An 83,346-nucleotide genomic window follows, 5' to 3' on the forward strand; every position below is an offset into this window, starting at 1 on the left:
GCCTTCATGGCCGCGCTGCTGAAGAAGGCGACCGATGTCGGCACGCTGGTCAACCCGTTCCGGCTGTGGTCGATGGCCAGCGAGTCCGCGGCCACCCTGCAGGTCGACGACGGCGACCACCTGTGGAACCTGGCCGGGTTGGCCTGGGCGATGCGGGGCGACCTCGTCACCACCACCGTCCCGGTCGGCGGATTCGAGGATGTCGACGGCTCCGGGAACGTCCTGCTCTGGGACCGCGAACGCGCATCGCAGTTCTTCGCCGCGTTGGCCGACGACAAACCAATTCCCTCCGATTTGGTGACCACGAATTAGTCGCCCCACACCGTCCGTGCGCCTTTCTCGGTTCCCGTCAGAAAGGCGCACGGGCGCGATTCGACCCACCCGGTAATCTGAACCGCATGAGCACTCGAGACCGCAGCGAATTTCACGACCTACTCAGCGTCCAGGTGCGTAACGAGTTCACCGCGTCGCAGCAGTACATCGCGGTCGCGGTGTACTTCGACGGAAACGACCTCCCGCAGCTGGCCAAGCGGTTCTACAGCCAGGCGACCGAGGAACGCGACCACGCGATGATGATGATCCAGTACCTGCTCGACAACGATCTCGAGGTCAAGATCCCGGGTATCGACGAGGTCGTCACCGAGTTCGGGTCGGTCCGGGAGCCGGTGGAACTGGCGCTGAACCAGGAGCGCGCCGTCACCGAACAGGTCACCAAGCTGGCGCGCACCGCCCGCGACACCGGCGACTACCTGGGCGAGCAGTTCATCCAGTGGTTCCTCAAGGAGCAGGTCGAAGAGGTCGCCTCGATGACCACCCTGCTGTCCATCGTCGACCGCGCAGGCGAGAACCTGTTCAACGTCGAGGACTTCGTCGCCAGGGAGATGAACTCGGCCGCGGCGAAGGACCGCACCGCGCCGAAGATCGCCGGCGGCGGGGCCGTCTGACGCGGCGTACCCGTCCGGAGTGAATGGGGGGAATCCGTGACCGCGGATTCCCCCCATTTCCCTTTCCAAGGTGAGGCTGAACTCAATTAGGCAACACTGCCCTCATTTAGGCTTCACTTGGATGACAATGGCCACTGACCAGCGATACCGTCTCGCCCATGGGCGATTCCGTAGATACCGACAGGTCCAAGTTTCACACCCTGCTGCATGACCAGATTCGAAACGAATTCAATGCGTCGCACCAGTACATCGCGACCGCGGTCTACTACGACAACGCGGACCTGCCCCAACTCGCCAAGCATTTCTATTCGCAGGCGGTCGAGGAACGCAACCACGCGATGATGATCGTCCAGTACTTCCTGGACCGGGAGATGACCGTGGACATGACGGGCGTCGACAACGCCAAGTCGCACTTCGCGGACACCCGGGAGCCGATCGCACTGGCCCTGCAGCAGGAGCGGACGGTGACCGAGCAGATCATCGCGCTCGCGAGCACCGCGCGCGAGGAGGGCGACTACCTCGGCGAGCAGTTCATGCAGTGGTTCCTCAAGGAGCAGGTCGAGGAGGTCGCCTCGATGACCACCCTGCTGGCCATCGCGGACCGTGCGGGCGCCAACCTGTTCGACCTCGAGGACTTCGTCGCGCGCGAGATGAACCAGCCCAAGGACTCGGTCGGCGCGCCGTCGGCGGCCGGCGGGACCATCTAGACCGAGGCACTGCCCCCGGGCTCGATCCCGGCCGTCGCCAGCACCCGGCAGAGCACCTCGAGTGCGCCGGCGAAGGCGTTCTCCGGCGAGGCACCGAAGCCGACCACCACCCCGTCCCGAGGCGGGGTGGTGGCGTCCGGGTGCCGCAGCGGCGACAGCGGCCCCAGCGAGAGACCCGCGGCGGCCGCGGCGGCCAGCACGCGCCGCTCGCTGCCCGGCGGCAGGTCGACGACGGCGTGCAGCCCGGCCGCGATGCCCGACAGTCGCACCGCAGGCGCCCGTTCGGCGAGCATCGACACCAGCCGGTCGCGGCGACCGCGATAGCGCGACCGCATCAGCCGGACCTGCCGGTCATAGGCGCCGCAGGCCAGGAAGTCGGCGAGCGCCAACTGGTCCGGCACGCTCACCCACCGCTCCCAGACGCCCTTGGCCTCGACCACCGGGTCCACGAGCCGGTCCGGCAGCACCATCCAGCCCAGACGCAACGCCGGCGACAGGCTCTTGCTGACCGAACCGAGGTACACCACCCTGTCCGGATCGAGATCCTGCATCGCACCCACCGGCTGCCGGTCGTAGCGGAACTCGCCGTCGTAGTCGTCCTCGAGCACCAGGCCGTCGGACGTGCGGGCCCAGTCCATCACCGCCGCACGGCGTTCCGGGTGCAGCGGCCCACCGATCGGGAACTGGTGGGCCGGCGTGAGCAGCACCGCGGCCGCCCCCGACGACGCCAGTTCCCCGACCCTGGCCCCGTGCTCGTCCACGGTCAGCGGCACCGTGCGCAGGCCCGCCTCGGCGAGCAGGCCGCGGTGCACGTGCAGCCCGTACGACTCGACGGCGACCGTGGCGGCCCCGGCCCGCGCCACCGACGCGGACCGCGCCAGCACGGACCCGAGCAACGTCAGCGCGTGTGCGGTGCCCGCGCACACCACGATCCGGTCCGGGTCCGCCCGCACACCACGCGTCCGGTACAGGTAGTCCGCCAAGGCAATTCGCAACTCCGGCCGACCCCGGGGATCACCCGGGCCGAAGGCCTCACTCGGCGCCGCGGTCAGCGCGCGGCGGGTGGAGGCGATCCAGGCGGCGCGGGGAAACGACGCGGGGTCCGGCGAGCCCGGACTCAGGTCGTACGCCGGCGCCACCGCCGCGGGAGGTCTGCGGGTTCCCCCGGCCGTCGCGGCGACCGCGCGCGGCGCCACCCGGGTGCCCGAGCCCTGCCGGGCGGTGAGCCAGCCCTCGGCCACCAGTTCCGCGTACGCGTCCGCCACCGTGTTGCGGGCGACCCCGAGGTCCGCGGCCAGGGCCCTCGACGGTGGCAGCGCGGCCCCCGGAGCCAGCCGACCGGACCTGATGCCCTCGCGGAGTGCGGCGGTCAGCGCGGACCGCACGCCGCCCCGGGCGCCGAGGTCCAGATGCAGGTCCAGCCCGGAATTGGCCCACGATTTCACGGACAGATTGAACCATCCGGACGGACCATTCGGGGCATACAGTCGAATCCATGACCACACCCGAGCACCCGCAGCGAGTCAACTTCTTCAAGCACGCGCCCGAGGTCTACCAGGCGATGATCGCCCTGGACGCCGCGGCCAGGACGGGCGTCGACCCGGTCCTCGCCGAACTGGTGGTCACCCGCGCCTCCCAGATCAACCACTGTGCGTGGTGCATCGACATGCACACCACGGACGCCCGGAAAGTCGGGATCAGCGAGCAGAAGCTCCACCTCCTCCCCGCGTGGGAGGAGGTGCCGGCCCTGTTCACGGAGCGCGAGCGCGCCGCGCTCGCCCTGACCGAGGCCGTGACGGTCCTGACGGACGGCTTCGTGCCCGACGACGTCTACAACCGGGCCGCGGCGCACTTCGACGACGCCGAGCTTGCCCAGCTGATCGGCCTGATCCTCTCCATCAACGCCTGGAACCGGATCGCGGTCACGACCAGGCGCACCCCGGCGATCCGGTAGACGACGACGGGCGCCGCAAGTCCGTGGGACGAGCGGCGCCCGTCGGGCGTCGTGAAGCGGTCAGCGAATGGTGATCTGGCGGCCGCGCAGGCCGTCGCGGCTGCGACGCTCCTGCGAGGTCAGCGGCGCGTCGACGGCCAGCGCCTGGTCGAGCCGGTCGCCGAGTTCCGCGGTGGCCGCCGCCCACTCCTGCGCGTGCCGCTCACGGTCGAGGTCGAACACCGGCACCAGCAGGCCGTGGGCCCGGAACGAACCCGCGTAGCGCGAGCCCTCGCCGAGGGTCAGGCCGCCGGCCGCGTGCACCCGGGCCAGGGCCAGCATCAGCTGGTCCTCGTCCTCGGGACGGACCCAGCGCAGGTGCGCCTTCTCGCCGGCGTCGACCCACCAGGCCGCGACCACACCGTCGGCGTCGAGGCGGGCGGACGGCATGATCACCTCGTTGGCGCGCTCGACGGTGGCGGCGACCTCGGGGGCAGGCGTGACGCCCTCCGGGATCCACCAGTTGAAGTCCTGGTGCACGGTGATGTCGAGCGGCGCGGACGCGTCGATGACGTCGGCGGGCCGCGGGCGGTCCGCGTCGACGCCTGCGGCGGTGAGGGACTCGCCGGGCGCGGCGGTGGCGGCCCAGGACGCGGCGGCGGCGAGGTCCGCTGCCAGGTCCGCGGAGTGCGCCTGCACCTGCATGCCGACGAAGCCGGTCGCGGAGTCCGTCTCGTCGCGCACCAGCGCGGCGACGGCGCCGGGCAGCACGGTCGCGATCACCACGGCGCGGTCGGCGCCGGTCATCGGCAGCGGCGCGGTGGCGGACGGGACGAACTCACGCATCGCGACCAGGTCGCACTCGGCGGCCAGGCCGGCGAACGGCCGGGACACCGCGGTCGCCGCGATGCTCTCCTGGGCGGCGCGGCGCTCGGCGAGCTTGGCCGCGCGGTTGCTGTCGGGCTTCGGACCACTGTTTCTTTTGCTCTTACCCACGACCGGAAACCTACACGGCCCGCTACCGTGCCAGCAGTTCCTTGGTGCGGCCCGGGTGGTTCGTGGCAATCCAGCCGACGCCGAGGTCCCGGCACAGCTGCACGTCGGCGGGCTCGTCGACGGTCCAGCAGTAGGTGGCCCGCCCCGCGGCGGCCGCCCGGTCCACCAGTTCCGGGTGCTCACGCAGCGACTTGATCGACGGCCCGACGGCGGTGGCCCCGACCGTGGTCGCCGCGCCGCCGCCGAGATAGCGCGAGGCGTCGCCCAGCAGCACCGTCGGGAGCAGCGGTGCCGCCCGCCGGATCCGCCACACCGCGGTCGCGGAGAAGGACATCACCACCGCCCGCGAGTGGCTCGCCGACACCGGCGCGGACAGCCCGAACCGGGCCAGCTCCGCCAGCACCTTGCTCTCGACCAGCCCGCCGTACCGCACCGGGTGCTTGGTCTCGATGAACAGCTTGGTCGGCCGGGACCGGTGGTCGAGGACCAGGGTGATCAGCTCCGCGAGCGTCAGCAGCCCTGCCGGGTCGTCGTCGGTGCCGAAGTCGAGCGAGCTCAGGTGCTGCAGCGTCATCTCGCTGACCAGACCGGTACCGGAGGAGGTGCGGTCCACCCGGCGGTCGTGCACGCACACCAGGTGGCCGTCGCGGGTGAGCCGCACGTCGCACTCGAGGCCGTCGGCGCCCTGCTCGAGCGCCAGCTCGTACGCCGCGAGGGTGTGCTCGGGCCGGGCCGCCGACGCCCCGCGGTGGGCGACGACGAGTGGTCCGCGACGGTCCCCGCTCACGGCACCAGTACCCATCGCGTCCGGTCCCGCGGCCTGCCGGTGAGCGCGAGCCCGTCGACCCGCCGGATCACCAGCAGCGTCAGCACCGCCACCGCCACCGCCACCAGGTTGCCGGCCGCGGCCAGCAGCACCCCGTCGGCCCGGGCCTGCACGGAGTCCTGCGAACGCCACAGCAGGTTCACCGCCGCCAGCAGGCCGCCGCCCACCCAGAGCGCCCACCACAGCCGAATAAGATTGCGGGTCTTGGTATTCCGTTCGTCGAGCTCGTGCAGGTACACGCCGGGGAACACCAGGTTCAGGACCGGGACCAGGCATCCGGCGACCACCGCGGCCTGCCGACGCGGATCGCTGCGACCGGCGGCCGCGTAGTGGGCGGCGCGGGCCCGCAGCAGCCAGGCCACCGATGCCGCGGCGGCGGCGAGCGCCACCATCGGCGCCATCGTCCCGGCCGCACCGACCAGTCCGTCGGACACCGCGAGCACGGTCGGGGAGATCAGCGTGCTGCGGTTGCGCAGCAGCAGCGCGTACCGGAACAGTTCCGCCAGCGCCCCGACCGCGAACAGCACCGCGGCGGCGGTGAGCAACGTGGGCGCGAGGTCCGCGAGCCGCTCCGGCGGGCCGTACTCGTCGTCGTCGTCGGCCTCGGCGGGCGGCGGGTCCAGCAGGCCCCAGCGCGGCATCTCCCGGTACGACGGCGGCCCCGCGGCGGCCGTCGGCGTGCCGGCGTCCGGCCCGGACCGGCGGGGCGAGGCGCCGGGGCGCCGGGCGACCCAGCGGAAGTTGCGTCGCGACGGCGGTTCCGGACGGGCCGGGTCGGTCGGCGAGAGCAACACGCCGTGGCAACGGGGGCACCACTGCGCGGGGCCGCCGACCACCGGCCAACGGGCGGCGCAGCGGGCACAGACCTGGACGGCGCTCATCTAGTAGATCTTCGCGGGCCGGCCGTCGTCCGCGGTCAGTGGCCGTCCGGAGTGTTGCCAGGCGACCATCCCGCCGGCCACGTTGTAGGCGTCGAAGCCGACGCGGTTGAGGTACTCGACCACCTGGATCGACCGGCCGCCCTGTCGGCACACCACGAACACCTGGGCGTCGATGTCGATCTCGTCCATCCGCGCGGGCACGTCGACCATCGGGATGTGCTGGGCGCCGGGCGCATGCCCGTCCGCCCACTCGTATTCCTCACGCACATCCAGCAGTACGGCGTCCGCGGACAGTTCGGCGGGCACCTCCCCCACCGACACCGAGGGCACATCACCAAAGCTCACATCCTCGATCTTGTCACGTTCTCCGTGTCCACGGCGGCGGAGTCGACGAAGGTTGTCCACACCCTGGGGAAAGGGGGGCAACCGGGGTTATCCACAGACCTGGGCCCGCTCACGACCGGATATGTGACGTGCGACACAAGCTATCCACGAGTTATCCACAGTTTCCACAGCCTTGTCCACACAGGTAGTGCACAGCACTAACGACCTGCGGTGCGCGGGGTCCCCGGCGAGCTGGCACCCTGATGAGCTATGGAGTTGAGAATCTTCACCGAACCCCAGCAGGGCGCCACCTACGAGCAGTTGCTGCGGGTCGCCCAGTCCGCCGAGCAACTCGGGTACGGAGCGTTCTTCCGCTCCGACCACTACCTCGCGATGAACTCCGACGGGCTGCCCGGGCCGTCCGACGCATGGATCACCCTGGCCGGTCTGGCCCGCGAGACCTCCACGATCCGACTCGGCACCCTCGTCACGTCCGCGACCTTCCGGCACCCGGGCCCGCTGGCGATCACCGTCGCGCAGGTCGACGCGATGAGCGGCGGCCGCGTCGAGTTCGGTCTGGGCGCCGGCTGGTACGAGGAGGAGCACCTCGCGTACGGCATCCCGTTCCCCAGCCTCAAGGAGCGCTTCGACAAGCTGGAGGAGACCCTCGCCGTGGTCACCGGCATGTGGCGCACGCCCGTCGGCGAGACCTTCTCCTACGACGGCGCCCACCACCGCATCCTCGACTCGCCGGCCCTGCCCAAGCCGCACCACCCGGAGGGGCCGCCGATCGTCATCGGCGGCATGGGCCGTCGGCGCACCCCCGCGCTCGCCGCGCGCTACGCCGACGAGTTCAACCTGCCCTTCGCCTCGCTCGAGGACTCCGCGACGCAGTTCGAACGGGTGCGGCAGGCATGCCGGACCATCGACCGCGATCCCGCCGAGCTGGTGTACTCGAACGCCCTGGTCCTGTGCTGCGGCCGCACCGAGGCGGAGCTCGCGGCCCGGGCCGCACGGATCGGCCGCGAGGTCTCCGAACTGCGCGAGAACGGCGCCGCCGGATCGCCAGCAGAACTGGTGGACAAGATCGGCCGGTACGGCGAGCTCGGTGCGACCCGGGTGTACCTGCAGACCCTCGACCTCGACGACCTGGACCACCTCGAACTGGTCGCCACGGAAGTGCTGCCGCAGCTGCGCTGAATCCGCTACCGGGCTGGGGCGTCGCCCAGCAGGCCCGCGAGCGCCCGGGTCCACTGCTCGTCGCGGCGCCGGTTGAGCACGCCCGTCCCGATCGCGACGCCGGTACCCGCCAGCATCATCGCCGACACCCAGGTGAACACCGCGACGGACGGCCCGGCCGTCGCGGCGTCGGCGACCGGTATCGGCGGAGCGGACCGGTTGCCCTCGGAGTCGACCCAGATGTCGACGTGGGTGCCGGCCGGGGCGCCGGCGTCCGCCACGACGCGACCGCGGTGCACCTCGCCGGCCCAGGTCCAGGTCGCGGTCACCACGTCGACGGCGCGGATCCCGGGATCGACGGCCGCCTCGTGGTCGGCCGCGTCGACGGTGGTGGCGGTGGTCGTCCGCAGCTCGCGCGCCTGTTGCTGCGCGAGCGCGACCTGCTGCTCGCCGGTGCGCGCGCCCAGCCAGCAGGCGAGCGGAACGAGGACGACGGCCAGGACCGCCAGTCCCACCATCAGTGCCGCCTCGAGGCGGTCCGAGCCCCGGGCGACCGATCCGGGCGGCGGGCGCAGCAGCCGCAACGTCAGCGACAACCGACCGTGCACACTTCCCGACATCCGCACTCGGCCCTCACCACTCGGCGCCGCCCCCGGCGGGGGCACTCGCCCCACATTTGTACGCCGTACGGACATGGGTCAAGACCTTGCGGGCTCCGTCACAGTCGGTCGCCCGGTCGCGTGGGTAGAACTCAGGTCGGCGGCAGGACGTCCGTCTGCGCCGGCACCTCGTCCTGGCGCAGCACCCCGACCGGGCAGCTGACGCCGGTCGCGTGCACGGGGCAGTAGCCGTTGGGGTTCTTCGCCAGGTACTGCTGGTGGTACGCCTCGGCGTAGTAGAAGGTGTGCAGCGCCGCGATCTCGGTGGTGATCGCCCCGTAGCCGGCCGCGGACAGCCGCGCCCCGAAGGTCTCCGCCGTCGCCCGCGCGGTCGCGGCCTGCGCCGCGTCGACGGTGTAGATCGCGGACCGGTACTGGCTGCCCTGGTCGTTGCCCTGCCGCAGGCCCTGCGTCGGATCGTGGTTCTCCCAGAAGTGGGCGAGCACGCCCGCGTAGGGGAGCACCGCCGGGTCGAACACCACCAGGACGGCCTCGGTGTGGCCGGTTCGGCCCGAGCAGGTCTCCTCGTAGGTGGGATTGGGGGTGAACCCGCCCGCGTATCCGACGGCGGTGCTGTACACGCCGTCGAGCTGCCAGAACTCCTTCTCGGCGCCCCAGAAGCACCCCATGCCGACCACCGCGGTCTCCAGCCCGTCCGGGAAGGGCGGGACCAGCCGGTGTCCGTTGACGTGGTGTGCCTCCGGCACCGGCATCGGCTCTTCTCGCCCGGGCAGCGCCTCGTCGGCGCTGATCAGGTGAGATTTTGCGGATGCGCGGCCGAGGATGTCGTCATACCAGGACATTCCTCAATGCTACGCGGGGACCGGTCCACCACGACGGCGGACTCGACGCCCGTCCACCCCTCCGGTCCCGCTGCGGCGGCCGGGTCCGGCACCGCCGGAGCGGGCGGATCCGTCGGCTCCCGACTCCAGATCCTGGCGGCGAGGTCACCGACCAGGCGGCCGCCGGGCACCTCGACGAACCGGTACATCAGCTCCGACGCGGCCGCGGTCACCACCAGGAACGCCAGCACGGCGCCGGTGGTGCCGACGGAGTCGACGGTCAGCTGGAAGACCCGGTAGAGGATCAGGGTGTGCAGCAGGTAGATGGCGTAGCTGCGGGTCGCGACCCAGCGCACCGCCGACCACCGGCCGACCGGCCCGGAGTACCGGGCCAGGGCCAGCACCGCGGCCGTGACCACCACGATGGTCCACAGGTAGCGGTCACCCGACCAGTACACCCGGATGTCGGTGGCCAGGCGCACCACCTCGAACTGCGCGATCATCGCCACCACGACCCAGCGCCAGCTCGCCAGCCGGGACCAACCGAGGTAGATGATCTGGCCGATGAACAGCGTCGGCAGCGTCGCCGCGACCTTGCTGAGCATCGGCACCGAGTACGGCTGCGGCACGAACTGGTTGTAGAGCAGCACCGCCGCGCACAGCGCCGCGCCGAGCATCGGCACCGCGATCGGGGCGGCGCGCAGCAGCGGACGGACCGCGGCCAGGTAGAGGTAGAAGATCACCTGCACCACCAGCGTCCAGACCACCCCCAGCACCGCGACCTCGGGGGTGAGGAAGAAGCCGCCGAGCACGAAGCTCAGCGCCGCCTGAGAGTTGGTGATCGTCTCCTGGGGGCTGAACATGCCGTTGACGCCCAGCTTGACCAGCAGCACGGCCAGCGCGATCGCCACCCACAGGCCGGGCAGCAGGCGGCCGACCCGGTTGAACAGGAACCGCCCCGGGGTCTGCCGTGCCGCCGACGAGGTCAGCATCAGCCCGGTCAGCATCATGAAGACCGCGACGCCCAGGAACGACAGGTGCTGGTTGAGGCCGCCGTCGTCGACCAGTGAGTCGTAGACCAGGTCGATCAGCCACCAGCCGGAACCCAGGTCGTCGATCAGGTACAGCGAGACGTGCGAGTAGAGGACGGCGAGCACGGCCAGCGCCCGCAGCAGGTTTGCGCCCCCGAAGTTGATCCGCGGGACCGGCGCGGGCGCCGTCACGGAATCGCGTTGCTGTCGGGGCACCGGACGAGTTTAAGGTTCCGTTCATCGCCCGGACGAATTCCCGTCGCTCGCGTCACATCGCACTGACCGGCCCTTTCGTGCCGCCGCCGATGCGCCCGCCTGCCGACAGCGCTTGCGGACGGTGTACGAATGGGATTGGGTTTACACCCAGAAAGCTCAAGCAAGGTACACCCCGGGTGCATCCGCGCCCGTCTAGGAAGGGACCCTCGTGTCTGTCTACTCGCTGCCTGAACTGCCCTACGACTACGCGGCCCTCGAGCCGCACATCTCCGCGAAGATCATGGAGCTGCACCACAGCAAGCACCACGCGGCCTACGTCGCCGGCGCCAACGCGGCCCTCGAGAAGCTGGCGGAGCTGCGCGCGTCCGACACGCTCGCGCCCGTCGTGAACCTGCACGAGAAGAACCTGGCGTTCCACCTCGGTGGCCACACCAACCACTCGGTGTTCTGGAACAACCTCTCCCCCGAGGGTGGCGACAAGCCCGAGGGCGAGCTGGCCGCGGCGATCGACGACCAGTTCGGCAGCTTCGACGCCTTCCGCAGCCACTTCTCGGCCAACGCCAACGCCATCCAGGGCTCCGGCTGGTCCATCCTGGCCTGGGACTCCATCGCCCAGCGGCTGATCATCGTCCAGCTGTACGACCAGCAGGGCAACATCTCCATCGGCCTGGTCCCGCTGCTGATGCTCGACATGTGGGAGCACGCCTTCTATCTCGACTACCAGAACGTCAAGGGCGACTACGTCAACGCCTTCTGGAACATCGTGAACTGGGCCGACGTTGCCGCGCGCTTCGACCGCGCCCGCACCCAGACCGCCGGTCTGATCGTCTAACTGCAGTTTTCACTGCTCGACTTTCGCCGCGCCCCGTCCCCGGGTCGCGGCGAAAGTCGTCTTCGGCGGGGTCCGTCGGCGCCGCCGAGTCGTATGGTTGAGGCGTGACTGTGATCACAGACACGCTGATCGAAGGGCTCACGTTCCCCACGGGCGCGCGGTGGCACGACGGCCACCTGTGGTTCTCCGACACCCACGCCTGCGAGGTGCTCGCGTACGACCCGGGCACCGGCGCGCTGAACACCGTGGCGGAGGTTCCCGGACGCCCGTCCGGCCTGGGCTTCCTGCCCGACGGCCGGCTGCTGGTCGCGTCCACCGTGGACCGGACGGTGCTGCGCCGCGAGGTGGACGGCACGCTGGTGGTGCACGCCGACGTCTCCGGGATCGCGACGTGGCACGTCAACGACATGTGCGTGGACCGGACCGGCCGCGCCTATCTGGGCAACCACGGCGACGACAGCACTCCCCCGTCCCCGCCGCGCGCCGCCGACCTCGCGATGATCGAGCCCGACGGCACCGTGCACGCCGTCGCCACCGACATGATGTTCGCGGGCGGCATGGTCGTGACCGCCGCCGGCGACACCCTGGTGGTCGCCGAGGCCCGGGCGACGCCCGGACGGCTGACCGCCTTCACCGTCGAGCCCGACGGCAGCCTCGCGCAACGTCGCGTGCTGGCCGAGTTCGACCCGGGCGTGTCCCCGTACGGGCTGGCCGTCGACGGCGAGGACGGCATCTGGGTGGCGTCGCCGGTCAGCGGCGAGGCGATCCGCGTCGACGCCACGGGCACCGTCACCGACCGACTGGCCGTGCCGGACCCGTACACCCTGGCCCTCGGCGGTGCCGACGGCCGCGACCTGTTCGTCGGCACCGCCACCACCTGGGTCCCCGAGGAGGCCGCGGACCGGCGGACCGGCGCGGTCCGACTGCTGCGGGTGACGGTTCCGGCCGCCCGGCCCTGAGCCCGGCCCGACGAGTTGTCTGCCCGTCGAGGTGGGCGCATCCTGGAGGTGACCGGGCAGGTCGCCCGGTCCGCAGTCCGAGGGATCGGGGGCGGGAGATGGACAGGCACGGGCAGATCGGGGTCGCACCGTTCCACGCCGCGGGTTCGCTGCGCGGGTTCGTCATCTACGGCCGCTGGCCGAACACCACCAGGGAGTGGGCTCAGCTGCTGGTGTTCACCGTCCGAGTCGCGTCTGTTCCCGGATTGCTTTCCACCTCAACGGTTTTCGGTGCACGCGAGGAGCTTCCCGAGAACCCGGACCCGGACATGGTCGGCCTGGTCGTCGCCGCGGGTCCGGTGATCGGCAGCTCCGCAGTCACCCCGGGATGTTTCGCGGACCACCAGCCGCCGGCCCTGCTGATGCTGCACCCGCCGTCGGAGACGGTGCCGTCGCTGCCGGAGTGCGCGGGGGCTGCGTCGGGCTGCGTGCTGCTGCCGGGGCTGCCGTACCTGGGGCTCGACCACCGGGCGGCCTGGGTGGAGGCCGAGCCCGACGGCACCGTGAACTCGATGGTCAGCCGGGTGAGCCTGGACCCGAGCTGCGACCCCGACACCGCCGTTTTGGCGATGCTGCTCGCCGCCTGACGCACCCCGGAATTCGAAAGTTCGGCTCCCCAAACTTGTTGTGCGCTTTGCGATTTCACAAAACCGGCGGTACTGTCGGTTTCAACGAAGGGGAGTAGCCCCCAATCGAGCAGTCGACATACTGGCGCGCGCCTCATCGGCACCCCGCCCGGCTGCCCGAACCGGCACCGCCGGTGGGCGAGACCTTCGGCCGTCGACGCACCCGCGTCGGGGGCCGGAGGAAGGTCCCCACATCCTCCGAATCGACGAGACGGAGGATCCACGTGCTTGCCGCCCTGCTGCTGAGTTTCGGCGTCATCTTCGTCGCCGAACTCGGCGACAAGTCCCAGCTGATGGCCATGGCGTTCGCCCTGCGCTACAAGTGGTGGGTCGTCATCGGCGCCATCACCGCGGCGACGACGGTGGTGCACCTGGTCTCCGTCGGCGTCGGCCACTACCTGGGTGCGGCCCTGCCGACGAACCTGATCAGCATCGTCGGCGGCATCGCGTTCGTGATCTTCGCGGCCTGGACGCTGCGCGGCGACAGCCTCACCGACGACGAGCAGAACAAGGCCGCGCGGGTCGGCACCTCAGCGTTCCTTGCGGTCGCGTCAGCGTTCTTCCTGGCCGAACTCGGCGACAAGACGATGCTCGCGACCATCACCCTCGCCGCGGACAACGACTGGGTGGGCGTGTGGATCGGCTCGACGATCGGCATGGTCGCCGCGGACGCGCTGGCGATCATCGTCGGCGCGGTCCTCGGCAGGCACCTGCCGGACCGGTTCATCCAGCTCGCCGCCGCGACACTGTTCCTGGTGTTCGGCGTCATGCTGCTGCTCGAAGGGCTGTTCCCGGGCAACCCGGCCGGCCCGATCGCCGCCGTGTCGATCCTCGCCGTCGCGGCCGCGGCCGGTGTGGTGCACCGGGTGCGGTCCCGGCGGCTGGGCGCGCTACCGGTCGAGGGGCCTCGCGAGTCCCTCGACCGGTAGGCGGCCGCTAGGAACCGGTGCTGCCGTAACCCTGGTGAAACCCGTCATCGAGATTCGGCTCGTCTGGATACTCGCACCAGCCGCTGATCGTGGTGCCGTTCTCCTCGAGCACCGGCCAGTCCCGAGCCTCGAGACCGGCGACGGTGATCCCGAAACCACCCTCCAGCACGGATCCGACCCTTGCCGTCAAGGGGACGCTGTACTGGACGGTGACAAAAGAATTCATCGGCCAGCTACCCGTGAAGGTCACCGCCCCCGTCTTCTCGTCGACGGACGTCTCGGGCGCCGGCGCTGATACAAACCCCACGACACCCGGCTCGTACCACTTGACGTCGACCGACAGGAACTGCGACCCCTTGGGCAGGTACGCGGTCACTCGCTCGATGGACTTTGAACTGTCGACCGATTTGATCTGGATCAACGATTCGACGAGTTCACCGGGATATGCCGTGGCCCGGCCACTTCGCTCCACCGTGATGCCGTCGAAAGTCCGAGACGCACTGCCACGGCGATCGTCACAGGCAGGCAGTTCCGCTCCCACCGATCCCGCCGCAAAGATCGGCATGACCCCGGCGAGGGCCGGAAGAGAGTCGGCCGATCCCGGTTCCGCCAGGGCGGAACCGGCACCTGTGGTCAGCCCGCCGGCGAGAAGCGCGGCGGCGGCGAGCGTGGTCGCTGCGCGCCGGATCAGACCTGTCGACCGCATGGAAATTGTTCGCACAGAAAAACCCTTCTTCGAGTAGTTCTAACACGTGATGAAGTGGCCGATTCCGAGAAGCCGGACCCCCGATCTCGCCCCGACATGGCAGGTGCGTGCGGCCACGTCCGCCACACTCACACCGCCGTCCCGCGCAAAGATAGCGCATCAAATCGACTTGGCAGCAACGAATTTCATGACCATTATCTGATCAGGCCGGGTCCTCGCGAGCCTCTCGGCAGGTAGGCGCCGAGCAACGGTTCAGGTACCCGAGCTAGCTAGCGGGCAAAGAATCACTGCGTCCTCGGGCAGCACCATGCTCGCCGTACTCGGCAACGCCGCGAGCATCGCCCCACCCGCACCACACATTCCTTCCCATTGCCACACACCCCATCCGTGCCGGGAAACCGACCCCCCAATGCCCGCCCAACCCAGACAACCCCGCCAGACTAAGCACAAAACGGACCAACCGTCCCGGAATCAGGGACCCTGTTTCCCCAGGCAGCAGTGTTAAACACAAATCCAGACGGGCCAGTATCGTGGCTTCGACACCGATCGCGTCCGGGATACTGCACGCCCACCGGCTCGTCGAACCGACCGGCTTCCGTACACCCTGCCGACCTCCGGGTACCGGAACCGTACGGTTTCACGTTGAACCAGGCATGACGCTTCCCGAATCAGGCACCGCCTCGCCGCAAGAGCGGATCGCCGCCGAACGGAGCGCGGCCACCCACCGCATCGACCTCCTCGCCGCCCGGCTCGCTGAGATCATCGAGGGCTCGCACCTGACCACCGACGACGACGAACACGACCCGGAGGGCTCGACCATCGCCTTCGAACGCGCCCAGACGGCAGCGTTGCTCGCCGAGGCCCGGCGTGACCTCGACGAACTCGACGCGGCCGAGCGACTGATCGACGCGGGTACCTACGGCGTGTGCGAGAAATGCGGACGGGCGATCAGTCCGGAACGGCTGGAGGCGCTGCCCGCCGCGCGGCGGTGCATCGACTGCGCCTGATGCGGTGTCCGTCCCCGACGGGTCGCCGGTCACTCAATGGGCGTGGCTACCACTGCAGAGACGGCCTCCTCAGCGTTCCGAGACCGCCGAGATCCGCCTCAGCAACTTTGAAAGTGTTTCTCGCTCAACGTCATCTAATCCGACGAGCAACTGTCGATCCAGTTCGAGGCGGCGGGGGAAGTGCTCGGCAACGAACTCACGGCCAGCGTCGGTCAACTCCAGCAGCACCACCCGGCCGTCACGCTCGAACGGCCGGCGTCGCATCAGACCCATCGTCACCAACCGGTCGGCATGCTTGGTGGTCGCGGCACCGCTGACCATCGTCACCGCGGTGACCTCGCTGGCCCGCAGGGGCCGTCCGCTACGGGCCAGCGCACCCAACACGTCGAACTCGGCTCGCGTGACGCCGGTCGACGCCAACATCTGATCGAGCCTGGCCAGGGACTGCGCTCCGATCCGGCCGATCCGGCCGATCACCTCGACCGGAGTCAGGTCCTCGTCGGGGTAGACCCCGGCCCACTGATCGCGAACACGGTCCACGAAGTCGTCATCGGTCGTACCCATGGGCACATCGTAGCGACCAGGCACACAATGCTTCACTGTTAATTTACTCGTGAAATATATGTATCCTGGGGCGATGCCTGACTCCCTCACCCTCACCCTCACCACCCGACCCGGCCACCTGCGCCGGACCGGCGAGGCGCTGGCGCATGCGACGTCAGCCGACGCCTGGCGCGGCGCCCTCGAGGTCCGCGCCGCCGACGCCACCGTGGCGCCCGCCGTGCGAGTCGGGATCGCCGCGGCGGTGACCCTGGTCGCGGGGGGCCTGCTCGGCCAACCGGCACTTGCCGGGATCGCGGCCCTCGGCGCGCTGACCGCGGCGTTCGCCCGGCACGAGCCCTACCCGAGGCTGGCCGCCAAACTGGCCGTGGTTGCCGGCAGCCTGGTCTCGTTCGTCGTTCTCGGCGCTGTTGCAGGCGTCGCCGGACTCACGACGGGCTGGCAGATCGTGCTGCTGTCCTCGGCCGCGGGCCTGGCCTCGTTGGTCCTCGGCGCGTTCCGGATCACCGGCCCGGGCGCCGTCATCTTCGTCTTCGCCGCGATGGCCGCGGTCGGCTATTCCCATACGGCCGCGGACCTCACGGCGGTCACGCTCGCCGTGATGGCCGGCGCCCTGGTCGGCTGGGTGGCCGCCCTGACACCCGCTGCATTCGTGCCGATGGGCGCCGCCCGCCTCGCGACGGCTCGCGCACTCGCCGCTGTCGCCCGCCTCGGCGAACCCGGACCGGGGGACCCTGCCGCGGCACGCGGCGCCCTCGCCCATGCCCGCGAGGTGGTCGCGGTCAGCGCCCGCGGCGAGCACGGAGTTGCGCACGCGCACGACCTCACCGCCCTGCTCGCCGACGCCGACCTCGCGGTGGAGCGCTGGCTGATCGACGGCGACACCGACCCGCTGCACCAAGTCGCCGTACACGAGCAGGAACTCCGTAAGGTCAAGCGACACATCAGTACTTCCCGTCGATTCGACGCACCGGAGCTACCCCTGGTCGAAGGAGTCCTGGCCACCGGGGCACGCCGGCTGCGCGCGCGCGGACTCCTCGTGAACGGCGCACGCATCGCCGCGGCGTCGGCACTCGCCGGCTGGGTCGCCGCGGCCGCCGGGCTCGGGCACCCCCTGTGGGCCTCACTCGGCGCCATTGCCGCAATGCAGGGGCTCACCTTCAGCCACACCGCGCAGCGCGCCATCGCCCGACTGCTCGGCAACGTCGGTGGCGCGGTGATCGCGGCGCTCCTCATCGCGGCCGCCCCGAACTACTGGCAGGCGGTGGTCGTCATCGTCGCACTGCAGGTGGTCGCCGAACTCCTGGTGGTCAGGAACTACGCGCTTACCTCACTGGCCGTCACCCCGATGGCCCTGCTGATGGTCGGACTGGGCACACCCGTCACCCCCGACATCGCGGTCGACCGGGTGCTGGACACCCTGGTCGGTGCGGTGGTCGGCGTCGTGGTCGCAGCGGTCACGCTGCGCCGGCCCGTCGATTCGCCCACCGCCGACTGACGCCGGGACGCATTCGCGGAGTACCGATCTCAGACCACCGCGATCACCAAACCGAACTGCCGGACGGGTGCGACACACCCGCCCGGCTCATCGACGCCGACAACATGCTGCGCGGTGGGGGCGGCCCCGCGAGTTCGGTCAGCGGGAAGTCGCGGGTGCCCACGGCAAGGCGGGCCAGGGACCCATTCCATTACCCGCCAGGATGGCGAGCAACCGCTGTGTGTCGGTGGGGCTAGGGCAGTCACCGGATTCGCCGACACACGCCGCGTAGATTTCGGAGGGGTCGAAGGAGCCAGACGCTATTCCCTGCCGGATCACCATTGCCGAGACCAGGTCCGGAACAAAGCCGACAACGCTGATCACGACCGAATTGGACATATCGACACTCGCGGTGTCGACGCTCCCGGCACCAGCAGTCTCCGCCGCCGATGCCGTACCGGCACCGAGAGCCAAACCACTGCCGAGCAGAGCCGCGCTGACAAGGACGGCCGCGCCGCGGCGCGCCAAGTTCCGAGACATACAAGATTTCCCTTCGTTCCACATGACATGACATGACGGAGCGACCAACACCTGCGAATGCCCCCGACCGCGCCAGCATAGAGATCGACAACCAATTCGGGCACGGAAACCAGAACAGGCATATTCGCAGGTCAAGCGTTGTACACAACAGATTCCACCCAGTGATCGACACCCGCCTCCCAGACTTTCGGTGAACTGTTGTTAACCAGACTCACGGCCAGGCGCTATCGTTCAGGTCACTACCGGCTGGCCAACGGTGGCCGCCAGAAAAGAGGATCGAACAGTGGAACTCCAGGGAACCGCGGCACTGGTCACCGGTGCAGCCTCCGGCCTCGGCGCAGCCACCGCGAAGCGCTTCGCCGACGCCGGCGCCACCGTCTTCGGGCTGGACCTGGCCCAGTCCATCGAGCGGGCCGGCGACAGCGTCCCGGCCGGCGTCACCCTCATCCCCACCGACGTCACCAGCGGCGACGAGGTGCAGGCCGCGATCGAGCAGGTCGTGGCCTCCGGCGTGCCGCTGCGCACGGTCGTCAACTGCGCCGGCGTCGGCTGGGCCGGCCGCATCCTGTCCAAGAACGGCCCGCACGACCTGGAGCTGTTCCGCACGGTCATCACCGTCAACCTGCTGGGCACCTTCAACGTGATGCGCCTGGGAGCCGACGCGATCGCCAAGACCGACGCCGTCGACGCCACCGGCCAGCGCGGCGTGGTCATCAACACCGCCTCCGTCGCGGCGTTCGAGGGCCAGATCGGCCAGATCGCGTACTCCGCGTCCAAGGGCGGCGTGCACGGCATGACCGTCCCGGCCGCCCGCGACCTCGCGCAGTTCGGCATCCGAGTCAACACCATCGCCCCCGGCATCATCGACACCCCGATGCTCGCCGGCGTCACCGACGAGTACCGCAAGGGCCTCGAGTCCGGCGTGCCGTTCCCGTCCCGCCTGGGCCGTCCGGACGAGTACGCGCAGCTCGCGCAGATGATCGTCGAGCACGACTACCTCAACGGCGAGACCATCCGCATGGACGGCGCGCTGCGCATGGCGCCGCGGTAATCCTTCTCACACAATAGTTTTCGACGAGGGCTCCGGGGGTCAACCCCCGGAGCCCTCGCCCTCCTACAGGTCCGCCGCGGCGGCACCTCGGCCGCGGCGCGGTCGGTCATCCACTCCCGCAACACTTTCGTCGCGCGCACGTCGTCCTCGTTGTAGACCAGCAGCCGCTCACCCTGGATGAGATCCCGCCGCACCGCGATGCATCGACTGCACGCGACCCGCCCGCCCAGGACTCCCAAACGTGGGTACCCGACCAGCACTTCCGGACGGGTGCGGTGCGCACCCGCCCGGCTCACCCGACGACATCCGAACCATCGCCGACAAAGTCACCGTCAAAACGACCGGGATCAGTCCTACCAGTCAGTCGCGGGTGCCCACGGCAAGGCGGGCCAGGGACCCTCTGTGCCATTACCCGCCAAGATGCCGAGCAGGACCTGCATGGAGGTAGGTATCGAAGCGACGCATTCCTCCATGCCCTCCATTGCATTACACCCGAACGTAGGGGCGTCGATGACACCGATCAGGTCACCAGCCCACAGCGCCGAGCCCGAGGCCATCTCCGGAACAAAACCAACCACACTACCCACCACCTCGTCTCCGACAGAGGAGGCCGACGCCGTACCGGCACCGAGAACCAGACCACCACCGAGCAGAGCCGCACTGGCAAGAACCGCCGCCCCGCGGCGAGCCACGTTTCGAGACATACAGAAAACTCCTTCGTTCGACATGGAATGCCGGGAAAGCCAACACCCACGAACGCCCCCGACCGCGCCAGCATAGAGAGCCAGCCACCCAGCCCGTCACCGAAACCAAAAACCAACATCACCGCAGGTCAAACGTTGTACACAACACATTCAACCAACCAGATCAGCCTCCCGAACACGACCATCCGGTGAACTGTTCCCAACTCGACTCGCGGATCCCGCGTTATCGTTCAATCGAGCAGGCGCAGTACGGCATCCGCGTGAACGCCATCGCCCCCGGCGTCACCGACGAGTACCGCAAGGGCCTCGAGTCCGGCGTGCCGTTCCCGTCCCGCCTGGGCCGTCCGGACGAGTACGCGCAGCTCGCGCAGATGATCGTCGAGCACGACTACCTCAACGGCGAGACCATCCGCATGGACGGCGCACTGCGCATGAACCCGCGGTAACCCTTCCCACACAATGGTTTTCGACGAGGAACCCGGGGGCGACCCCCGGAGCCCTCGCCCTCCTACAGGTCCGCCGCGAGCGGCACCTCGGCCGCGGCCCGGTCGGTCATCCACTCCCGCAACACCTTCGTCGCGCAGATCAGTTCTACCCAAATTCAGTCGCGGGTGCCCACGGCAAGGCGGGCCAAGGACCCTCTGTGCCATTACCCGCCAAGATGCCGAGCAGGACCTGCATGGAGGTAGGTTTCGAAGCAATGCATTCCTCCATGCCATCGACTGCATTACACCAGAACCTTGGGGAGTCGATGACACCGATCAGGTCACCAGCCCACAGCACCGAACTCGCGGCCATCTCCGGAACAAAACCAACCACACTACCCACCGCCTCGTCTCCGACAGAGGAGGCCGACGCCGTACCGGCACCGAGAACCAGACCACCACCGAGCAGAGCCGCACTGGCAAGAACCGCCGCCCCGCGGCGAGCCACGTTTCGAGACATACAGAAAACTCCTTCGTTCGACATGGAATGCCGGGAAAGCCAACACCCACGAACGCCCCCCGACCGCGCCAGCATAGAGACCAGCCACCCAGCCCGTCACCGAAACCAAAAACCAACATCACCGCAGGTCAAACGTTGTACACAACACATTCAACCAACCAGATCAGCCTCCCGAACACGACCATCCGGTGAACTGTTCCCAACTCGACTCACCGATCCCGCACTATCGTTCAATCCAGCAGGCGCCGTACAGCATCCGCGTACACCATCACCCCCGGGGCACCATCGACACCCCCGATGCCCGCCGGCTCAGGTGATCGTCGAGCACGACTACCTAAACGGCGAGACCATCCGCATGGACGGCGCATTGCGCATGACCCCGCGGTAACCTTTCCCACACAAAGGTTTTCGACGAGGAACCCGGGGGGCGACCCCGGAGCCCACGCCCTCCTACAGCTCCGACGCCAGCGGGACCTCGGCGACCGCACGCTCGGTCATCCACTCCCGCAACACCTTCGTCGCCCGGACGTCGTCCTCGTTGTAGACGAACAACCGCTCCCGCTGGTCCAGGCTCGGCTCCCCGTCGTAGCCGACCGCCTCCCGGTACCAGCTCATCGACGCCTCGCCGCTGGCCTCCGCGTCCCGCCATGCGAACCCGGCCACCGGTGCAATCTTCTTGAGTCCCTTGCCGTTCGGGCAGACGAACTGCTCCCCCACCGCCTGGTAGATGTCCACCCAGTGCGGGCCGTCGATGAACGCCCGGACCTGCTTGACGGTGGGGATCCCCGGCATCCCGGCGAAACGGGTGGCCGAGTCCAGCAGCCACTTGTCCTCAGCGGCACGCGAATAGCAGTACGCGGCAAAGGTTTTCCCCTGCTCCAGGGTCGCGTCGAGGGTCTGCATCAGCCAGGTCCAGAATTCCGCGAAGGAGCGGCCCTCGTCCCGCGTCGGCAGCGGATCCCAGGTGACGAACGGACGGTACGGCGCGGTGACCCCGCCCGCGGTGAGCAGCGTGCCCCACAGGTAGGCGCCGTGCTCCTGGTAGCTCTCCATGTCGACGTCCACCTCGACGTCGGCGCGCTGCACGGTCACCGTCTCGTGCCTGCGCACCAACGGCGCACCCGCCAACCACGCGCGCGCGATCACCACGGAGTCGGCGAAGCCGTTGCCCTGCCAGTCCTCCGGCGCCGGCCCGTCCCACGCGGCCAGCGCGTCGATGGTGTCCACGCCCGCCGCGCGCAGCACGTCCGCCCGCGACCCCGACGCCACCAGGGACACGTCGCGCGCCTGCGTCAGCTCCGCCCGGCACGCGTCCCACCATGGGCAGGACCGGCACTCGCCGATCTGCGACGGCACTGTCGCCAGCTCGCCGCGGGCGACGGCGATCCGGTCCGCGAACCGCTCGTCGTACTGGTCCATCACCGCGGCCAGGTCGTGCACCAGGATGCACTCGCCGCCGTACCCGATGGCACCGCCGAGCATCGCGGGGCTGGCGTGGCCGCGGCGCTCGAGCATCCGGTACAGCTGGGCGAGCCGGAACGCATCGCGCAGCTGCGCGCGTACCTTGCGGGTCCCGTCGACCGCGGGCGCCCAGGCATCCAGGCCGGAGGTCACCGCGCCGCTGCCCGGGTCGGTGACCTTGTGGTTGACCACGATCACCGGGAAGTAGCCGCCCCGCTCGGCGTCGCGGACCAGCAGCTCGGCCCGGCCGCGGCGGCCGGTGTCGAACTCCAGCGGCAGCACCGCACCCCAGATCCGGTCGGCACCGTCCGCGCAGGCCGCCAGCGTGGCCGCGGCCCGCTCCCGGGCCGGGGCGGCCGGGTCGACGACCACCCAGCGCAGACCCTCCGCCTCCATCAGCCGCTGCCGCATCGCCTCGCGGTGCGCGCGGGCCGCCTCGCGGCGCTGCTGGACGCCGACGTCCTCCGGAACCGACGCGACCACGGCCGGGTGCGCCGCGTCGAGATGGACGCGGTGCCGACAACTCGTCAGCGCGCGGGGGTCGATGAGCACCGGTCGAGACTGCCCCGGCGTGGGCGGGGACAGTTCGGCGACGACCGCCTGCGGCTGGTCCTGCGGGTCTTGCGAAGAAATCACAATGAAAGAGATTATGGTCCGCTGCACCGACAAGCCGCATCGCAAGGTCGCGGCCGCGATGCCCCCGCCACGCCGGGTGGTGTCGCGGATACGCTGTAGTGGACGCGCGCGCCGGTGTTCGCGCACCCGAGACGAGGGGCTCTACGCATGGGTTTGTTCCGGAAACGCAAGACGCGCGCGACCCGACGTGCGGAGGCGAAGGCACTCAAGACGAAGGCCAAGATGGAGGCCAAGCTCGGTGCCCGCAACGACCGCAAGAAGATCAAGTCCGACTCGAAGTCCACGAAGAAGATCGAGAAGGCCCAGATCTCGACGCTGAAGGCACAGGAGAAGGCGGCCCGGCGCGGGGGCAAGCTCAGCGTCAGCCAGGTCCGCAAGTACATCGGCATCGCGCGGCTGCTCACCCCCGTGCTCGCCCCGCTGATCTACCGCGGCGCGGTGGTGGTGCGCGGCCAGCTCGACCAGCAGCGGGCCGCGAAGATGGGCATCGCCGCGGAGGAACTCGGCAGCTACACCGGCCACGGCGCGCAGCTCAGCGCCCGGATCGCGGGGGCCGAGCGCTCCGCGAACGACATCGCGGCGCAGTTCAACGACCCCGAGACGATCACCTTCACCACCGCGATCCGCGGCCGGTTGGCCGAGCTGAGCACCGCCGTCCGGGCGGCCGAGCAGATGCCCACCCCGCGCCGCCGGGCCGCGCACCACGCGATCGCAGCCGAGCTCGACGGCGTCGAGGCCGACCTGCTCGCGCGCCTCGGCGTGCGCTGACCCGGCCGACCGAACCGAAGGATCCGTAGCCGCCGATGTCCGCCGCCCGCACCGCACCCACCGACCGCATGCGCGGCGCGGCGGTCGGTGCGCTCACCGCGGCGATGGCCGTGGCGGGGCACGGTTTCGCGGGGGGCGGTTTCCCGTCCAGCGCGGCGCTGACCCTGCTGGTGCTGGGCTGCGCTGGGGTCGGCGCGCTCGCCGGCAGCATCCGCGGCGGTGGCGTCCTAGCGCTGCTCGGCGCGCTGGCCTGCGGCCAGCTGGTCGGTCACCTCGCGTTGTCGACCGCGCTCACGCATCAACATGCCGGCGCCGACCTGTCGGCGCGCGGGCTGTCGATGCTCCTCTGGCACGCCGCCGCCACGGCGGTGTGCGCGACCCTCATCCGGGCCGCGGAACGGCTGTACGGGCCGGTCACCCGGGTGCTGCGGGCGCTGCTGCGGCCGGTCCCGGCCCCGCCGCGGCCCACCGGCAGCGCCCTCCGCGCCGTCGCGGTGGGCGGCGCCGAGCCGGTGCTGCTCGACTTCGCCATCTCGAGACGGGGACCGCCCGCGGCGGCATGCGCCTGAGCGCACTCCCCCCGGTCTTCCACTCGAGTAGAAACGACAACCACAGATGAACACTGCACTTTCGCGTGCCCTCGTCACGGCCGGCGCGGCCGGCGGCGTGCTGCTGCTCGGCGCCGGCGTCGCCTCGGCCCACGTCGGGGTGAGCGCACCCGGCGCCGCCCAGGGCGGCTACACGGTGCTCACCTTCAAGGTGCCCACCGAGTCCGACACCGCGGGCACCACCAAGCTGACCGTCACCCTCCCGGGCCTGAAGTCGGCCCGCACCGAGCCGATGCCGGGCTGGACCTCACAGGTAGTCAAGGACCCCGCCACCCAGGCCGCCACCGAGGTCACCTGGACGGCGGACCCGGGCGTGGCCGTCGGCCCCGGCCAGTTCCAGCAGTTCCTACTGTCCGCGGGCCCGCTGCCCAGCGAGGACACCGTGTCCTTCCCGACGGTGCAGACCTACAGCGACGGCAAGGTCGTCTCCTGGAACCAGCAGCCCGGGCCCGACGGCGCGGAGCCGGACAAGCCGGTCCCCAGCCTGACCCTGGCCGCGGACACCGAGGGTGACGGCTCGCACGGCGCGAGCACCTCGTCGGACGAGCCGTCCGACGCCGCCGTGGACACCACCGCCCGCTGGCTCGGCGGTGCCGGGCTGGTGCTCGGCGCGCTCGGCGCGGCCCTCGGCATCGGTGCCACCGTCCGAAGCCGTCGGGCATGAGCGCCCGGATCCGCGTCCTCGCGGTCGCGCTGCTCGCCGTCCTCGCCGCACTCGTCGGCGGGGGCGTCGCCGCCGCCCACTCGGCGGTGACCGCGTCCAGCCCGGAGAACGGCGCCTCCGTGGCCACCGGGCCCGACCGCGTCACCCTGACGTTCAACGAGCCCCCACAGGCCAGCTTCGCCACCCTCACCGTGGTGGGCCCGGACGGCAACCTGTGGTCGAAGGGCGAGCCGACGGTCCAGGGCGAGACGGCAAGCGTGGCGGTGGGACCGCTCGGCCCCGTCGGGGAGTACACGATCGCGTACCGGATCACCTCCGCGGACGGGCACCCGATCAGCGGCACCAGCAAGTTCACCCTCACCGAACCCGGCACCGGCACCCCCGGCCCCAAGCCGGGCGGCGCCGCGGCGGAGGGCTCCGAGGACAGTTCCGACGGGCTGCCGCTGTGGCCGTTCATCGCGGCGGCCGTGGTGGTGTTCGCGGGCGGGCTGGCGTTCACGCTGCGCCGGCCCGGCAAGGACTGACCTCGATGGGCCGGGTGGGCAGCACCCCGCGGTGGCTGCTGCTCGCCTGGCCCACCGGGCTGGCCGGGGTCAGCCTTGCCTGGCTGTTGGCGACGCCGTCGGGTCCGGACCCGTCGAGTGCGATCCGGGTGCTGTCGGTGCTGCTCGGTTCCACGGTGCTCGGCCTGGCGGCGCTGGACTGGCTCCAGCGCGGGGACCGACGGCCGGCGGTCCCCCGGGCCGACCTGTGGCGTCCCGTCGCGGCACTGGCCGGTGCCTGGTCGGTCGCCGAGACCGCGCTGCTGGTGTCCGCGGCCGCCGAGACCGCGGAACGGGCGGCGGGCGGGCTGCCCGCCGCCGCGTTCGGCCGGTTCGTCGGCGAGATCAGCGCCGGCCAGATCGGCGCGGCGGTGCTGGCCTGCACCGCCGCGACCACCGCCTTCGCAGCGGTCGCCTTCCGCCGCGCGGCGCCGTGGTCGCCGCTGCCGGTGGCGGTGCTGGCCGGGTTCGCGCTGGCCGCCCGACCGGTGACCGGGCACATGTCGGCGCAGGCCCTGGGGTCGGCGTTCGTCGCAGCGCACGTGCTGGCCGCCGCGCTGTGGCTCGGTCCACTGGTCGCGATGGCGATGCTGGTGCGAGGACGCGGCGGCTGGGCGCTGCTGCTGCCGCGCTACTCCACCCTGGCGTGGCGGTGCGTGGCGGCGCTGGCCGTGACCGGGACGGTGGACGCGGCGGTCCGACTCGGCGGCCCCGGCGCGCTGATCGACACCGGCTACGGGCGGATCGTGCTGGCCAAGGCCGTGGCCCTGGCCGCGCTGGCCGGGCTCGGCTGGTGGTGGCGTCGCACCTGGGTACCGGCGGCGGGCGCGCACCGCACCCCTGCCGAGGAGTCACTGCGCCACGCCACGGTGGAGGTGCTGGCGATGTCGGTGGCCTTCGGCCTGGCCGCGGCGCTGGCCACCACCGCCTGACCGGTGTCGGTGGGCGGGGCTAGAAAGGACCCATGCCCACCGAGCGCGACGCACGCACGATGATGCTGGCCCTCCCCGAGGTCGAGGAGGTGGTGGTGGCCAACTGGGGCGACCAGCCGACCTTCCGGGTGCGCAAGAAGATGTTCGGGCTCGTCGGGTACGGCGCCCCGACGGTGTGCCTGAAGGCCACCCGAGACGACCAGGCCGCGCTGATCGCCGAGAACCCGGACGTGTTCCTGGTGGCGCCGTTCTTCGGCCGGTGGGGCTGGATCGACGTGGTGCTGGCCCGGGTGGACCCGCAGGAGCTGGCCGAACTGGTCGAGGAGGCCTGGCGGCTGACCGCGCCGAAGCGGGTGATCGCGGCGTACGACCGCGACTCCGAGTCCACCTAGCTCACAGGTTTCGGCGCGAGCTCGTCCCGACGCGAGCGCGCGTTGAGCGCGGTCGCGCTGGCCAGTCCGAGCGCCAGGAATCCGGACGCCACGAACAGCGCGGTGCGGGTGGAGTCGCCGAAGCCCTCCGCCAGCGCGGTGGTGACCTCCGGCCCGGTCGGCCCGAGCTTGCCCTCGTCGCCCTGCTCGCGCAGGCCGGAGATGGTCCCGCCGGCCGAGTCCCGGGTCGCGGTGACCAGCTGCTCCTGCACCGGCGGCGGCACCGCGGCGACCGGCTCGAGGCGGTCGGTGAGGTTCTGCGCCAACGAGATCGAGAGCACCGCACCCAGGATCGCGGAGCCCAGCGCGGCGCCGAGCTGGCGCACGGTGCTCTGGGTGGCCGAGCCCTGCCCGGACTTCTCGGTGGGGATGTCCGCGAGCACGGTCCCGGTCAGCTGCGCCGACGCCAGCCCCAGCCCGGCGCCGTACACCGCCAGCAGCACCGCCAGCAGCCACGGGGACACCGTGGAGGAGATGAACAGCGCGACCACGGCCACGCCCACGGCCTCCAGCGCCAATCCCAGGATCACGGTCTTCGGCGCACCGAACGCGGCGGCGACGTGCCGGGCCGCGGCGCCGGACGCGAACGCACCCAACGCCATCGCCGCCAGCACCAGGCCGGCGCCCATCGTGGTCAGGCCGAGCGCGTTCACCAGGAACAGCGGCAGCACCAGCAGCAGGCCGAACTCGCCGATCGCCACGGTCAGCGCGGTCAGGTTGCCCCAGGTGAACGTCGGCACCGAGAACAGGCTCAGGTCGAGGATCGCGGAGCGGTGACTGCCGCGGGCCCGGTGCCGCTCCCAGACCACGAACAGGACGAGTGAGAGCACGCCGATCGCGCCGACGACCGGGACCACCGACACCGGCGCATCCTGCGGCCACTCGATCCCGAACACGCTGAACGGCGCGATCGGCTTCCACCAGCCGAGGCTCTGTCCCTCGATCAGCGCGAAGATGACGCCGCCGAAGCCGATCGCGCTGAGCAGCAGGCCGTCCACGTCGAGGCCCGGTTCGGTGATCTTGGCCTGAGTCTCCCGCACCGCGAACAGGGCGCCGACGATCACGGCGATGCCGATCGGGATGTTCACGATGAAGATCCACGGCCAGGTGAAGTACGTGGTCAGCCAGCCGCCGAGCAGCGGACCCACCGCCGCCATGCCGGAGATGACGGCGCCCCACACCGCGAACGCGACGATCCGATCCTTGCCCTTGAAGGTGGCGTTCACGCTCGACAGCGTGGTCGGGAGTACGAACGCCCCGCCGACGCCCTGGACCACCCGGGCGACGATCAGCGCGGAGGCGGTGCCCGCCGCGGCTGCCATCAGGCTGCCGACCATGAACAGCACCACGCCGAGGATGAACATGCGGCGGCGGCCGAGTCGGTCGCCGAGCCGGCCTGCGGTGAGCAGCAACGCGGCGAACACCACCGAGTAGACGCTGTTGACCCACTGGGCGTCCGTCAGGTCCATGTTCAGGTCGGTGATGATCACCGGCAATGCGACACCGACGATGGTGCCGTCGACCACGATCATCGACAGGCCGGCGGCGAGGACGCCGAGCCCGATCCACGCGCGTCGGTCCGCCCGTGGTTCGGTGTCGATCTCGGTGGGATCGGTCGACATCGTGAAACCTCCCGGCTCGAAGCAATTGTCACCGAACGACTTCGGGGACCGTCTCGATTCCACCAGTTGTGGTCCGGTTCGGCCGTTCCGAACCGCCGGTCGCCACCAAATTTCCACCTTTCGATGGAGAAACCGGCGCGTACGTCTGTACGCCACACCCTGTATCTCCCCGGGGTCATCCCCGATGGGCCATACGAGTCCGTCAGGTCCCCGGGATACGTAGCCGGACACCGGCCGCGGGGTTCAGGAAGCCTGGATCTCGCCTCCCGGGCATCCACTGCCCGCGGCGTTCTGACCTAGTCGCGACGCATCCCCGACGGTGCGGACACACAGTCCTGTCAACGTCCCGGGGAAGGAATTTCTGCTCTGCATACATCCTTCACCTGGCAAAACATCATTGTGATCGAACGTGCGTGCGAGTATCGTTTGGTGTATGGAACTCGACGCCATGCTCACCGACCCCACCGGGGTCGAGGCATGGCGACTCGACGAAACCGAACTCGCGAGCACCGTCCCGGAACTGTCATCGAAGATCCTCGAGTTGGAGGCGCTACGGGTGCGACTGGTGCACGAGGCCGACCAGCGATGCGTCCCCAACCATCTCGGTGCCGCGGACACCACCTCCTGGCTCTCCGACGCCACCCACATGACCGCCGGGCACGCCGGCAGGATCGTCCGACTCGGCCGGGAACTGCCGTTGCACCCGCGGATGGCCGCCGCGTTGGACGCCGGGCGGATCGAACTCGGCCATGTCCAGGTGATCGTCGACTTCCTCGCCCGACTCGAACGACTCACCGTCGGCCAGCCTGGCCCGTTGGTGGAGACGGACTGGGACCACCCCGACCCGGAAACCGGCCGACCCGACGACTGCCAGGCCTACCTGCTCATCGCAGCCCAGCTCGAGAACGCCACCGTCCTCCGCAGACGAGCCCGCGCGTTGGAACTGCTGCTGCAGCTCGACGGGACCGTGCCACCGGACGGAGAGAACCCCGAACTCAACGAGTTCCACGCCTCCGCCACCCTCGGCGGACGAGTGCACGTGAAGGGCTCCTTCGACGCCGAGGTCGGCGAAGCCCTCAACACCGCGCTGTCGGGCCTGTCGAAGCCGCATCCGAGCACCGACGACGACGGAAACCCGATCCGCGACCCCCGTTCCGCCGCGAAACGCCGCGCGGACGCGTTGGAGCAGATCATCCGCGGCCACCTCGACAACGCCCGAGGGCCGGTCGAGGGCGGTGAACGGCCGCACGTCACCGTCACCATCGACCTCGACGCCCTCAAGGAAGCACTCGCCAAGACTGCGCCGACGCCGGCGACCGGGGCATGGACGAAGAACGGCTGGGACTACCACTCCGGCAACGCAACCGGACCCGCCGGCGGCACGCCCGGCGATAGCTGCTCAGATGTCCGACCCCCGCGGCACTACCGCAGAGTCCGGCACGCCAGCATGCCGTGGGCCGGACCCGTCTCCGCCGCCATCGCGGCACGCCTGTCCTGCGACGCGAAGGTCACCGCGGTCTTCGTCGACAAGGAGGGCAACCCTCTCGATGTCGGCCGCAGCACCCGCTTCGTCACACCAAGCCTGCGGAAGGCGTTGGTGGCCAGGGACTGCGGCTGCGCGTTCCCCGGCTGCGGACGACCCGCCGCCTGGACCGACGCCCACCACATCTGGCACTGGTCCAGGGGTGGTCCCACCGCACTGTCGAACCTGGTGCTGCTGTGCAAGAAGCACCACACGATCATCCACAAGAACCACTGGGCCGTGCAGATCGAATCGGACGGACATCCGTGGTTCACACCCCCGGCCTGGGTCGACCCGGCGCGAAGACCCCGGCCGGCCCACAACCGGCGCGAGATCCACGGAACCTGACCAGGCGAAGACCTGCACCACCCACAACCGGACCGGTTGCGGCCGAAACACACTCGGCTGCAACCGGTCCGCGCTAGGTGACTAGAGGCGGTCACTCCCCGCGGACCCTGAAACTGGCGCCACGGTCCGGGGCATCGCAATGTTCGTCGGACTACAGAACGAAACCAGCCCCACCGCGCTGTGCGGTGGGGCTGGTGGCGAGAGGAGCTTCTGCGGAATCCAACGGATCCTCGCCCCGCGTCAGCGCTCGAGATAACCCTTCATCCGCGCAAGGGTGGTCTGCATCCCAGACTTCATCAGTTCATCCCGATTGCGGCCCAGCAGCTTCGACCGCTGCACCATCCTCACGTAGAACTGGGGCGTGCCGACTACCTCGCGGGTCTCGGTCAGCTTGACGCCGGTATCGGACGGCTCGAGCAGATAGGTCCAACGGGTCTTCGAATCGCCCACCTCGAACGAGAACTTCTGCCCGGCAACCACATCGACAACCGTGCAGTGAGTGCTCCAGCGGATCAGCCCGTGCCGGTTGCTTCCGGTGAACGTCGCCCCGACGGTCGCCGGCTTCCCACCGGTCCAGCGCCCGCCCATGTTCTCGGGGCTGAACCGGTGGTACCCGGAGATGTCGGTGACGGCGTCCCACACTGCGGACGGCGCGGCCTCGATGTGAACGCTCGCGATGTCCACGGTCAGCGGCCCGGAAGGTACTGCAGCACCTTGATGAACGGCGCCATCACCTTGGCCCACACCTTCGGCGGAAGTCCGCGCGGCCCACCGAGATTGAGCACCCGGGTGGTCGCCACGGTCTGCGACTCGGTGTACTTGAGCATGCCGTCGAGTCCATGCCTACGACCGACGCCGGAAACGCCCATGCCGCCCATCGGCGCGGCGGTGCTACCCCAGGCCGGTGCGTAGCCCTCGTCGACGTTGACCGTACCGGCACGCACCTGCGCGGCGATGGCCTCGCCCTCGGCCTTGCTGCCCGCCCACACGCTGGCGTTGAGGCCGTACTCGGTGTCGTTGGCCAGCCGGATCGCCTCGTCGACGTGCGCCACCGGGTAGATCGACACCAACGGGCCGAACGTCTCGTTGCGCGCGCACTCCATCTCGTCGGTCACACCGGTGAGCACCGTCGGCTCGTAGAACAGCGGGCCGAGGTCCGGACGGGCCTTGCCGCCGGCGACCACCGTCGCACCCTTGACGACGGCGTCGTCGACGTGACCGGAGACCGTCTTGACCTGCGCCTCGGAGACCAGGCTGCCCATCTCGATGCCGAACTCGTAGCCCGGGGCCAGGGTCATCTTCTTGACCCGGTCGCCGAAGAGCCGGATGAACTCGTCGGCCACCGGCTGCTCGACGTAGATGCGCTCGATGGAGATGCACAGCTGGCCGGAGTTCGAGAAGCAGGCGCGGACGGCGGCGTCGGCCACCTCCCGCAGGTTCGCACCCTTGGTGACGATCATCGGGTTCTTGCCGCCGAGCTCGGCGGAGAATCCGATCAGCCGGCGGCCGGCCTGCTCGGCGAGCAGCTTGCCGGTGTCGGAGGAACCGGTGAACATCAAGTACTCGGTGTTCTCGACGATCGCGGTGCCCACAACGGATCCCGGGCCGGGAACCACGGCGAACAGGTCGCGGGGCAGGCCGGCCTGGTACAGCAGGTCGACGCAGGCCAGCGCGCAGTACGGGGTCTGGCTGTCCGGCTTGAGGACGACGGCGTTGCCGGCCAGCACGGCGGCGATCGCGTCCGAAACCGCGAGCGTCATCGGGTAGTTCCACGGCGAGATGACGCCGACGACGCCCTTCGGGTGGTGCCGCACGACGGTCTTCGTCAGACCCGGCAGCATGCCCTGCACCCGCTTCGGCTTGAGCGCCTTCGGGGCCAGCCGGGCGTAGAAACGCGAGGTCAACGCGATGTCGAGGACCTCTTCCTGGGCCGCGGCGCGCGACTTTCCGGTCTCGGCCTGTGCCATGTCCATCAGGGCGTTGCGGTTGGCCAGCACCAGGTCGCGGTACCGGTGGAAGACCTTCGCACGGTCCTCGGCGGAACGGGCCGCCCAGTCCGCCTGGGCAACCCGGGCGCGGGCGATTGCGGCCTTCGCATCCGCGGCGGTGCCGACGGGGATGGTCGCCAGTTCGCGGCCGGTGAAGGCCTCGACGACGGGCCGGGTGGGCCGACTCGCGGCGTCGTCGATCGCGACGAGGTCGAGGAGCCGCGCGAACGTTGCGGCGGACGGAGCAGGCATTTCGCACCCCTACTGGTGAGTATTACTACGAATCACGTCAACCTACCTGGTCGGTGGCCCGCATCACAGGGCAGCCGGGAAACAGCCGCTGCCGTCACCGGCGACGGCCGGGTCCACGAAACGGCGGCCGCGAGGTAGTCCGCGACCTGACCGACATCCCAGCCGTGGGCCTCCCGCAGGCCCGCACCGAGGACCCGCAGATAGTCGGGCGACGGCGCGGAGTGCACCGCCGTCGAACCGCGGGCCCGGCAGGTGAACGTGAGCATGGCGAGCCCGTCGCGGCGGCCCAGGTCGAGCACCCGGTCGTAGCACCGGGGTTCCTGCCCGCGGATGTCCTCGAACTGTTCGGCGGTCAGCAGGTACGCCCGGGCCGCGACCCGGCCCGCCTCGTCCGGGTCGTAGAACGCCCGGCCGCCGCCCCACACCCGCGACCGACCCGCGAAGAAGACCCGGCCGGGCGCCAGGACCGGCGCCGACCCCCGCGGCGCGCGACCGTCGCGCGCGCCGACCTGGGTGCACCGACCACCGTCCGGGCGACCGCCCCGCAGGTAGCAACCCAGGCGGTCGATCGACATGTTCGACCCGTAACTGACGTACCAGACCAGCACACCACCGACGGTACTCGGCGGCCACACCGCCGGGCCGCGGCTCAGCCCTGCGCGACCGTCTCCTTGGCCCAGCGGTAGTCCGCCTTGCCGCTCGGCGAGCGCACGACCGCGGGCACCACCACGATCGACCGCGGAATCTTATAGCCGGCGACGTGCAGGCGGCAGTGCTCGGTCAGCTCGGAGGTGTCCACCTCACAGCCCTCGCGCAGCGCCACCACCGCGGCGACCCGCTCGCCGAACCGGGCGTCCGCGACGCCGGCGACCAGCGCGTCGAGCACCGCGGGATGCGTCTTGAGGGCCAGTTCCACCTCTTCCGGGTACACCTTCTCGCCGCCGGAGTTGATGCACGTCGAGCCGCGGCCGAGCAGCACGATGGTGCCGTCCGCCTCCCGTCGGCCCATGTCGCCGAGCACCGCCAGGCGCACTCCGTCGACGGTCGGGAACGTCGCCGCGGTCTTCTCCGGGTCGCCGAAGTACTCGATCGGGACGTGGCCGCGGCGGGCGATGAAGCCCGGCTCCGCCGACTCCGCGGCGAGCACCCGGTTCTGCCCGTCGACCAGCAGCATGTTCGGGTTGGACCGGATGCGCTTGGTGCCGTCGGCGTCGAACTCCACCACGCCGTCGTTGCCGGACTCCGACGCCCCGAAGGCGTCCTTGACCACCAGGCCGGGCAGCATCTCGCGCAGCCGGTCCTTGAGCGCGGGCGAGAACAGCGCGCCACCGGAACCGATCAGCTTCAGCGAGCTCAGGTCGTAGCGGGACCCGCTGGCGTCGATGGCATCGGCGATCGGACCGGCGATGGCGTCACCGACGACGGTGATGCCGACGATCCTCTCCGACTCGACCATCCGCAGCACCTGCTCGGGGTCGAAGGTGCGGGCGATGACCCGCGGTGCGCCCATCAGGAACGCCGTGAGCAGCGAGTAGACCGCGGCCCCGTGCATCAACGGCGGAATCAGCATCAGCACAGTCGGACTCGTGTTCGCGACGGCCGCGTCCACCACCTCCGCCGCCGAGCGCCGCGGCGGTCCGGACAGGTTGGCGCCGGACAGGGCCGCGTAGAAGAAGTCCTCGTGTCGCCACACCACACCCTTGGGCATCCCGGTCGTGCCGCCGGTGTAGACGACGAAGTGGTCGTCCTCGCTGCGCGGCGCGAAGTCGCGGCCGTCCGACTGCGCCGCCAGCGCCGGCTCGTAGTCCTGCGCCTCGATGCCGTCGAAACGCACCCCCGCGTCCCCGACCAGCAGCAGGTGCCGCAGGCCCGGGCACTGCGGCAGCGTCGCGGCCACCGTTGCGGCGTAGTCGGTCTCGACTACCAGCGCCACGATCTCCGAGTTGTTGTAGAGGTAGGCCAGCTCGGCGTCGGTGTACCGGTAGTTGACGTTGACCGCCACGGCGCGAATCTTCATGCAGGCCAACAGCGTTTCGACGTACTCGAGGCAGTTGCGCATGTGCAGGCCGACGTGCTGGCCGGGCTGCACCCCGATCGAGAGGAGGTGGTGTGCGAGCCGGTTGGCGCGCCGGTCGAGCTCGACATAGGAGCGTCGCTGGACTTCCAGCTCGTCCGTACCCGGTACCGACGAGCCGAAGATCAACGCCACCCGGTCCGGGATCGCGTCGGTGACGGCTTCGTAGAGATCGGCAATATTCAACGACACGCCCGGTTCCTCACTTCACAACTGCATCAAGCCCACAAGAGATCGTTCGCGAAGCTAACACGCGGGCGGGTGTGCCGGGTCCAAAACCATTGCGGTCGAAACTCTTAGGCCAGGTCATCGACACCGAGGGAACAATGCCGCGCAGCCCGAACTTCCCGCCGGGGCCGAACGGCGACTAGCCTTGAATGATGGATCCGCCGGGAACCCGGTACGTCCAACGCGAGGGTCACGCGCTGGCCTACCAGGTGGTGGGCGGCGGGGATCTCGACGTGGTGTGGTTCTTCGAGATCAACATGCATCTCGACCTCATGTGGACCGATCCCCAGATCCACTACCTGCTCGAACGGGGCACGACCTTCGCCCGCACGGCCTACTTCCAGCGCCGCGGGATCGGCCTGTCCGACCCGGTGGACCACATCCCCTCCCTCGAACAGCAGGCCGACGACATCGCCGCGGTGATGGACGCGGTCGGGATGCGATCGGCCACCGTCGTCGGGGTTGCCAGCGCCTGCGGGCCGGCGGCACTGCTGGCCGCGCGATCACCGGATCGTGTCACCGGTCTCGTCCTGATCCAGCCCTTCGCCGAGCGCCTGCTCGGATCGGATCGAGCGCCCCCCGGCTGGGAGCAGGCCGACATCGACAGGTTCATCGGCGGATGGCGATCCGCTTACGCGCACTGGGGATCCGGCGAAAGTGTGCCGATGTGGGACCCGGCCGTGGACACGCCGTTCAACAGGCGCCTGATGGCGATGCTGGAGCGCTGCTCGTCGACGCCCGCCACCGCCCAGGCACACCTGGAGAACCTGCTGCACCTGGACTACTCCCAGGCCCTGCCCGCGATCCAGTGCCCGGCCCGCGCCATGCTCGTACCCACGAGTCCGGTGTCGCGGGGAGCATCGCGTCACGTCGCCGAACTGATCCCCAACGGCAGCTTCCATGTGCTGCCGTCGGCTCCCCCGGGTGCCTCCCTGGGCGAGGCCTGGGTGCCGATCCTCGACCACGTCGAGGAGGTCGCGACCGGCCTGCACCGGCGTGCCGATGCCGATCGATTCCTGGCGTCGGTGCTGTTCACCGACGTCGCCGCATCGACGGAGGCACTCGCCAGCATCGGCGACCTGGCCTACCGCGATCTGCGCGCGGCCCACGAGCGCCAGGTCCGCACCGTGGTGGACGAGGCCGGCGGGCGCCTGGTCAACGTCGCGGGCGACGGCACCTTCAGCGTCTTCGACGGCCCGGCCACGGCGGTCCGCTGCGCCGAACGGATCTGCCGGGCGGCGGAGGCGCTCGGCATCGACGTGCGGGCAGGCGTGCACACCGGCGAGGTCGAACGCACCGGTCTCGAACTGACCGGGATGTCCGTGCACGTCGGCGCCCGGATCTGCGCCACCGCGGCTCCGGGCGAGGTGCTGGTCTCCCGTGTGGTGCACGACCTCGTGGCGGGCTCGGGTTTGTCGTTCACCGACCACGGGGAACGACAACTGAAGGGCGTCCCCGGACGATGGCAGCTGTTTGCGCTCGCAGACACCGGTCACGGTCCGTCCGCGACGCCCCCAATCCCGCTCCGGCTCGCCCTGTTCGACCGGGCCGTCCTGCGCACCGCCCGGCGGACACCGAAGCTGGTCCGGGCCGCGATCGGCCTGGTCAACGCCCGAGAACGTCGGCAGTCCAGGCGGCCCGGATGACACGACAAGGCTGACGAAATGGACCCACCGGGTACCCGATACGTCCAGTGTGAGGGTCGCTCGCTGGCCTACCAGGTGGTGGGCGAGGGCGGCGCCGACGTGGTCGTGTTCCTCGAGATCGGTCTCCACCCGGACCTGATGTGGACCGATCCGCACATTCACTACCTGTTCGAGCGGGCCGCGGCCTTCGGCCGGATCGCCTACTTCCAGCGCCTCGGATTGGGTCTGTCCGACCCCATCGACCAGATCCCGACCCTGGCTCAGCAGGCCGACGAGGTCCTCGCGGTGATGGACACGACCGGCATGCAGCGCGCCACCCTGGTCGGGGTCGGCGGCACCTGCGGCGCCGTCGCAGTGCTGGCCGCACGTGCCCCCGAGCGGGTGACCGGCCTGGTGCTGCTGCAACCGTTCATCGAGGGCGTGCTCCGTGAGGGCGGAGGGATGCCGCGCGGCTGGGACGCGGCGTCCCGGGACCGCTACGTCCGGGAATGGCGCGCGGCCTACGCGAACTGGGGCTCCGGCCAGGTCCTGTCCGCGTGGGATTCGAGCGAGAATTCACCGTTCAACCGGCGGATCATGGCGCTGCTCGAGCGCTGCTCAGCGACCCCGGCGACCGCGCGCGCGTACCTGGAGTGGTTGTTCCGACTCGACGGATCCGATGCCCTGCCGTCCATCCAGTGCACGACCCGCGTTCTCCACCCGACGGCGAGTTCGATGCCCCCGGCGGTCAGTCGTCACGTCGCAGAGGCGATTCCGCACGCGACCCTGCACCTGCTCCCCCCGATGTCGCCGGGTTCCTCCCTCGGCGAGGCCTGGGTGCCGATCCTGGACCACATCGAACAGGTCGCCACCGGTGCGACGCGGCCGGTCAACGCCAACAGGTACCTCGCCTCGGTGCTGTTCACCGACGTGGTGGGTTCGACCGAGATGCTGGCCAGAATCGGCGACGGCCCGTACCGCGACCTCCGCGCCGCGCACGAGCGGCAGGTCCGTGACGCGGTCGAGCGGGCGGGTGGACGGCTGGTCAGCGTGGCGGGCGACGGCACCCTGAGCGTGTTCGAGGGTCCGGCCGCCGCGGTCCGGTGTGCGCGCACGGTGTGCCGCCAGGCCGCGGAACTGGGCCTCGGCGTGCGCGCGGGTGTGCACGCAGGCGAGGTCGAGGGGATCGGGCCGGACCTGACCGGCCTGACCGTGCACATCGGCGCCCGGATCGGCGGCGTCGCGGGCCCCGGCGAGGTGCTGGTCTCGCGGGCCGTGCGCGACCTGGCGGTCGGCTCCGGGCTCTCCTTCGTCGAGCGCGGCGAACCCGCACTGAAGGGCGTCCCGGGCCGCTGGCCGCTGTACGCGCTGTCCGACTCGGAGCCCGCGCCGACCGTGCTGCCGCGAAAACTGCCGCGCCTGAGCATGATCGACCGCGCCGTGCTCCGCACCGCGAAACGTGCACCCGGCCTGCTGCGGGCCGCCCTGAGTCTCGGCAACGCCCGTCAACGCCGGCGGACACGTCAGCGGCGGAGGCCGGATTCGCGACGCACCTGAACCTCACGCAACGGGCACCGACGAGGACCTCCTCCGGCCACGGCCGTCGTCCCGGACCGGTGGACATCGCGTCCGGGTCGGCGGACCCGGACCGGAGGCCGGGTTCTACCCTGGGAAGATGCCCGACCAGCGCAAACCCAACCTCGGCCAGTACCTCCGGTACCTGGTCGGCGGCGTCCTGCCCGAGTCCATGCAGGACTGGGTGCGAAACGACCTCGTCGGTCGCGGGGCGATGACGCGGTACGTGCTGCGCTTCACCATCCCGCTGATCCCGCTGTTCGCGGCGTTCTACCTCCTCATCCCGGGTGAGCGCTGGATCCCGCTGGCGATGATGGCGCTGCTGCTGTTCCCGGTGCTGTACTTCGCGATCGCGCTGATGAACATCTACCGGCGGCACCGCCTGCTCGCCCACGGGCTCGACCCCGAGCTGCTCGACGCCAAGGCGCAGCGCCGCGTCGAGGCCACCCGGGACGACTACGAGCGTCGTCACGGCCGTGGCGAGGGCTGACCGCGCGAACTAGGGTGTACGGGCACACCGACGAAGGGGACAACACACATGAGCGAGCCCGTGGCGACCGCCGACCTGGCCGACGAGATCGGCCCCGAGATCCGCAGCTGTGACACCCAGTTCATCCAGTTCGGTGGGCACGCAACATTTTCCGGACGCATCACCACCATCAAGTGCTTCCAGGACAACCTGTTGGTCAAGCAGACCCTGAGCGAGCCCGGCAACGGCGGCGTCCTGGTGGTCGACGGCGACGCGAGCGTCCACACCGCCCTGGTCGGCGACATCATCGGCGGCCGCGGCGTGACCAACGGCTGGGCGGGCGTCATCGTGAACGGCGCGGTGCGCGACTCGGCAATCCTGCGCACCCTCGAGATCGGCATCAAGGCCCTCGGCACCAACCCGCGCAAGAGCACCCAGACCGGTTCCGGCGAGATGAACGTCCCGGTCAGCTTCGGCGGCGTCACCTTCAACCCGGGAGAGACGGTCTACAGCGACCACGACGGCGTCGTCGTCCGCGCCGAGGACTGAGCGTCACCGCCGAACGGGCGGTTGCCGGGACATCGGCCGAGAGCCGACCGAAGGCGGCCGCCCGTTCGGCGTCCGAAGTCTCAGAAGTGCGCGACCCGCGCGCTGGTCTCGCCGATCGCCACCACGTCACCCTGCTGCAGCTGACGGCCGCGTCGGACCTCCACCTCGCCGTTGACCGAGACCATTCCGTCGGCGATGACCTCCTTGGCCTCGGCCCCGGACTCGATGAGGCTGGCCAGCTTGAGGAACTGACCGAGCCGGATGGACTCGTCGCGGATGGGGACGTCGAAGGTTTCGGCCATGACCCCATCCTCCCGCGGATCCCGGCCCACCGCCCCGGCGACCCCCGGACGCGTCAGCCCACGACGGCGACGGGGTCACCGATCTCGACGTTGTCGAAGAACCACGCGGCGTCCTCGGTGCTCAGGTTGATGCAGCCGTGGCTGACGTTCTCGTAGCCCTGTGAGTCGACGGACCAGGGCGCGGCGTGGACGAAGATGCCGCCGGAGGTGAGTCGGACCGCGTACTCGACGTCGAGCCGGTAGCCCTCCGGCGCGTCGATGGGCACCCCGTAGGTCGACGAGTCCATCACCATCTCGCGGGCCTTCTCCATGACGTGGAAGGTGCCGAGCGGCGTCTCGTATCCGGGCTTGCCCATCGACGCGGGCATCACCCTGACCACCTGCCCGCCGATGCTGACCGTGAACTGGTGCGTCGAGACGTTGGCGACGGCCGACACCGACCCGCCGGCCTGGGTTCCGGGCCCCGCGGTCGCCACGCCCGTCGCCCCGCCTACCTCGAACAACACCAGCGCTGCGACGGCCAGAAGCACCCGTACACCGTGTCGCCTACTCCACATGGCCGTACCGCCCTTCGAGATGACGCGACGAACCCCTCCAGTCAAGCACTTCGACGGTCAGCGGGACAGAGCCGGAACGGCTTTGCGGCAGATCGGCCGGGCGCTTCACTCCGCACCTCGCGGTCCCAGGCTTCACACTGGATGTCATGACGCCGAGCACCGCGATCGAACCGTCTGTCGCCGCCAGTCTGCCGCCCGTCCGGCCACTGTCACTGGCCCGGACCGGGAGGCTGTCCGCGGTCCCACACATCGCCGGCGTGGTGTTCGGGATCTACGCGACGCTGGTGTTCGCGTGGAGCCTGTCGCCGGTGCTCCGTTACCTGCTCCACACGCCCCGCGAGTACGTCGACAACTACTACTTCGACGCGCCCGACACCAGCTTCTCCTGGGCCCTGGTGCTGGGACTGCTCGCGGCGGCGCTCGCCAGCCGCAAGCGGATCGCCTGGTGGCTGCTGACGGTCTACCTGGCCCTGTTCGCGCTGGTGAACCTGGCGATGCTGATCGGCGAGCGCAACGTGCACGCCGGGGTGGCACTGGTGGTGCACCTCGCTGTGATCGGCGTGCTCGTCGCCGCGCGGCCGCAGTTCTACACCCGGGTGCGACGCGGCGCGGTGTGGAAGGCCCTCGGCGTGCTGGTCGGCGGGCTCGCCGTCGGCACCCTGCTCGGCTGGGCCCTGGTCGAACTCTTCCCCGGGACGCTGCCGCCGAACCAGCGGTTGCTGTGGGCTCTCAACCGCGTCGCCGGTGTCGTGGTGGTCGACAACGAGCAGTTCGACGGTCGCACACACGGATTCGTCAACACCATCCTCGGCCTGCTGGGCGCACTGGCCCTGCTGGCCGCGGTCATCACGCTGTTCCGCTCGCAGCGCTCGACGAACGCACTCACCGGCGAGGACGAGTCGGCGCTGCGCGGTCTGCTCGCCCGCTCCGGCGGCGACGACTCGCTCGGCTACTTCGCCACCCGGCGCGACAAGGCGGTGGTGTTCGCGCCCAGCGGCAAGGCCGCCGTCACCTACCGAGTCGAACTCGGGGTGTGCCTGGCCAGCGGCGACCCGATCGGGGACGAGGAGGCCTGGCCGCACGCCGTCGACGCCTGGCTGGACCTGGCCTCCACCTACGGCTGGACGCCGGCGGTGATGGGCGCCGGCGAGGCAGGCGCGACCGCCTACAACCGGGCCGGGCTCATCGTCCTGCAACTCGGCGACGAGGCGATCCTGCAGACCCGTGAGTTCGACCTGCACGGTCGCGAGATGCGGCAGGTGCGGCAGGCCGTCAACCGAATCCGCAAGCACGACATCACCTCCCGGATCCGTCGGCACCGTGACATCCCGCCCGAGGAGATGGCGGAGGTGATCGCCCGCGCCGATGCCTGGCGCGACACCGAGACCGAGCGCGGGTTCTCGATGGCCCTCGGCCGGCTCGGCGATCCCGCCGACGGCGACTGCCTACTGGTGGAGGCCGTCGCCCCGGCCGATCCCACGGTCGACGGCGCCGAGGAGACCGTGGTGGGCATGCTGTCGCTGGTCCCGTGGGGCGCCACCGGGGTGTCCCTGGACCTGATGCGCCGAAACCCGAAGGCCCCCAATGGCGTAATGGAGTTCATGGTCACCGAGCTGGCTACCGGTTCCGACCGGTTCGGGATCACCCGGATCTCGCTGAACTTTGCGGTGTTCCGGTCGGTGTTCGAGGAGGGCGCCCGGATCGGTGCCGGACCGGTGCTGCGGGTGTGGCGTTCGGTGCTGCTGTTCTTCTCCAAGTGGTGGCAGCTCGAGGCGTTGTACCGCTCCAACGTGAAGTACCAGCCGGAGTGGGCGCCGCGGTATCTCTGCTTCTCCGACAACCGGGTACTGCCGAAGGTCGGCATGGCCTCCGCGGTGGCGGAGGGCTTCGTCACCCTCCCCCGATTCGGCCGCCGAGACATCAGCAAGCACACCGGAACCCACCAGTCGGTGCCCGCGGCCCTGACTGCGACCGGGCTGCTGCACGCCGACGGCAGCGCCCCCGACGAGCCCACCGCGGCCGGGGTCGACGGCGGCCGCACCGTCGAGAACGGGCACCGGCGTCCGGAGCAGGTCCGGGTGCGGATGGACAAGCTGGACCGACTGACCGCGGCGGGGGTCGACGCCTACCCGGTCGCGTACCCACCCACCCACACCGTCGCGGGGGCGCTCGGCGCGCCCGAGGGCACCGAGGTTCGGGTGGCAGGTCGGATCATCCGGATCCGTTCGTACGGCGGCGTCGCCTTCGCGGTGGTCCGGGACTGGTCCGGCGACATCCAGGTGCTCTTCGACCGCACCACCGTGGGCGACCGACTGGACGCGTTCACCGCCGAGTTCGACCTCGGCGACCTGATCGAGGTGAGCGGGACCGTCGGCCGCAGCCGCAAGGGCGAGCTGTCGCTGCTGGCCACGGACTGGCGGATGAACGGCAAGTGCCTGCACCCGTTGCCGGACAAGTGGAAGGGCCTGTCCGACCCGGAGTCTCGGGTGCGGCAGCGCTACGTCGACATCGCCGTCAACCGGGAGGCACGCGACCTCCTCGTCGCCCGCAGCGCGGTGGTGAAGTCGCTGCGGGACTCGCTGTCCCAACGGCAGTACCTGGAGGTGGAGACGCCGATCCTGCAGCAGGTGCACGGCGGGGCCAACGCGGCGCCGTTCCACACCCACATCAACGCCTACCACCTGGACCTGTACCTGCGGATCGCCCCGGAGCTGTACCTCAAGCGGCTCTGCGTGGCAGGCATGGAACGGGTCTTCGAGATCGGTCGGGTGTTCCGCAACGAGGGCGTCGACTTCAAGCACAACCCGGAGTTCACGATCCTCGAGGCGTACGAGGCGCACAGCGACTACGAGAAGATGATGGTGCTCTGCCGCGAGCTGATCCAGGCCGCCGCGGTCGCCGCGCACGGCCGCGAGGTCATCCTGCGCCCCGGGGCGGACGGCGAACTCGTCGAGATCGACATCTCCGGCGAGTGGCCCGTCAAGACCATGCACGACGCCGTCACCGAGAAGCTCGGCGTCGCGGTCACCCCGGCGACGCCGGTCGCCGAACTGCTGCGGCTGTGCGAGGAGCACGAGATCCCGATCCAGCCGAGCACCGACGCCGGCGCGGTCGCGCAGGAGATGTACGAGCACCTCGTCGAGGACCACACCGAGTTCCCCACCTTCTACACCAACTTCCCCACCTCGATGTCGCCGCTGACCCGGCCGCACCCGACGATCCCCGGCGTCGCCGCGAAGTGGGACCTGGTGGCCTGGGGCATCGAACTCGGCACCGCCTACAGCGAGCTCACCGACCCGGTGGACCAGCGCCGACGGCTCACCGAGCAGTCGATGCTGGCGGCGGGCGGCGACGAGGAGGCCATGGAACTGGACGAGGACTTCCTGCAGGCACTCGAACACGCGATGCCCCCGACTGGCGGCCTCGGCATGGGCGTGGACCGCGTCGTCATGCTGATCACCGGCGGCAGCATCCGCGAGACCCTGGCGTTCCCGCTCGCCAAGCCCCGTCAATGATCGAGCAGACGTCCCCCGCCCCGGCGGCGGCCGACGCAGGCCCGCGGCGGCGGGTCCGGACGGTCCTGGTCGCGCTGCTGGTGCTCGGCCCGATCCTCTACTCGACGTGGCTGCTCGGCTGGGTCCTGAGCTCGCACCTCGACCAGTCCCGCGCGTACGCCAGCGAACTGGCCGCCCTGGACCAGCCGTGGGGCCTGTTCTACCGCACCGGCGACCTGCTGACCGGAATCGTGCTCACCGCCGCGGCGGTGCTCGCGCTGTGGCTGCGTCCGCGCCGGCTGCTGACCACCGTCGGCTGGCTCGGTCTCGGGGTGTTCGCCGTCGCCACGATCCTGGACTCGCGGATGCCGCTGGACTGCGCGGCCCACGCCAGCGCGGCGTGCGCGGCGCGGGAGCAGGCGGGCCTGCTCGACGAGTCCCGCTTCCTGCACGCCTCGACCAGCACCATCGCCGCCACCGCCGCCGCGGTCTCGGTGTTCGCGTTCATCGTCGCGGCGTTCCGCTACGGCTGGCCGAACTGGACCCGCTGGACGGGAATCGCGGTGGTGCTGACCTACGTGGTCGGCAACGCGTGGACCCTGTTCGCCATCGACATGGACGGCCGCGGCGACGAGGTATGGCTGCTCGGCTACGCCCAACGCCTGCAGCTGGTCGCCGTCACCGGCTGGCTCGGGTACCTGGCGCTGATCGCGGCGTGGGAGCGGCGCCGCGGTTCCACGTGAAACCAGCGGGCCGGTTCCTGACGGTCCAGGGTTCGGCGCTGCACGTGGTGGTGGACGGCAGCGGCCCGGCGGTGGTGCTGTGCGGCGGTCTCGCCGGCAACTGGTTCGACTGGGACGCGGTGACCCGCGCCCTCGCGGTCGACCACACGGTGGTGCGCTTCGACCGCCCCGGGTGCGGGCTCAGCGCGCCGACCGGGCGGCCGCCGACCGTGCACGGGGAGTCGGACCGCATCGCCGGTGTGCTGGACGCGGTGGGGGTCGACGAGTCGGCGGTGGTGGTGGTCGGGCACTCGATGGGCGGCTGGTACGCCGAGGCGTTCGCGCGGCGACACCGGCGCCGGGCGGCGGGACTGGTGCTGCTGGACGCGAGCATTGCGAGGCCACAGCGGCCGCTGCTGGCGCCCACGCCGCGGTACCGGCTCGCCGCCGCGGCAGCCGCGGTGACCTCGGCCAGCGGGCTGCAGCGACTGCTCGGCCCGAGCGTGCGCCGCCTGGCCTACGGCGGCGGTCCGGCGGCCGGCACCGAGTCGCTGGTGCGGCGGGTGTTCACCGACCCGGCCTACCTGCGGGCGGCGCTGGTCGAGAACGCCGCCTACGCGGACCTGCCCGCCGAACTGGCCTCGATCCGTGGGCTCGGGCCGCTGCCGCCGACCCTGGTGGTGGCGGCCGACCCCGGCCGGCCGTGGTCCGCGCGCTGGGTGCGCAGTCAACGCCGGCTCGCGGACGACCTGGGCGCGACGTTCACGGCCCTGCGTCCCGCCCGGCACACGGCCATGGTCGACCGACCCGCCGCGGTGGCCGCCCTCGTCGCGGCCATGCCCGGGGCCGCGTACCGCGGTCGCGGGCGGCAACCGTGAAATGGTGAGGCGGTGCAACTGCTGCTGATCCGCCACGCACTGCCCGAGCGGATACTCACCGCGGACTCCCCCGCCGGCGCCGATCCCGGCCTCACCCCGCAGGGCCACACCCAGGCCGCCCGGCTGCCCGCCGCGCTGACCGCGTACCCGGTCTCCGCGATCGTCAGCAGCCCGCAACGCCGGGCCCTGGAGACCGCCGAACCGCTGGCGCGGGCCCTCGGCCTGGCCGTCACGCCCGACACCGGCCTGGCCGAGTACGACCACGGAAGGTCCGACTACATCCCGATCCACGAGGCGAAGGAGGTCGCGCCGGAGGCCTACGCCCGGATTCTCGCCGGGCACCTGCCGGACTTCGTCGACGAGACGACGTTCCGCACCCGGGTGTTGGACGGGATCGCCCGGGTGATCGCGGCCGCCGACCACGAGGACACCGTGGCGGTGTTCGCACACGGCGGCGTGATCAACGTCTACCTCCAGCACCTGCTCGGCCTGGACCGCCCGCTGGCCTTCCCGATCGACTACGCCTCGGTGACCCGCATCCTGGTCTCGCGCACCGGTCGGGCCCGTCCGGCGTCGGTGAACGAGACCGGGCACGTGCGAGATCTGCTGGTCAGGCACCGTCCCTAGGTCCGCGCGCCTAACTTACTGGGCGTCCAGTACATACCTCGGCTCATTTCTCGTACCGCCGGACCGGTGGCATGCCGCGACGGTGGACATAGTGTCAGCGGAAGGAAAGTGACCGCCATCACAGCATGGGTGCTGGGGGCGGTTCCCACCCTGTACCGCGCGAACAGCAACGGGCACGCGCGCCCCCTGCGAAGTTTCGAGGACACCAACGTGAGCATCAGCGAAGTCGTGGAGTTCAACATCACCGGCGATATGACGGTCGAGTCGATTCGGACGCACAGTGCGCCCCTGACCGTCGACCGCCAGGAGATGCGCGGCACCAGCCCGCAGTCTCGGCTGCTTGCGCAGTCGCTGCGGATGACGGTCCGACCGGTTCTCGCCACCTGGGCCCGCGCCTCCGCCCTGCCCTGGCCGTTCGGACTTCTCGACGCCGTCAGCGCCCGACTCCACCCGCCGATCGAGGGCACCCGCAGCCACACGGTCCTGCTCGACAACTGCCGAGCCCAGTGGGTGCGGGCCGAAGGCATCAGCGACGACCGCGTGGTCCTCTACCTGCACGGCGGCGGATTCCTGGCCTGCGGAATCGGCACCCACCAGCGGCTTGCCTCGCGAATCTCCGCCGCCGCGGAGGCGCCCGTGCTGATGGCCGACTACCGGATGCTCCCCGACCACTCGATCGACGACGCCGTCGCCGACGGCGTCGACGCGTACCGGTGGCTGCTGGGCCGGGGCTACCGCGCCGATCAGATCGTGATTGCGGGCGACTCCGCCGGCGGCTACCTGTCGTTCATGGTGCCGCTCGCCCTCCGCGAGCAGGGACTGCCCGGACCCGCCGGGATCGTCGCGCTCTCGCCGCTCACCGACATGGATCCCACCCGAAAGGTCGCGCACCGCAATGCCGGCCGCGATCCGATGCTCCCACGCCAGGCACTCGACGAGCTCGCCCGGATCTCCAACCGCACCGATGCCAGGTCCGGTTCGACTCGGACCCAGCCGCGGGTGTGTCCGATCGATGCCGACCTGCACGGCCTGCCCCCGGTGCTGATCCAGGTCGGCTCGCACGAGTTGCTGTTGCCCGACTCCGAACTGATCGCCGACCGGCTCGCCGAGGCCGGCGTGCCGTGCGAACTGCAGGTCTGGCGCCATCAGGTGCACGTGTTCCAGGTGGCGAGCGACCTGGTCCCCGAGGCGCAGCGCGCGATCGACGAGATCGGCTACTTCATCAAGACCAGGACACCGGCCCTGACCGTGGTCCGTGGGTCCGCATGACGTCGCGGCGGCGTGCCCCGGGCCAGGGGCCTGACTCGGGGCACGCCGCCGCCCGTCGCTGGGGTCAGCCCGTCGGTGCCGGCGCCTCGGCGGCCGGCGCCAGCACCGCCGCGCCCAACCAATGACACAACGCCAACGCGATCTCGAGGTCGAGACGACCCTCACGCAGCCTCCGGCCGCGTTGCTCCTCGGCCTTGCGGATCCGGTACACCACCGAGTTCTTGTGCATGTTCAGCTGCTCCGCGGTGGCGGTGAAGCTGCTGCCTGCGGCGAGGAACACCCGGACGGTCTCACGCAGTCGGGCGGACGCCGGGTCGTCCACACCGAGGGGCCCGAGCACGTCACGCACCCACGCGCGGGTGGCGTTCAGGTCCGCGCACATCAGGGCGATCGGACCCACCTCGGCGATCGAGGTGACCGAGGGCCCGGGCCGCTCCGAGATCTGCGCGACCAGTTGTGCCTGCAGGGCCTGTCGATGAGTGCGGCCGAATCCCTCGACACCGTCGGACACCGCACCGACCGCCACCTTCACCGGCAGGTCCCAGCCCGCCACGATCGGCGCCAGGGCGGCGATGTCGACGGCCGCGCGCAGCGGCATCCAGACCCACGCGGCGCTGCCCCCACGCGGCACGAACAACGGCCGACCCACACACCCGATCCGCTCGGCCAACCCCAGCACCGAGCGCTCCAGGTAACCCAGTTCGTCGTCGGTGACATCGGGCCGGTCACTCCACACGACCAGTCCGAGATGTCGTTGCCCCAGCCGGTACCCGAGGGTGCGTTCGGCGTCCTCGGTGTCCGTCACGCGGCCGGCCAGCAGGTCGGCGAGGCAGGCCTCCTGCGCGGCACTGGTCCGGCGCAGCGACAGCCGTCGCTCGTCCTCGTAGACCGCGGCCAGCTGCTGCGCCACCCGGTCGCCGTACGCGGCGGCATCGGCCATGATCAGCACCGCGGCCTGCGAGACCACCGCCGCGTCGTCGGTCAGCAGTTCCAGCTGTTCGAGGCACCACCGCAGGAAGATCTCGCCGGTCAGCCGGTTGGCCCGCTCCATCGCCGAGGGCGCGACGCCACGCTGAGCGAGACGCCGGGAGTACTGGATGGCGGTGGACGGCGCGTCGGTCCGCGTGGCCTCCAGCCCGTGCTGCAACATCTGCCGGATCGAATCCAGACTGTCGGCGGTGACTGCCGCCTGCATCGATGTCAGCATCGGATCCCGGGCCTCCGAGATCTCGGAGGTCAACCGGTCTACCAGCCGCGCCGCAAGCTCATCGCTCTGAGCCTCCATTGCTGCAGCCAATGCGACAACGAGTTCTCTTGCAGCCGAAGAAGATTCACCATTCGATCGCATACCTGCCGCACCTCACCTTCGCACCAACCCGAGAGTGCTACGCCTGTCTGTGTTGCCCGAGGCGCCCGGCCCCGAGGGGCACGATCAGTCCGTCACCGTCGCTACTGCCAAACTACCCAACCGGCGTCAGCGTGTGGATCTGCGGTGCTCCGGCGAGGTGCGCGCCGAACTCGCCGGCTGCGGCGGTGAAGTGCGGCGCGCTCATGTGCGCCTGCAGCGCCTCCTGACCGGTCCACACCTCGACGGTGACGAAGGTGCCTGCGGCCTGGGCCGACTCGAAGAGCTCGTACGAGATGCAGCCGTCCTCGTCGCGGCTGGCGGCGGCCAGGGCCGACAGCGCCGATCGCACCGTCTCCTCCGAACCGGGCTTCGCGGCGATGGTGGCGACAACGTGGAGATCAGGCATGTGGATTCCCTTCGTGGTGGCCGCTGCGCGGCGGAGCCACCGTACCCAGCGCGAGCGCGCCGCGTCTAGACACAATCGGCGGCGAGGGTGTGTCCCTCGCCGCCGACTGCCGTTCAGACGATCACGCCTTCTCGCGCAACCAGTTCGCCAGCCAGGTTGCCGGGGTATTGCCCGCATTGTCGACGGCGTACCCCTGGTAGTTCTGGTGTGCGCCGGACCCGTAGAACCGGGCCAACTGGCCGACGCGCTCCGCGTTGGCCTCCTCGGTCAACTGGCCCTGCAGGGCCGGGATGCCGCCAGCACCCTGCAGGTCGTTCCAGAGCGCACCGGCATCTGCCCCGGAGTTCGGCGAGTCCGAGGACTCCCCGTCGGAGTTCTGGGCGGCGAATCCCGCCACCCGCATCACGAAGTCGTCGTCTTCGGTGGAGCAGTAGAGGTCACCCACCGCGCAGAAGGTCACCGTGCGGTCACTGATCCAGCCGAAGCCACCGACCCGCGCGCCACCGGCACCGTCACCCGGCACCCAGGGTCCGATCAGGGCGTCCGTCGCGGAGCGACGCGGATCCGAGAGCAGCCCGACGGCGGCGACCTTCTCCGGCCGGATGGTGCTGATGCCGGTACCGATCTCCGAGGCGAGGTCCCCGGCGGCGTCGGCACCCTGGCTGTACCCGATGATCCCGAACTGGGTGGCGGCGCAGCGCTGCTGCATCGCCTCGAGCATGCCGCGCGCGTTGTCGTGGGCCTGCTGCTTCGAATCGGCGTACACGTCGCCCTCCCAGGGGAAGGCGGTGGCCGCATAGGTGACGTAGTCGGTCCGGATGTCCGCATCCCCGAGACCGTCGGTGACGCCGCCCAGCATGCCGTGCGGGTGAACCTGGTCCGGGGCGGCCGAGGTCTCCCAGGTACCGGGAATCGCCACCACGTAGAGCTTGGGGCAGTCTCCGCCCGGCGCTGCCTGAGCCACCGGTCCGGCGGTCAACATCCCGGCGGTGGCGGCCGCGGACACCGCGGTGGCGGCAACGATCTTCTTCAGGCGCATTGGTGCTGACCCCTCACATTTCCGACTCGGCTTGTCGCTACGAGCCATTCTGCCTCGAAGTGTTCCGATTCGACGCGCGATACGGTAACGGGAAAGTTACCGTGGGACTAAGAGCTGACGCGGGCGGTCCGCGCCCTCCCGATCGGGCGGCCGGGCGGCACCACCGAACCCGCACCGGGCAGAATCCACCCCATGCTGGACATGTCCGTAATTCTCACCATCGGTTCCGTCTGCGTCGGGTTCGTCGTGATGGTCACCGCCGCGAGCGGGGCCCGCGGAGGCTGGAACCGCACCGGCGTCATCGCGCTGTTCGTCACCGCCCTGTGCTTCCTGACGGTCGTGCCGCTCACCGTCGCACTGACTGCCGGCGTGTAGCCCCGACCGCCCGCCGACGGCACGACCCCGACCAGACGCCCGAGAGGGCGCCGCCGACTCGGTGTCGACGACGCCCTCGGTTCTGGTACCGCTACTGCTCGGGCGTGGTCACCCGCGGATCACGATCCGAAGATACTGGCCAGGCTGCCTGCGCTGCCCGTCCCGGGACCCGGATCGGTGTCGCCGGGAACGGTCACCGACTGCGGCGCTGCGGCCGAGTTGGTGAAGCCCTCCACGCCGACGAACTCTGCCGTGATCGCGAAGGTGCCCGCCTCGTCGAAGGTGTGCGACGCGGTCGCGACACCGTCGACCACGGCCACCGGGGAACCGACCGCCACACCGGCGACCTTGAACTGCACGGCGCCGTTGGCGGTGGCCGGGTTGACCGTCGCCTTGAACTCGACGGTGTCACCCTTCTCGACGCTGCCGATCGCATCGAGCGTGGTGGAGGTCTCCACGTCGTTCGCCGCCGGGGCGGTCACGTCGACGACCGAGGCCGTGGACGTCGAGTCGTTGAAGCCCGCGCCGCCGCTGAAGACCGCGGTGATGCTGTGCTGGGCAACGGTGTCGAACGTGTGAGCCAGGGTCGCCACGCCACCCGAAACCGTGACCGGCGAACCGATGTTGACGTCGCCGTCCTTGAACTGCACCGAACCGACAGCATCCGCCGGGGTGACGGTCGCGGTCAGGTCGACCGACGTGCCGGTCTTGGCGTCAGCCGGAGCCGACAGGACGGTGCTGGTGTCCGCGGCCGGGGCCGTCACGTCGACGACCGATGCCCCCGAGGTGGAACCGCTGAAGCCGGTACCCGCAACGAACTCAGCGGTGATCGAGTGCTGGGCAACGGTGTCGAACGTGTGAGCCAGGGTCGCCACACCACCCGAAACCGCCACCGGCGAACCGATGTTGACGTCGCCGTCCTTGAACTGCACCGAACCGACAGCATCCGCCGGGGTGACGGTCGCGGTCAGGTCGACCGACGTGCCGGTCTTGGCGTCAGCCGGAGCCGACAGGACGGTGCTGGTCTCCACGATCGGTGCGGACACCTCGACCGCATGTGCAGCCGACGTCGAACCGACGAACCCGGCACCCGCAACGAACTCAGCAGTGATCGAATGCGACGCAACAGTGTCGAACGTGTGCGACAGGGTCGCCACACCACCCGAAACCGCCACCGGCGAACCGATGTTCACGCCACCGTCCTTGAACTGCACCGAACCGACAGCATCCGCCGGGCCGACCGTCGCGGTCAGGTCAACCGCAGTACCGGTCAGAGCAGTAGCCGGAACCGCCAGATCCGTCGTCGTGGTCACCAACGGAGCCGAAACCTCGACCGCATGCGCAGCCGACGTCGAACCGACAAAACCGGCCCCCGCAACAAACTCAGCAGTGATCGAATGCGACGCAACAGTGTCGAACGTGTGCGACAGGGTCGCCACACCACCCGAAACCGCCACCGGCGAACCGATGTTCACGCCACCGTCCTTGAACTGCACCGAACCGACAGCATCCGCCGGGCCGACCGTCGCGGTCAGGTCAACCGCTGTACCGGTCAGAGCAGTAGCCGGAACCGTCAGGTCTGTCGTGGTGGCAACGGCCGGAGCCGCGACATTGACGGTCGACGCCGTCGAGGTGGAACTGACGAAGCCGGCGCCCGCGGTGAACGCCGCGGTGATGGAGTGCGCGCCGACGGTGTCGAAGGTGTGCGGCAATGTCGCGACGCCACCGGAAACCGTCACCGGGCCGCCGATGTTGTTAGCACCGTCCTTGAACTGCACCGTGCCCACCGAGTTGGCCGGACCGACCGTCGCGGTCAGGTCAACCGGTGTGCCGGTCACCGCGGTCGCCGGTGCGGTCAGGGTGGTGGTCGTCGCCACGTTCGGCGCGACGACACGCAACCACGCGCCGGCCGGGTTGGCGCCCTGCTGCGAGCCGAACGCATAGACGTCGAACACGAAGCCGGCGTTGAAGTCGCCGATCGCCTGGGTCGCGGGGACCTGGTAGGTGACGGCGAAGGTCACGTTGTCGAGGTAGCCCTTGTTACCGAGGACCGGCACCGAGTTGCAACCGCCCCCCGTGCACGACGCCGTGACGCCCGCGGCGCCCCCGTTGCTGATGTTCGACTGCTTGCTGATCGTGTGCGAGAGATAGGTGAGGCCGGCGGGCTGGATCTGCCGCATCCCGGTGATGTACCGGCCGATGCCGCTGGCCTTCCAGATCTGGGAGGTATAGGTGACGGTGTCGCCCGGGTGGACGACGTTGACACCCGACTGGGCGCGGTCGACCGCGGCACCGTTCACGGCGGTCAGGCTCAGGCTCCACCTGAGATTGTCGGCCGTCCGGTCGCCCGTCCACGCGGGCGGCGGCGGCGTCTCCTGGGCGGCGGCGATGCCTGCACCGCCGAACATCAGTGTCATCGCGGCACCGGCCGCGACGAAGGGTGTCGCCAGGCGACGAGTCAAGGAAAGACGCACAGTGTTCCTCCTCTTCAGGCACCCGGCAAGCCGGCGAGCCCACGTATGTGATTACGGTCACATTCCAGCTTGGGAGCGTAATGAACACAGAACGGTCACGGGAGGGTTTGCTGAACCTTCGTCCAGCTGAACTCGATATTCGGTCAACTGAATGACAGATGGAAGCGTTTCCAGGTGAAACGCAGTACCCGCCGCCCCGGTCGAGTGGGGACGGTGGGTTGCTGGTGCAGCGCTGGGTGAGGCCTGGACATCGGCGCGGACAGGCCGTGCAGTCCCGAGATGAGCAACGACCCGGCGTCGGGTGCAACTCGGAAAGAGAACCGAGCTGACACCCGACGCCGGGTCGGTGGGTCTGCGGCGCGACTACCGCTGCGGCGCCGCCGTCGGGACGATCGGCGCGGGCAGCGCGGTCGAGCCCTCGAGGAAGGTGTCGACTGCGGCCGCGCAGGCGCGGCCCTCGGCGATCGCCCACACGATGAGCGACTGTCCGCGGCCCATGTCGCCGGCCACGAACACGCCGTCGACGTTGGTGACCCACTCGTTGGACCGGGTCACGTTGCCGCGCTCGTTGATATCGACGCCGAGGTCGGTGAGCAGCCCCGGACGTTCCGGTCCGACGAAGCCCATCGCCAGCAGCACCAGGTCGGCCTCGAGCTCGAAGTCGCTGCCGTCCTGCCGCTCGAAGCGGCCGTCCACCATCTTGACCTCGTGGGCCTTCAGACCGGTGACCTTGCCGTCGGCACCGACGAACTCCTCGGTGTTGACCGAGAACACCCGCTCGCCACCCTCCTCGTGAGCCGAGGACACCCGGAACATCAGCGGGTACGTCGGCCACGGGGTGGAGTCCGCGCGGGCCTCCGGCGGTCGCGGCATGATCTCGAACTGGTGCACGATCTCGGCGCCCTGACGCAGCGAAGTGCCGAGGCAGTCCGCGCCGGTGTCGCCGCCACCGATGATGACGACCTTCTTGCCCTCCGCCGTGATCGTCGGCGCGTCGAGGTCGCCCTGCTGCACGTGGTTGGCGATCGGCAGGAACTCCATCGCCTGGTGGATGCCGTCGAGTTCGCGGCCGGGGATGGGCAGGTCGCGCGCCTCGGTGGCGCCACCCGCGAGCACCACGGCATCGAACTGCGCGCGCAACTGCTCGGCGGTGATGTCGACGCCGACGTTCACACCGGTCTTGAAGACGGTGCCCTCGGCCTCCATCTGGGCCAGCCGGCGGTCGATGTGCCGCTTCTCCATCTTGAACTCGGGAATGCCGTAACGCAGCAACCCGCCGATCCGGTCTTCTCGCTCGAACACCGTAACCGTGTGCCCGGCGCGGGTCAGCTGCTGCGCGGCCGCCAGCCCGGCCGGCCCGGAGCCGACGATCGCAATCTTCTTGCCCGTCAACCGGGTTGCGTGAACCGGTTCGACCCAGCCCTCGTCGAAGGCGCGGTCGATGAGCTCGACCTCGACCTGCTTGATGGTGACCGGGTCCTGGTTGATGCCCAGGACGCAGGACGCCTCGCACGGCGCGGGGCACAGCCGACCGGTGAACTCCGGGAAGTTGTTGGTCGCGTGCAGGCGCTCGACACCGTCACGCCACCGGCCGTTGTGCACCAGGTCGTTCCACTCGGGAATCAGGTTACCCAGCGGGCACCCGTTGTGGCAGAAGGGAATACCACAGTCCATGCACCGACTGGCCTGGGTCTCGAGGGTCTCCGTGGAGAAGTCCTCGTAGACCTCCTTCCAGTCCATCAGCCGCAGGGCGACGGGACGACGAACGGGCAGCTCACGCGAGCCGTGCTTCAGGAAACCGCTTGGATCACCCACGAGCTGCCTCCATGATCGCCTCGTCCACGTTTGCGCCGCGAATTTCGGCGTCCTTGATTGCCATGAGTACCTTCTTGTAATCGCGCGGCATCACCTTGGCGAAGTGATTGACCTGCTGAGACCAGCTTCCCAGGATTCGTTCGGCCACAGCCGAACCCGTCTCCGAGTGATGACGCTCGACGATCGACTTGAGCCAGGCGGCATCCTCGGGGAGCAGGTCCTCGAGGTCCACGAGCTCGGTGTTGAGGTTCGCGCCGAGCACCTTGTCCGGGTTGTAGACATACGCCACGCCGCCGGACATACCGGCACCGAAGTTCCGTCCGGTCTCGCCGAGGACGACGACCTTGCCGCCGGTCATGTACTCGCAACCGTGGTCGCCGACGCCCTCGACCACCGCGGTGGCGCCGGAGTTGCGGACCGCAAAGCGCTCGCCGACCACGCCGCTGATCAATGCCTCACCACTGGTGGCACCGAACAGGATCACGTTGCCGCCGATGATGTTCTCTTCCGCGACAAAGCCTTCCGCCGCGCGCAGCGGCGGACGCAGCACCAGCCGGCCACCGGAGAGACCCTTGCCGACGAAGTCGTTGGCGTCGCCGTGCAGCCGCAGCGTCATGCCCTTGGGCACGAATGCCCCGAAGCTGTTGCCTGCGGATCCGGAGAAGGTGATGTCGATGGTGTCGTCGGGCAGGCCCGCACCGCCGTACACCTTGGTCACCTCGTGGCCGAGCATGGTGCCGACCGTCCGGTTGACGTTGGTGATCTTCGACTCGAGCTTCACCGGCAGGCCGCTGTCGAGGGCGTCCCGGCTCTGCTGGATCAGCTGCTGGTCCAACGCCTTCTCCAGCGCGTGGTCCTGGGTGCCCGTGCAGTACAGGTCCTGGTTCATGAACGCCGACTCGGCCTTCGCCAGGATCGGCGACAGGTCCAGCTTGGACGCCTTCCAGTGCTCGATCGCCTTGGCGGTATCGAGGGAGTCGACCTGGCCGACGGCCTCGAGCAGGGTGCGGAATCCGAGCTCGGCGAGCAGCTCACGCACCTCCTCGGCGATGAACATGAAGAAGTTCTCCACGAACTCGGGCTTGCCGTTGAAGCGCTTGCGCAACAACGGGTTCTGGGTTGCCACGCCCACCGGGCAGGTGTCCAGGTGGCAGACCCGCATCATGACGCAGCCGGAGACCACCAGCGGCGCGGTGGCGAAACCGAACTCCTCGCCGCCGAGCAGCGCGGCGATGACCACGTCGCGACCGGTCTTGAGCTGGCCGTCGACCTGCACGACGATGCGGTCACGCAGACCGTTGAGCAGCAGCGTCTGCTGCGTCTCGGCCAGACCGAGCTCCCACGGAGCGCCTGCGTGCTTCATCGACGTCATCGGCGTCGCGCCGGTGCCGCCGTCGTGGCCGGAGATCAGCACCACGTCCGCGTGCGCCTTGGACACGCCCGCGGCGACGGTGCCGACGCCCACCTCGGAGACCAGCTTCACGTGGATGCGGGCCTGCGGGTTGGCGTTCTTCAGGTCGTGGATCAGCTGCGCGAGATCCTCGATCGAGTAGATGTCGTGGTGCGGCGGCGGCGAGATCAGCCCGACGCCCGGCGTGGAGTGCCGGACCTCGGCCACCCACGGGTACACCTTGTGCGCCGGCAGCTGGCCGCCCTCACCGGGCTTGGCTCCCTGCGCCATCTTGATCTGGATGTCGGTGCAGTTGGTCAGGTAGTGCGAGGTGACGCCGAAGCGGCCCGACGCGACCTGCTTGATCGCGGACCGTCGCCAGTCGCCGTTCTCGTCCGGGACGAAGCGGGCCGGATCCTCGCCGCCCTCACCCGAGTTAGACCGTGCGCCAAGGCGGTTCATCGCAATGGCGAGGGTCTCGTGGGCCTCGGCCGAGATCGAGCCGTAGCTCATCGCGCCGGTGGAGAAGCGCTTGACGATCTCCGACGCCGGCTCGACCTCGTCGATCGAGATCGGCTGACGCAGACCCTTCTTGAACTCGAAGAGACCACGCAACGCTGCGAGCTGCTTCGACTGGTCGTCGACCAGCTTGGTGTACTCCTTGAAAACCTTGTACTGGCCGGTGCGGGTGGAGTGCTGGAGCTTGAACACCGTGTCCGGGTTGAACAGGTGGTACTCCCCCTCTCGACGCCACTGGTACTCGCCGCCGACCTCGAGCTCGCGGTGCGCGCGCTCCCCGGGACGGTCCAGGTACGCGTTGGCGTGCCGGCCGGCGACGTCCGCGGCGATCTCGTCGAGACCGATGCCGCCGAGGTGCGAGCGCAGCCCGGTGAAGTACTCGTCCACCAGTTCCTGCGAAAGCCCGATCGGCTGGAACAGCTGCGCGCCGGTGTACGAGGCGAGCGTGGAGATGCCCATCTTCGACATCACCTTGAGCACGCCCTTGCCGGCCGCCTTGATGTAGTTCTTGATGGCGACGTCACGACTGATGTCGGTCAGCGCGCCCTCGTTGATCAGCTCGTCGATGGTCTCGAAGGCCATGTACGGGTTGACCGCGGCGGCGCCGCAGCCGACCAGCATCGCCATGTGGTGCACCTCGCGGGCGTCACCGGTCTCGATGACCAGGCCGACCTGGGTGCGGGTGCGCTCGCGGACGAGGTGGTGATGGACCGCGGCGGTCAGCAGCAGCGACGGGATCGGCGCGTAGGTCTCGTTGCTCTCCCGATCGGAGAGCACGATGACCCGGGCACCGCCCGCGACCGCGTCGGAGACCCGCGACCGCACATCCTCGAGCGCCTTGGCCAGGCCCGGACCGCCGTCGGCCACCGGGTAGGTGCCGCGGACGATCACGGAGCGCAGGAGCGGGAAGCGGCCGTCGTCGTTGACGTGGACCAGCTTGGCGAGGTCCTCGTTGTGCAGGATCGGCTGGCTCAGCACGATCTGCCGGCAGGACTCGGCGGTCGGGGTGAGCAGGTCGCCCTCCGGGCCGAGCATGCCGCCGAGGCTGGTGACGACCTCTTCGCGGATCGCGTCCAGCGGCGGGTTCGTGACCTGCGCGAACAGCTGCTGGAAGTAGTCGAAGAGCACCTTCGGCCGGTTCGAGAGCACCGCGATCGGGGTGTCGGTACCCATCGAGCCCAGTGCCTCCCCACCGGTCTTCGCCATCGGCGCGATGAGCAGGTTCACCTCCTCGTTGGTGTACCCGAACACCTGCTGACGCAGCAGCGCACGGTGGTGGCTCATGTAGACGTACCGGCTGGCCGGCAGGTCGTCGATGTGGGTCAGGCCCTTGTCGATCCACTCCTGGTAGGGGTGCTCGGCGGCCAGCTCGTCCTTGAACTCGTCGTCGCCGACGATCCGGCCCTGGGCGGTGTCGACCAGGAACATCTTGCCGGGCTGCAGGCGGATCTTGCGGACCACCTTGGCCGGGTCGATGTCGAGCACGCCGACCTCGGACGCCATCACGACCAGGCCGTCGTCGGTCACCCACAGGCGCGACGGACGCAGGCCGTTGCGGTCGAGGACCGCGCCGATGACGGTGCCGTCGGTGAAGCACACCGAGGCCGGTCCGTCCCACGGCTCCATCAGGGCCGAGTGGTACTGGTAGAACGCCCGGCGAGCCGGGTCCATGCTCTCGTGCCGCTCCCAGGCCTCCGGGATCATCATCAGCACGGCGTGCGGCAGGCTGCGGCCACCGAGGTGCAGCAGTTCGAGCACCTCGTCGAAGCGCGCGGTGTCGCTGGCCCCGGGGGTGCAGATCGGGAAGATCTTGTCGAGCGCGCCCTCGCCGAACACGTCGGTCTTGATGAGCGCCTCGCGGGCGCGCATCCAGTTCTCGTTGCCGCTGACGGTGTTGATCTCGCCGTTGTGCGCGACGCGCCGGTACGGGTGGGCCAACGGCCAGGACGGGAAGGTGTTGGTGGAGAAGCGCGAGTGCACCAGGCCGAGCGCGCTCTCCATCCGGTCGTCCTGCAGGTCCACGTAGAACCCGCGCAGCTGCGGCGTGGTGAGCATGCCCTTGTAGACGAAGGTCTGCCCGGACAGGCTGGGGAAGTACACGGTCTCGCGACCGGTGGCGTCCTTGCCTGCACCGGCGTCGCCGAGCTCGTGCTCGATCCGCTTCCGGATCACGAAGGAGCGGCGCTCGAGGTCCATGCCGGTCACCGACGCGTCGGGCGCGGCGATGAAGATCTGGCGGAACGTCGGCATCGCGTCGCGGGCCAGGGCACCGAGCGAGGAGTCGTCGGTGGGGACCGCACGCCAGCCGAGGACCTCCAGGCCCTCCTCCGCGACGATCTTCTCGACCGCGGCGACGGCACCGTCGATGTCCGCGGCGGCCTGCGGCAGGAACGCCATGCCGGTCGCGTAGGCGCCCTCGGCGGGCAGCTCGAAGTCGACGACCGCACGGAAGAAGGTGTGCGGAACCTGCAGCAGGATGCCCGCACCGTCACCCGTGTTGGGTTCGGAGCCTGCGGCACCCCGGTGCTCGAGGTTCACCAGCGCAGTGATCGCCTTCTCGACGATGTCCCTGCTGCGGCGACCGTGCATGTCCACGACAAATGCGACACCACAGGCGTCGTGCTCATTCGCGGGATCGTAGAGGCCCTGGGGTCCAGGAGACCCGTGGCCTGGAAGTTGCTTCATACCCAGCCTTCGTATGCCATCTAGTAGATGTACGAACGACCAGCAACGCTGATGGCCATCACAGAACAGGCGCCGAGCTTCCATGATCGGCGCGCCCACGCCGGCCGTAGTCGTCTTGATGTGAGACCGGAACCTTGGCCCCGTCGTCGGGACCGCTCCATGCCTGACTTGACTCGGCCGGGTGGCTCGCTGGACTTCTAGAGTCCAGCGCTTACGGAAACGATAATTCAGAACCCCCAGGATAACGCAACCAAGGTTTCCCTTCTCACACTGTGACCTGGAGCAATACCGGGGAGTCACAGCAAGAATGCGGTTCACGTCACAGCGTAATCGACCACGCAAGGTGCGCAGGTGTGAATCAGTGAGCCGCCCGGACCGCAGGCCGGACTGGCCCGGTTGCGTGGCAGCCCACCCTGCCCCCCTTCGCTGTCACTGCCACTGCCGACGGCCACACCACACCGAGTGGAACTGGCCGACGCGGATCCACAGTTCATCGCACAGCTCCCGAATTCGCAGGCCCCGACGGCCGTGTCACCGACAGTGCGCACGCATTGCATCGGTTCATCCTTCTCGGGTGAACCGGTAGCCGGAGAAGTCGGGGAAAGTGCAGGATGCCGCCGGTTCGGTCGGCTGTGTTCGCGTACGAGATTCCGAGTCCCAGGAGACCGACGATGACCAGTTCTGCATCCGAGGACGTTGCCGAGCGGGCGGTGTACCGCCGGGCCGTGGAGTCGGCCGTGTGGGGTATGGCCGCGGTGAACTTCGAGGTGATGCGATCGGTGATGTCACCGGGCGGGGACATCGAGTTCGTGTACTGGTCTACGTTGCCGGACTGGCGCAATCAGACGCTGACACCGAACCCGGACCTCATCTACTACATGGCGTTCATGGATCCCGGCCGTGACGGTCCGATCGTGGTCGACATCCCGCCGGGCACCGACGACCACGTTCTCAACGGCAGCGTGTGCAACATCTGGCAGGTGCCGCTCGAGGACGTCGGCAGGTTCGGCGCAGACAAGGGCCGGGGCGGGCAATATCTGATCCTGCCGCCCGGTTTCGACGGTGAGGTCCCCGAGGGCTACATCGTGCTGCAGTCCGACACCAACCGCGTGTACGCGCTGCTGCGGTCGGTGCTGCCCGAGGCGACCCAGCAGTCCCTCAACGGGGGCCTGGACTACTGCCGCGGCATCCGCATCTATCCCCTTTCCGCAGCGGACAACCCACCCGAGACGCCGCGGCGGGATCTGCACGGCGAACTGGTCGACACTCGCATCCCGTACACCCTGGCGTTCTGGCAGGCACTCGACCGTGTCGTGCAGGCGGAGCCGTGGCTGGCCCGCGATCGCGCGTTCGCGGAGATGCTCAGCAGCATCGGCATCGAACGCGGCACGCCGTTCACCCCCGATGCGCGGCGCGTGGAGTTGCTGGAGAGTGCCGTCCGCGAAGCACATGCATGGCTGCGCGAGGTCTACCGGAACGAGCCGCCGTTCTACGCAGGCCGCCAGTGGTTCTTTCCCGCAGGCCGCGACTTCACCGACGGTCAGAGTCACAACTTCACCGACGGCCAGGTGTATCCCTACACCGACCGGGCGGTGATCTACCACATGGCGTTCATCGGCATCAAACGCCTCGGAATCGGTCAGTTCTACCTGGTGACCCTGCGTGACGGTGACGGCGAGATCTTTCGGTCCGACCGCACCTACCGGATGCGGGTGCCGGCGAACGTGCCCGTCTCGCAGTACTGGTCGGTCACGATGTACGACGGTGAGGACCACACCTTCATCCGTGGCAACTCCAAGTACTCCGTGTCCTCGCAGCAGCCCGGCCTCGTGGTCAACGACGACGGCACGGTCGATGTGTACTTCGGCCCTCGCGCCGTACCCGGGCTTGAGGCGAACTTCGTCGAAACCGGTGACAGTGAGAGCTTCGAGTTGATGTTCCGGTTCTACGGCGTCGGCCCCGCTGTCACGAACAAGCAGTGGCACCTCGACGACGCCGTCGTCGTCGATCCCACCCGGCTGGAACCCTTGCCCACTGCCCACCCGGACAGGTGACGGGTCGAGTACCGACCTGTCGAACACGATCCGACCCGCCCGACGTGCGAGCCGGGAAAGGATCGTCGTAGCTGCCCCTCGTCGCGATCCAGGCGTGGTCACGAACGCGACGCACTGACTCGCCGGGGCGGTTCACATCCCGAAATCTTCGATGCCGCGGAACGGGGCCGGCGGCGGCGAGCTTCCTCGGATCCGCGGGGATGGACAGCAGTGGCGAGCTGATCGCCGGCTTCGCCCCAGAGATCACGCACGTACTCGAGGCACCGGCGACGAAGCTGTCGGTCCGCGGTGGATGGGAACTCACATGGTGAGACCAACCAAAAAAACGAGGTCACGACCTCTTTCGAGTTCGTGACCTCGTTCGTCGCAGTTCGTGGAACTGCTCCTGGTGGGCGAAGGGGGACTTGAACCCCCACGTCCCGAAGGACACTGGCACCTGAAGCCAGCGCGTCTGCCATTCCGCCACTCGCCCGAGCGACGGGAGAAACATTAACACGACCGAACGGAAAACTACTATTCGCCCCCTTCACCTGCGACTAAGCCCATACGAGCCACCGCAGCAGGACGAAGGTAGATATCATGCAAGGGCGACCACCGTGGTCGCGACACGCGGCATGGCAGGGGAGGCACCATGGGCATCGTCCAACGATTCGAACGCCGACTCCAGGGCGCCGTCGGCGATGCCTTCGCCCGGGTGTTCGGCGGCGGAGTGGTTCCCCAGGAGGTGGAGGCCGCACTGCAACGTGAGGCGTCCGACCGAGTGCAGCAGTTGGACGGCGGCCACCTGCTGGCACCGAACGACTACGTCATCACCGTCGCGGAATCGGACCACGACGAACTGTCCGCGGACAGGGACTTGACAGTTAAGGCGTTTGCCCGACACCTTGAGGGCTTCATCCGTGAGCAGGGGTGGCAGACCTACGGGTCGATCACGGTTCGGTTAGAGTCGTCGCCCTCACTGCACACCGGCCAGTTCCGGACCAGCGGTGCGGTGGATCCAGACGCGGGATCGCCGCTGCCGGGCCGGGATTCAGCACGAAAGTCCGCCCCACCCGCGCAACCCCGACCCTCCGCACCATTGAACCCAGGAGCTGGCTACATGTCCCAGAACTCAGGCTACGGCCCTAATGACCACGCCGACGGCCGTTCCGGGTACCAGGACCAACCGGTGAACGGGTACGCACGCAACGGCAGCAGCTACCCGAGCGCACCGGCCCAGGGTGGCCACGACCAGCCCTACGGAGCCGGGCAGCAGAACGGGTACGCCCCGAACGGCTACGGACAGAACGGCGCCGCCGACTACCCGGCCGCCCAGGCCCAGGGCGCCGCGTCCCCGAGCGCCCAGGCGCAGGGATACGACTACCCCGCGAACCCGTATCCGCCGGCGTCGGACTACCAGAACCCGTACGCGGGCAGCGACTACCAGGCGGCCCCCGACTACCCCGCCAACCCGTACCCGCCGGCGTCGGACTACCAGAACCCGTACGCGGGCAGCGACTACCAGGCGGCCCCCGACTACCCCGCCAACCCGTACCCGCCGGCGGACTACCCGCCGAACCCGTACGCGGGCAGCGACTACCCGGCCTACGGCCAGCAGTACGACGCGCAGCCCCCGGCCTTCGACGCAGGCCGCACGTTCACCGCGACCCTGCAGCTCGAGGACGGCAGCGGCCGCAACTTCCAGCTCCGCGAGGGACGCAACGTGATCGGTCGCGGCCAGGAGGCCCAGTTCCGGCTGCCCGACACCGGCGTCTCGCGTCGTCACATCGAAATCCGCTGGGACGGCCAGATGGCGATGCTGTCCGACCTCGGGTCCACCAACGGCACCACCGTCAACGGTGCGCCGGTACAGGACTGGCAGCTCGCCGACGGCGACGTCATCCGGGCCGGCCACTCGGAGATCCTGGTCCGCATCGCCTGAGCCGCCGCAGCGCGCCACCACCGACTCCGAACCACAGAATGTGGTCCGGAGTCCGTAAGGTGGTGCCGAACTCGCGTTTACGATCAGCATCCGCCGGATCGCCACAGGATGCTGTCGAAACGCAGCAACGCCGAGAACACGAACGACGGATCCATGCCGGACTCGTCTCGCCACAGGAAGAGGTGGACCGCTGTGCAGGGACTCATCCTGCAGTTGACCAGGGCCGGCTTCCTGCTGCTGCTGTGGTTGTTCGTGTGGGCCGTGCTGCGCACCCTCCGCGCTGACGTGTACGCCGGGTCCGGGGTCCGAGTTCCGCAGCGCTACAGCCGCGGCACGTCCGGGGTGCTGCCGTCGTTCGGCAAGCCGAAGGTGGCCAAGAACCTGATCGTGACCCAGGGTGCGCTGGCAGGCACCCGGATCACCCTCGGCACCCAACCGGTGCTGATCGGTCGCGCCGACGACTCCACCCTGGTCCTGACCGACGACTACGCGTCGACCCGGCACGCCCGGATCTCGCCACGCGGAACCGACTGGTATGTCGAGGATCTCGGCTCCACCAACGGCACCTACCTGGACCGGGCGAAGGTGACCACCGCGGTGCGGGTGCCCCTGGGCACGCCGGTGCGAGTGGGCAAGACCGTGATCGAGCTCCGCCCGTGACCCTTGTGCTCCGCTATGCGGCCCGCAGCGACCGCGGACTCGTGCGCTCGAACAACGAGGATTCCGTCTACGCAGGCGCCCGCCTGCTGGCCCTGGCCGACGGCATGGGTGGACACGCCGCGGGCGAGGTCGCCTCGCAACTGATGATCGCGGCGCTGGCCCACCTCGACGACGACGAGCCCGGCGACGACCTGCTCGGCAAGCTCGAGGCGGCCACTCGCGAGGGCAACGCCGCGATCGCGGACCAGGTCGAGGAGGAGCCCGAGTTCGACGGCATGGGCACCACGCTCACTGCGATCCTGTTCGCGCGCAGCAGGCTCGGCCTGGTGCACATCGGCGACTCCCGCGCGTACCTGCTGCGCGACGGCGTGCTGACCCAGATCACCCGCGACGACACGTTCGTCCAGTCGCTCGTCGACGAGGGCCGGATCACCGCCGAACAGGCACACACTCATCCGCAGCGATCCCTGATCATGCGGGCGCTGACCGGCAACGAGATCGAGCCGACGCTCACCGTCCGCGAGGCGCGCACCGACGACCGTTACCTGCTCTGCTCGGACGGGCTGTCCGACGTGGTCAGCGACGAGACCATCGCCGAGGTGCTCCGCAACGACACGCCCGGCGACTCGGCGGACCGGCTGATCGAGCTGGCACTGCGCAGCGGCGGTCCCGACAACGTCACCGTCGTGGTGGCCGACGTGATCGACGTCGACTACGGGCAGAGCCGACCGATCGTGGCCGGCGCGGCGTCGGCCGACGACGAGGACTCCCCGCCGCCGGACACCGCCGCCGGCCGCGCCGCGGCGATGCGGCCGCCGCGCGCGAACCCCCGCCGGGTTCCCATCCAGCCGGAGACCCCGCCGCCGGCGAAGCACCACCGGCTCCGCTGGACCTTGTTGGCGCTGAGCCTGATTGCCGCGGTCGTGGTCGGCCTGGTGGTCGGGCGCGGGCTGATCCGCGGAAACTACTACGTGGGCGCGAACGACGGCCAGGTGACGATCCTGCGGGGTGTGCCCGGCTCGGTGCTCGGCTATTCCCTGCAAGAGGTCAACCTCGTCGGCTGCGTCACCGACACCGGAGAACTCAGCCTCCTCGCCGCCGACGCGGTGCCGACGGACTGCGCCGTCATGACCGTCGACGACCTGCAGCCCTCCGCGCGCGAACAGGTGCGCGCCGGGCTCCCGTCCGGCTCCCTCGACGACGCGAAGAGTCAGATGACCCGGCTCACCACCAGCGACCTGCTGCCGGTCTGCCGGGAGGCCGCGCCCGTGACCACCCCGACGCCGACGCCTGCCCCGGCACCGCCGCCGCCGGTCGCCCCGCCGAACCCGGTGCCCGGGCCGCCCCCCGCACCCGCGCCCGCACCCGCGCCGCCCGTCGCCGAGCCGGTGCTGCCCCCGCCGGCCGAGAACGGCCCGCCGCAGGTCCCCGGCCAGAACTGCAGGACCGGTCACTGATGTCTGTCTCCACGGCTCAGTCGGGGGGCTCCTTCCCGAGTCCGCCAGGGGGTTTCGCGCCCGCACCCGAGCAGTCCACCCGCCGGGGTGTCGAACTGCTGCTGATCGGCGCCGCCATCGCGATCACGTTCATCTCGCTCGTGCTGGTGGAGGCCAGCCAGGAGCAGACGATCACCTGGGACCTGGCCAAGTACGGCGGCGCGTTCGCCGCGCTGTTCCTGATCGCGCACGTCGCGGTCCGGCGCTTCGCCCCGTTCGCGGACCCGCTGCTGCTGCCGATCGTCGCGCTGCTCAACGGTCTCGGCCTGGTCCTGATCCATCGACTCGACCTGGCGGACGCGGCGACCGCCGCCTACCTCAACCAGCCGATCCCCTCCTCCGACGCCAACCAGCAGGTGCTGTGGACGACGCTGGCGATCGCGGGATTCGTGGCCGTCCTGGTGCTGCTGCCGGACTACCGCCTGCTGGCCAAGTACAGCTACACCCTCGGCCTGGCGGGGCTGGTGCTGTTGGCGTTGCCTGCGGTGCTGCCCGCGTCGATGTCCGAGGTCAACGGCGCCAAGATCTGGATCAAGCTGCCGTTCTTCAGCATCCAGCCCGGCGAGTTCGCGAAGATCCTGCTGATCATCTTCTTCGCCTCGGTGCTGGTGTCCAAGCGCGAGCTGTTCACGACCGCGGGCAGGCACTTCCTCGGCATGGACCTGCCGCGGGCCCGTGACCTCGGGCCGATCCTGGTCGCCTGGGTGGTCTCGATCGGCGTGCTGGTGCTCGAGAAGGACCTGGGCACCTCGCTGCTGCTGTTCGGCACCGTGCTCGTGATGCTCTACATCGCGACCGAACGGGTCGGGTGGCTGCTGATCGGCGGCGGGCTGCTCGCCGTCGGATTCGTGTTCGCCTACCAGCTCTTCGGTCACGTCCGGGTGCGCGTCGACACCTGGATCGACCCCCTCGGCGACTACAACAACACCGGCTACCAGATCTCGCAGTCGCTGTTCGGCCTCGCCACCGGTGGGCTGGCGGGCACCGGGCTCGGCAGCGGCAGGCCCTCGCAGGTGCCGTTCGCCAAGACCGACTTCATCGTCGCCACCATCGGCGAGGAGCTCGGGCTGATCGGCCTGGCCGCGGTGCTGATGCTGTTCCTGATCTTCGTGATCCGCGGCCTGCGGACGGCGCTGGCGGTGCGTGACAGCTTCGGCAAGTTGCTCGCCGCCGGGCTGTCCTTCACCGTCGCGATCCAGGTGTTCGTGGTGGTCGGCGGCGTCACCAAGCTGATCCCGCTGACCGGCCTGACCACCCCGTTCATGTCGTACGGCGGTTCGTCACTGCTGGCGAACTACCTCCTGCTGGCACTGCTGATCAAGATCTCCCACGCGGCCCGCACCCCCGAGGAGCCCAAGAAGAAGGGGCCGTCCCCCATCGCGGACGCCCCGACCGAGATGTTGAGGCGCCAATGAACGTCCCCCTCCGCCGCGTCGCGATGGCCGTGATGGTGATGGTGGTGGCCTTGCTCGCCAACGCCACCTACGTCCAGGTGATCAAGGCCGACAGCCTGCGCACCGACCCCCGCAACTCCCGCGTCCTGCTCGACGAGTACTCCCGCCAGCGCGGGCAGATCTCGGCCGGCGGCGAGGTGCTCGCGGCGTCGGTCCCCATCGACGACCGGTACAAGTACCTGCGGACCTATCCGCCGAACCCGGCGGCCCCGTCCAGCCCGTTCGCGAACGCGCCGGTCACCGGCTTCTACTCGATGCTGTTCGGCAACACCGGCCTCGAGCGGACCGAGGACGCGGTGCTCAACGGATCGGACAACCGACTGTTCGGGCGCCGCTTCTTCGACCTGGTCTCCGGCCGAGACCCGCGCGGCGGCAACGTCATCACCACGATCGACCCGGTGGTCCAGCAGGTCGCCTACGACCAGCTCACGGCCAAGGGCTTCACCGGCTCGGTGGTCGCGATCCGGCCGAGCACCGGTGAGATTCTGGCGATGGCGAGCACGCCGAGCTACGACCCGAACCTGCTGGCCAGCCACGACGGTGCGGTGAGCACCGAGGCCTGGGAGACGCTCAACAACGACCCGGACAAGCCGCTGCTGAACCGGGCCATCTCCCAGACCTACCCGCCGGGCTCGACGTTCAAGGTGGTGGTCACGGCCGCCGCCCTGGAGAACGGCGCCACTCCGGAGGAGCAGCTGACCGCGGCCCCGAACATCACGCTGCCGGGCACCAGCACCACGCTGGAGAACTACAACGGTTCCACCTGCGGGCCCAACCCGACCGCGTCGCTGCGCGAGGCCTTCGCCAGGTCCTGCAACACCGCGTTCGTCGAACTCGGCATCAAGAACGGTGCCGGCGCGCTCAAGGACCGGTCGGCCGCGTTCGGCATCACGCCGAACTCCCCGGGCATTCCGATCCCCGTCGCGGACGGCACCGTCGGCTCGATCCCCGACGACGCCGCCCTCGGGCAGAGCAGTATCGGTCAGCGCGACGTGGCGCTGACCCCGCTCGAGAACGCGGTGATCGCGGCGACCGTCGCCAACGGCGGCGTCCGGATGCAGCCGTACCTGGTCTCGCAGCTGGAGAGCCCCGACCTGTCGAACCTGTCGACCACCGACCCTCAGGTCATGGGGCAGGCCGTCTCCCCACAGGTCGCGGCGACGCTGACCGACCTGATGATCGGCTCGGAGAACAGCACCGGCGGTGGCAACAAGATCCCCGGCGTGCAGATCGCGTCGAAGACCGGCACCGCCGAGCACGGCACCGATCCGCGGAACACGCCACCGCACGCCTGGTACATCGGGTTCGCGCCGGCGCAGAACCCGGAGATCGCGATCGCGGTCATCGTGGAGGACGGCGGCGACCGGGCACTCGCCGCGACCGGTGGCTCGGTGGCAGCACCAATCGGTCGGGCGGTCATCGCCGCCGGACTGCGGCAGGGGGGCTGACGGAGCATGAGTTTGAACAACGGCTCGCTGATCGCGGACCGGTACCGGCTGCTGCGGCTGATCGCCACCGGCGGCATGGGCCAGGTGTGGGAGGCCACCGACAACCGACTGCACCGCCGGGTGGCGGTGAAGGTGCTCAAGACGGAGTTCAGTGCCGACCCGGAGTTCCTCGCGCGGTTCCGCGTCGAGGCGCAGACCACCGCGCGCCTGAACCACCCGGGCATCGCGGGCATCTACGACTACGGCGAGACCCACGACACGCTCGGTCAGGCCACCGCCTACCTGGTGATGGAGCTGGTCAACGGCGAGCCGCTCAACGCGGTGCTCTCCCGCGTCGGCCGGCTCTCGCTGCCGCACGCCCTGGACATGCTCGAGCAGACCGGTCGCGCACTGCAGGTCGCGCACGAGGCCGGCGTGGTCCACCGTGACGTCAAGCCCGGCAACATCCTGATCACCCCGGTCGGTCAGGTGAAGATCACCGACTTCGGCATCGCGAAGGCCGTCGAGGCCTCACCGGTCACCCGGACCGGGATGGTGATGGGCACCGCGCAGTACATCGCTCCCGAGCAGGCACTCGGGCAGGACGCGACGCCTGCCAGCGACGTGTACTCGCTCGGCGTGGTCGGCTTCGAGGCCCTCGCCGGGCGGCGACCGTTCACCGGCGACGGCGCGCTGACCGTGGCCATGAAGCACGTCCAGGAGCCGACCCCGCCGCTGCCGGCGGACCTGCCGGCGAACGTCCGCGAGCTGATCGAGATCACCCTCTCCAAGGACCCGGCCGCCCGGTACGCCACCGGCGGCGAGTTCGCCAACGCGGTCGCGGTGGTCCGCTCCGGTGCCCGCCCGCCTGCTCCCAGCGGCGGCGGGCGTCCGACTGCCGCAACCGTCGTGGTGCCGGGACTGGCCGCGGCCAGCACCGAGCTGATGCCCACCTCCGCGTCGCAGTACGCCGACCCGGACACCCCGGTGACGCCGCCGCCGAGCGGGCTGACACACGGACAGAAGGTGCTGGCCTGGGGCGCAGGCGGACTGCTGCTGCTGGCCCTGCTGATCACCGCGGGGATGCTGATGTTCGGCGGGGACGACGACACGCCGCCCACCACGCCCCCGCGGCCGAGCCTGGTGCCGACCACCACGACGCACAGGCCGACCACCACCACGACCGCACCGCCGACGACGACCACCACCGAGCCGCCGACGACGACGGAAACGACGACCGAGCCGACCACGACGGAACCGACGACGACCACCACCGAGCCGCCGACGACGACCACCGAGCCGCCGACGACCACGAAGACGACGAAGCCGAAGACGACCACCACGGAACCGACGACAACGGAACCGACAACGACCGTAGAAGCCACCACCACCCCGCCGGAAACGCCGGACACGCAAGGACAGCCATGACCACACCGCACAAACTCTCCTCTCGCTACGAGCTGGGCGAGATTCTCGGCTTCGGTGGCATGTCCGAGGTGCATCTCGCGCGGGACATGCGGCTGAGCCGCGACGTGGCGATCAAGGTGCTGCGCGCCGATCTCGCCCGGGACCCCACGTTCTACCTGCGGTTCCGTCGCGAGGCGCAGAATGCGGCGGCGCTGAACCATCCGGCGATCGTGGCCGTCTACGACACCGGCGAGGCCGAGACCGACGCCGGGCCGCTGCCGTACATCGTGATGGAGTACGTCGAGGGCGACACCCTTCGCGACATCGTCCGCCGCGAGGGCCCGATGGCGCCCCGTCGGGCCATGGAGGTCGTCGCCGACGTGTGTGCGGCGCTGGACTTCAGCCACCGCAACGGCATCGTGCACCGCGACATCAAGCCCGCGAACATCATGATCAACCGGGCCGGCGCGGTGAAGGTGATGGACTTCGGCATCGCCCGGGCCATCTCCGACAGCTCCAGCCCGATGACGCAGACGGCGGCCGTGATCGGCACCGCTCAGTACCTCTCGCCGGAGCAGGCGCGCGGCGAGCAGGTCGACGCCCGTTCCGACGTGTACTCGCTGGGCTGTGTGCTGTTCGAGATCCTGACCGGGGAACCCCCTTTCAAGGGCGACTCCCCGGTCGCGGTGGCCTACCAGCACGTCCGTGAGGACCCGGCGCTGCCGTCGTCGGTCAATCCCGACATCCCGCGCGAGCTGGACTCGGTGATCCTCAAGGCGATGAGCAAGAACCCGGCCAACCGGTACCAGAGCGCCGCGGAGATGCGCAGCGACCTGGTCCGGGTGCTGGGCGGGCAACGCCCGGGCGCGCCGATGGTGATGAACGACGAGGACCGCACCACCATTCTCGGTGCGGTCGACCAGGACAGCCGCTACCAGGCGGCGGACCCGCCTGCCGCGTCCCCGCCGCCGCTCGCCGGTGGTTCGGCGGCCACACCGGCGCCGGCCAAGAGCAAGTCCATGCGCATCGCGCTGCTGTCGGTCGCCGCGCTGGTGGTGGTCGGCATCGTCGGCGCGTTCCTGTGGGCGCTCGGCCCCGGCTCGAAGGCAGAGCAGGTGATCGTGCCGGACGTGGCGAACCAGTCGTCGCAGGCCGCGCAGACCGAGCTGCAGAACAAGGGCTTCCGGGTGCAGACCCAGCCGAAGCCCAGCGACACCGTCGCCAGCGGCAACGTCATCACCACCATCCCCGTCGCCGGCTCCCGGGCCGACGAGGGCACCACCGTGACCCTCGACGTGTCCACCGGGCCGCAGCAGGTGCAGGTGCCGGACCTGTCGGGGATGAGTCAGGCGCAGGCCGCGCAGGCGCTCGACGCGGCGGGGCTGGCGCTGGACCCGAACCCGGACCGGAAGCCGTCGACCACCGCCGAGCTGGACCAGGTGGTCGCGCAGACCCCCAGCTCGGGCTCGATGGTGGAGCTCGGCGGCAGCGTGAAGCTCACCCTCGGCAGCGGGCCGGAGCAGGTCCGGATCCCGAACGTCGTGGGTCAGACGCTCGAGGTCGCGCAGCCGAACATCGAGGGCGCCGGGTTCAAGGTCGCGGTCGAGAACATCGACTCCGGCAGCCCGAAGGGCCAGGTGGTCTCCACCGAGCCGGGCGGCGGCGACTCCGCCGCCCGCGGCACCACCGTCAAGGTGCAGGTCTCGAACGGCAACATGATCGAGATGCCGAACCTCAGCGGCCAGACGGTCTCGCAGGCACTCGACGCGCTGCGTAGGGCCGGCTGGGGCGGCTCGACGAGCCAGTTCTCGCAGCGCCCCGAGCCGACGCTCGAGCCCGACCTGGTGGGCCGGATCGTCACCCAGCAACAGCCTCCGGGGTCCGAGGTCGCCAAGACCTCGACGATCTCGGTCGGTGTCGGCCAGGTGGGCATCCCGACCATCCCCCGCTAGCCCGCCCGCCCCATCGAACGAACGGCCCGTTCACTCGGCACGACACCGAGCGAACGGGCCGTTCTTCCATTCCCGGCGGATCGCGGTCCCGGACGGCGCGCTCGACCCCATTGACGGCGAATGCGCCGTAGCGTGAGCCGTGCAGTCGATTGCTCGATCGAGTGCAGCAACTCCTCCCGAACCCCGGCTGCCCGTGCACGCCGACATCTCGCCGACCGGGCCGGCAGCACCCAAGCAGGCAGAGGATCCCCGCATGGCCGACCCCCAGACGATCTCCCGGCTCTTCGCCCTCGACTCGCTCCTCGACGCCGAGGAGGTCGCCGTTCGCGAGACCGTCCGCCGGTTCGCGGCGGAGCGGATCCGGCCGCACATCGCCGGGTGGTTCGAGGCGGGCACGCTGCCCGCCCGTGAGCTCGCCTGCGAACTCGGCGAACTCGGCCTCCTCGGCATGCACCTCGAGGGGTACGGCTGCGCGGGCATGAGCGCGACGAGCTACGGCCTGGCCTGCCTGGAACTCGAAGCCGTCGACTCCGGCGTCCGGAGCCTGGTCTCGGTGCAGGGGTCACTCGCGATGTTCGCCATCCACCGGTTCGGCTCCGAGGAGCAGAAGCAGCAGTGGCTGCCGCCGATGGCGGCCGGTGCCGCGCTCGGCTGCTTCGGGCTGACCGAACCCGACTTCGGCTCGAACCCGGCCGGCATGCGCACCGCGGCCCGACGCGACGGCGACGACTGGGTGCTGAACGGCACCAAGATGTGGATAACCAACGGCTCGATCGCCGACGTCGCGGTGGTGTGGGCACGCACCGACGAGGGCGTCCGCGGGTTCGTCGTCCCCACCGACAGCCCCGGATTCTCGGCGTCGGAGATCAGGAACAAGCTCTCGCTGCGCGCCTCGGTCACCGCGGAACTGGTGCTCGACGACGTCCGGCTGCCGGGGTCGGCGATGCTGCCGCAGGCCCGCGGCCTGTCCGGACCGCTGAGCTGCCTCGACGAGGCCCGGTTCGGCATCGTGTTCGGCGCGCTCGGCGCCGCCCGCGACTGCCTCGAGACGACGATCGACTACGCCCGGACCCGGGAGGTGTTCGACCGGCCGCTCGCGGCCTTCCAGCTGACCCAGGCGAAGCTGGCCGACATGGCGCTCGAACTGGGCAAGGGGCAACTGCTGGCCCTGCACCTCGGGCGACAGAAGGACACCGGCGCGCTGCGCCCCGAGCAGGTCAGCCTCGGCAAGCTGAACAGCGTCCGCGAGGCGATCGCCATTGCCCGGGAGTGCCGAACCCTCCTCGGCGCGAACGGGATCACCCTCGAGTACCCGGTCCTGCGCCACGCCAACAACCTGGAGTCGGTGCTCACCTACGAGGGCACGTCCGAGATGCACCAACTGGTGATCGGCCAGGCGCTGACCGGCGAAACGGCCTTCCGGTAGGCCCGACGGGCCCGGCAACCGGCGCCGTCAGCGGTGGGTCAGCGCGTCCCCGAGGGCCCGCGCGACCTCCTGTTCGAGGGTCTCGACGAGGGACTCGGCGGGCCGCTGACCGCAGACCTCGAGCCAGTTCGCCAGCATCCGGTGGCCGCCCTGGGTGAGCACGGACTCGGGGTGGAACTGGACGCCGTGGATCGGCAGCTCGCGGTGCCGCATCGCCATCACCACTCCGCTCTCGGTGTGGCCGGTGACCTCGAGCTCGGCCGGGATCGTCTCCTCGACCACGGTCAGCGAGTGGTAGCGGGTGGCGGTGAACGGGTCGGGCAGGCCGGCCAGCACCCCGGTGTCGTTGTGCCGGACCAGGCTGGTCTTGCCGTGCAGCAGTTCCGGGGCACGGTCGACGGTGGCCCCGAATGCCGCGCCGATGGCCTGGTGGCCCAGGCAGACACCGAGCAGCGGCGTGGCGGCCTCGGCGCAGGCGGAGACCAGTTCCATGCTCGCGCCGGCCCGCTGCGGGGTGCCCGGGCCCGGGCTGAGCAGGACGCCGTCGAACTCGGCGGCGACGGCCGCGCGGTCGGCGAGCCGCGGATCGTCGTTGCGCCACACCGTCGCCTTCGTCCCCAGCTGGCCCAGGTACTGAACCAGGTTGAACACGAAGCTGTCGTAGTTGTCGACGACGAGGATGCGCATTCGCCCAGGATATGTGGCTGCCCGACGCGGGGGCGTGACCGGGACCCCGGTTGGCGTGCCTACCCGCCCGGGGCGCGGGTCAGTGCGCGAACCGGGTGCGCAGCTGGCCGTTGTAGGCGGGCACTGTCAACGACTCCCCCGCCGTCTCGGTGTACCCGAGTCCGTACCGGACCGCGTACTGCTTGAACGTGCGAACCCCGGGCTCCGCGGCGAGCGCCGCCTCGAGCCGGGCCGGATCACCGAGCGCGGTCATCACGTACGGCGGGCTGTAGGTGCGTCCGTGCAGCAGCAGCGTGTTGCCGATGCAGCGCGGCGCGGTGGTTCCCACCACCCGCTGGTCCTGCATGCCGACCGCGGTGGCGCCGCCCGCCCAGAACGCATTGAGCACGGACTGCACGTCCTGCTGGTGCACCACCAGGTCGTCGGGCTGGGCATCGACCGGATACTTCCCGTCCGAGTCCCGCGGTGCGTCGGTCAGCGTCACCCGGACGCCGGAACCCGTCACCTCGACGAACCCCGCGGCCTCCTCGAAGTCCCGCACCCGGTCCAACGCGGACGCCACCCCGGAGTCCGACTGTGCGGCGTCGGCCTGCAGCGACTCGACCTGCGCAGCCAGCGCGTCCCGTTGCGCCGACACCTGGTCGACGCCGACCTGCGCGCTGCGCACCAGGTCGGACGTGCGGGTGGTGTCCCCACGACGGAGTTCGTCGCCCGCCGAGACCGCCCGGGTGGTGGCGAACATCAGGCCCGCCACCAGGCACACCAGCGGGACGCACACCTTCCAGAAGGTCGAGATGTGGCGTCGACCGTCGGTCTGGGCTGGCTCGGCCACTGCGGTTCCTCCGGTCGAAGCCTGGCGGTCGGGTGACGACCGCGGTCGGGCGCGTTGTCGGGTCTGACCCGACCAGCTCGGTACTGGGTTAGCGTGTACCCGCTACGGGTAGGTTCGAACCTACCTGGCAGGTGTCGGCGACGACGCCCGCTGCTCTCCGCTCCGACCAATTCATCCGAGGACGTCATGCCCAAGTCGAAGGTCCGCAAGAAGACCGACTACACGATCAACCCCGCCAACCGCACCCCCGTCAAGGTGAAGGTCGGACCGTCGAGCACCCTCTACGTCTCGGTGATGCTGGGATTCATGCTCGTCGGGCTGCTCTGGCTGATTGTGTACTACCTCGCCGCGGATCAGCTCTCGTGGATCAACAGCCTCGGCGCGTACAACTTCCTGATCGGCTTCGGGTTCATGGTCGTCGGCCTCGTCATGACCATGAAATGGCGCTGACCGGCTCGACCGTCGGCCGACACGGCCACAATTACACAGGTGTCATTCATCCCCAATGTGGATAGCGCCTGTGGATAACCTCGGGAGTACGTGTGCAGAACCCGGCTCTGGCGTGGGCAACTCCCACCCCGGCACTCGTCGCGACCGGCCTGGGCGCGCTCGCGTTGGCCGTCGCGGCCGCCGCGGCGGCGTCCGACCCGGTCGGTCGGCTGCTGATCGGCCTCGCCGCGCTCGGCCTCGCCGTGATCACCGCGATGGGCCTGCGGCAGCGGCCGCGGCTCGCGGTGCTCGACGGCGCCCACGGCATCGCGGTCACCGGAATACTCGGCCGCCGCGAGTACCACCGCGCTGACCTCGCCCGGATCCGGATCGTGCGCTACCCGCGGCTCGGCCGCCGGGTGCCGATGCTCGAGATCGACGTGCGGCCGGCGGGCGCCGACGACGACAGGCTGATGATCTTCGGCCGGTGGGACCTCGGCACCGACCCCAACGACGTGTTCGACGCACTGGTCGTCCAGCAACTGGTGCCGCCGGATCCGCCGCGCCACGACTGACCCGGTCGGTGGCGGTGGTGGCGGGCGAGAACGCGTCCGCCACCACCGCGGACGAATGTCCGCGACGACGCAGCTACAGGCCGAACTCGGTGCGCAACTGCACGACCCGCATGCCGACGAGACCGAGCGTCACAGCCGTCACCAGGGCGAGCCCGATCCAGCCGATCCGGACCGCCTTCTCCCGGTCCTGACCCGCGCCGAGCCACTGCGGCGCGTACAGCAGCGCCGCAGTCGCGGCGGCGCCTGCGACCAGCCCGCCCAGGTGTCCCCAGAACGAGATGCCCGGCAGCGAGACACTGATGATCACGTTGATCGCGATCACCCCGATGATCGGTGCCGGACTGCGCCTGAGCTTGAGCAGGATCACCGCCTGGGCGCCCATGATGCCGAAGATGGCTCCGGAGGCACCCGCGGTGAAGCCGCCGCCCTCGAAGGCCATCACCGAGGCGGAGCCACCGAGCAGCGAGATCGCGTACACCGCGAGGTAACGCGACCGGCCGAGGATCAGTTCGGTGTCCCGGCCCAGGATGTACAGCGCGAACATGTTGACCGCGAGGTGCACCAGGCCGAAGTGCAGGAAACCGCTGCCGACCAACCGGACCCAGTCGCCCTGCGCGACCGCGTCGGGCGAGAGCACCCACCGGCCGAACAGCGGCGAGTCGAACGTCGCGACGCCGGTGAGCCGGTTGACGAACCCGCCGCCGTTGTCCATCAGGGACTTCGCCTGCAGGGCCGTCACCAGGAAGACAAGGATGTTGATCCCCATCAGGGCGTACGTCGCGATCGGCGTGGGACGGGCCTGCGTCACCGTGTTCCCGGCGACGCCGCGAACAGGCCGTACATCGCGTTGACCGGCTCTGACACAGTCCACGCACTGGTAGCCGACGGAGGCCTCCCGCAGGCAGTCCGGACAGGCGGGGCGTCCGCAGCGATTGCAGGACAGGGCCGTGGGGCGGTCCGGGTGCCGGACACACCCAGGTTGGGGCGGCACGCCCTCACCGGGTGTGCCGCCCCAACCGGGGTTCGTCATCCCTCGATACCGCTCAGGAGATGGTGATGCTGTTGATCACGACGGGCTCGACCGGGCGGTCGCTGCGGTCGACCGCGGTGCCGGAGATGGCGTCGACGACCTTGCGCGACTCCTCGTCGACAACCTCACCGAAGATGGTGTGCTTGCGGTTGAGGTGCGGGGTCTTGCCGGTGGTGATGAAGAACTGCGAGCCGTTGGTGCCCGGGCCTGCGTTCGCCATCGCGAGCAGGTAGGAACGGTCGAACTGCAGTTCCGGGTGGAACTCGTCGGCGAACTGGTAGCCCGGGCCGCCACGGCCGGTGCCGGTCGGGTCGCCGCCCTGGATCATGAAGCCGTCGATGACGCGGTGGAAGACCGCGCCGTCGTAGAACGGGCCGGTCGCGTTGCCGGCGGCGTTCTTGGTCGAGTAGTCCTTGGAACCGTCGGCCAGGCCGACGAAGTTCTCGACGGTCTTCGGCGCGTGGTTGCCGAACAGGGCGATCTTGATGTCGCCACGGTTGGTGTGCAGCGTTGCGGTTGCGGTCTGATTCGGTGAGGTCACCCCCCTATCGTGCCATTGTCGACGATCCGGCATGTGCGACAGTGGACAGATGACCCGCGCGACATCGCACATACCGGTTTCAGTCCCCGCCCCAGCAGACCGGGCCACCGCCGTCGAGGGCGTCACCCCCGAACCACAGTCCGCCGCGCTGACCAGTGCTTTGCGGATCGCCCAGCTCGCGGCCCTCGGGCTGGCGAGGGGCACGGGCGGCGCCGCCAAGGGCGCCGGCGCCACGAGCCTCTACCTCGGCAGGCAGGGCTACCTCCTGGCAAAGAAGGCGCTCGCGCGCCCCGCGGCGGCGGCACCCACGCTGACGCTGGTGACCGAGCCGGCCCTCGCCTCGGCCCCCGCCGCCGGCCGACGCGGCCGGACTCGTCGACGCGTCGTGCTGCTCGCGTTGACCGGCGCGGCCGCGGCCGCCGTCGCGGTCTACGTCAAGAAGCAGCGCACCGAGCTGCCCCCGCCGGCCGCCCGGCCGCCGAGCCTGAGCGACTTCGACAACGCCTGACCCGCCGGGAGCACCGGGCGGATCGGCTGGAGATCGCTACTGCGTCCCGCCGGCCGCCAGGAAGGGGCGCGGGGTGCACGGCCGGTGCCTCACGGCCCTGGCGCGCAGCGAGGCCGTGGGCCCCGCCGCCCACACACGGCGGCACAGTTCGACGGGCCGCGTCCCGTCGCCGCACCGGGTGCCCGGTGCGGCGACGGCCCCGTGATCGGCAGCGCCTGCCCGGCCCGCGGCGGCACCGGATACCGCCCGAAGTCGGAGGAATCCGCGCATACTGTTCAACACGATGAACTCCCGCGCTTCGTCCCCGCGCGCCCCATTCCCGGGTCGGTGACGACGCCGATATGAGGTCGTCCGCCGACCGGCCGGATGTGGACCACCAAATCAATTGCTGCACAGGTTTGTTCACAATTCCACAGGCCTATCAACAGGACGCCGGTCTCCCGTCCGGCCGTTAGGCCACCCGCGCGACCGCGAGCACCGCCGCGGCCGCCTGACCGGGCCAGGTGCCCACCAGTGCGGGCGCGTCCCCGGCGCGGCGATCCGGATCGACCCGCCGGATCACCTCGAGGTACACCCCGTCCGACGAGACCGTGGTCGCCGAACTCCCGTCCGTCACCGACACCACACCCAGGTCCGGGACCGACCGGTGCGGGCCACCGGTGCCCCGCACCCGCGTGGTCACCTCGGGTACCGCAGCCCCGGACGGGTACTCCAGCTCCGCCTGCGTGCCGCCGGTCAGGATCGCCGTCAGCACGGCGCGGCGGTACACCGGGTCCGCAACGGCGTCATACACCCACCGACGTCCGAGAACCGAGTGCTCCATGGTCGAGACCAGGGAAGACTCCGCGCCGGGCAGTGGGGAGCCCCGGTAGGTGAGCGGGACCTGCAGCACCTGCCCGTCGCCCGTGCCCACCAGGTGCGTCTCGATCCCCACCTCGCCGTCGGGGTCGTCGAACCGGTACGCGGCGACGGCCCGCAGGCCGGTGGTGTCGGCATCGCCGGCCCAGCGACGGCCCGGAATCCAGACCCTGAGCAGTTCGAGCTTCGACGGAACCAGCTGGGCCTGATGGATGAGTGCCATCGCGCCGACGGTACTCGTGGGCGACGTCGACAAATAACAAGAGCCACTTCCTCGTGATGAGAAAGTGGCTCTGGCTTGTGACTGAATTGTGGAGCCTAGGAGATTCGAACTCCTGACATCTGCCTTGCAAAGGCAGCGCTCTACCAACTGAGCTAAGGCCCCGTCCGCGTCAGCGGCTGGTGACCTCGTGCCACACATCCTCACCGCGGCGCTGCGACCGCAGCTTGGTGAGTCCGAAGAGAACGGTCACAACGGCTGCTACAAGGAGCAAAACCTTCATGCTCGAACCCTTCGTCGGCACGGGGGGTGGGCCTAGGAGGACTTGAACCTCCGACCTCTTCCTTATCAGGGAAGCGCTCTAACCGCCTGAGCTATAGGCCCGTGTAAACCAGTCTGGGATTGTCTCCCTCAACCGGTGCATGAGATTACCTCACCGATCCCGTGCAACCAAAACGGGATCGGTGAGGAACCAAAACACCAGGTCAGTCCCGGTCCGCCAACGTCACCTCGACGCCGCCGACGAGGTCGGTGCAGAGGTTGTAAATGAACGAACCGATGGTCGCCAACGCTGTGAAAAGCACCACATTTGCGGCTCCGACCAGAGCCGAATAACCGAACACCTGGCCCGCGGTGACCAGACCGCTGCTGCTCGTCTCCGAGATGAAGTCCGTGAACGCGTTGTTGAGCCGGTCCCAGACACCCATGCCGTCGAGCACGAGGTAGAGGAACCCGACCGCGAACATCCACACGAAGAACAGCGCCACCGAGATCACCAGGGACACCTTGAGGGTGGACCAGGGGTCGATCCGGCGGATCTGTACCGCGGCGCGCATCGGCTGGCCGGGCAACACCGCGACGGGGGTGGCGAACACCGCCGGCTGCTGGCCCGTTCCGGTGGACGCGACCGGCAACGGGTGCTTCACCTCGGACAGGTCCGGAAGATCCTTGGCGAGATCCCCCCGGGCGATGTGCCGGGTCGGCCCGTCGACGACCGCGGACTTGGCCTTGGCCTGCTCCTTGCGGGCCGCCCGCGCCGCGGGATCGGCGGACGGTGCAGCCGCCGGAACCCGCCCGGTCGCGGCCGACTTCGGCCCGGTCTGCGACTGCGTGGCGGCGGTCTTCGATCCGACCGGCGGCTGGACGGCCGTCTTCGGACCGGTCGACGGCTGTGCGGTCGTCTTCGGTCCGGTCGACGACTGTGCGGTCGTCTTTGGACCGGTCGACGGCTGCGGGGCCGTCCCCGGACCGGTCGGCGACTGCGCGGAGACCGGACGCTGAGCACCGGTCTGCGGACCGCGAGCCTGCGGGCTTGCCGACTGCGGCGGAACGGGTCGCTGCGACTTCGCGTCGACGGGTTGCCCCGTCGCCTTGCCTGCCGCAGCCGCGGCCTGTCCCTGCTGCCCCCGCTGCCACGGCGGGGGCTGGCCGGGGCCCGCCGTCTGCGCGGTGCGAGCCGCTCCGGCCGCCGGGGCGGTCGGAACAGTGCCGGCCTGCTGGGTCGACGCCGGCTTGGCGCCGGTCGCCGGGGACGCGGGCGGGGTCGTGGGTCGACCGGCGCCCTGCGGAGCGGTCGGCTGCTGCCCCTGGACGGGCCGCGCCGTGCCGGCAGCCCCCTGTTTCGGGACGCCGGAGTTCCCGGCCTGCGTCGGAATCGCCTGGGTCGGCGGAGCCTGTCCGTCAGCTGCCGACTGCGGTGCCGGTGCCTGTGCGGATCGCGGGGTGCCGGTCTCCGGACGCCCCTGCGCCGGACCCTGGGCAGACGCAGGCGGCTGACCCGGTGTCCGGGCCTGTCCCGACGCCGATCCCGGAGTGCCCGAGACCGGCTTGCCGACCGGACGGCCCGGGTTCTGCTGCGTCGGGCCGGACGTCGCCGGCTTGCCGGCAACCTGACCGGACCCGGTCGCCGGGTTCTCTGACGTCGCCGGGCCGGTGTTCGGCTCGACGTTCGGCCCCTGCCGGTCGCCGCCCGGCTGTTGGGGAGTGCTCACTTACGACTCCTTCGGTGCTTCGGTCGCGTCGGTGTCGGTGTCATCGGGTTCGTCGGCGTTGCGCGCGATCGCGAGCAGGGTGTCGCCTTCCCCGAGGTTCATCAACCGCACGCCCTTGGTCTGTCGGCCGGCCTTCCGGACCTGCTTGGCAGCGGTACGGATCACGCCGCCACCCGAGGTGATGGCGTAGAGCTCGTCGTCGTCGTTGACGATGAGGGCTCCGACCAGGGTGCCACGGCGCTTGTCGTACTGGATGGTGAGCACGCCCTTGCCGCCGCGACCCTGGACCGGGTAGTCCTCCATCGGGGTGCGCTTGGAGTACCCGCCGGACGTCGCGACCAGGAGGTAGGTGCCCTCCCGGACGACGTTGAGCGAGAGCAGCTCGTCCTCGCCGTTGAACCGCATGCCCTGCACGCCGGAGGTGGCGCGGCCCATCGGGCGCAGCGCCTCGTCGGTCGCGGAGAAGCGGATCGACTGGCCCTGCGCGGAGACCAGCAACAGGTCGTCCTCGGCGGAGCAGAGCACCGCGCCGACCAACTCGTCCTCGCCACGCAGGTTCACCGCGACGATGCCGCCGGTGCGGTTGGAGTCGAAGTCGGTGAGCTTGGACTTCTTGACCAGGCCGTTCCGGGTCGCCAGCACCAGGTACGGGGCGTCCTCGTAGGTCTTGATCTGGATGATCTGGGCGATCCGCTCGTCCGGCTGGAAGGCCAGCAGATTCGCCACGTGCTGGCCGCGCGCGGTGCGGCTGGCCTCCGGCAGCTCGTACGCCTTGGCCCGGTAGACCCGGCCCTTGGTCGTGAAGAACAGGATCCAGTCGTGGGTCGAGCTGACGAAGAAGTGCTTGACGATGTCGTCCTGCTTGAGGCCGGCACCCTGCACCCCCTTGCCGCCGCGCTTCTGCGAGCGGTACAGGTCCGTCTTGGTGCGCTTGGCGTAACCGGTCTCGGTGATCGTGACGACCACGTCCTCGCGGGCGATCAGGTCCTCGTCCGCGACGTCGCCGTCCGCCGCGATGATCCTGGTGCGGCGGTCGTCGCCGTACTTGTCGACGATCTCCTTGAGCTCGTCGCGGACGATGGCGCGCTGCCGCTCCGGCTTCGCGAGGATGTCCTCGTAGTCGGCGATCTCGAGTTCGATCTCGGCCAGCTCGTCGATGATCTTCTGTCGTTCGAGCGCGGCCAGGCGGCGCAGCTGCATCGCCAGGATCGCGTCGGACTGGATCTCGTCGACGGTGAGCAGGTTCATCAGGCCGGCGCGGGCGATGTCGACGGTCTGCGACGCCCGGATGAGGGCGATGACCTCGTCGAGCGCGTCGAGCGCCTTGACCAGGCCGCGCAGGATGTGGGCGCGCTCCTCGGCCTTGCGCAGCAGGTACCGGGTGCGCCGCACGATGACCTCGAGCTGGTGCGTCGTGTACAGCCGGATCATCTGGTCCAGCCGCAGGGTGCGCGGCACCCCGTCGACGATGGAGAGCATGTTGCAGCCGAAGCTGGTCTGCAGCTGGGTGTGCTTGTAGAGGTTGTTGAGCACCACCTTCGCGACGGCGTCGCGCTTGACGGTGACAACGATGCGCATTCCGACGCGGTCCGAGGACTCGTCGTGGATGTCGGAGATGCCCGCGATCTTCGCGTCCCGGACCTGATCGGCGATCGAGGTGATCAGGTTGTCGGGGTTGACCTGGTACGGCAGCTCCGTGATCACGATCGTGGTGCGCCCCTTGGCGTCCTCCTCGATCTCGACCACGCCGCGCATCCGGACCGAGCCGCGGCCGGTGGTGTAGGCGTCGTGGATGCCCTGACCGCCGACGATCAGCCCGTGGGTCGGGAAGTCCGGTCCCTTGATCCGCTCCATGACCGCGGCGAGGGTGGCTTCCTCGTCGGCCTCGTAGTTCTCCAGCGCCCAGTAGATGGCGTCGGCGACCTCGCCGAGGTTGTGCGGCGGGATGTTCGTGGCCATGCCGACCGCGATGCCGCCAGACCCGTTGATCAACAGGTTCGGCACGCGGCTCGGCAGGACCGTCGGTTCCTGCGTCTTGCCGTCGTAGTTCGGCGTGAAGTCGACCGTGTCGTGGTCGATCTCGCGCAGCATCTCCATCGCGAGCGGCGTCAGCCGGCACTCGGTGTACCGCATCGCGGCGGCACCGTCGTTGCCGCGGGAACCGAAGTTGCCCTGGCCGTCCACCAGTGGGTAACGCAACGACCACGGCTGGGCCATCCGGACCAGGGTGTCGTAGATCGAGGTGTCGCCGTGCGGGTGGTAGTTACCCATCGTCTCGGCCACGGGTCGCGCCGACTTCACGTAACTGCGGTCCGGGCGGTAGCCGTTGTCGTACATCGCGTACAGGACTCGGCGGTGTACGGGCTTGAGGCCGTCGCGCACGTCCGGCAGAGCACGGCCCACGATCACGCTCATCGCGTAGTCGATGTAGCTGTTCTGCATTTCCTGCTGGATGTCGACGGGCTCGATCCGGTCGTGCTGCGGACCGTCCGGCGGCAACGTGGTGTCGGTCATGAGCTCCTTCTTCTACTCGGCTTCACGTCTCCTCGCGGACTACCGGTCCAGAAGGATGGCGCGCAACCACCCGAGTCTATAGGTGCAGGTCAGCAAGACCACGCAGCACTCGCTGAATAACCGTTTTCGCCAGCACTTCCGGGCCGGCGTGCCGCTACCAGACGCTCGAACTCAACCGACTCAACGCGTACTCGGTGACCGCGACCAGGCCGGACTTCGCCGACTCCCGATCCCGGGCGTCGAGCGTCATGATCGGCACGTCCGGAGACAACGCCAGCGCCTGACGAATGTCCTCCGTCGCATACCGCGGCGCGTC

At 69.9% G+C, this 83,346-nt stretch carries 72 protein-coding genes, 3 tRNA genes and 5 pseudogenes (1 of these 80 only partly in view); 43 read left to right on the top strand and 37 right to left on the bottom strand.

Translation table 11 applies throughout. From position 1 onward, the window contains the following. The 3 genes from ACFO6S_RS20820 to ACFO6S_RS20830 form a co-directional block, all read left to right on the top strand. Nucleotides 1-312, top strand: the 3' end of a protein-coding gene (locus tag ACFO6S_RS20820) for an LCP family protein (RefSeq protein WP_378419875.1). 885 nt of this gene lie to the left of the window's left edge; the window shows 312 of its 1,197 coding nt (coding positions 886-1,197); the start codon falls outside the window, past its left edge; it ends in the stop codon at nucleotides 310-312. An 86-nt stretch (nucleotides 313-398) separates the two neighbouring features. Further along, nucleotides 399-944: a ferritin gene (locus tag ACFO6S_RS20825; RefSeq protein WP_378419876.1), complete on the top strand. Its 546-nt coding sequence runs from the start codon at nucleotides 399-401 to the stop codon at nucleotides 942-944. Nucleotides 945-1,102: 158 nt separating this feature from the next. Beyond that, nucleotides 1,103-1,651, top strand: coding sequence for a ferritin (locus tag ACFO6S_RS20830; protein WP_378419877.1), 549 nt, complete (start codon nucleotides 1,103-1,105; stop codon nucleotides 1,649-1,651). On the opposite strand, the gene pdxR is transcribed toward ACFO6S_RS20830, so the two are convergent. Continuing rightward, the gene (pdxR, locus tag ACFO6S_RS20835) at nucleotides 1,648-3,096 is read right to left on the bottom strand and encodes a MocR-like pyridoxine biosynthesis transcription factor PdxR (protein WP_378419878.1); all 1,449 of its coding nucleotides are present in this window, start codon (nucleotides 3,094-3,096) and stop codon (nucleotides 1,648-1,650) included. The genes ACFO6S_RS20830 and pdxR overlap by 4 nt on opposite strands. A 50-nt stretch (nucleotides 3,097-3,146) precedes the next feature. On the opposite strand from pdxR, the gene ACFO6S_RS20840 reads away from it, so the two are divergent. Then, entirely contained in the window at nucleotides 3,147-3,605 is a 459-nt protein-coding gene (locus ACFO6S_RS20840; RefSeq protein WP_378419879.1) for a carboxymuconolactone decarboxylase family protein, read from the top strand. Between the two features lie 60 nt (nucleotides 3,606-3,665). Here ACFO6S_RS20840 and ACFO6S_RS20845 read toward each other — a convergent pair whose 3' ends face one another. From ACFO6S_RS20845 to ACFO6S_RS20860, 4 genes are read right to left on the bottom strand one after another with little or no spacing between them, the layout of a single operon-like run. Then, nucleotides 3,666-4,580: a DUF5926 family protein gene (locus ACFO6S_RS20845; protein ID WP_378419880.1), complete on the bottom strand. Its 915-nt coding sequence runs from the start codon at nucleotides 4,578-4,580 to the stop codon at nucleotides 3,666-3,668. Between the two features lie 22 nt (nucleotides 4,581-4,602). Then, entirely contained in the window at nucleotides 4,603-5,367 is a 765-nt protein-coding gene (locus ACFO6S_RS20850) for a glycerophosphodiester phosphodiesterase (RefSeq protein WP_378419881.1), read from the bottom strand. Continuing rightward, nucleotides 5,364-6,287, bottom strand: a complete 924-nt coding sequence (locus ACFO6S_RS20855; protein WP_378419882.1) for a DUF4328 domain-containing protein — start codon at nucleotides 6,285-6,287, stop codon at nucleotides 5,364-5,366. Before ACFO6S_RS20855 ends, ACFO6S_RS20850 begins: the two co-directional genes overlap by 4 nt. Beyond that, nucleotides 6,288-6,632 (bottom strand): rhodanese-like domain-containing protein, encoded by a 345-nt coding sequence (locus tag ACFO6S_RS20860; RefSeq protein WP_378419883.1) that lies wholly within the window; start codon nucleotides 6,630-6,632, stop codon nucleotides 6,288-6,290. Nucleotides 6,633-6,881: 249 nt separating this feature from the next. Between ACFO6S_RS20860 and ACFO6S_RS20865 the strand changes: the two genes are divergently transcribed. Further along, complete coding sequence (locus tag ACFO6S_RS20865; protein ID WP_378419884.1) at nucleotides 6,882-7,811, top strand: LLM class F420-dependent oxidoreductase; 930 nt, start codon at nucleotides 6,882-6,884, stop codon at nucleotides 7,809-7,811. Nucleotides 7,812-7,816: 5 nt separating this feature from the next. Here the strand turns inward: ACFO6S_RS20865 and ACFO6S_RS20870 are convergent, their stop codons facing one another. The 3 genes from ACFO6S_RS20870 to ACFO6S_RS20880 all read right to left on the bottom strand — a co-directional run bounded on the left by ACFO6S_RS20870 (nucleotide 7,817) and on the right by ACFO6S_RS20880 (nucleotide 10,427). Then, nucleotides 7,817-8,398 (bottom strand): Rv1733c family protein, encoded by a 582-nt coding sequence (locus ACFO6S_RS20870; protein ID WP_378419885.1) that lies wholly within the window; start codon nucleotides 8,396-8,398, stop codon nucleotides 7,817-7,819. A 143-nt stretch (nucleotides 8,399-8,541) separates the two neighbouring features. After that, entirely contained in the window at nucleotides 8,542-9,252 is a 711-nt protein-coding gene (gene msrA, locus ACFO6S_RS20875; RefSeq protein ID WP_378419886.1) for a peptide-methionine (S)-S-oxide reductase MsrA, read from the bottom strand. Next, on the bottom strand, nucleotides 9,201-10,427 hold the full coding sequence (locus tag ACFO6S_RS20880; protein ID WP_378419963.1) for an acyltransferase family protein: 1,227 nt from the start codon (nucleotides 10,425-10,427) through the stop codon (nucleotides 9,201-9,203). The genes msrA and ACFO6S_RS20880 overlap by 52 nt, the downstream gene beginning before the upstream one ends. Before the next feature lie 259 nt (nucleotides 10,428-10,686). Here ACFO6S_RS20880 and ACFO6S_RS20885 point away from each other — a divergent pair, with 259 nt between their 5' ends. From ACFO6S_RS20885 to ACFO6S_RS20900, 4 genes are all read left to right on the top strand, one after another. Continuing rightward, a complete protein-coding gene (locus ACFO6S_RS20885; RefSeq protein ID WP_378419887.1) occupies nucleotides 10,687-11,310 on the top strand; it encodes a superoxide dismutase in 624 nt (207 codons plus the stop codon). A gap of 104 nt (nucleotides 11,311-11,414) precedes the next feature. Continuing rightward, complete coding sequence (locus ACFO6S_RS20890) at nucleotides 11,415-12,269, top strand: SMP-30/gluconolactonase/LRE family protein (RefSeq protein ID WP_378419888.1); 855 nt, start codon at nucleotides 11,415-11,417, stop codon at nucleotides 12,267-12,269. Between the two features lie 98 nt (nucleotides 12,270-12,367). Then, nucleotides 12,368-12,895: a peptidase gene (locus ACFO6S_RS20895; protein WP_378419889.1), complete on the top strand. Its 528-nt coding sequence runs from the start codon at nucleotides 12,368-12,370 to the stop codon at nucleotides 12,893-12,895. Between the two features lie 263 nt (nucleotides 12,896-13,158). Beyond that, the gene (locus tag ACFO6S_RS20900; protein ID WP_378419890.1) at nucleotides 13,159-13,863 is read left to right on the top strand and encodes a TMEM165/GDT1 family protein; all 705 of its coding nucleotides are present in this window, start codon (nucleotides 13,159-13,161) and stop codon (nucleotides 13,861-13,863) included. A 7-nt stretch (nucleotides 13,864-13,870) separates the two neighbouring features. On the opposite strand, the gene ACFO6S_RS20905 is transcribed toward ACFO6S_RS20900, so the two are convergent. Then, nucleotides 13,871-14,239: a hypothetical protein gene (locus tag ACFO6S_RS20905; RefSeq protein WP_378419891.1), complete on the bottom strand. Its 369-nt coding sequence runs from the start codon at nucleotides 14,237-14,239 to the stop codon at nucleotides 13,871-13,873. 983 nt (nucleotides 14,240-15,222) lie between these two features. On the opposite strand from ACFO6S_RS20905, the gene ACFO6S_RS20910 reads away from it, so the two are divergent. Further along, the gene (locus ACFO6S_RS20910) at nucleotides 15,223-15,576 is read left to right on the top strand and encodes a TraR/DksA family transcriptional regulator (protein ID WP_378419892.1); all 354 of its coding nucleotides are present in this window, start codon (nucleotides 15,223-15,225) and stop codon (nucleotides 15,574-15,576) included. Between the two features lie 69 nt (nucleotides 15,577-15,645). Here ACFO6S_RS20910 and ACFO6S_RS20915 read toward each other — a convergent pair whose 3' ends face one another. Next, nucleotides 15,646-16,140 carry a MarR family winged helix-turn-helix transcriptional regulator gene (locus ACFO6S_RS20915; protein WP_378419893.1) on the bottom strand — a complete coding sequence of 165 codons (495 nt, stop codon included), beginning with the start codon at nucleotides 16,138-16,140 and terminating at the stop codon, nucleotides 15,646-15,648. 73 nt (nucleotides 16,141-16,213) lie between these two features. On the opposite strand from ACFO6S_RS20915, the gene ACFO6S_RS20920 reads away from it, so the two are divergent. Together ACFO6S_RS20920 and ACFO6S_RS20925 are read left to right on the top strand one after the other, a co-directional pair. Further along, complete coding sequence (locus ACFO6S_RS20920; protein ID WP_378419894.1) at nucleotides 16,214-17,635, top strand: FUSC family protein; 1,422 nt, start codon at nucleotides 16,214-16,216, stop codon at nucleotides 17,633-17,635. Between the two features lie 802 nt (nucleotides 17,636-18,437). Next, a complete protein-coding gene (locus ACFO6S_RS20925) occupies nucleotides 18,438-19,205 on the top strand; it encodes an SDR family NAD(P)-dependent oxidoreductase (protein ID WP_378419895.1) in 768 nt (255 codons plus the stop codon). On the opposite strand, the pseudogene ACFO6S_RS20930 reads toward ACFO6S_RS20925, so the two are convergent. Further along, nucleotides 19,148-19,390, bottom strand: a pseudogene (locus tag ACFO6S_RS20930) (hypothetical protein); the annotation flags it as partial. The gene ACFO6S_RS20925 and the pseudogene ACFO6S_RS20930 sit on opposite strands and share 58 nt — an antisense overlap. A 761-nt stretch (nucleotides 19,391-20,151) precedes the next feature. On the opposite strand from ACFO6S_RS20930, the pseudogene ACFO6S_RS20935 reads away from it, so the two are divergent. Both ACFO6S_RS20935 and ACFO6S_RS20940 read left to right on the top strand, forming a co-directional pair. Beyond that, nucleotides 20,152-20,355: pseudogene (locus ACFO6S_RS20935) on the top strand (3-hydroxyacyl-CoA dehydrogenase); the annotation flags it as partial. A gap of 806 nt (nucleotides 20,356-21,161) precedes the next feature. After that, a pseudogene (locus ACFO6S_RS20940) lies at nucleotides 21,162-21,242 on the top strand (3-hydroxyacyl-CoA dehydrogenase); the annotation flags it as partial. Between the two features lie 62 nt (nucleotides 21,243-21,304). Here the strand turns inward: ACFO6S_RS20940 and ACFO6S_RS20945 are convergent. Further along, the gene (locus ACFO6S_RS20945; RefSeq protein ID WP_378419964.1) at nucleotides 21,305-22,900 is read right to left on the bottom strand and encodes a TM0106 family RecB-like putative nuclease; all 1,596 of its coding nucleotides are present in this window, start codon (nucleotides 22,898-22,900) and stop codon (nucleotides 21,305-21,307) included. Nucleotides 22,901-23,098: 198 nt separating this feature from the next. Here ACFO6S_RS20945 and ACFO6S_RS20950 point away from each other — a divergent pair, with 198 nt between their 5' ends. The 6 genes from ACFO6S_RS20950 to ACFO6S_RS20975 are packed head-to-tail and all read left to right on the top strand — an operon-like array spanning nucleotide 23,099 to nucleotide 26,857. Beyond that, entirely contained in the window at nucleotides 23,099-23,719 is a 621-nt protein-coding gene (locus tag ACFO6S_RS20950) for a DUF6474 family protein (protein ID WP_378419896.1), read from the top strand. A gap of 35 nt (nucleotides 23,720-23,754) precedes the next feature. Beyond that, nucleotides 23,755-24,288 carry a hypothetical protein gene (locus ACFO6S_RS20955; RefSeq protein WP_378419897.1) on the top strand — a complete coding sequence of 178 codons (534 nt, stop codon included), beginning with the start codon at nucleotides 23,755-23,757 and terminating at the stop codon, nucleotides 24,286-24,288. Nucleotides 24,289-24,334: 46 nt separating this feature from the next. Next, on the top strand, nucleotides 24,335-24,991 hold the full coding sequence (locus ACFO6S_RS20960; protein WP_378419898.1) for a YcnI family copper-binding membrane protein: 657 nt from the start codon (nucleotides 24,335-24,337) through the stop codon (nucleotides 24,989-24,991). Next, nucleotides 24,988-25,515, top strand: a complete 528-nt coding sequence (locus ACFO6S_RS20965) for a copper resistance CopC family protein (RefSeq protein ID WP_378419899.1) — start codon at nucleotides 24,988-24,990, stop codon at nucleotides 25,513-25,515. The genes ACFO6S_RS20960 and ACFO6S_RS20965 overlap by 4 nt, the downstream gene beginning before the upstream one ends. 5 nt (nucleotides 25,516-25,520) lie before the next feature. Continuing rightward, on the top strand, nucleotides 25,521-26,465 hold the full coding sequence (locus tag ACFO6S_RS20970) for a CopD family protein (RefSeq protein ID WP_378419900.1): 945 nt from the start codon (nucleotides 25,521-25,523) through the stop codon (nucleotides 26,463-26,465). A gap of 32 nt (nucleotides 26,466-26,497) precedes the next feature. Beyond that, a complete protein-coding gene (locus ACFO6S_RS20975; RefSeq protein ID WP_378419901.1) occupies nucleotides 26,498-26,857 on the top strand; it encodes an MmcQ/YjbR family DNA-binding protein in 360 nt (119 codons plus the stop codon). Here ACFO6S_RS20975 and ACFO6S_RS20980 read toward each other — a convergent pair. Next, nucleotides 26,854-28,518, bottom strand: coding sequence for a DHA2 family efflux MFS transporter permease subunit (locus ACFO6S_RS20980; RefSeq protein ID WP_378419902.1), 1,665 nt, complete (start codon nucleotides 28,516-28,518; stop codon nucleotides 26,854-26,856). The genes ACFO6S_RS20975 and ACFO6S_RS20980 overlap by 4 nt on opposite strands. Nucleotides 28,519-28,951: 433 nt before the next feature. Here ACFO6S_RS20980 and ACFO6S_RS20985 point away from each other — a divergent pair, with 433 nt between their 5' ends. Next, a complete protein-coding gene (locus tag ACFO6S_RS20985; protein ID WP_378419903.1) occupies nucleotides 28,952-30,388 on the top strand; it encodes an HNH endonuclease signature motif containing protein in 1,437 nt (478 codons plus the stop codon). Nucleotides 30,389-30,628: 240 nt separating this feature from the next. On the opposite strand, the gene ACFO6S_RS20990 is transcribed toward ACFO6S_RS20985, so the two are convergent. The 4 genes from ACFO6S_RS20990 to ACFO6S_RS21005 are packed head-to-tail and all read right to left on the bottom strand — an operon-like array spanning nucleotide 30,629 to nucleotide 34,894. After that, a complete protein-coding gene (locus ACFO6S_RS20990) occupies nucleotides 30,629-31,072 on the bottom strand; it encodes an SRPBCC family protein (protein WP_378419904.1) in 444 nt (147 codons plus the stop codon). Nucleotides 31,073-31,074: 2 nt separating this feature from the next. Beyond that, a complete protein-coding gene (locus ACFO6S_RS20995) occupies nucleotides 31,075-32,628 on the bottom strand; it encodes a succinic semialdehyde dehydrogenase (protein WP_378419905.1) in 1,554 nt (517 codons plus the stop codon). 32 nt (nucleotides 32,629-32,660) lie between these two features. Beyond that, nucleotides 32,661-33,236, bottom strand: a complete 576-nt coding sequence (locus tag ACFO6S_RS21000; protein WP_378419906.1) for a hypothetical protein — start codon at nucleotides 33,234-33,236, stop codon at nucleotides 32,661-32,663. A 41-nt stretch (nucleotides 33,237-33,277) separates the two neighbouring features. Next, nucleotides 33,278-34,894, bottom strand: coding sequence for an acyl-CoA synthetase (locus ACFO6S_RS21005; protein ID WP_378419907.1), 1,617 nt, complete (start codon nucleotides 34,892-34,894; stop codon nucleotides 33,278-33,280). 188 nt (nucleotides 34,895-35,082) lie between these two features. On the opposite strand from ACFO6S_RS21005, the gene ACFO6S_RS21010 reads away from it, so the two are divergent. The 4 genes from ACFO6S_RS21010 to rraA all read left to right on the top strand — a co-directional run bounded on the left by ACFO6S_RS21010 (nucleotide 35,083) and on the right by rraA (nucleotide 39,148). After that, the gene (locus ACFO6S_RS21010) at nucleotides 35,083-36,576 is read left to right on the top strand and encodes an adenylate/guanylate cyclase domain-containing protein (protein WP_378419908.1); all 1,494 of its coding nucleotides are present in this window, start codon (nucleotides 35,083-35,085) and stop codon (nucleotides 36,574-36,576) included. Nucleotides 36,577-36,594: 18 nt separating this feature from the next. Then, on the top strand, nucleotides 36,595-38,112 hold the full coding sequence (locus ACFO6S_RS21015) for an adenylate/guanylate cyclase domain-containing protein (protein ID WP_378419909.1): 1,518 nt from the start codon (nucleotides 36,595-36,597) through the stop codon (nucleotides 38,110-38,112). Nucleotides 38,113-38,230: 118 nt separating this feature from the next. Beyond that, complete coding sequence (locus tag ACFO6S_RS21020; protein ID WP_378419910.1) at nucleotides 38,231-38,620, top strand: DUF5313 family protein; 390 nt, start codon at nucleotides 38,231-38,233, stop codon at nucleotides 38,618-38,620. Between the two features lie 48 nt (nucleotides 38,621-38,668). Continuing rightward, entirely contained in the window at nucleotides 38,669-39,148 is a 480-nt protein-coding gene (rraA, locus tag ACFO6S_RS21025) for a ribonuclease E activity regulator RraA (protein ID WP_378419911.1), read from the top strand. 80 nt (nucleotides 39,149-39,228) lie between these two features. Here rraA and ACFO6S_RS21030 read toward each other — a convergent pair whose 3' ends face one another. Next, entirely contained in the window at nucleotides 39,229-39,450 is a 222-nt protein-coding gene (locus ACFO6S_RS21030; RefSeq protein ID WP_378419912.1) for an RNA-binding S4 domain-containing protein, read from the bottom strand. A 53-nt stretch (nucleotides 39,451-39,503) separates the two neighbouring features. After that, a pseudogene (locus ACFO6S_RS21035) lies at nucleotides 39,504-39,887 on the bottom strand (L,D-transpeptidase); the annotation flags it as partial. A 266-nt stretch (nucleotides 39,888-40,153) separates the two neighbouring features. Here ACFO6S_RS21035 and lysX point away from each other — a divergent pair. From lysX to ACFO6S_RS21060, 5 genes are all read left to right on the top strand, one after another. Next, a complete protein-coding gene (lysX, locus tag ACFO6S_RS21040) occupies nucleotides 40,154-43,522 on the top strand; it encodes a bifunctional lysylphosphatidylglycerol synthetase/lysine--tRNA ligase LysX (RefSeq protein ID WP_378419913.1) in 3,369 nt (1,122 codons plus the stop codon). Further along, nucleotides 43,519-44,244 carry a DUF998 domain-containing protein gene (locus tag ACFO6S_RS21045; protein ID WP_378419914.1) on the top strand — a complete coding sequence of 242 codons (726 nt, stop codon included), beginning with the start codon at nucleotides 43,519-43,521 and terminating at the stop codon, nucleotides 44,242-44,244. The genes lysX and ACFO6S_RS21045 overlap by 4 nt, the downstream gene beginning before the upstream one ends. Then, nucleotides 44,241-45,101 (top strand): alpha/beta fold hydrolase, encoded by an 861-nt coding sequence (locus ACFO6S_RS21050; RefSeq protein ID WP_378419915.1) that lies wholly within the window; start codon nucleotides 44,241-44,243, stop codon nucleotides 45,099-45,101. The genes ACFO6S_RS21045 and ACFO6S_RS21050 overlap by 4 nt, the downstream gene beginning before the upstream one ends. 12 nt (nucleotides 45,102-45,113) lie before the next feature. Beyond that, nucleotides 45,114-45,728 (top strand): histidine phosphatase family protein, encoded by a 615-nt coding sequence (locus ACFO6S_RS21055; RefSeq protein ID WP_378419916.1) that lies wholly within the window; start codon nucleotides 45,114-45,116, stop codon nucleotides 45,726-45,728. Nucleotides 45,729-45,938: 210 nt separating this feature from the next. Next, nucleotides 45,939-46,997 carry an alpha/beta hydrolase gene (locus tag ACFO6S_RS21060; RefSeq protein WP_378419917.1) on the top strand — a complete coding sequence of 353 codons (1,059 nt, stop codon included), beginning with the start codon at nucleotides 45,939-45,941 and terminating at the stop codon, nucleotides 46,995-46,997. A 64-nt stretch (nucleotides 46,998-47,061) separates the two neighbouring features. Here the strand turns inward: ACFO6S_RS21060 and ACFO6S_RS21065 are convergent, their stop codons facing one another. From ACFO6S_RS21065 to ACFO6S_RS21075, 3 genes are all read right to left on the bottom strand, one after another. Beyond that, a complete protein-coding gene (locus ACFO6S_RS21065) occupies nucleotides 47,062-48,282 on the bottom strand; it encodes a PucR family transcriptional regulator (protein WP_378419918.1) in 1,221 nt (406 codons plus the stop codon). Between the two features lie 175 nt (nucleotides 48,283-48,457). Further along, the gene (locus tag ACFO6S_RS21070; RefSeq protein WP_378419919.1) at nucleotides 48,458-48,751 is read right to left on the bottom strand and encodes a putative quinol monooxygenase; all 294 of its coding nucleotides are present in this window, start codon (nucleotides 48,749-48,751) and stop codon (nucleotides 48,458-48,460) included. A gap of 121 nt (nucleotides 48,752-48,872) precedes the next feature. Then, nucleotides 48,873-49,790: a cutinase family protein gene (locus ACFO6S_RS21075; RefSeq protein WP_378419920.1), complete on the bottom strand. Its 918-nt coding sequence runs from the start codon at nucleotides 49,788-49,790 to the stop codon at nucleotides 48,873-48,875. Nucleotides 49,791-49,982: 192 nt separating this feature from the next. Between ACFO6S_RS21075 and ACFO6S_RS21080 the strand changes: the two genes are divergently transcribed. Beyond that, nucleotides 49,983-50,165: a hypothetical protein gene (locus ACFO6S_RS21080; RefSeq protein WP_378419921.1), complete on the top strand. Its 183-nt coding sequence runs from the start codon at nucleotides 49,983-49,985 to the stop codon at nucleotides 50,163-50,165. 119 nt (nucleotides 50,166-50,284) lie between these two features. On the opposite strand, the gene ACFO6S_RS21085 is transcribed toward ACFO6S_RS21080, so the two are convergent. The 3 genes from ACFO6S_RS21085 to gltB all read right to left on the bottom strand — a co-directional run bounded on the left by ACFO6S_RS21085 (nucleotide 50,285) and on the right by gltB (nucleotide 59,048). Continuing rightward, nucleotides 50,285-52,639 carry a beta strand repeat-containing protein gene (locus ACFO6S_RS21085; protein WP_378419922.1) on the bottom strand — a complete coding sequence of 785 codons (2,355 nt, stop codon included), beginning with the start codon at nucleotides 52,637-52,639 and terminating at the stop codon, nucleotides 50,285-50,287. Nucleotides 52,640-53,002: 363 nt separating this feature from the next. Next, complete coding sequence (locus ACFO6S_RS21090; RefSeq protein WP_378419923.1) at nucleotides 53,003-54,454, bottom strand: glutamate synthase subunit beta; 1,452 nt, start codon at nucleotides 54,452-54,454, stop codon at nucleotides 53,003-53,005. Beyond that, nucleotides 54,447-59,048, bottom strand: a complete 4,602-nt coding sequence (gene gltB, locus ACFO6S_RS21095; RefSeq protein WP_378419924.1) for a glutamate synthase large subunit — start codon at nucleotides 59,046-59,048, stop codon at nucleotides 54,447-54,449. The genes ACFO6S_RS21090 and gltB overlap by 8 nt, the downstream gene beginning before the upstream one ends. A gap of 671 nt (nucleotides 59,049-59,719) precedes the next feature. Between gltB and ACFO6S_RS21100 the strand changes: the two genes are divergently transcribed. Then, nucleotides 59,720-61,102: a DUF1214 domain-containing protein gene (locus ACFO6S_RS21100; protein ID WP_378419925.1), complete on the top strand. Its 1,383-nt coding sequence runs from the start codon at nucleotides 59,720-59,722 to the stop codon at nucleotides 61,100-61,102. A gap of 386 nt (nucleotides 61,103-61,488) precedes the next feature. On the opposite strand, the gene ACFO6S_RS21105 is transcribed toward ACFO6S_RS21100, so the two are convergent. Next, nucleotides 61,489-61,574: transfer RNA gene (locus ACFO6S_RS21105), tRNA-Leu, on the bottom strand. Between the two features lie 159 nt (nucleotides 61,575-61,733). On the opposite strand from ACFO6S_RS21105, the gene ACFO6S_RS21110 reads away from it, so the two are divergent. The 8 genes from ACFO6S_RS21110 to ACFO6S_RS21145 all read left to right on the top strand — a co-directional run bounded on the left by ACFO6S_RS21110 (nucleotide 61,734) and on the right by ACFO6S_RS21145 (nucleotide 72,845). Then, complete coding sequence (locus tag ACFO6S_RS21110; protein WP_378419926.1) at nucleotides 61,734-63,023, top strand: FhaA domain-containing protein; 1,290 nt, start codon at nucleotides 61,734-61,736, stop codon at nucleotides 63,021-63,023. 192 nt (nucleotides 63,024-63,215) lie between these two features. Continuing rightward, a complete protein-coding gene (locus ACFO6S_RS21115; protein ID WP_378419927.1) occupies nucleotides 63,216-63,683 on the top strand; it encodes an FHA domain-containing protein FhaB/FipA in 468 nt (155 codons plus the stop codon). Next, a complete protein-coding gene (locus ACFO6S_RS21120; protein WP_378419928.1) occupies nucleotides 63,680-65,140 on the top strand; it encodes a PP2C family protein-serine/threonine phosphatase in 1,461 nt (486 codons plus the stop codon). The genes ACFO6S_RS21115 and ACFO6S_RS21120 overlap by 4 nt, the downstream gene beginning before the upstream one ends. Next, nucleotides 65,140-66,594 carry an FtsW/RodA/SpoVE family cell cycle protein gene (locus ACFO6S_RS21125; RefSeq protein ID WP_378419929.1) on the top strand — a complete coding sequence of 485 codons (1,455 nt, stop codon included), beginning with the start codon at nucleotides 65,140-65,142 and terminating at the stop codon, nucleotides 66,592-66,594. The genes ACFO6S_RS21120 and ACFO6S_RS21125 overlap by 1 nt, the downstream gene beginning before the upstream one ends. Continuing rightward, a complete protein-coding gene (locus ACFO6S_RS21130; RefSeq protein ID WP_378419930.1) occupies nucleotides 66,591-68,081 on the top strand; it encodes a peptidoglycan D,D-transpeptidase FtsI family protein in 1,491 nt (496 codons plus the stop codon). Before ACFO6S_RS21125 ends, ACFO6S_RS21130 begins: the two co-directional genes overlap by 4 nt. Nucleotides 68,082-68,087: 6 nt before the next feature. Further along, nucleotides 68,088-69,488 carry a serine/threonine-protein kinase gene (locus tag ACFO6S_RS21135; protein WP_378419931.1) on the top strand — a complete coding sequence of 467 codons (1,401 nt, stop codon included), beginning with the start codon at nucleotides 68,088-68,090 and terminating at the stop codon, nucleotides 69,486-69,488. Then, a complete protein-coding gene (pknB, locus tag ACFO6S_RS21140) occupies nucleotides 69,485-71,419 on the top strand; it encodes a Stk1 family PASTA domain-containing Ser/Thr kinase (RefSeq protein ID WP_378419932.1) in 1,935 nt (644 codons plus the stop codon). Before ACFO6S_RS21135 ends, pknB begins: the two co-directional genes overlap by 4 nt. A 253-nt stretch (nucleotides 71,420-71,672) precedes the next feature. Continuing rightward, nucleotides 71,673-72,845 carry an acyl-CoA dehydrogenase family protein gene (locus ACFO6S_RS21145; RefSeq protein WP_378419933.1) on the top strand — a complete coding sequence of 391 codons (1,173 nt, stop codon included), beginning with the start codon at nucleotides 71,673-71,675 and terminating at the stop codon, nucleotides 72,843-72,845. 27 nt (nucleotides 72,846-72,872) lie between these two features. On the opposite strand, the gene ACFO6S_RS21150 is transcribed toward ACFO6S_RS21145, so the two are convergent. Then, a complete protein-coding gene (locus ACFO6S_RS21150; protein WP_378419934.1) occupies nucleotides 72,873-73,532 on the bottom strand; it encodes an aminodeoxychorismate/anthranilate synthase component II in 660 nt (219 codons plus the stop codon). A gap of 79 nt (nucleotides 73,533-73,611) precedes the next feature. Next, nucleotides 73,612-74,274 (bottom strand): DUF881 domain-containing protein, encoded by a 663-nt coding sequence (locus ACFO6S_RS21155; RefSeq protein WP_378419965.1) that lies wholly within the window; start codon nucleotides 74,272-74,274, stop codon nucleotides 73,612-73,614. A 276-nt stretch (nucleotides 74,275-74,550) separates the two neighbouring features. Here ACFO6S_RS21155 and crgA point away from each other — a divergent pair, with 276 nt between their 5' ends. Then, entirely contained in the window at nucleotides 74,551-74,814 is a 264-nt protein-coding gene (gene crgA / locus ACFO6S_RS21160) for a cell division protein CrgA (RefSeq protein ID WP_378419935.1), read from the top strand. A gap of 92 nt (nucleotides 74,815-74,906) precedes the next feature. Continuing rightward, on the top strand, nucleotides 74,907-75,368 hold the full coding sequence (locus ACFO6S_RS21165; protein ID WP_378419936.1) for a PH domain-containing protein: 462 nt from the start codon (nucleotides 74,907-74,909) through the stop codon (nucleotides 75,366-75,368). 73 nt (nucleotides 75,369-75,441) lie between these two features. Here ACFO6S_RS21165 and ACFO6S_RS21170 read toward each other — a convergent pair whose 3' ends face one another. Both ACFO6S_RS21170 and ACFO6S_RS21175 read right to left on the bottom strand, forming a co-directional pair. After that, on the bottom strand, nucleotides 75,442-76,398 hold the full coding sequence (locus ACFO6S_RS21170) for a rhomboid family intramembrane serine protease (RefSeq protein ID WP_378419937.1): 957 nt from the start codon (nucleotides 76,396-76,398) through the stop codon (nucleotides 75,442-75,444). Nucleotides 76,399-76,411: 13 nt separating this feature from the next. Beyond that, nucleotides 76,412-76,972, bottom strand: a complete 561-nt coding sequence (locus tag ACFO6S_RS21175; RefSeq protein ID WP_378419938.1) for a peptidylprolyl isomerase — start codon at nucleotides 76,970-76,972, stop codon at nucleotides 76,412-76,414. 16 nt (nucleotides 76,973-76,988) lie between these two features. Between ACFO6S_RS21175 and ACFO6S_RS21180 the strand changes: the two genes are divergently transcribed. Further along, complete coding sequence (locus ACFO6S_RS21180; protein ID WP_378419939.1) at nucleotides 76,989-77,447, top strand: hypothetical protein; 459 nt, start codon at nucleotides 76,989-76,991, stop codon at nucleotides 77,445-77,447. A gap of 451 nt (nucleotides 77,448-77,898) precedes the next feature. Here the strand turns inward: ACFO6S_RS21180 and ACFO6S_RS21185 are convergent, their stop codons facing one another. The 7 genes and pseudogenes from ACFO6S_RS21185 to ACFO6S_RS21215 form a co-directional block, all read right to left on the bottom strand. Beyond that, nucleotides 77,899-78,528: a CG0192-related protein gene (locus ACFO6S_RS21185; RefSeq protein WP_378419940.1), complete on the bottom strand. Its 630-nt coding sequence runs from the start codon at nucleotides 78,526-78,528 to the stop codon at nucleotides 77,899-77,901. An 89-nt stretch (nucleotides 78,529-78,617) separates the two neighbouring features. Then, nucleotides 78,618-78,690, bottom strand: a tRNA-Ala gene (locus ACFO6S_RS21190). Nucleotides 78,691-78,697: 7 nt separating this feature from the next. Then, nucleotides 78,698-78,808: a DLW-39 family protein gene (locus tag ACFO6S_RS21195; protein ID WP_378419941.1), complete on the bottom strand. Its 111-nt coding sequence runs from the start codon at nucleotides 78,806-78,808 to the stop codon at nucleotides 78,698-78,700. Nucleotides 78,809-78,835: 27 nt separating this feature from the next. Next, nucleotides 78,836-78,909, bottom strand: a tRNA-Ile gene (locus ACFO6S_RS21200). Between the two features lie 101 nt (nucleotides 78,910-79,010). Next, nucleotides 79,011-80,516 carry a DUF3566 domain-containing protein gene (locus ACFO6S_RS21205; protein ID WP_378419942.1) on the bottom strand — a complete coding sequence of 502 codons (1,506 nt, stop codon included), beginning with the start codon at nucleotides 80,514-80,516 and terminating at the stop codon, nucleotides 79,011-79,013. Continuing rightward, nucleotides 80,517-83,030 (bottom strand): DNA gyrase subunit A, encoded by a 2,514-nt coding sequence (gyrA, locus tag ACFO6S_RS21210; RefSeq protein ID WP_378419943.1) that lies wholly within the window; start codon nucleotides 83,028-83,030, stop codon nucleotides 80,517-80,519. Between the two features lie 154 nt (nucleotides 83,031-83,184). After that, a pseudogene (locus ACFO6S_RS21215) lies at nucleotides 83,185-83,346 on the bottom strand (ATP-binding protein); the annotation flags it as partial.

The organism is Rhodococcus kronopolitis, from assembly GCF_042654025.1.
In the GTDB taxonomy this organism is placed as follows: Bacteria; Actinomycetota; Actinomycetes; order Mycobacteriales; family Mycobacteriaceae; genus Rhodococcus_G; species Rhodococcus_G kronopolitis.

Bases quoted from the DNA above. Each gene is read 5' to 3' on its own strand.
- ACFO6S_RS20825 (WP_378419876.1), top strand. From the start codon at position 399: ATGAGCACTCGAGACCGCAGCGAATTTCACGACCTACTCAGCGTCCAG.
- ACFO6S_RS20830 (WP_378419877.1), top strand. From the start codon at position 1,103: ATGGGCGATTCCGTAGATACCGACAGGTCCAAGTTTCACACCCTGCTG.
- ACFO6S_RS20840 (WP_378419879.1), top strand. From the start codon at position 3,147: ATGACCACACCCGAGCACCCGCAGCGAGTCAACTTCTTCAAGCACGCG.
- ACFO6S_RS20855 (WP_378419882.1), bottom strand. From the start codon at position 6,287: ATGAGCGCCGTCCAGGTCTGTGCCCGCTGCGCCGCCCGTTGGCCGGTG.
- ACFO6S_RS20865 (WP_378419884.1), top strand. From the start codon at position 6,882: ATGGAGTTGAGAATCTTCACCGAACCCCAGCAGGGCGCCACCTACGAG.
- msrA (WP_378419886.1), bottom strand. From the start codon at position 9,252: ATGTCCTGGTATGACGACATCCTCGGCCGCGCATCCGCAAAATCTCAC.
- ACFO6S_RS20895 (WP_378419889.1), top strand. From the start codon at position 12,368: ATGGACAGGCACGGGCAGATCGGGGTCGCACCGTTCCACGCCGCGGGT.
- ACFO6S_RS20910 (WP_378419892.1), top strand. From the start codon at position 15,223: ATGACGCTTCCCGAATCAGGCACCGCCTCGCCGCAAGAGCGGATCGCC.
- ACFO6S_RS20915 (WP_378419893.1), bottom strand. From the start codon at position 16,140: ATGGGTACGACCGATGACGACTTCGTGGACCGTGTTCGCGATCAGTGG.
- ACFO6S_RS20920 (WP_378419894.1), top strand. From the start codon at position 16,214: ATGCCTGACTCCCTCACCCTCACCCTCACCACCCGACCCGGCCACCTG.
- ACFO6S_RS20950 (WP_378419896.1), top strand. From the start codon at position 23,099: ATGGGTTTGTTCCGGAAACGCAAGACGCGCGCGACCCGACGTGCGGAG.
- ACFO6S_RS20955 (WP_378419897.1), top strand. From the start codon at position 23,755: ATGTCCGCCGCCCGCACCGCACCCACCGACCGCATGCGCGGCGCGGCG.
- ACFO6S_RS20960 (WP_378419898.1), top strand. From the start codon at position 24,335: ATGAACACTGCACTTTCGCGTGCCCTCGTCACGGCCGGCGCGGCCGGC.
- ACFO6S_RS20965 (WP_378419899.1), top strand. From the start codon at position 24,988: ATGAGCGCCCGGATCCGCGTCCTCGCGGTCGCGCTGCTCGCCGTCCTC.
- ACFO6S_RS20970 (WP_378419900.1), top strand. From the start codon at position 25,521: ATGGGCCGGGTGGGCAGCACCCCGCGGTGGCTGCTGCTCGCCTGGCCC.
- ACFO6S_RS20975 (WP_378419901.1), top strand. From the start codon at position 26,498: ATGCCCACCGAGCGCGACGCACGCACGATGATGCTGGCCCTCCCCGAG.
- ACFO6S_RS20980 (WP_378419902.1), bottom strand. From the start codon at position 28,518: ATGTCGACCGATCCCACCGAGATCGACACCGAACCACGGGCGGACCGA.
- ACFO6S_RS20985 (WP_378419903.1), top strand. From the start codon at position 28,952: ATGGAACTCGACGCCATGCTCACCGACCCCACCGGGGTCGAGGCATGG.
- ACFO6S_RS20995 (WP_378419905.1), bottom strand. From the start codon at position 32,628: ATGCCTGCTCCGTCCGCCGCAACGTTCGCGCGGCTCCTCGACCTCGTC.
- ACFO6S_RS21010 (WP_378419908.1), top strand. From the start codon at position 35,083: ATGGATCCGCCGGGAACCCGGTACGTCCAACGCGAGGGTCACGCGCTG.
- ACFO6S_RS21015 (WP_378419909.1), top strand. From the start codon at position 36,595: ATGGACCCACCGGGTACCCGATACGTCCAGTGTGAGGGTCGCTCGCTG.
- ACFO6S_RS21020 (WP_378419910.1), top strand. From the start codon at position 38,231: ATGCCCGACCAGCGCAAACCCAACCTCGGCCAGTACCTCCGGTACCTG.
- rraA (WP_378419911.1), top strand. From the start codon at position 38,669: ATGAGCGAGCCCGTGGCGACCGCCGACCTGGCCGACGAGATCGGCCCC.
- ACFO6S_RS21030 (WP_378419912.1), bottom strand. From the start codon at position 39,450: ATGGCCGAAACCTTCGACGTCCCCATCCGCGACGAGTCCATCCGGCTC.
- lysX (WP_378419913.1), top strand. From the start codon at position 40,154: ATGACGCCGAGCACCGCGATCGAACCGTCTGTCGCCGCCAGTCTGCCG.
- ACFO6S_RS21045 (WP_378419914.1), top strand. From the start codon at position 43,519: ATGATCGAGCAGACGTCCCCCGCCCCGGCGGCGGCCGACGCAGGCCCG.
- ACFO6S_RS21065 (WP_378419918.1), bottom strand. From the start codon at position 48,282: ATGGAGGCTCAGAGCGATGAGCTTGCGGCGCGGCTGGTAGACCGGTTG.
- ACFO6S_RS21070 (WP_378419919.1), bottom strand. From the start codon at position 48,751: ATGCCTGATCTCCACGTTGTCGCCACCATCGCCGCGAAGCCCGGTTCG.
- ACFO6S_RS21075 (WP_378419920.1), bottom strand. From the start codon at position 49,790: ATGCGCCTGAAGAAGATCGTTGCCGCCACCGCGGTGTCCGCGGCCGCC.
- ACFO6S_RS21080 (WP_378419921.1), top strand. From the start codon at position 49,983: ATGCTGGACATGTCCGTAATTCTCACCATCGGTTCCGTCTGCGTCGGG.
- gltB (WP_378419924.1), bottom strand. From the start codon at position 59,048: ATGAAGCAACTTCCAGGCCACGGGTCTCCTGGACCCCAGGGCCTCTAC.
- ACFO6S_RS21100 (WP_378419925.1), top strand. From the start codon at position 59,720: ATGACCAGTTCTGCATCCGAGGACGTTGCCGAGCGGGCGGTGTACCGC.
- ACFO6S_RS21110 (WP_378419926.1), top strand. From the start codon at position 61,734: ATGGGCATCGTCCAACGATTCGAACGCCGACTCCAGGGCGCCGTCGGC.
- ACFO6S_RS21125 (WP_378419929.1), top strand. From the start codon at position 65,140: ATGTCTGTCTCCACGGCTCAGTCGGGGGGCTCCTTCCCGAGTCCGCCA.
- ACFO6S_RS21130 (WP_378419930.1), top strand. From the start codon at position 66,591: ATGAACGTCCCCCTCCGCCGCGTCGCGATGGCCGTGATGGTGATGGTG.
- ACFO6S_RS21135 (WP_378419931.1), top strand. From the start codon at position 68,088: ATGAGTTTGAACAACGGCTCGCTGATCGCGGACCGGTACCGGCTGCTG.
- pknB (WP_378419932.1), top strand. From the start codon at position 69,485: ATGACCACACCGCACAAACTCTCCTCTCGCTACGAGCTGGGCGAGATT.
- ACFO6S_RS21145 (WP_378419933.1), top strand. From the start codon at position 71,673: ATGGCCGACCCCCAGACGATCTCCCGGCTCTTCGCCCTCGACTCGCTC.
- ACFO6S_RS21150 (WP_378419934.1), bottom strand. From the start codon at position 73,532: ATGCGCATCCTCGTCGTCGACAACTACGACAGCTTCGTGTTCAACCTG.
- ACFO6S_RS21155 (WP_378419965.1), bottom strand. From the start codon at position 74,274: ATGTTCGCCACCACCCGGGCGGTCTCGGCGGGCGACGAACTCCGTCGT.
- crgA (WP_378419935.1), top strand. From the start codon at position 74,551: ATGCCCAAGTCGAAGGTCCGCAAGAAGACCGACTACACGATCAACCCC.
- ACFO6S_RS21170 (WP_378419937.1), bottom strand. From the start codon at position 76,398: ATGACGAACCCCGGTTGGGGCGGCACACCCGGTGAGGGCGTGCCGCCC.
- ACFO6S_RS21175 (WP_378419938.1), bottom strand. From the start codon at position 76,972: ATGCCGGATCGTCGACAATGGCACGATAGGGGGGTGACCTCACCGAAT.
- ACFO6S_RS21180 (WP_378419939.1), top strand. From the start codon at position 76,989: ATGACCCGCGCGACATCGCACATACCGGTTTCAGTCCCCGCCCCAGCA.
- ACFO6S_RS21185 (WP_378419940.1), bottom strand. From the start codon at position 78,528: ATGGCACTCATCCATCAGGCCCAGCTGGTTCCGTCGAAGCTCGAACTG.
- ACFO6S_RS21195 (WP_378419941.1), bottom strand. From the start codon at position 78,808: ATGAAGGTTTTGCTCCTTGTAGCAGCCGTTGTGACCGTTCTCTTCGGA.
- gyrA (WP_378419943.1), bottom strand. From the start codon at position 83,030: ATGACCGACACCACGTTGCCGCCGGACGGTCCGCAGCACGACCGGATC.